Origin of the sequence: Lacticaseibacillus suibinensis, assembly GCF_003946175.1 — a bacterium.
Classification (GTDB): Bacteria; Bacillota; Bacilli; order Lactobacillales; family Lactobacillaceae; genus Lacticaseibacillus; species Lacticaseibacillus suibinensis.
Genome location: NZ_RHOK01000007.1, coordinates 1 through 111,198, shown reverse-complemented (window position 1 = coordinate 111,198; position 111,198 = coordinate 1). Strand labels below are relative to the sequence as shown.

The window sequence follows — 111,198 nt, the reverse complement described above, 5'->3', positions numbered from 1 at the left end:
GTACATCGTATTGATAGTAAGCATTTTGCGGGGTGTAAATCGTGTCGCCGGTGACCGCATTGGTGACGGTCTTATAGGTAATGGTCTGGGTCACTGGATCACGGAGCACGTTACCTTCAGCGTCAACGAAATGAATCGTCCGGGTGCTGTTAGCCGTGCCGTAGGTCATCTTTGGTGTGTAGGTGACGGTGACGTCGGTATCATTTGCGACAGCGGTGCCAGGCTTAACGGTTTCCTGCGCAATCTGGTTGTTATCAACATTGTACCCAGCGATGGCTGGCACATCGTATTGATAGTAAGCATTTTGCGGGGTGTAAATCGTTTCCCCGGTGACCGCATTGGTGACCGTCTTGTAGGCGATGGTTTGGGTCACTGGATCACGGAGCACGTTACCGTCAGCATCGACGAAATGAATCGTCCGTGTGCTAGTGGCCGTGCCGTAGGTCATCTTTGGTGTGTAGGTGACGGTTACTTCGGTATTTTCTGGGGTCATGTCGGTTGCGCCCACGGCTTGTTGGGCAATCGTGGTCTTGTCAGCCGAGTAACCAGCCTGTGCTGGCACGTCGTATTGATAGTAGGCACCTTGTGGGGTGTAAATCGTTTCGCCAGTTTGATCGTTCTTTACCGTCTTGTAGGTAATGGTTTGAACAACCGGATCTTTTGCCGTTGTGCCATCAGCGTTGACAAAGTTGATGGTCCTTGTAGATGTGACATCCTTGTCGCCATAGGAGTATGAGACTAACGAAGCCGTACTTAAAGTATCCTCTTCAGACCACGTACTCATATCATAGTTATATGACCCAAACGTGCCCACACCGGCCGTCGCGAGTTCGGCTTTCGTGCCTGTGTAAACCATCGGCAAGTTGACGGTGTAGTAGGTGCCTGCTGCAACGGGTCCATCAATCGTGATGGACTGCAATTGGTCCCAGGTAAAATCTGGGAACGCCGCCATGAGCTCCGAATAGGTCTTATAGTTACCATCGTCGCCGTCCTTAGAATATGTGACTGTGACGCCAGGCAAGGCGTCTTCAAAGGTTGCTTCAGTCACTTTGCTTGCGTCCAAAACCCATTTGCTATTATTGTCGTTGAAGAGCGGGAGTAAAATAATGGGATGAATGCTGATTGTGGTGCTGGTTGGATTGCCAACGGTGAAGCTGGCGTTTAGATTGTTAACATCGGAATAATTAACCTGCGTCTGGGCATATTTAACATTATCGCTGGCCCCTGCTGTGGTGTATTGAGTGGTAGCTTGATTACCAGTAGCACCGATGCTAGTAGTAACACTCCCCATGCCAGGCAAGACCGGGACCGGGGTTGGCAAATACACGCTATAAGAGGCGGTTGGGGTATCGCCAGGCGTGGTGCTGTCTTGGATGGCAAACTGGCTGACATTATAAGGGCTGGTGGCTGAGGTGTCGACATTATTCATGGTCAAATCAATCACGACATCGTATTTAGCGCCTGCCGCTAAAGTCCCGATTGAGTACCAAATGCGGCTCAGTTGCTGGAGATTATATGTGGCAACGAAGTGATCGGCATCATACCAGTGACCGGGCCAAATCACATTGCCTTGGTCACTGTAGTTGCTCGTGTAACCGGCGGCATGAATTTGGGCTTCAATATCGTCAATGCTGGTATTAATCGTGAAGGTTGGGCCATTAGCGGCGCCATTGGGGGTGTTTTGCCCAGTTGGCGGCAGGTATAGTTGCGCGGAAACATTCGTAATGTCACTGCCAGTGGTGTTGCTGATTTCGTAATGAACCTGCACGTTTTTGGCCGTGCTGGAAATTTGGTTTTTTCCCTGGCTGGCATTGTAGCCGGTTGTTGAGGTGGTACCGTCATCGTTTTCGGCTGACATCCAAGCATTGACGGTGACGCCGGTATTGGCTGTGATGGCACCGTTGCTTGGATCAACTGACGGCTGGACCACGCCGGCACCATCAGTTTGCTGAATGGCTGGGTCTGATGCTGGGGCAGCTAAAGCAGTTTTGGCGGTTACCTTAGGGGTCGCCGTGGTGGCAGCCGCAGTTGGCGTCGTTGTCGGCGTCTCAGTCGTGGCTGCCGCTGGTGCGGCCGTCGGGGTTTCATCTGTGGTTGGTGTTGTGTCTTTAGCGGTCGTGTTGGTTGGCACCGACTCCGTGCTGGTGGCCGCATTGTCTGTCGTATTCGCAGACGCCGCATCCGCTGTGGTCGGAGCTGTTTCAGCAGCAGTGGTCCCACTGGTACTATCTGTGGTGGCGGCGTTGACGCCTTGACCATTAGCCAGCGTGGTACCAACACTAAAAGCCGCAACGGCAGCTGCTGCAACTAGCCAGCGCCGTCCGGCCTTATACATTTTGAAACGTATTTTAATTGACTTGTCCATAGTGTCCTCCAATCCGCGAAAGTTCCCCCTAGCAACCATTGTAGGCCGGTGCCAAGGGAAAAACAACATCAGTTATCTTATAAACCGTTTGTTATTTTTGAATAATAAAAAAGTACAATGCTTGTATGCGGTGGAACTTGCGAGATAGCGTTTTCGATGATTAAAAAGCGTGCTTTGGATTCGATGCTACTTTCAACCTATCGCTGGGTAATGAACAATGCGCTAAAATGAGGGTAAACCAAGCGGAGGATGAGCGATGACGAATACATACGATGAGGCCAAATTCTTTGCCGCCTATGCCAAGATGCCGCGGAGTCAGCATGGGCTTGATGCCGCCGGCGAGTGGCCGGATTTTCAGGCGCTGCTACCGGACCTCAAAGGGAAACGGGTGCTAGATTTGGGCTGCGGGTACGGCTGGCATTGCCAGTACGCCGCCGAGCATGGGGCCAAAGCGGTGCTGGGCATTGACAGCTCAGCGCGCATGTTGGCCGAGGCCGAGGCGCACCACCGCCATCCCGCCATCACTTATCAGCAAGGGGACCTGGCAACGTATACCGCTGCGCCAAGCAGTTTTGACGTGGTGCTCAGTTCGCTAGCGCTGCATTACGTGGCCGACCTATCAGCCGTGATGCACCACATTGCAACGATGCTGGCGCCAGGCGGGGTGCTGCTGTTCACGATTGAACACCCGTTGTTCACCGCAGAAGGCAGCGAGCAGTGGGTAACCACTGCGGCCGGGCAGCGGGTGTGGCCAGTGGCTCACTACTTCGATGAAGGCGCGCGGGCGACGCAATTTCTGGGGCAAACGGTCACCAAGTATCATCACACCTTAAGCACGATTGTTAACAGTGTGCTGGGCAGTGGCCTGCAACTGAATGCTGTGGCGGAACCGCGAGGCAGTGCCGCCGACATTGAGGCCAAGGCAGACTGGACTCGGGCCCCGATGATGCTGATTGTCCGCGCGGAAAAAGCGCGCGTCGTAGTTTGATGATTCGCGCCCAAGGGCCTGATAGACCGCTTCGTTGTCCTGTTTCACGTGAAACAATAGCCGCTTTGTGATGAGCTATGAATCAAAAACCGATCAGCGCTTACTGATCGGTTTTTTCGTGCTTCGCGTTAGCCCAAGGCCAGTCGAAATGCGGTCGTTGCGGTTTGGGCAGGGTGGGTAAAATTGCCCCGCGCAGGGCTACAATCAGCTGGCCGATGGCGAACAGCCACTGCTGGCGGGCCATGGGGTCACCATGACGCAGACCACTAAAAATGGCTTGGGCATTATGCGGCCAGTCGGCTTTCAGTTCGGCAAAGGAACTGGCATCTGTTTGCGTGATGAGCGCGTAAGCAGCGTTGAGACACGCCTCTTTGGTTGCCTCATCCAAGCTAGCGGTCCAGGTGGCAATCGTGGTTTGCGCGAGTTGCGACAGCTGGTCGGTTTTGGGCAGAAACACGAAATCCTGATCCGCCACTTCCCAGCTAAACGGGTCATGCTGTCCAAAGCCATGGGCGTCGCTTTTGACTACTGAAAAACTAGCGGTGGGGTCAAACAAGGTGCCAATCAAGCTGGTTTGCGGTACGAGCTTGTGCAAGCGGCTCATCAGCGCCTCTGGCAAGGCTTCACCCAGGCCGGGGCCATCGGCGTTGAAAGTGGCAGTAATGCGCGTTTGCAGGTGTTTAGGCGCCTTGACGAAGGCGTAGGTCGCGAGCGTCCCACCTTTGGAATGCCCGCCCAGGATGAGCGGGCCGGGATAAGCGGCCGCAATGGTTTTGAGATAGGCCAAGGCCGCTTTTTGGGAAGGGATGGTCTGCATGTAGGCCATGTTGAAATCTTCCTTCCAGTCGACAAACGCCGCGCGCGTGCCACGGAAAGCGAGATACTGCTGCTGGTTCGGCAGGCTGAAGGTAATGGCGGAAAATTGCTTTTGGGCATCGAGATCCAGTTGTTGCACCTGGTCGTGCCAAATAATGTGCTGATACCGCGGCGCTGTGGCCAGCGTGTGGAGCAGCTGGGCATTGGCTTCTGGCCGCCAGGTGTCCTGGGTCAAAAGCGTGATTTGCTTGGGCTTAGTCAACCCGCCCAGCATGCCGCTAGCAGTCGGCAACTGATCGAAGGCAAAATACGCGAGCTGCGCCAAAATCACGCCATCCACTGGCGTCAGGGGTAGCTCGTTGAACGAAACCTCGGCATGCGCTTGCGCGAAATCTAGCATCGACTGCATAAAATCACCTCGCTGTTATTATGCCATAAAAGTAAAAGGCAGCGAAGCGAGGCTGGTCTTAGCCTGACGAGTAGCCTAGGTTCGGGCACTGAAGCCGCGCTTTGGCTTCGGTGTTCGAGCCGTAGCTAATCGCTCAGGCGTTAGCCTCGGGTAGCGCAACTAAACAGGCAGCGAAGCGACGCCGCATTTAGTCGGATGAGCAGCCTATCCTTTAAAATAGCGCGCTGTCACTAACGCACATGCAGAACGGCCATGGTGTCACCATTATCGTTCATATCAGGCACCACAATAAAACCGTGTTTGGCATAAAACGTTGCGGCTATTCGGTTGGTTGGATTGTAGCTTAGTACAATATCTTTCACTGGCCATTGCTCGACGATGTATTTGCAGATAAGGGGCAAAAAACGGTTGCCTAGGCCCTGGTGTTGCAGCCGACTATCAATCATAAACCGATCTAACCAGATATAGCCTGCTTCAGCGTTATAGGCGCCAATCATGGCAAACCCCACCACGACGTTAGCACGAAGGAGAGCCAAGGGGTGCCAATCGAATTGCGGAGTGTCTTGTACCTCAGTAAGTGATTCGGCATTAGATTCGATGAAAGTAGTTTGACTAGGCGTGACTTGCAACGCGATGACCGCTCGCCGGTTTTCATCAGTCACTGGGGAAATGGTGAGTACAGACATAAAGGAATGCTCCAGTTTCGTTTTCTGTTGTCTATTTCTGATACGCCATCCACAATCCCATCAGCGCGTCTAAAAGCATAATGATTGCCATTAACCACATGGCCCACATACTATTGGTGGCAACGAGGTAAATTAACAGCAAATTGAGGATGACCATGATCCAAGCTTTGAGTTTTGACACAATATCGTCTCCTTCTTGTTTAGAACGATTCTATCTTACACCTTTCAAGACAGCCGGTGTAGGTGTTAAAATCAAGGCGTATGAAAGGGGAGATTTGAATGGCAACGGTCTACAAGGACTACTTTTTCGACGAACCAGCATACAACACACACGATGGCGGCTATATCCCGCTTGAGGTCGCAGACGCGCCGGCACAGCCACTCGCCATTCCGGCGCTGGTGCAGCCGGATTCCGAAACCGACACGGATGCTTACTACACCTTGACGGCGCAGAAAGGGGAAACCCAGCTACTGCCAGGAGCAAAGACCAAGACTTGGGGTTATAACGCCCCGCTGTTGGGCACGACCTTTGCGTTCAAAGTGGGCAAGCATATCCACATCACCTTGAAAAACGAACTCGATGAGCTCACCACTTTCCACTGGCATGGGCTCGCGGTTTCCGGTCCTTACGTGGATGGGGGCTGCCATGCGCCAGTTTATCCAGGCGAAAGCAAACAAATCGATTTCACCTTGGATCAGCCGGCGGCGACGACTTGGTTGCACGCGCATCCTTGTCCTTCTACGGCGGAGCAAGTGTGGCATGGCTTGGCCGCAATGGTGATTGTGCATGATGACCATGAGTTGAACCTGCCGATTCCGCATGACTATGGCGTGGATGACATTCCGCTCGTGCTGCAGGATCGCCGCTTCCACGAAGATAACCAATGGGATTATCACGCGGATTATGATCCAGATGGCGTGCAAGGTCCTACTGCAATGATCAACGGGACCATTAACCCATACTTCGATGTTACGCGGCAAAAAATCCGCTTCCGCATTCTCGATGGCGCGAACCGGCGCGAGTGGCGGCTGCATTTTTCCGACGACCTTGAATTCACGCAAATCGCTAGCGACTCCAGCTTGCTGCCAGAACCCGTGCAGCTGACCCATTTAATGCTGACCTGCGCGGAGCGGGCCGAAATCATTGTTGACTTCAAAGGCCACAAACCAGGCGATACGGTGACTCTGTATTCGGATGATGTGCCGATTGTGACCTTTAAGATTCATGAATTTGCCGCCGATGATCGCGTTTTACCTGACCACCTACTTGAGATTCATGCGCCGAAGGTCTTGCCAACCACGCCGGTGCGTAAAGTCGTGATGAGTGGCATGGATGAGGCCGTGGCGCTGGATGGTAAGAAGTTCAATATGCAACGCATTGATGCCACGCAGCCGATTGGGCTCGCGCAGTACTGGGATATCTCCAATACCAATACGATGCATGGCGGCATGGTGCACCCGTTCCATGTGCATGGCACCCAGTTCCTGGTGATTTCCCGCAATGGCGGCGCCCCTTACCCGAATGAGCATGGTTACAAAGATACGGTCGGCGTGAACCCCGGCGAAACGGTGCGCATTCTGGTGCGGTTTGACCTACCTGGCGTCTACATGTATCATTGCCACATCATCGAACACGAAGACGGCGGCATGATGGCCCAGATTCAGTCCTACGACCCGAATCGGCCAATGCCTAAGTACAAGTTGATGGATATGGATACCCTGACTAAGGCCTTTGCCGAAGAACGCGGCGTCGATCCCAAGACGATGTGGATGGCAGGGATGGATTCTTATATGAAAATGGGCATGAAGATGTAGCCCAACTTAACGAAACCGAGGATAACCCGATGGCATATACTGTGGATTTTAAAACCGTCAGCGAAGTGGGCTTGACCAGCTCGCCAGTCGCACCGGCCCTGGCTGGTTTGCGCGCAAATGAGGCGCGCTACTTCTGGAACAAATATAAGGTGCCTTTCACCACTGAACCAGCGGCAGAGCGGCCAGAGCTTGTGGCCTATGTGGCGACGATTTTGAAAGAAAAAGCGGTCGTGATCGCCGCCAAGCCGCTTGAAGTGGCTCAGCTAGAGGTCGAAGGCGTGCGCTGGACCTATGTGTTCTACGAAGACGGCCTCGCCATCAACGTGCTCTACACGCTAGCTGATGGTGGCAAGCGCGCCGTTGGGTTCAAACTCTCAGATGGCATGGCTGTGCCGGCAGAGCTGGCTGACAAGTTCAAGTTTGCTCGGCAAAAGTCGAAGCTCGCCGGCACCATTCGCGGCAGCTATTTTGTCATTAAAGGGGCATACTAAGCAACCGCCTGAATGCAAACTCGCTCAAGCCAACGTTGGCTTGAGCGAGTTTTGTATGGGGTGATATTGCCCGGGAAATACCCGGCTTAGCGGAGCTGATTTTCCACCTTCTGTGACCAGGGCTGCGCATGCAGCATCCAGGTCACGCCATAGCGGTCCGTGAACTGGCCCATTTTGCCGCCCCAAAACTGCTCGGCATAAGGCATGGTCACCGTCACGGCTCGTTTCGCCTCGAGCCGCGCCCACAGTGCATCGGCGGCGGCCGCACTGGCGGGGTCCTCTGAGTTAATATCCAGCTCCAAGGTGATTTGTTGCTGGGCTGGGGCGCTGGCGCCATTAAAAGCGTCGGCACATTGAATCTCGGCCCCCAAAATGGTGAAGCCGCCGTGCATGGTCAGCTCGTTCAGGTCAGCGTCGGCCGGGATGCCGAACTGACTGGCCTGGTCTGGCGTCGGGCTTAAGCGGTAGGTGTTCGTGGCGCCGAATGCCTCCTCATAATAAGTGATAGCTGCCTTAGCGTTGGGATAAGCAATATAAGGAAATAATTTGGTTTGCATGGAGCAGGCCTCCTCTGATTTTGCGCCTAGTATGCGCGCCTTGGCGGCCTAATGCCACCATTTTGTTATCCGACAAGCCTCGGTCCGCCTGCAGCAGGAGGCGCAAACAACCACCGCGCGTTATACTTAGAGCGATGGAGGACACTCAATGAAATCATTACGCTACATAAATTCGCTGATGCGAGAATTTTTCTCCCGCTGGGGCAGTTATCTTTTACTGGTTGAACTGGTGGCTGCGGCGACTGCCGGGGTCGCCGTACCGCTGATGCGGTGGGCCACTGCCGGCATCTTGCGCCAAGCCGGAATTCCCTACCTTGGCGTGGATAACTTTACTTTCGTCCTGCTGCATCACCCAGGTGCTACGGCGTTACTGCTGATGCTGCTAGTGTTGCTGTTGGTGTTGGTGTATCTGCAGTTCGCGGTGCTGCTGGGCGGCATTGCCAGCATTCAGCAGCGTGAAGGGCTAGGCGTGCGGGGCATTGTCCGCGAAGGCCTGGCAGATCTGCGCCACCTGCGGCCATCGAGTTTCGGCTTTTTTGTGATTTATCTCTTATTAATTGTTCCTTTCGCTGGGGTGGTCGTGCAGTCGGCCTTGCTGAATAAGGTGAAGATTCCAGCGTTTGTGCTGGATTGGCTGGGCACGAAGCCGCTTTTCGCCATTCTGGTGGCGGTTTTCTATGGGGCGGCGGCTTACCTTGGGCTGCGGTGGGTGCGAGTGCTGCCGAACACAATTTTGCGGGACCAGCCGCTCCTCACCGCGGCGCGGCAGTCCTGGCACCAGACCCGTGGTAAGTTTTGGCGCTATTCTTGGCGGCTGTTGTTGCTGACGGTAGGGGCGACGTTGGTGGGCTGGGTGTGGTCTAGCGGCCTGATCGGACTGCAGACGCTGCTTGATCGGACGGCCATCGCCTTTCCCGCCGCAGTCGTGTTACTCACGCTGCTGCTGGCGGGGCAGACACTGTTAGGCGGGGCGTCCAGCGTTTTATACTTGCTGTTTCTCGTGGCGCCTGATGAGCTTCGGCCTGCCATCCGCCCGATTCCGAATAAGCACCATTGGCTGCGCCGGATCATCGTGCTGGTGTCCGGCGGCGCTGTGGTGGTGATTATGGCTGCGTTTGGGGCCTTTTATATGACTGGTGCCTTGGCCGAGCACCCGCTGACCATTTCCCACCGCGGGGTTGATGCAGGCAACGGGGTACAAAACACCATTCCAGCGCTACGCAAAACCGCAGCGGAGAGGCCTGATTTTGTTGAAATGGATCTGCATGAAACCAAAGACGGTCAGTTCATTGTGCTGCACGATGAAAATTTAAAGGCGTTGGCTGGCATCAACCGTACGCCGCACCAGCTGACGCTCGCTCAGCTAAAGCAAATCACCGTGCGCGAAAACGGTCACGCCGCCAAGCTCGCCAGTTTCGATGACTACTTAACCGCGGCTGAAAGGCTCAATCAAAAACTGATTGTTGAGTTGAAACCGGCGCCAGGTGACAGCCCCCAGATGCTGGATCATTTTATCAGCCGCTATGCCAAACGGCTGGTGGCTGATCATGACCGGATACATTCGTTGAGCTACAAACTGATGACTGAGCTACATCAGCGCGTGCCTAAGCTCTATGCCGGTTTTATCATGCCGTTCAGTCTGGTGGCGCCGCAGACCGACCTGTCTGGCTACACCGTTGAGGAGACCACGCTGGATTCAGAGCTGGTCGATACCGTGCATGCCCAGCATCAAAGCGTCTGGGCCTGGACCGTCAATGATCCCGACACCATGGCGCAGATGCTGTTTGAAGATGTCGACGGCATTATCACCGACAATCTGAGCGAGCTCAAGCAAGTGATTGCCGAGCAAAGTAACCATCCCAGTTACGCCCAGCGGCTGCGTTTGTTCGCCACAACGTTGGATGACTTTGGAGATCCGGTGATTGGCAACTCGTACTGATGAACACGGACCCCCTGCGGCTTACGAGGGACTAAAAAGGCTCACCTGACAGCGGTCGGGTGAGCCTATTTTGGTTGGTTAGATTGGTTGAGTAGTAGTGGCCAGAGTTTATCGCCAGAGCCCTGCGTCAAGGGTATTATCGGTCTTCATCATCAGACCCAGGGAAGGGCCGGTTAAACCGCGGGTCGCCCCAACCATGATGAGGGCGATGGCCGCGGCCACCACGATGAGGGCCAAAGGGGCCAAGCTGTTTGAAATAGTCATCTGCGGCGCCATCAGCATCATTAGCTTCCAGGCTGGTGACGAGTTTGCGGAGTAGCGTGGTTAACTGGGCCTGTTCATCAGCCGCTAAGCCGGCGAACAGTGTATCGGCCAATTTATCTTTTTCTCCTCGTGCTGAGGCGATAAAGGCTTGACCATCATCAGTCAGACTGATGAGCATGACGCGGCCGTCAGCGGCGGATGGCTCGCGTTTGACGAGGCCGCTGGCTTCGAGTTTGGCGACCAAAGCACTGGCGGAGCTGGGGCGAATGTCCAGCGCCTCAACGATTTCAGAATTGGTCAATTGTTGACGTTCGGCGATGAGCCGGAGCAGGCGCAGCTGCCCGCGTTCCTCGTTATCTTGATTAGCGGTGCGTAAATTCCAGACGGCGCTTTGCACGAAACCACGCTGGCGGAAGAGCCGACCAAACAAGCGCAGTAACTCTTGATTGTCTTGGGTCATCTATAAACACCTTCCTTATATTATTTAGTTAGCAAATGGTTGTAGCTAACTAACGAAATGAAGTCTACTCACTTTGTTAGTTTTTGTCAACCAAAACGAAATAATATTTTGAACCAACTTGACGGCGGTCAATTCGCTTTATTCCCCCAGGCGCTAAGCTGTACTTGTCAAATAAGGGGTGAACAAAATGAAATTTCAATTATGGATTGAAAAGCACACTACCCAGATTACGGCCATCACCGCAGTGTTGATTGCGGCTGGGTATGCCAGTAAATATCTGCTCCAACTGCCTGTTGCCTACGCGCTTTTGCTCGCGGTGGCTTCCATCATCGCCGTTGTGCCCATCGCCTTACACGCGATTTCTGCGCTGCGGGTGAAGGTCATCAGCATCGAACTGCTCGTGACCATCGCCGTGATCGGCGCGTTCGTCATCGGCGAATACAACGAAAGCGCCGTGGTCACCTTCCTGTTCTTGTTCGGGAACTTCCTGGAACAAAAAACGTTGGCGAAAACGCGGGCTTCCATCAAGTCGCTCACGGCGATGGCGCCAACCACTGCCGAGCTGGTCAATGATGACGGCAGCGTTGAAACCGTCGACGTTGACGATGTTGAAGAAGGCGACGTGGTGTTGGTCAAAACCGGTGGCGCCATTCCCGTCGATGGTACGGTCATTGAAGGGCAAGGGTACACCGATGAGGCCGCTGTGACTGGCGAATCCCGCGCCGTCACCAAGAATACCGGCGACAGTGTCTTCTCTGGCACGCTGCTAAGTGATGGCTACGTCAAAATCAAAGCCACCAAGGTCGGGGAAGACACGACCTTTGGGAAAATTATCGAACTAGTCGAAGATGCACAGGATACCAAGTCGCACGCCGAGAAATTTATCGACCGCTTCGCCCAGTACTACACGCCGGCTGTTCTGATTATTGCCCTGGCCGTCTTTTTGGTCAGCCGCGACTTCAAGCTGGCGATTACCGTGCTGGTGCTAGGGTGCCCTGGCGCATTGGTCATCGGCGCCCCGGTATCCAATGTGGCCGGCATCGGCAATGGCGCCAAGCGCGGCATTCTGGTCAAAGGCGGCGAGGCGATGGATACCTTTGCCAAAGTTGATACCTTCGTTTTCGATAAAACTGGGACGCTGACCGAAGGCAAAACCGCGCTGGCCGACGCCAAAGTCTACGGCGCCGACGCGGCACAAATCCTCACCCAAACTGCGGCGGTGGAAGCATTGTCGGATCATCCGCTGGGCAAAGCGATTTTGAACGCCGCTGATGCGCAAGGGCTGGATTACACCAAGCTCAGCATCTCCGCGAGTCAAACCCTCAAAGGCCAAGGCATCACCGCGACGGTCGATGGGCAAGAAATCTGCGCCGGTAATCAAAAACTGCTGGCGGCCCATCACGTGACCTTAAATGAGCAGCAACAAGCCGATTTGGCCGCGCTGCAAGCCACCGGCAGTTCCGTAGTGATTGTGGCAGTGGCAGGCCAGGTGGCGGCAATTTACGCGATTGCCGATACCATTCGGCCGGAACTGGCGGATCAGCTCGCCGCCTTGCGTCAGGCCGGCGCCAAGCACCTAGTGATGCTGACTGGGGATAACGCGCAAACCGCGAATTACGTGGCCGAGCAGCTCGGGATTGATGAAGTCCACGCCGAACTGCTGCCAGACGAAAAGGTGACCTACGTGAAGGCCTTCAAGGATGAAGGGCGCACGGTGGCTTTTGTCGGCGACGGCATCAATGACAGCCCGTCCTTGGCGACGGCGGATATCGGGATCGCGATGGGTTCAGGGACCGACGTGGCGATTGAAACGTCAGATATTGTCCTCATGCAGTCGAGTTTTGCCGCCTTGGTTCACGCCTACAAGTTGGCGAAGAAGACCGTCATGAACACCCGGGAAAATGTGGCGATCGCTATCGGTGTGGTGGCGTTCCTCCTGCTGGGCCTGATTGCTGGGTTCATCTACATGGCCAGTGGCATGTTCGTGCACGAAGCCAGCATCCTGGTCGTGATTTTTAACGCGATGCGCCTGATCAACTTCGGCGGCCGCGAAAAAGAAGCAAAAAAAGTGCCGAACTTGACCGCGGTCAAGTAAGCCTGCCGCCGAACCGACTAAACTATAACTGTAATCAAGCGAAAGGAAGTTATCAGCATGAATAAAAAAATCAGTTTACAGCTCGATGAATTGACCTGCCCATCTTGCTTAACCAAGATCGAAGGGGCCGTGAAACAAGAACCTGGCGTTGAGAATGTGAAGGTTTTGTTCAACGCGGGTAAGGTGAAGGCAGATTTCGATGATACGCAAAACAGCGCCGATAACCTCGCCAATGTGGTGACAAAGTTAGGATATGAAGTCAAAAAAGTGCGCGTGAAGGATCTCTAGGGGGAATGAACATGACGATTGAAGACCAGTACCAAGCCGAGTTAAAGCAAGCCGACATCGACCACCACAAGCCCACTGCCGGCGCGATGACCGGCCACATTCTCGCCAATCTGTGGTACCTGGATGTGAAGCTGCACCAAATCGCCTGGTATGTGAAAGGTGACAGCGCCTTTGCGGTTGCAGCTTACTACCAGGATTTGATTGCAGAAAACCGCAAACAAATCGATGAGCTCGGTGAACTATTGCTGGATGAAAACCAAATCGCGCCTTCAACGGTGGCAGAGTTCACGCAGTACACTAAGATCCCTGAAACTGGTGCCTTGAAGTATCACACTGCCAGCGATATGGTCGACGCCACCGCGCATGACTACACCACCGCGAACATGTTCATCGACCGCGCGATCAAGCTCGCCGAACGCGAAAACCGCCCCGCCATGGCCAACTTCCTGACCAACATGCGCGGCTACAATAACCAAGTCATTCGCAAGCTCCAGTCCTTCCTGGGTAAAACCGCCTGGGAAGGCCTCGTCGAAGAAGACGACGATGACGATGATGATTAAAGCGTGAATCAAATTAGCCCCAGTCATTGGCAATGCGCTCAGTGACTGGGGCTATTTTTGCGGAATGCCTTAACCACGGCGATAAATAGCGGAAAAAACGCGTTTTCTTTGGCTGCAGGCCGCTATTGCTTCATGATTTGACGCCGTTAAGGCTAATTATCAGCTAAACGCCGTTACGTCAGTGCTTATCCGCTTAAAAAACGCGTTTTAGTGGGTGGAGAGGTTGCGGCGTGTTTTTGCATCAATCCCGGCATAACGGGCCGCAACGTTGATAAAAACGCACTAAGCGTCGACAGCGTAATAATCGACAATTGTTTGGAGGGCGGCCGCGGCTTCTTCGCTGCCAGTCAGCTTCGTGTAATAGGCAGTGAATCGTGGATCTGCGACATACATCGCGGCTAAACCGCGGTGCATTGCTGGTGTCAGCTGCGGGGTGGTCGTCAGTAGCCACGCGCGATGGGCGTGATACGCGGCCGCGGCGTCAGCGCCTGGCAATGCCGGGGCGGCGAGATACGCCAACAGGGCCGTTTTTAACTGGGCTTCGGCTGCAGTCATGGCGGTGTATTGGGCCTCAGTCAAGGCGGCAAAACGCGTGTCTGCTTCTGCCTTGGCGGCTTTGCCATACTTGGCAATGACTTCGGCGCCATACGCTTCATCATTGGCTTTGATTTGGGCCTGCTTGAACGCGGCGAATTTTTCGGCATCAGGCATGTTTGATGCTCCTTTCTGGTTAGTGAGGGTGGCGTCAAGTTGGGCCAGTTGTTGATTGACCAGGCGGCGGTTAGCAAGCAATTTTTCGCGTTGCTGGGCCAGCGCCTGCACCCGCTGAACTGGCGGCTGGTCAAGTAGCGCCTGAATGTCGGCTAAGGCAAAGCCCAAGGCACGATAGGTCAAAATCAGCTGCAGGCGATCCACTTCTGCCAGGCCGTATTGGCGGTAGCCGTTGGCGGCCAGTGGCGGCGTGAGGAGGCCGATTTGATCGTAATAACGCAAGGTGCGGGCCGATACGCCACTGAGGGTTGCGAGTTGTTTGGTGCTGTACATGATGTCACCTCCAAAAACCATGGTAAAGGCTGACGCCGCGTCAGGGTCAAGCCTGATTGCGCAAAAAAAACCAGCTTCTGCGCAGGAAGCTGGTTTTAAGCTTAATAGTCGAGATGGTCGGCGGTCAAGTCTTCGCCGTTGGTGGCGATGACTTGCTTGTACCAAGCAAACGACTTCTTCTTGCTCCGGGCGAGGGTGCCGTGGCCTTCATCGTCTAAATCAACGTAGATGAAGCCATAGCGCTTGCTCATTTCGCCAGTGGAGGCACTGACCAAGTCAATGCAGCCCCATGGTGTGTAACCCATCACCGGCACGCCGTCAGCGATGGCGCCGCGAATGGCTTCCACGTGGGAGCGCAGGTAGTCAATGCGGTAGTCGTCGTAGATTTTACCGTCGGCTTCCACTGTATCCTTAGCACCAAGGCCATTTTCCACGATGAACAGCGGCACCTGGTAGCGGTCATGCAGCTGGTTGAGGCCAATGCGCAGGCCAGTTGGGTCGATTTGCCAGCCCCATTCGCTTTCCTTCAAGAACGGATTCTTCACGCCGCCTAGCATGTTGCCTTGCGTTTTCTCGTCGACTTTGCCGGTGACATCGGTGACGCCGGACATGTAGTAGGAGAAGGAGAGAAAATCGACGTGATACTGCTTGAGTAAGGCGAGCTCTTCTGGCGTGCGGTCGAGGTCGGCGCCGGTGAAGCCGTACATTTCGTACAGCGATTCGCTATAAGCCGGGTATTCACCGCGGACTTGCACGTCGGCACAGTAGAAGTTGAAGCCTTGGTTGAACTTCAAGGCCGCCAGCTGGTTCTTCGGATCAGAGTCAAAGGCGTAGTTGGTGGCAAAAATAATCATGTTGCCGACTTGGCTAGCCGGATTCTTGGCATGGGCCGCTTGCACGGCATAGGCACTCGCCACGAACTGATTATGCCAAGCTTGGAAGACATTCTTTTTGTCGTCAGCGCCGGTTTTGCTGATCATGCCTTGGCTCATGAACGGGAAGCCCGCCGCGGAGTTGATTTCGTTGAAGGTCAGCCAGTACTTAACCTTATCGCCAAAGCGGTCGATCACCGTTTCAGCATAGTGCTTGAAGAAGCCAATCAAATCCTTGTTCTTCCAGCCGCCGTAAGCTTCTGCCAGGTGCAGCGGCAGTTCATAGTGGGACAGGGTGATGACCGGCTCGATGTCATACTTCAAGCATTCATCGATGACGGCACCGTAGAACGCGAGGCCTTTTTCATTCGGCTCGGTTTCGTCGCCTTGCGGGAAAATCCGGCTCCAGGCAATGGAGAAGCGATAGGTCTTGAAGCCCATTTCGGCAAACAAGCCAATATCTTCCTTGTAGTGATGGTAAAAATCGATGCCTTCGTGGTTCGGGTACGTGTACTTGGCATTCGGCGTCCAATCGAAGTCGGGACTTTGAACGATTTTCATGCGATCTTTGCCGCCAGGAATTACATCATCGATCGACAGGCCGCGCCCGTCAACGTCATACGCGCCTTCTAGTTGGTTCGCCGCTGTGGCGCCGCCCCAGAGAAAGTCTTTTGGAAATTCAGTCATTCATCATGCCTTCTTTCGGTTTTATTATGCGGTGAAACCGCATCCAATCTTTATTATACAGGGTTAAGGGGATTTAGTCGTGTTTCACGTGGAACAGAATGAACCGGTGCCAGTTATTTGGCCAGTTGGGTGATCTGATCCGTCCAGTAGGCAAGTTGTGCGGTGGCCTGATCGGCTGATAATTGCGGCTGGTAGTTGCTATCAGCGGTACTTTGAATGCCTTGATTGCCTAGGCCATTCAGCGCCGCACCGACGCCGCTGAGCTCCTCAATCGGTGACGGTAACACTGGTTGCTGCGCCAAATCACTGAGCCGTTGCATGAGATAGCCATTCTTGATCATGCCGCCATCGACATGGATGCCTGGAATCAAATCAGCAAAATTGGTCTGAAGGAGCTTGATGATGTCAGTAATCTGGTAATCGACGGCATCAAGGCCAGCACGAATGATTTCGTTGCGACCAGTCAGCATCGTCATGCCCACCAGCGCGGCTTTGAGGGTAGGGTGACTGTATGGCACCGCCAGTCCGCTGAAGGCCGGAATGAGCAATGTCGTATCATCAGGTTGGGCTGCTTGTGCCATGGCACTGGTGGCGGCGGGGTCGGCAATCAGCTGAAGATTATTTTGCAGCCAAGAGATAATGGCGCCAGAATAATTGACGTTACCTTCCAACGCATAAGTGGTGCGGCCATTGCGGCGCCAAGCAATCGAAGTGTTGAGCAGTGGGGTTTGAATCAGCTCCTCGCCCGTGTTTAACATCACTGAAGAACCCGTGCCGAACGTGACCTTGAAACGGCCTGGAGTGAGACAGTTTTCGGCAAATAAAGCCGCCTGTGAGTCCCCCAAGACACTGATAATCGGTACTGCCTCAGGGAGTAGGCCGAACAAATCCGTGATGCCAAATTGACCATTCGAGTCGATGATGGTGGGGAGCCACTGGGCTTTGATGCCAAACAAGGCGCACATGGTTTCGTCCCACTGACCGGTGCGCAAGTTCATCAACTGGGTCCGGCAGGCGTTGCTCGGCTCGGTGAGGAAGTTACCACTCAGGAGGGCAACCAACCACGCATCAATGGTGCCAAAACAGAGATTATCCGTCGCGGCGGCGGTTTGCACCGCCTGATCATGGCGCAACAACCAGGCAAATTTCGCCCCAGAGAAATATGGAGAGAGGCCGAGACCAGTGATGGCCTGAACCTGCGCGCTGCCTGGCTGCTTGGCGAGTTGGGCCGTTAGGGCTGTGGAGCGGTTGTCTTGCCAGACGATGGCGTTGGTCAGGGGTTGGCCGGTGTCTTTGGCCCATGCGGCGGCGGTTTCGCGTTGATTGGAGATGGCAACGCCACTAATGGGTTGCGAGCCGGCATGTTGCACCGCCTTTTGAAGTAAGGCTTTGAGATTAGTTGTAATTTCGTTTAAATCATGGCTGATCCAGCCTTGGGCACTGATGATTTGACGATGCGGTTGCGTGACTTTGTCGGCCAAGGAACCATCTGGGTTGACCAAAAGGACTTTGGTGCCCTGAGTGCTTTGATCGATTGCGAGGGTTAATGCCAAAGTCATTCACCTACTTTTCTAACCAGGTTTTGACTTGCTGCGCCACGGCTGGCGCATCCATCTGATAAAAATGAAAGACTTCATCTTGAGTCCCAGCGATGACCGGCGCGTCAGGGAAACCAATGATATTCAGCTTGGTGTCACCGCGCGGGGCGATAATTTCCGCCACCGCAGCGCCAAGGCCGCCGATGCGACTATGTTCCTCAAGGGTGACGAGGTGATGGGTTTGATCGGCCACTTGGTTGATGAGGGCCTGGTCCAGGGGTTTGATTGAGACCGGATCGACGACTTGGGCGTGGATGCCAGTCTGCTCAAGTTGCCGGGCGGCATCAAGCGCGATATGCAGGGTTTCACCAGCAGTAATGATGGTGACGTCGTGGCCTAGGTCGAGCACTACCTGGCCGTGTCCTGGCTGCTGGAACGCCGTCTCGTCATCGCTGTACACGTCAGGCAAAGCGACTTTACCAATGCGCACATAGGCCGGGTGATTGGAAGTGGTGAGGTACTGCATCAAGGCGCGCGCCTGGTGCTGATCGGCTGGCATGTAGACTTCCAAATTAGGAATGGCGCGAGTGATGGCCAAATCCTGCAAGGAATGGTGGGTGGCGCCGAGATAGCTGTAAGAATTACCTCCAGAAATCCCAATTAATTTGACGTTGGTGTTGGAGTAAGCGACATCGACTTTGACTTGTTCGATACTCCGCATGGTTAAAAAGGCCGCCGGAGCAAAGGTAAAGGGACGTTTACCAGAGTGCGCAAGGCCAGCCGAAACCGTGACTGAGTTTTGTTCCGCAATCCCCATTTCGACGATATTTTCCGGCCACTTCGCCGCAAAGGGATTGAGCGCCGCTGAACCGCGAGAATCGCTGGTGACGGCGAGCACATTGCGATCTTTCGCCACGGCGCCAATCATTTCTTGGCAGATGACGTCACCAATTTTTGCAGATGCCATTATTGAAGACCTCCAATCACTGCTTCTAATTCTGCAACCCCGGCCGCATATTCTTCTGGGGTGGGGATGCGATGATGCCAACCAGCCTGATTTTCGGCAAAACTGATGCCTTTGCCTTTGATGGTGTCGGCCAAAATCAATTGCGGCTTGCCGGTTTCATTAGGCGCTTGTAAGGCGGCTACCAGAGCGGCCATGTCATTGCCGTTAACTTCAACGACATTAAACCCGAAGGCGGCGTATTTTTGCGCCAGCGGTTCACTGTTCATGACTTGCTCTGTTGGTCCGGTAATCTGCAGCCGGTTGTGATCGATGATGGCAGTCAGATTATCTAGTTTGTAATTGCCCGCGGCCATGGCGGCTTCCCACACAGAGCCTTCTGCTTGCTCACCATCACCCATCAAGGTATAGACATGGTAATCGCGCTGATCGAGTTTTCCGGCTAGGGCAATCCCAGTGGCCAGGCCCAAGCCATGGCCTAAAGAGCCGGTGTTCAGCTCAATCCCATTGATGTGATTGGTCGGATGACCAATGAAGTCGGAGTTGAATTGCGAGTAAGTCGCTAACGCCTCTTTTGGGAAATAGCCCCGGTCAGCGAGGACGCTGTAGAGAATTTCGACGGCATGCCCTTTCGATTGAATGTAGCGGTCACGGTTAGGATCCGTGAAAGTCGCTGGCGTTTGCTTCAGGGCGCTGTAATACAAGGCGACCAGAATGTCAGCGCAGGACAAATCGGAACCGGTGTGGCCGTTTTTAGCCCGGTAAATCATTTGCCAAGTGGCCAGGCGCATTTGGGCGGCTTTTAATTCAAGTGCTTTAATTTCCACAATCTCGCCTCCTAGTGGCGCGGCGCGCGGGCAACCGAATCTAAGTCGCCGCGTAGATAAGCTTGGACGTCTTCTTCGATTGGATCGTAGAAGTCCGGCTTTACGTTAAGATACTTGCAGGCTTCATAGAGAATCGGCACCACGTCGGCACGAACTGCTGCCATATGGTGAATATACGGGCCGTAAACAAGCTTGGTTTCAAAGCGGTTGAGGTTGGCAAATTGCAACCACAGATAGGTGCCTTGTTCATAGGGCCCTTCGCAGGTGGTGGCGTTACCCATCAACATGGAATATTCACCATGGTCGCCATCAAAACGGCACAAGGTGTAATCCCCGTCTTTGGCTTGGAACCCAACGGAGCCAGGGAAGTCGAAGACAAAGTGAGAGGGCGGCAATTGTGGCTTGTTTTTGGCCGTCGAGAAAGGAAAGACGCCCAGATGCTGGAGCAACTCGCCATTGGGGTTTTCAGGATGGCGGCAGTTGACATCGGCAAAAATGGCCTTTTCATCCCCCATAGTAGCGGCTTCGACCAGCAATTCAGAAATAACCCCGTGAATATCGGTTTCGCAGGTGACTGGGGTGCCTTCATCTTGGAGCAGCGATTCAGAGGCATAAGGTAAAATTCCAATTTCGTCTTGCAAGGCGGTCCAGCACTGAATGGCGCCGGCGTTGCAGCCGTATTCGGTCATTTTGTTGGTCAAGGCGACTTTGAGTGCCGCCACCATGGCTAAATCGTGATCACTGATGGCGACATCGGCGAGCTGGCGGTATTTGGTCATCACGGCTGCCACGCCAGGCTGGTCGTCTGCTTGAACCCGGCGAATTTCCGCTACGATTTCCTCAAGGGGAATTGGCGATAAGGAGATGTTGAACTTCTCCAGCAACTCGCCTTCATTGACCATCGTGGACCAAAAATCAAACGGCCGCGGGCCCACTTGTAAAATCCGGGTGTTCTTGAAAGTCTTCACCACGTTGCAGACCTTGATGAAGTCCCGCACGCCGCGCTCAAACTCAGGGTCATCGATATCGACATTGACGAGGTAGGTGAAAGGAACGTTGAACCGGCGCAGGACCTTCCCAATGGCGAACAGGCCACACTGGGTGTCGCGCAAGCGGGAGCCATCAGCCGCTGGCGCTTCATCCTTTGGGCCCCATAGCAGCACTGGAACATCGAATTGTTTGGCGAGGCGGGCACATTCATATTCAGTCCCGAAATTTTCGTTGGCGAGAAATAACCCGTCGATATGAGCCGCTTTGAATTTAGCGGCAATCTTCTCCTGACCGGCATCGTCGTACAACAGACCATCGCTGTTCACATCTTTGATGTCGACATAATTGACCTTCATCGCATCCAGTTTAGCTCGCGTTAAGTCAGCGAATTCAATGGCCGCATCAGCAGAGAAAATATTGCGCCGCGTCGGCGCAAAACCAAGCGTAATTTGGTTGTTCATGGTAATTCCTCCTAAACTAAATTGTTTGTTTACAAAACTTAGTGTATTATTTTAGTTGACAAAGCGCAACAGATTTTGCTTTTATTTGCTTAATTTAGTATTCTTTTAGTTGAAATGAGAGGAGCCAATTCAGATGGCGCTTAAAATGAGTGATATCGCCAAAATGGCGAATGTCTCCAAGTCCGCGGTTTCAATCGCGATCAATGGCAAGGAAGGCATTAGTGAAGAAACACGACAGAAAATCCTTAAAATTATTGATGAACAAGGCTACACGCCGCTGCGGAAAAGTCGCCGCGATGACACGGTTGGCATGGGTGAGGTGACCTTCCTCGTTGTCACCACCAGCGGTTTGGTGCAAGACAACTATCGCAGCCTGCCCTTCTTCAACAGCCTGATTTCTGCTTTGTCAGCAGATGTGGGGCAGCAGGGCGGTAGTCTCCGAACGGTGACGGTTGAAGCCAACGATTTGGCTGATCGGTTAGAAAATGTCGCCAACACCAGCCAAAACGGGGTGCTGGTACTCGGCACTGATCTGTCAAAGGCCCAAACCCGGCTAATTCGGCGGCGCCTCAATCATGTGGTGTTCCTCGACACCTACTTTGAGGATGTCATGGCTGATTTCGTCACGATGGATAACTATCAAGGCGCTCAACTGGCCGCGCGCTACATGTTGCAGCAAGGGTATAAGAATATCGGCTATTTTGCTTCGGATAAACCGATGTCTAACTTTAATGAGCGCCGCCGTGGTTTCCGTGAGGCCCTCAGCGATGCCGGGGTCAAGATTGCCAATGACCACTTCTACTTGCTTTCGCCTACTGACCAAGATCCCCAAGGCCTTGATCTGAAAGCCGATTCACTGCCAGAGACCATTTTCTGCGAAGATGACTACATCGCCATTCGGCTCATCAAAGCGGCGCAACGTGCAGCTATCAGTGTCCCGGATAAGTTAGCGGTGATGGGGTTTGATGATATTTATGAAGCCTCGTTAATTTCGCCAGAGCTCTCAACCATTCATGTGCCGGTTGAGCAGATGGCGCGTCAAGCACTCCATCAGTTGCAAGGACAGCTCACCAGCACCAGCTGGAACCCACAGAAAACGCTTGTGGCAACAACCTTGGTTAAACGGCAATCCTTATAAAATTGTGACATCAAAAATGACCGGTACCGCTAGCCAGCGGACCGGTCATTTTGTTTATTTTTAGTTTAGTAAAATAAGCTTGACCAGAATTTAGTTTGGTGATAGTTTAAGAATGTGCACAGGAAAGCGAATTCATTTTCTAGTTTAGTTTAATCGCTATCATGATCGATTCTTTTTTTCAATGGAGGTGGTTGTGTGCTTACCGTGAAGGGCACGCAGTTTTATGAAGATGGGCACCCATTCTTTTATCTAGCGGATACTTGTTGGAGCGCTTTTACGAATATCACCCTAGATGAATGGAATTATTACCTCGACTATCGCGCCAGCCAAGGTTTCAACACGGTGCAGATCAACATGCTCAGTCAGTGGGATGCCAGTGAATCAGACCTCAATATTTGGCCGTTTCCGCGCCAGCAAGATGGCGTTCACTATACTTATGACTTTTCCCAACTTAACGAAGCCTACTTTGACCGGGCAGAGAAAATGATTGCGATGGTCCGCGACCATCACATGACACCAGCATTAGTGCTACTGTGGTCGAACTTTGTCCCTGGGACTTGGGCCGCCAAGATGGCGTTTAACAATCAGATGCCATTCGACGAGATTGAACCTTATGTGGCTTATGTCACCAAACGGTATCAGCAGTATCAACCCCTGTATTTCGTCAGTGGCGATACAGATTTCCCGACTGAGGAAACGGTTCGTTACTACGCGCAGGCGCTGAAAGTGGCCAAGGAGAATGATCCTAGCGCGCTGTATTCCTTCCACATTAAAGGCCGGTTGGCTGAGTTGCCAGAAGATTTTTATCAGCAGGCTGATTTCTTCAGTTATCAATCTGGTCATAATCTGGCCGGACAAAACACGGCGTACTTAATTCCTAGCCAGCTGCGCGCTCAAGGTTACACCAAGCCGATCATTAACGCGGAACCCTGCTATGAGCAGATCAGTTATAGCCGCAATCTCTATGGGCGCTATAGTGCCAGGGATGTGCGCCAGGCTGCTTGGAGTTCGGTTTTGTCAGGTGCTAATGCTGGTATTACCTATGGGGCCCATGGGATTTGGAGCTGGCATCGGCAAGGTAAAAAATTTGGCATTGTCGAAGGGGAAGGGTTTGATGCCCCGTTTGACTGGCGCGATGCGCTTCACTTTGGCGGCGCCGATGATATGGCGCTGATGAAGCAGTTTGTCAGTCAACAGTTTCCTGATGGCATTGTGCCAGTGGCCGCGCAGTTGAAGGATGATAGTATTCGCGTTGGCAGTAGCCCAGACCATCAGCAGTATGTGCTCTATGTGCCATCCAATACAAAAATTGATCTCAGCACGCTTAATTTAAAAGTTAATGCTGCCGCAACGATTTATGATCTTGCTAACCGGACCAACAGGCCACTTGCAATTGAGCAAAATTGGCTGAGTCAAAGTCGGGCGGAAGCAGATTCAGTGGTGCTGATTAAACAAGTATCTGACTCGAAAGGAGCTTTATGATGAGTAAGTCCAGTGATTTTACAAACAAGGCTATCGCCGCGGCCGAAAAAGTCTCGGCTAACAATTACTTAAAGGCTATTTCCAATGGTTTGATGGGCACTTTACCGATGTTAATCGTTGGTTCGATTTCTTTGTTACTTGCCTCTTTACCAATCAAGCCTTGGACTAATTTTCTAAATACGATTGGTATCGCCTCATACTTATCTGCTGCCTACACCGTGACAGTCGGCTGTATTGCTATCTATTCAGCTTTCATGATCGGGTATCAGCTCGCTAAGAATTACGATGTTGATGCTATTCCAGCCGGGATGCTTGGGCTGTTTTCCTTCTTGGTGCTGACCCCATTTTTGACGGTTAAGCAGACAACCACCCTTGATCTTTCCAAGTTGGGGGCCCAGGGCCTGTTTACCGCGATGATTGCAGCGTTAATTTTTGTCCGGATTTATATCTTTTTTGCTCAAAAGAACATCGGGATTAAGATGCCTGCAGGGGTGCCACCATTTGTTTCGAAAACTTTCGCTGGGTTAGTCCCGGTTTCAATTTCAGCAACAGCAGCTATCATTGTGGCCGCCCTGTTTGGCAAAACTAGTTTTGGTTCATTCTCAGCGTTTATTTATGCCATCTTGGCGACGCCACTCCAGCATCTTTCTTCCAGCGTTTGGTCATTGCTGTTTATCCTGTTGATTCAGATGGTCTTCTGGTTTTTCGGGATTCATGGTTCATTGTTAGTTGGGAGCTTCGTCACAGCACTGTATTTGCCAATGGATGTTGCTAACATGGATGCCCTTCAAAAAGGGGTTGCCAATTCGCAGTTACCCAATATCCTCGGCTATACCTTCTATAACATTTTCTCCGGGATTGGCGGTGCCGGCGGGACACTTTCGCTCTTGATTGTCATCTTAATTATCGCTAAGGCCAAGCAGTTGCGGACCATTGCTAACTTGAGTGCCATTCCAGGCCTGTTTACCATTAATGAACCTGTCATCTTCGGCCTGCCTATGATTTTAAATCCAGTGATGCTGGTGCCATTTGTCACAGTGCCGATGATTCAGACAGTCGTTGCTTATGCGGCAATCGCCGTTGGCCTCGTACCACATTTGAACGGGATTCAAGTGCCGTTTGGGACACCAGTTTTGCTGAATGCCTTTATCGCTGGTGGGTGGAAGGCTTCTGTACTGCAAGTCGTTTTGATCGCCATTGGCTGTGTGGTTTATCTGCCATTTGTTAAGTTACTCGATCGTAAGACTTTGGCCGAAGAAACCGCTGCAGAATAGCATGATATTTGAGCTAGGGAAAAGAACCGCAGTCGCGGTTCTTTTTTTTATGAATTTTTTGCCTCGCCCTTGCTGGGTTATAATGACGGCATCTGGAGGTTACGCCATGAGAGAAAAAACTGATACCACCAACATCACCACCATCCCGGCGTTCATTGCCGCCCAAAATCCGGTGGTGCAGCCGCCGCTAAAGGCCATGTATGCCATCTTAAAAGCAGCGCTGCCGGAAGCTGAAGAGCGCATCAGCTATCAAATGCCGATGTTTTGGCAAGGGCAAGCGATTGCCTATTTTGATGCTGGGGAGGGCTATCTGGGCTTTTACCCGACCAGCGGCCCCATTGTACAGTTTGCCGCTGAGTTGACCCGTTATCGCCACAGTAAAGGGGCGGTCCACTTGCCCCTAGATCAGCCGCTACCGGCGGCCCTGATCACTAAAATGGTGCAATGGCAGCTTGCCCAGGTGCAAAGCGGCGCCGCTAAACCGCGCCGCACCCCGAAGCCGAAAGTGGCAATGCCGGCGGCGATTCGTGATGCCTTAATTGCCGCCGATTTGATGACAGCCTACGAAGCCAGACCGCCATATCAGCGCAACGACTATCTGGGGTGGATTACGCAGGCGAAGCGCGAAGCGACCCAGCAAAAGCGCCTTGATCAAATGCTGGAAGAGCTGCGTGCTGGGGATGTTTTCATGAAAATGAGCTGGCGACAGCGATGACGGAAGACTTAAGTCAATGGCAGCAGCAAATCGCCGCGGTTAAGCAAGCAGGGACGAGGCGCCATTTTGCCGCGGGGGAGGATTTGCTGCGCGAAGGGGAAGTGGCAACGCAGCTTTTCTTCGTGGAAAAAGGCGGCTTAAGGCTTTGGCACAATGCGGATGGCGATGACGTCACAGTGCAATTTTTCTTCGTCGGTGAAGCTGTGGCCTCGTTTGAAAGCTTCTATCTCGGCGAACCGAGCCTATTTTCGATTACGGCCATAGAGCCCACTGAGGTGGTGGCAGTGCCGGTGGCGGCGTTTCGCGCTGCTTTGCAAAGGGATCCACAGGCGCTGGCGGCCTTCACGGATCGCATTTGCCATCGGTTTATTACCTACACCCAGTACTTCTTGAATTTGCTGGAGCTGACGCCGGAGCAGCGCTACTTGCGGCTTCAAGCCGAGCGGCCGGATTTGCTGACGCGGGTGCCGCAATATGAACTGGCGACTTATTTGGGCATCACGCCAGTGTCCTTGTCGCGCATTCGGCAGCGGCTAAAAAAGACCCCGCCCGCTTAACAAAGGTTAATGCGGCGGGGCCAATAAGCGACTAATCTCATGATGAAAGCGAGGTTAGTCGAATGAAAAATATTGTTATTGTGACCTGTCATCCTTATGATGGGAGTTTCTGCCATGCGTTGATGATGGCTGTGAAATCAGGCGCCGAAGCCGCCGGCAAAACGGTCACGGTGCTCGACTTGGAGGCAGATGGGTTTGATCCAGTGATGCACAGTGCTGATCTGATTGGCTTCTTGAAGCATCAGGCCGTTGATGAGCAAGCCAAAGCTTACATCCAGACGGTAAAGGCTGCTGATCAGCTGGTGCTGATTTTCCCGATTTGGTGGGAATTGATGCCAGCGATGATGAAAGGCTTCATCGACAAGGTAATTTTTCCTGGCGAAACCTTCACCTATCGCAAAAGTCTCAGCGGGATGGCCCCGCTCATTAAAGCGCAGCGCACAACCATCATGACGACCATGAACACGCCCAGTCTGCTGTACCGGTTCGTGTTCGGCCAAGCCATTCAACGCGCTTTGGTGCGTGGGACTTTGAAGAAAATGGGGCTGAAGCATGTCACCTGGCAAAACTGTGCCATGGTGAAAAAAAGTACCCCAGCGAAGCGTGAGGCTTGGCTGAATCGTGCTAAGCGCATCGGGGCGCAAAGCTAACGCTTGCGAATTAGCAGGCTATATTGACCACTGGCCGCGTGCTGGTGGTTATTTTCGTTTCACCAGCCGATGCAGCGGCAAGGCGGCAAATAGGACGAAAAATAGATTTGAACCAAGCCCTGGCAACGCCCAAGCCAGCCCGAGTATCACCACCAGCAAAGCGCTGGTGATGAAATCAGCCGCTTGGACGCGGTGATTGACGGCGTGACGCAACCAGACACTGACGGCAGAGCCGAACAGCAGCACCGCAGTGTAAAGCATTAGGCCCAGGCGGCCAGTATTATCCACGATGAGGCGGGTGGACGCGGGAATCAGCACGATGGCCAGCAGCCATAAGACATTGGCCCAGTAGCCGCTTTTACTGAGGGCAGTGACTGGCGCTAACGTGCGTCGGTGACCATTCCAGAAGCTGAACACGGTGAAAAACGAAATCAAGACTCCGAGCAACAGGTGGGCAAAGGTCACCGACTGCAGCCGCGTTGCCAAGTTGCCGGCGGTTAACGTCGCAAAAAAATCGGTCAGCGGTAGCACTAATAATGTGATCGCCACCGCCACAATGGCGTCTGTAAAGGCAATGAGGCGCTCTAAAGTTTTGCCTTGGATCATGACAGGCACCAAGGCGTGCAGCAGTCATGTGTCGTAATGATAGTCATCAAGAATCGGCCTACTTTCAGTTTGGAATAAACCAATTATACCCGTTCTTGTCTATCTGACGTGGGATCAGTACAATTTAGTTCTTGCGTTATACTACGATTACTAAATGAAAGCGAGTGGGCGCTATGTTCATTGTTTGGGGTAGCCGCGGTTACCAGAAAAGATTAAGTGAGACTGAGGGTTTGGTGCATTGTGAGCACTTCAATAACGATGTGCATTATGAGGCCGTGGAAATTGGCCGCCACTTCACGCTGTTTTGGATCCCGTTATTTACCTATCGCCGGCAATACGCTGCAGTGTGCCCGATTTGTGGCCGCGGCCGGTCTGCTGACGCCAAGGCAGAGCTGGAATACCTGATGGCTGCCTTGAGTACGCCGGCGCCTGACGTCAAGGCGTAGGAAAGGCAAAAACCAGCCAAAAGCCGTGTTGTTTCACGTGAAACAACACGGCTTTTGATTTGTTACCTGATTCTTAGCGGCATCACGACTAGATCACTGCTTTCAAAGCAGCTAGAACCAGCCGTTTCATCTGCCACAAGCCAGGCGACGTTACGAGGCAAGCCGGTGTTCGCTCACCAAGGTCTCCAATCGCTGCCGGGCTTCGGTGGTATGCACCGAGGTCAACTGTGGCACCAAAAGTTCAAGCATGGTGTCATCATACTGCCACCATTGAAATGCTTCTAGCCAGTCAATCGTCGTTTGGTCGAAGCGGGAACGAATAATTTTGGCGGGATTGCCGCCCACGATGGCATAGGCAGGGACGTCTTTCGTGACCAGGGCATAGGCACCAATGACGGCGCCGTCGCCAATTTGCACCCCAGGCATAATGACGGCGTGGCGGCCGATCCAGACATCATTGCCAATGACCGTGTCGCGTTTAACGGGCATATCGGCTTTGGTCATGCCTTGCAGCGCAAGCAAGTCCCGGTCTAATTCAGGAAAAATGAAGGTGGAGAACGTGTTCATGGGGTGGTTAGCCGCTCCCATAATAAAGCGCACGTTGCGGGCAAAACTGCAGAAGCTGCCGATGAGCAAACGATTGTGGCCGGGACGATTGTATAGAATATTTTCGGTGTTGAAGTCGGCCCCATCCGCGGCATCGTAAAAGTTGTGACGGCCGACGAGAACGTTGCTGGCGAGTTTTTGATTTTCAATCCACATGAGCATGACCTACTTTCTGAAGATGAATTTGCGGACGGCATAAGTGATGACGAAGCTGAGCACGAGGCCGCCTGCCAGTGCCGGGAGGAGATCGATGCCAAGCAGGTGCGGTCCGTAATTGACAAGGTAGGTGCCGGAATAGCTACCTAAGGCACCAAACACGAAATCTAAGCCCAACATGATGAGACTTTTTTCGTGCCAGATTCGGTCGATGGCATAAACCACGGCCCCCATGGCGAAACCGACAATAACAGCAGTAAGGATGGCTAGTAACATTTTGAATACCTCTTTCTAGATTAACGGTGAGTGGGGAGCTTGATGTTCGGCCGGCGCGTTGTTTGCCGCCAGATCAATGCCAGCGCACTGGATAAGGCGACCAGCACTAGGAGTTGACGTTGCTTCATGGGCATCGCCTCAGTGCAGCAGCTGGAAAGCTTGCTGACAATACGCTGCGGCGGCGTCATAGGCTTGTTCCAAAATTGGGGCGACTTTGGCGATGCGGCGGGTCTTAGCCCAGCCGTAGCTGAAATAGCCAAGTGCCCAGCCGATAAAGGCCGGAACGGCCAGAATAGCGCAGAGAATGACGAGCTGATTCGTGACGGCGAACACCGAGCCGGCCATAAACGCGGTGCCAATCAAACCGATGGTCATGGCGATGATGGTGGGGTAGGAAGCTTTGCTCCGTTCCAGCCCGGCCGCCGCCGCCATTTCCTGTTCAAATTGTTTTTGCAGGCGATTGAGGTTGGCTTTTTCCGGGAGGTTGCGGTCACGCTTGAGTTTTAAGGTGACCGTGTTTTTGCCGATGTCTGGGGTTTGGTCGATGACTGCCCAGCCGAAATTGGCGTAGCCGTCGATGTAGGCATTTTGCATCGTTTTGGGGATGCGTTGTTCGAAATATTCGAAAGCGATAAAGTTGTTTTCTGTCATGATATTGAGCTCCTTTTGGCTTAACTAATTAACAACGTCAGTATAGCCAGCAAGTATTGGCGAAATGTTCACGAGATGTTGCTGAGATGTTAATTCGCAAAAGTAGCCAAAAAAATTCGCCCACGCACAATGCGTAGGCGAAAGCGTTAGCGAGGAAGCGTTACGGTGAAAGTGCTACCGACGCCAACTTCACTGGTGACGGCGATGTGGCCGTGGACTAATTTCAGGATTGAAGCGACCATGGCCAAGCCTAGACCGTTGCCGAGGCCCGCGTGGGAGCGGTCACCTTGGAAGAACTTCTGAAACATATGGGTCTGGGTAGCCTGGTCCATGCCGATGCCGGTATCGGTGAAGCTGACTGCCACATGCTGGGCCTGAGCCTTGACCGCAAGCGTAATGGTGCCATGATCTGGCGTAAACTTGATGGCATTGGCCAGCAGATTGTTCCAGACGACTTTCAACAGCTCAGGATCACCCATCATGGCCAGTTTTTCCGGCATGGCGACTGCCAGCTCTAATTGGTGCTCATCTAACCTAGGGTCGCTGGCGAAGATGACCTGCGTCAGCTGTTCAACCAAGTCAAAAGTGGTGCGCTCCGGCTGGGTGGTTTGGGTTTCTAACTTATTGAGGCGCAAAATATTTGACACCAAATCTGCCAAGTCAGTAGCCGCAGTGTTGATGGTCGCAAGATAGGCCGCTTGCGTTTCAGAATCGAGATCGTCTTTTTGCAAGGCTTCAGAATAGCTTTTGATGACGGCGAGTGGCCGCTTAAATTCATGCGACACATTCGCCACAAAGTCACCGCGTAGAGTTTCAATCGAGCCGAGTTCGGCGACCATGGTGTTAAAATTAGCAAACATAGCATCGAGGTAATCGTAGCGCTCCGGGCGGTGGACTGGCGGCAAGTAAACGGAGTAATCACCACTTGCCACTTTTTCGGCGGCGATGCTTAGGGCCTGCAGCGGCTTGGCAAAAGTGCGATAGCGTTGCCACGCCGCCAGCAAGGCAAACCCGATTGCCACCAGCAAACAATAGAGCAAATACCAGCCGGCAAAAGGCGAAAGCACACTTTGCCAGTCGCCGCTATAGATCAGCCCTGGCACCGCTGCCAAAAGGCCGAAGCCTAGAAACAAAATGGTGAGTTCGATCCAAGAGAAGCTGGCCGCTTGGGCGCGAAAAGTAGGCTTATTTTTCGCCATTAAGCAGGACTCCTTTGTAGCCGAGGCCGTGAACGGTTTTGATGGCGAAACCGTCAGCGGTGGCGAATTTATCGCGTAGCTTGGTAATGTAGACATCGACTGCGCGCATCGAAGTTTCGCTATCAAGGTCCCAGAATTCATTGATTAATTCGGCGCGTGAAAAGGCGTGGCCGGGATAAGTTAGAAATTTGGTGAGCAGGTTGAACTCGCGCACAGTGAGGGCCACTTCTTCGCCATTGAGCAAGGCGACTCGCCCTTCCTGATCCAGGCTGACATTACCCACCACGAGCCGGCTGGTTTTGCCGATGTTGGCCCGGCGGAGTAAGGCGTGGACGCGCAGTTTCAACTCATCGAGCTGAATGGGCTTGATCATGTAGTCATCGATCCCGATGTTGAAGCCTTTCTCTTTGGAGGCGATGTCGTCGCGGGCCGTGATGAAAAGAATAGGAATGGCGGGATCCGTGCGGCGGACGGTTTCGGCGAATGAATAGCCATCAATGTCAGGCATCATGATATCAGAGAGGATCAAGTCGAAAGTTTGGTCGTACATCAGGTTGTACGCGGCATTGGCACTTAAGGCCCCAGCGGCCTGGTAGCCGGCCTGGGTCAGAGTCCGGGTCAGAATGGCGTTGAATTTTTCATCATCTTCGACGACTAGTATTTGTTGCATGAGCTTTCCTCGTTTTCTTCTTGAGTTAAATCACGATGCGCGGCAAACAACGTGATCCAAAGACCAACCAGAATGACCACCACACTGATGGCCATGCCAAACAGTCCGGTCGTCGTGGAGACGCTGGCACTGTGCTGGTAGGTCAACAGCGCATATTGCGTCAGTACCATTGCGGTCATGCCATCAGCGACGCTGTATGCTTTGAGGAGCGTGATCAAGGGACTCAGCAGATGCCGCGAACGCACCAGCCCGATGATTGCGGCGGTCAGTTTGGTAAAGCCAATCATGGCAATCACCAGTGCGGCGTTCAAGTCAAACTGCTGGTTGTAACCATGCCGATACATGACATAGCAGAAAATGCCGAAGGTAACGCCAATCAGACAAAAACCCAGGCCGCCTAAAGTTAAAAACGCCTGTTCTGCTTGGATTTTTGCCATGACCGGCGAATCACTGACGCGAATACGATGGTAGCGCCACAAGGCCAGGACTTTGACGGTTAAGAGGACGGTGTAATAAGCACCGAAAATCAGCAACCAACTGGAGAGAAAAACCACCCCCAGAAGCAATTTGGTCGCGGCCATCAGCAAACTGATGGGTACGGATAATGCCGCATATAAAGCAATCCGATCACGGCGATGGTCGAGATGGATTGGTAGATGAAATCGTTCAATGATGAAATTGAGCATGATTTGATCCTCCAGGCGGTTGGCTAAATTGAGTATAGCCTAGTTCGCCCCGTTCTCCTCAAAAATATCAGTCAGTCGGCCAGTGGTTGCAGGCGGGAAAAAGGATAGCAAAAAGAATGCTTCCGGCGCGACCGGCGAGGGTCACCAGTTTGAATGGTTGTAGCGCCATTTGCTCCTCTAAGTTTGATAATGCCAGCATAGTTGAGGGGCATTGGTGAAATGTTGCTAAGATGTTGCTGAAATGTTAATTCGTCTGGTGGTAACCAAATAGCGATTGCCATGAGCGGTGGCAATCGCTATTTGCGGGGTCAATTCGTGAGTGGCCTACGGTTTCTGCGTCGGCAGCTCCCGGAACTGCGCCGGCGACTGGCCGGTCCAGGTTTTGAAGTTGCGCTGGAAGCTCTTGGTGCTGCCAAAACCGCACACCGCCGCGATGTAATCAATGCTACTGGTGGTTTCAATCAACAGCCGCCGGGCGTTAAGCAGGCGCACGAGGCGCAAGTAGCCGCCAACGGTAAGTTGCAGGTGGGCCTGGAATTGCTGGTTCAAGGTGGTTAAAGAAACATGTGCCGCTGCGGCCAGTTCCGGGCCATGCAGCGGTTTGGCATAGTCGCGATTGATTACGGCCATCACCTGGTCCACCAGGTGCGGATTAGCGGTCACGGTTTGGGAAACGCTGGTGGTGAAGTGCTGGCCCAGTTCAATCAGCAGCGCGTAAAAGTGGCTCAAAATCGCCAGCCGCCGATACTCATCGACACCGGCGGCAATCAGGTCGCGGATGGCGAGACCATGGTCGTAGATGGCTTGGTAGGCTTCAGGGTGCGCTTGCCGCGGCTGGTCGCCTTGCATCTGCACGAGCCACTGGCCGCTGCTAGGGAGCTTGTGCGCTAGAAAGGTCTCATCGATAATGAAGCCAAACTCGTCCCAGGTGGCTTGCGAGTCGCCGCTGGCACTGTGAATCACCCGGCGGTCAGTGGCCCAGCAATCGCCAGGGTGATAGCGATAAGGGACGCCATTAGCGGTAAAAGTGAGCGGTGCGCCTGCCACCAGAAAGTTCAGCTCAATGCCAGGGTGCCAGTGGGCCGGGTAATCGATGCCTTCCCGCGGATCATTTTGAAAAAACTTGAAGGGCAAGTTGGGCCACTGTTCGACTTGCTCAAATAAAATCGGCATCGCAAAAACCTCCAAACTGTCTGGCATTGGTTTTAAAGTTGACCAGTTAGCGCTTTCTTTCATGCTACGATGAAGAAAAGCGAATCACAAGGAGGAATCTCATGACCATCAAACTCATTGCTTTAGATATCGATGATACCCTGCTCTCTTCACAAGGCAAAATCCTGCCGAGCACGCTGACGGCAATCAAAGCCTGCCTAGAGCGCGGCCTAAAAATTGTGTTGTGCACCGGTCGGCCGTTAGCTGGGGTGAAGCCGTACCTGACGGAACTCGGCGTGGCTGGGCCGGAGCAGTATGTGGTGACCTACAACGGCGCCGTGATTGAATCCATCACCGGCCAAGTGGTGGCCAAGCAGCTGATTGACAATGCCGGCTACCGGACCTTGACCGCTTTTGCTGCAGCGCATGACATTCCCTTCAACGTGCTGGATGAAAATAGCCAAATCTACACCGCTGATCACGATGTGGACTTTATTACCGCTGTGCAAGCCGTGGAAAATGAAGCCGGGCTGTTTATCCGCCAGCCGGAGGAATTACCTGCAAATTTTGCAATTGCCAAGGGCCTGTTCGTCGGCACCCAAGACCTGCTCGACGGGGTGGAAGATTCCGTGCGGGCGGCATTTGGGGATGATTATTCGGTCATTCGCGCCGGCCGTTACTTCCTGGAAGCGATGGCGAAAGGCGTCGACAAGGGCCAAGGCTTGAAGGCGTTGGGTGAAACCATTGGCATCACGCCAGACGAAATGATGGGCTTCGGAGACGAAGGCAATGATCTGGCGATGTTCAGCACGGTGGGCCTGGCGGTCTGCATGGGCAATGGCTCCGAACTCGCCAAGGCGCATGCTGATTACATTACAGATACTAATGACAATGATGGCATCTCCAAGGCCATTGAGAAGTTTGTGTTGAAGGCCTAACTGACCACAAGAAGGGTCGCCGCGTGCGGCCCTTTTTGTGTGGTCGCACCAAAAAACCGCAGCATGTGCAGCAACTGCGGTCGAGGAAAATCTAGTTGGTGACGCTCAGCCCAGCATGGATATGATCAAGGTTCCACTTCATCATGTCGTAGTAGGTATCACCGGGCTGGCCTTGTTTGGCGAGCGAGTCGGTGAAGACCTTTGAGAACACTTTGAGGCCGGTTTCCTGGGCCACCTTGTTCATCGCTTTCGGAGACACCGAAGTTTCAACGAACAGACTGCGCACATCAGAGCTTCTAATTTTGGCGAGCACCATTGCCATTTGCTCTGGCGTGCCTTGCGATTCGGTGTTAATTTCCCAGATATACGCCGGTGTGACGTGGTACGAGGCGGCGAAGTACTTGAACGCGCCTTCGGAAGTGACCAGCAGGCGCTGGCTGGCCGGTAAATCAAGGAACTGCGACTGAGCGGTTTGGTGCAAGGCGCCCAGTTTAGCGAGGTAGCGGTCCGCGTTTTGCTGATAATACTCGGCATTGGCGGGGTCCGCCGCCTTCATTTTAGCGGTGATGGTTTTGACGTATTGCATGCCATTGGCCAAATCGAGCCAGGCGTGTGGGTCTTGCTCGTTGACGTTGGTGGTGAGGTGCTGCGCCTTCACACCGGTACTTGCGGCGAACACGTCTTCATCGAAGTGTTTATGCGCGGTTGCCACCAGTTTGTTAAACCAGCCGCTGCCGCCGGTTTCGAGGTTCAGGCCGTTATGGAAAATCAAATCGGCCTCGGTGGCCTGGGCAATATCGGTTGGCTTAGGCTCGTATTCATGCGGGTCCACGCCGCGCTGCACGATGCTGTAGAGTTCGATGCGGTCTTGGCCGACATTGTGCACCATATCCTCCAAAATCGAGTTGGTGGTGACGATGCGCAGTTTTTGACCGGGGGCTTTGGCTTGCGGTGCGTCAGCGCGACCGCTGAGGAACCAGTAGACGCCGGAGAGCATGGCGACCACGGCAGCGAGGGCGATCCAGATGCGTTTCATCAGCGCACCTCCTGGCTGAGCTTAGGCCGCGCTTTTTTGCCGAGGCTGGCCTTCAGCCGCACAAAGCCTTGCTTCGGCGAGAAGATGAAGGCGATGGCGAAGAAGGCGGCGGCGACCAGCACAATCGCCGGGCCTGATGCCCAGTTGAAGGTGTAGCTGAGATACAAGCCGATAGTGGCGGAAACCACCCCGAAGGCCGCGGATAAAATCAGCATCAAAGACAAACGGTTGGTCCACAGAAAGGCGGTGGCAGCCGGGGTGATCAGCATCGCCACCACCAGAATGATACCCACCGTTTGCAGCGCCGACACCGTGACCAGCGTCAAAACCAGCATCAGGCTGTAGTGAATGAGCTGCACCTTCAGGCCATAAGTGGCGGCGAAGGTTTCATCAAACGAGGTGATGAGCAGCTCTTTGTAGAAAATGGTGACGAACAAAATCACAATGCCCAGCACAATGGCGGTGGTCATGATGTCATGGTTGCTGACAGCGAGGATATTCCCGAACAGAATATGATGCAGGTTCGTCGCGCTTTCCGCCATGGAGATCAGGATGAACCCCAAGGCGTAAAAGGCCGAGAACACCACCCCGATGGCGGTGTCGGTTTTGACCTTACTGTGCGCGGCGACGAAGCCAATCAGTAGCGCCGCCAAAATGCCGAACACGGAGGCGCCCACCAGCACGTTGATGCCCAGCATGTACGCCACGGCTACCCCTGGCAGCACCGCATGGGAAATTGCGTCACCCATCAAGGACATCCCACGCAAGATAATGAAGCTGCCGATAATGCCAGACATAATGCCGACCATGATGGCAGTGAGTAGGGCACTTTGCAAAAAGTCGTAGCGGCTCAAGGCCGCGAAGAATTCGGTAATCGTGGTCATGCTTGCACCTCCTGATCGAATAAAACCGCGGAGAGGTCCGCCGAGAAGGTTTGTTCAATGTTGCGGGCCGTGTAAACCTCATTGACCGGGCCGTAGTCGACAATGCCGTGGTTCATCACCACCAGGTCATCGAAGTAACGGGTGACTTTATTTAAGTCATGGTGCACCACAATGATGGTTTTACCGGCGTCACGCCATTGCTGCAAAATCGCCATGATGGCATTTTCACTTTGCAAATCAATGCCGACAAACGGTTCATCGAGGATGATGAGGTCGGCTTGTTGGACGATCGCCCGCGCCACGAAGACGCGCTGCAGCTGGCCGCCTGACAGGTTGCCGATTTGGCGTTGGGCAAAGGCGGTCATGCCGACCTGGTCCAAAGCGGCCAGCGCGGCTTGCCGCTGCGCCTTGCCGGGGCTGCGGAGCAGGCCTAAGTCGGCATAGGTGCCGGTGAGCACAACGTCTAAGACATTAATGGGGAAACTGAGATCAAGGTCTTTGCGCTGCTCGACGTAGGCAATGGCTTTTTTTTGGTGACTGAGCGGCTGGCCGTTGAATTCGGCAGTGCCGCTTTGGCTTTTAATCAGGCCTAACGTGGCCTTGATGAGCGTTGATTTTCCTGCACCATTGGGACCGATGATCCCAGTGATTTTGCCGGCGTTAAAGTTCACGGTCGCATCAGCAAGCACTGGTGTGGCATCGTAAGCAACGGTGAGGTTCTTGATGGTTAACATGGAACCCCTCCAATTTTTAGGCATGACTAAATTTCTTTCAAATCTATTGTATCGAAAACCGTTACTTTATACAAGTAAAATCGCGGTAAAGGCAGCAAGGCGGGCAACAGGCGCCTATGATGACCGAGGCAGAGAAAAATTTTAGCGGCACCAAGAAACCGGCCGGGTTAGGCTGTGAAAACCACCAGCGGCGGAACTTTGATGCTGGTCCACACATTTTGGCACGCTTTTTGCTTATAGCAGGGTGAACAGTGAGACAATCACAGTAGGAGGATCACATGACAGATAATCAAGCGTGGCTGGAAGCCACTTACCAAAAAATCATCGCCAAAGTGGCGGCGGAACGGGAGCGCATTGGCGCCGGCATTCCGTATATCGTCAAGGATGGCCGCTACGACGATAAATCTAATGATATTACTTGGTGGACCAACGGCTTTTGGGGTGGGCTGCTCTGGCAACTGAATCACGCCACCGGCGATGAAGCAGCGGCGGAAACGGCGCGGGGGCTGGAGGCCAAGCTTGATCAAGCCTTTCTGGAATTCAAGGGCTTGCACCATGACGTCGGCTTTATGTGGCTACCGACCGCGGTGGCGGATTACCGCTTAACCGGCTCCGAGCGCTCACTGCAGCGCGGCTTGCACGCCGCCGAGCTGCTGGCGGGGCGCTACAACCCGCGCGGCAAGTTCATTCGTTCGTGGAATCGCGACCGCGCTGGCTGGGTGATCATCGATTCGATGTTCAACATTCAACTGCTGTACTGGGCGACCGACGTCTTGAAGGATCCGCGCTTTAAGTTCATCGCTGATGATCACGCGCACACCGTGATGGAAAATATCGTGCGCCCAGATGGTTCCGTGGCCCATATTGCGGTCTTTGACCCCAACACCGGCGAGCTAGTGGAAACCTTGGGCGGTCAAGGCTACGGCGTGGGATCTAGTTGGTCACGCGGGCAGGCCTGGGCGATCAGCGGCTTTGCGCTGGCTTATGCGCACACCCATGAAGTGGCGTATCTTGATACGGCCAAAAAAGTCGCCAACTACTTTATCGCTAACGTTGCTACGACCGGGGATGTGCCGCTGGTAGATTTCCGGGCACCAGCCGAGCCAGTGCTAGTGGATACTTCAGCCAGCGCCTGCGCAGCTTGCGGGATGCTGGAAATTGCCAAGCATGTGCCGGAATTAGAGCGCCCGCTGTACGTGAATGCCGCCACCCGCATGCTGAAGGCGATTGCCGACCACCATGCCGATTGGAATTTGGCGACTGATGGGATTGTGCAAGATGCCACGCCGGCGTACCATGATGCCCAAAGCGAGCTGGAACGGCCGCTGATTTACGGCGATTACTATTTTGTGGAAGGAATTTTGCGCTTGCTGGGAAAGGACTTCTTGCTATGGTAATCGCTAATGTAAACGGCCAGCCCTGGCACGATGACCAAGGGGCGCTCATTCAGGCCCATGGTGGCAGCATTGTCCCTTATGAAGGTGAATATTTCTGGTACGGGGAAGACAAAGGCGTCGCGAACATTGCTGGCACCAGCCGCGTCCCGTTTGTCGGGATTGGTTGCTATCGCTCCACCGATTTGCTGACCTGGCACCGGGTCGGCGACGTGCTGACAGCCGCCAGTGATCCTAGCCAGCAGGTGCAGGCAGAATCGATTGTGGAGCGGCCCAAGGTGTTGTTCAATGCCCAGACCAAGCAATTCGTGATGTGGTGCCATTTTGACACGCCGGATTACCGCTTCGCTGGCTGCCTCGTCGCCACAGCCAAGCAGCCGACAGGGCCGTTCACGGTCCAGCAAATTCTGCGCCCGAACAATTTTGACAGCCGCGATATGACGCTATATGAAGAAAACGGCCAGGCTTATCTGGTCCACAGTGCCAACATGAACAAAACGCTGTACGTGGCCAATTTGACGCCGGATTACCTGGGCGTGACCGGCGAAGTGCGCAAGCTGTTCATTGATCAAGAACGCGAGGCCCCGGTGATTTTCCATGAAGGTGAGTGGTATTTCACCATCACCAGTGGCACCACCGGCTGGCGGCCTAATCCAGCGCTATTTTCCCGGTCGCACTTTCTGGTGGCCAATCAGAAGCTGATTGATAATCCTTGCGAGGGCCCAAAAAAGGCGACGACCTATGACGGGCAGCCAACCTTTGGCTTTCAGTACCAAGGCCAGTGGTATCTGCTGCTGGATCATTGGCAGCGTGAGGATTTGCAGCATTCTGGCTACAGCATTTTACCGATTGAAATTCACGGCCGCGATTTGGTGGTGCCGTGGGTGGATCAGCCGTTGCAGCGCAACACTGCCGTCAATGGCTAGTGTGCAGCAGATTGCACACTAAATTCGAACGAAGAAGTCAACATGGAGATGGTCAACGTGGTTAAAATTATTCTGGTTTCACATAATCAGCTTGCAGCAGGCATGAAACATGCCGTAGAAATGATCGCCGGCACCCAGCCGCAGCTGAGTGCTTATGGGCTGATGCCGGGGCAAAAACCGGATGATGTGGTGGCTCAAATTGCCAAAACCTTGCCGGCGGAAGAACCGGTGCTGATTTTGGCGGACTTGGTGGGCGGTTCCATGTGTAACGCCTGCATGGCCCTGTTAGTGCATGCCAATGTGCAGCTGATTGGCGGCATGAACTTGGCGCTGGTTTTGCAGCTGGTGCTGGCCCAGCAGTTCGACCAAGACAGCTTGCAGCACATCATGCAGCAGGCCCAGCAAGGCATTCAAGAAGTCAAACTGCAAAAAGTGACCGAAGATGACCCCTTCTTTTAAGCTGATTTGCACGGATCTTGACCGGACTTTTTTGAATGCGCAGGGCCAGCCTTCGCTTCAAAACGCCAACGCCATTCGCCAGGCCGTTGCGGCTGGGTATGCGTTTGTGGTGGCCTCCGGGCGGCGATTGGCCTCGATTGCAGCGCTGTACCAGGCACTAGGGGTGCGCGGCGATAAGATTTTCTTCAATGGTGCCTGCATTGCCGATGCCGACAATCAAGTGATTGCCAGCACCGCCTTGACGCCGGCGCAACTGACGACGCTGATGGCGATTGGCCAACAGTTTGGCTTGAATTTGTCGCTGTCAGCGCTTGAGGCCGGGTTTGAGTACGTGCCGCCAGCTGCCACCTGGGTGCCCGGGTATTTGAAGGAGCTACCACATGATTTAACCGCTTTGACCACAGCTGTTCAAACTACCACGATTTATAAGCTAAGTTTTAGCGGTGAACGCCCCGCCCTGGAAGCCGCAGCGGCCGCCGTGCGGTCGCAAACTGCGGTGACCTGCAGCTGGACGGATACGCATTTTCTCGAAATGACCGCGCCAGGCGTCAATAAATTAACCGGCTTGCAGCATTTATGCGCCTTGCGCGGCATTGCCATGGCGGCCACGGTGGCGTTTGGTGATTATGAAAATGATGCTGCGCTGCTGCACGGGGCGGGGCTCGGGGTGGCGATGAGCAACGCCTTGCCCGTGGTGCAAGTCGCGGCGGATCAGGTGGTGGATAACCGCGCGTTTGATGGGGTCGCCCAAGTGGTGAGGACGCTACTTTAACGAAAGGAGAGGATTCACGTGAAACCCACGCAACAGTTCGATTTTGTGCAAAATCAAACTCAAGTCCAGAAGTTCACGTTGACGCAAGGGATGCGGCAGTCCATTTTAATGCTGCAGCTCGACGCCTTGGATCTGATCGATTACCTCAAAAACGTCAGCCTGGAAAATCCGCTGCTGGAGGTGCGCACGCACTTAGCACCGCCAGCGGCGCCAGGGGCCCCAGCCGCCGAGCAGCCGTTAGCAGATACGCATCAATCCTTGTTCGAGTATCTGTTGACTCAAGCGCAGCTGACCATGCGTGATACGCCACTGCGCACCTTGGTGATTTACCTAGTGCAGCAGCTCGATCCGCGTGGGTATCTGCCGCTAAGTGATGCCGAGATTCAAAAGGAGCTGGGCATCGACGCGATCACGCTGGCCGATGCCAAAACCTTGCTGCAGCGACTGGATCCACCAGGCGTGGGCGCCCATGACTTGCAGGAATGCTTGTATTTGCAAGCGGAGCAAGACCCAGATCCGATTCCAGACGGGGTATTGGCGCTGCTGCAGGAGCATTTTGACGATTTAGTGGCCCACCGGTATCAGCCCATCAAACAGGCATTAGGCCTGGATGATGCTGGACTCACCGCCTGCTTGCATTACGTGCAAACCCTGTCGGCCGATCCCGGCTTGGCGTATAACCATACGCCGGTTGAATTTGTGGTGCCGGAGCTGACGGTCACCGTGCGCGACGGCAAAGCTAGCCTGAAGCTCAATCGGCGGGGCCAGGCCGAGCTGATTTTCGCCCAGGCCACCTATGATGAGCTGAAAGCCACAGCGGACGCTGAGGCGCGGGAGTACTTGCAGGCCAAAAAAGAGCAGTTTCGCGCGCTGGAATACGCTTTGCAGCGGCGCGAAAACACGCTGACCACGATTGGCCGGGAAATTGTGCGGCGCCAATTCGCCTATTTTGAGAATCCTCAGCAGCCCTTGGCGCCGCTTTTGCTGCGGGATATTGCCCAGACTTTGCAGATTGCGGAATCCACCGTCTCGCGGGCGATTAATGGCAAGTATTTGCAAACCGATTTTGGCGTGTTCCCGCTGAAAATGTTCTTCTCGCGCTACGCGCCAGCGGTGGCAACCGAGGCGGCGCATTCCACGGATCAGCTGATCAAGGCGCTCAAACAACTGGTGGCGGCAGAAGATTCTAAGCATCCGTTGAGCGATGAAGCCTTAGCCAAGCAGCTCGCCGCGGCTCATTTTGCCGTCGCGCGGCGCACCGTCGCCAAGTATCGGCAAAAAGCCGGCATCGCGCCAGCGCATGCGCGGAAACAGCCATAAAGAAAGGAAAGTTATCATGGAGGCCCAAGCAGCCAAACAACTGATTCATCAATTCGATTTACGCACCAAGCACAATCAAATGAGTATCGGGGTGCTTGCCACTGGCCATGTCGTGGCCTTGTACTTAGGCCAGCGCCTCCCAGTGGGCACTAAGCTAGGCGGCATCATCACTGAAATGGGTCGCGCCAGCTACCTGGCGGACACCGATGGCATTCACGATTTTCGGCTTGAGCAGTTGCCACTGCTGTATCCGACCTTCGGCACGCCTGATATGCGCCGGCCCGCGTTGATGGTGCGGCAGGAAAGTGGGTCAGAAGTCTTGGATTTACGCTTTCAAAGCGCGCAGTGGCTGGACCAGTTGCCGACGCCGGCTGACTTGCCAGCGCTGCGCGCGCTACCGGCAGCCGAGGCCAGCGGGCTGGCGCTCACCTTAGCGGATGAAGCCGCATCCATCACGGTGACCTTGTACATTGAAGCCGATGCCGCGCATGACACCTTTGCCCAGCATGTGGTGATCAAAAACACCGGCCATGCCAAGCTGCACGTGACCCGCGCCTTATCGTGGTCCTGGGACTTTTTGTCTGATCAGGCAGACCTCATCACCTTTTCCGGCGCTTGGGGCCGCGAAGCCCAGCCGGTGCGGCGGGCGTTGCAACCAGGGCTGCAAGGGGTGGATTCGATGCGCGGCGCCAGTGGCCATGGGCAGCAGCCAACGGTGGTGCTGGCCCAGCCGCATACGGATTGGCAGCAAGGGGCGGCGCTGGCGGCCAACTTGATTTACAGCGGGGATTTTTTGGCGCAGGTGCAAGTCGATATGCACCAGAACGCTCGAGTCCAGCTAGGCTTGAATGATTGGCAGTTCGATTGGACCTTAACGCCTGAGGCCAGTTTCACCACGCCGCAAGCTGTGATTGCGCTTGGCACCAGCGGGTTGCGCACGGTGAGCCACCACTTCCAGCAGCTCTACACCGACCGCCTGTTGCCGGCGGTTTTTGCCAAGCAGGAGCGGCCGCTGGTCATCAATAACTGGGAAGCCACGTTCTTTGATTTTGATGAAAAGACGTTGGTGGCGTTGGCCCAAAAAGCGGCTGCCGTGGGGATTGAACGCTTCGTCTTGGATGACGGGTGGTTCGGCGATGGCCGAGATGATGAAACCACAGCGCTGGGCGACTGGTGGCCGAATGAAGCCAAGCTCGGTGGCCTTGATCATTTGATTACCGAGATTCAAAAACTGGGTTTGGATTTTGGTATTTGGGTGGAGCCGGAAATGGTCTCCCCTAACTCGCATCTGTATCATGACCATCCCGATTGGATCATTCGTGACCCGCACCACACCCCGAGCCTGGCCCGGCACACTTATGCCTTGGACCTGGGCCGCGTCGAGGTGCAGGATCACCTGATCAAAGCGCTGAATGCCTTGCTGGATGAGCATGACATTGATTACGTGAAATGGGACATGAATCGCAATCTCACCGATCTTTACACCCCAGCTTTGCCCGCTGAGCGGCAAGGAGAGTTGCGGCATCGTTATCTCCTAGGGTTGTACCGGGTGCTACAGGCGGTCACCAGCGCGCATCCGCAGGTGATGTTTGAAGGCTGTGCTGGCGGCGGCGGGCGTTTTGATGCTGGGATGCTCGCTTATGCGCCGCAAATCTGGACGTCAGATGATACCGACGCGATTGCGCGGCTGGGGATTCAGCGCGGCACGAGCTTTATTTATCCGCCGCAAGCCTTGTCCTGCCACGTGTCGATGGTGCCCAATCAGCAAACCGGCCGCACCACGCCACTGGCCACGCGGGCGGCGGTGGCCGAGTTTGGCGCTTGCGGCTACGAGCTTAACTTATTGGCCTGTGATGAGGCGACCTTGGCGCAAATCAAAGCTGAGGTGAGCGCGTATAAGCCACTGCGTCAGACACTGCAAATGGGTCAGCTGGACTGGCTCGCCGTGTATGACGAACGCAATGAATACGCCTGGCAAAAGCTGGACGCCACCACTTTGATCATCGATCATGTGAACGTCTTGGCGCAGCCGAATACCGTGATGAAGCGGCTAAAAGCCTTGGCTTTACCAGCGGATAGCCTGTGGCAGGCAACAGACGGCCAAATTTATCCGGCCGCATACCTGATGGCGGTGGGCGTCGCCATTGCCAAACCGCAAGGGGATTTTGTCAGTCAGCGCTGGGTGTTTAAGCGCGTCAAGTAAGGAGAGCAAAATCGCGCCAGCAGCAGTTGAGGTCACTGCTGCTGGCGCGATTTTTGGCTCCTGTACCGGGTGCCGCAATGACTTTCCGCCGGTCACATCATCAGTCGTTAGCGCTGCTGCGACTGACGATTTGCACGACAGCAAGATACAGAAGTACCGATACGAGCATGAACCAACTGTTGTTGTGCTCATGCTGCAATAAGGTCATTCTGCCAGCTAAGATGACCACAGTATTGAGGACCCCCAATAATAAAGGCAAACCGGCAACTAACCCAGCTTGGAGTTGTTTGATCCGCACAAGCGCTGCGCGGGGCATACCCAATTGATATAACGTTGTGGCGTCATTTTGGACCCATGCGTTTAAGCGCTGCACCAAGCCCAGGATAATGGCAGCGGCGACCAGCATGGCAAAACTAAGCATGGTGGTTGTGAACAAGGTTATCCCGGCGGCAGCATCAACACCAACGCCGTCAACGGTCGCCAAAGTGGCCAAAAAGAGGAGTGGCGTTTTGGCCGTATGGAGGGCTTGATATTGCATCAAGCCACTTAATAACAGTGCAATTCCGCCACTGAGCAGGCCTGCTGTCAAGCCCATCGTCAGCCAGTACCGCTGTAATAATTGGCGACAGGTTGCTACGCTCAGTAATCGCGTTGCATGTTGCCGGATGCCAGGAGTCCGGGCAATGAGCGCCAATCCTGCTGGTAGGGTAAAAGCACACACGGCAAAGATTCCAATCATGGTTAAGCTCAACCAAGCACTAATGGTTGGCGGCGTGGTTGACCAGTGGGCTAGCCCATAGTCGCTGGCCAATAAACCCAATGGCGCCAGTAATGCTATCAGCCATTGCCAGCGGTCGTTAAGGCGACGATGGCTGGTCGGTTTGTGGCGATCTTGACTGCCTAAAGGGCGGCAAAAACGTAACCAGCCAGTCACCGCTAATAGGCTATAGCCAATCGTGTAGCCAATCAGCAGTTGGCTTGCCGCCCGGGCAGACCATAGGAGGCCAGTGTTCAACGGCAGTGACATCATTCGAAACAACCACATCGCAAAAAACTTAGAACCGATAAAACCAGCGGCGACACCGATTCCGCTGGTCAGGATAGCCCAGAGGCCGTTTTCGCCGATCAAGCGCAAAGCGAGGTACCATAACGGCATGCCTAGCGTCCGATATAGCTGAAACTCAGTGCGATAGTGCGAAAGCATCTGTTGATAGAGATACCCCATTACGAGCACTTCAAGCCCGCTGAGTACCCCAACCAAAGTCCATAAGCACTGTTTAAGTAGCGTTGCGATTGCGGGCGTGACCCCGCGCATCACCGCCGAGGTGGCCAGAATTGACAATAAAGCGTACAAAACTGTCGCTAGTGCCCCGCCAGCGAACATCAAGACGCGGCCTAAAGCGGCATGGGACCTCAAGGGTTTAATTAATCGTCTCATCGCGCCACCTTCCACCGCTAATTGCCGCTGTTTCAACGATTTGCTCAAAGAATTGTTGTTGATTGCCTTTTGAGGTTACCGCAGCAAAAAATCGCCCATCTTTGATAAAGACAATGCGGTCACAAAAACTCGCGGTGAAGGCATCGTGGGTGACCAAGATAGTGGTTGTGTGAGCCTCGTGATGTAACTTGGCGAGGTGCTGGAGGAAAGTGGTGGCGGCATGAGAATCGAGGCTCGCCGTCGGTTCATCAGCTAAAATTAGCCTTGGCTTGGTGATGATGGCCCGGGCGGCGGCAACGCGCTGCTGCTGGCCAATGCTTAGTTGATGGGGGTAGCGCGTCAAAAGCGGAACCAAAGAAAATTGCGCCGCAACTTGAGCAACCCGGTCGGCCAAGTCTTTGGGCTGTGGTGGCAAGATGGTCAAAGGCAGCGCGATGTTATCGCCAATGGTCAAGTTTGGTAACAAGCGGAAATCCTGAATCATCAAGCCCAATTGGGTGCGGCGAAAGTTGGCTGCTTTGGCGTCACGCCACTTTGTCACTGGCTGACCGGCGACGAAGACGGTGCCTGCGGTTGGTTTCTTCAAGGTTGCGATGATGTTAAGCAAGGTTGACTTGCCTACCCCACTTGGCCCCATGATACCGACGAATTCATTGGCAGCGATGTCTAAACTGAGATCATCTAGCACTGCCTGTCGTTGCCCGTAACGCTTGGTTAGATGCTGAATTTCTATGAACGCCACCGTCTTCACCCCCCCCTTTTTCAAATCATACCACCGCCTAAGATGACCACGCAAAGTCGCTACGCGCGGACAAGCAGAAGCGCTAATTGAAACATGGCCTGTATGGTAAAAAAATAAGCCAATTCCTTCAGGGTGACGAGCCAACTGATCAGAATCAAATCAAAGCCCAACTGACGCCGGAAGCATCTTGATCAGGCAAGATTAACACAGATGACAGGAAAAGTTGGTTGAAGGAACGGCTTAAGGTTGCGCTAACTGACGATGGACTGCTCTGGGCGTGATATGACGTTTAACGGCGTTCTTGATAGGCGAAGGATTTGAAGGTAGCAAAGCTGGTGTGATCATTAAGGTCCTGGGCGCAGATGCCGACCATGGCCCCGGTGAAGGCCAGTTTGCCTTGGGCCTTCACGTAGTCATCAGACAGCTGCTCTGCCGGCAGCACGTCGCCAATGAGCTGCCAGTCGTTATCAGGTAATTGATAGCTGAACTGGCTGGTGGCGTGATCCACTTCGGCTCGCAACGTCACCAGCCCAGCTGGCAAGGGGATGCGTGGTGAGGCGTAGTGCGCCTGGCCGGCCGCATCCACCATCACTTGCAGGTAGCGGGTGTGCTGGGTTTCATCGTAGTTGATGCTTAAATATTGCCAGTTGTCGGTGTCATAGAACAGCACCAGTCCGGCCAGGGTCTGGAAATTGGTCGGCGTAAAGTCTACCGTGGTGGTCGCTGTGAAATTGAAGGCCTGCCAGCGCCGCGCCAGCAAACTCTGGCGGTGCAGACTGGTGATGCTTTGCTGACCGCGCAGGACCAAGCCAGCTGGCGTGAGCTGGGCGTGGTCACCTAGCGGGCCTCGCAGCGATTTGAGGCTGATCGGTAGCGTTTTGGCGGTGGTGAAATCGATGGCTTCAGAAAAGTCGGTGCGCTGCTCGACCGCTTGCGCAATCGACGGCAGCGGCGATTGCAGCGGCGGCACCTCGCCGCCCTCAAGCAGGTAAGGCCAATCGTCCTGCCAGCGAATCGGGGTCAAGCCGGTTTCTCGGCCCAGGGTGCAGTTGCCGCGCTGCAGTTTCAGGGGCCGGGCGGTGATGAACGTGGCATACCACTCATCCGGCGTGATCTCGACGAGACTGACATGGCCGCATTTTTGCAAGGGACTGTCAGGGTGCGGTTTGGTGGTCATCAGTGGCGTGTTCGGCGCCACGGTGTAAGGTCCCCAGATGTTGCGCGCCCGGGCGATCGTTGAAGCATGTGAATAGCCAGTGCCGCCCGCAGCGCAAATTAGGTAGTACCAGCCGTTGCGCTTGAGCATTTGCGGGCCTTCCGCGTTGCCCAACTGGGTGCCTTGGAAAATCTTTTGGCGCGTGCCCACCAGCTGATGATGGGCGAGGTCGTATTCCTGCATCACGACGCCGGCAAAGCCATCGTGGTCAAGCCGGTGATCGTACAGCATATTCATCAAGTAATGGCGGCCATCGTCATCGTGAAACATGGCCGGATCAAAGCCACTGGCGTTCAGAAAAACCGGCTCGCTCCAAGGCCCGGTGATGGCTGGCGCTTCGATCAGGTAGTTCAAGGTATCTTTGAAAATGCCGGTGGTTTTGACATCCGTATAAATCAAATAGAACCGGCCCTGGTCGTAAGATAAGGCAGGCGCCCACAAGCTACCGGAATTGTAATTTCCCACCAAATTCGCCTGGCTGGGGCGGTCAACCGGCTCTGCCACCACCGTCCAGTTGATCAGATCGGTGGAATGATAAATCTCAACCCCTGGCCACCATTCGAACGTTGAGGTGGCAATGTAGTAATCATCGCCGACGCGCAAAATGCTAGCGTCAGGGTTAAAGCCTTTGAGAATTGGATTAGTGTACAGCTCTGTCATGTGAATCCTCCCTTTACCGTGTCACTTCAATACAAGCAAGTTTCATGCCAAATAGTGCCGACAAAAAGCCCCAGCACCAAGCAAGCTGGGGCTGAGGCAGGGAGGAGAACTAGTTGAAGAAGATTAAGCGCGGCGCTTTAGGCCATAGAGCGCGCCGGCTAAGAGTAAGACACCGGCGGCTAGCAGCCATGGCTGAGCCGCTTCACCAGTGGCCGGCAGCTGGCCCTGTTTGCCAGCCGCTGTTTGACGGTTGGCCTTTGGGCTAGCCTTGGCCGTGCTGGTTGCCTGCTGATCAGCGGTTTGGTTGTGGCTGCTGGACTGGGCCCCAACAGCCACGTTGGTACCTTGACGGGCAGGGTTGTCAGTTTGGCCTTGATGACCGCCTTGACCAGGGGTGGTAACTTCGGTTTGCGGCTTGCTGTTATCGGTGACGCTTGGCGTTGTTTCCGCTAGAAGCTGCGGCTTGGTCATACCGTCTGCGGTTGGCGCGAGTTCGTAGCGCGTGCCGAAGAGGTGGATCTCGCCATAATCAGCGATGCCAGGGTAGGCCGGGTCGGTCGGTTCGCCAGCGGCATCAACTTGCACCTTGAAGTAGCGATATTGGGTGTGATTGGAAACGGTGATCGTTTGCGGCTGGTTGCTCAAGGTGGTCATGGCATCGGTGAGTTTGGTCCAGTTGATGCCATCATTGGAGCCATAAAGGTTGGTGCCTTGGCTGCGGTTCGGGAACCCGGTCCGGGCCAAGAACATCACTTTCGTTAAGGAGACAGCGGCGTCTTCGCCGAAGTCAATCACAGCCGGCGTGTGCCAGTCGCCGCCTTGGGTCGCCTGATTGTCATCGGTGAGCAGCGCTGTGTTCGCCGTTTTGGTCTCATCGATGGCTTGCGAGTCCTTTTGCAACAAGTTAGCTGTCGTGAGACCGGCATAGGCCAAGCTACCATCAGCCAAGGTCGGGTTCATCAGTTCAGCGGCTTTGATGGCCTTGGTGTAAGCATTCAAGGCGTTTTGGAAGTCGTCATCCGATCCGGTTTTAATCAGCGCTTGCACCGCTTTGGCCGCGGCGTTGACTTTCGCCAGTGACGCCGTGGTGTAGGTGCCATCGCTGAGCTGCTTGGTGGCGGTGTTGTAAGCCGCCACGCGATCATTTTCAACGGTAATGGTGAAGGTCTTGGTGACGGTGCGTTGGCCGTTGGTGGCGGTCACGGTGACCGGGTAAGTGCCGGCTGCGGTCGGCGTGAAGGTCAAGGTGCCATTTGCGGCTAAGGTCAAGCCTTGCGGTCCGTTCACCAAGGTCAAACTGGTGGCATTGGTTGCCGTCAGCTTCAGGTTCAGCGTTTTGCCTAAAAACATGGCGGTATCGCGGGCGGTGTCGCCGATCACTGGCAAGGCGGCATCATCGGTGTAGACACCAGCGGCAAACGTCACTTTAACGTTTGGTTGGCCTAAAACCGTGAAGAAGTCGATGTTGGCATTGCCACCAGCCACTGGATAGGCCACGGTTTGCCACTTATTCTTGGTATCGGGCAAAGTCAGGGTCTGGTAAGCGGCGTTCGGGGTGTTGCTGGCAGAAATCAGCAGCTGAGCGGTTCCATTGGTCTTCAGCCGCACGGCGAAGGTGCCAGTGGTAGGCTTCACCAAGCCGGCCAAGGCTACCTGAGCGCCGCCGCGATTGGTGGTGGTGTCCTTAGGGTAAGTGGCGTCGTAGGCGGTTTCGGAAATGTCCTTTTGGGTCGTGGCGGCAGTGACTTCAATGCCTTCCTTAGTGGTCTTGGCGAGATTGCTGTTCAGCACGGTGCCGAATTGATTGAAGGTGACATCTTCCGTGCCAGCAGTTTGACTAGGGAAGGTGGTGGTGTCAGCCGCTTTCGCTTGCGGCATCGAGAGCCAATATTCCGCCCCGATTTCGGTCATCTTGTTGTCGGAATAGGCGCCCCAGTAGTTCATTTGCTTGGTACCTTCGTAGTAAGTCGTGCTACTTAAATGCGTCGCTTCATTGGCCACAGCTGGCGCAATTTTGGCGATTTCGGCAGCGGATAAGCCTTCTTGGTAACGATAATAGTCATACACTTCGCTGAGGCTGTAGAACTTGTTCAAGCGCCCGCGGCCATCAGGCGATACTGGGCCGCCGAAGTCGATGATATTGGTGACCCCATCGGATTCAATTGCTGGGTGCGCAGCGTCACCCGGTTGTGACACCTGAATCCAAGGAGTCGTGCGACCGGTATTGTAGGCGTAGAACTGCTGCGTTCCTGCCAGTAAGCGATTATTGCCAAAGCTGTAAGGATCCACCGCATTGGCTGCCGTGGAAATCGTGCCGGTGGTCGGGTCAACTTTGGTGCCTTGGTTGTTGATCGTGCGCGCCAGACCAGCGAGATCCAAGGCATCGTCCTTGGCGTGGTTGGCGTCGCGGCCCATTTCCAGCAGTTGGACAAAATCCTGGCCGGTTGGGTTGCGCGGATCGTCCGCGGTCATCACATGCATCAAGTTGCCTAGCGCGCCGTTGATATTCGGGCGTTCAGATTGCGCATTGACGAAATACTGTTCCACCGCGTCCTGATAGGCGGCGGTGTCATCTTTGAAAATACTGGCGGCCATGACGCCGGTTAAGGCATACAGGTGCTGATTGAAGTATTGATTTTTGACATTGATTAACAAGTTCGTGGTGAGGGGATCAATAAAGTTATCAATCAGTTTCTGGTTGTCAGTGTCGGTCCAGCGCAGGTTGATGGTGTTGCCTTCAGTATCCTTGTAGCTGCCTTGCGTCGGATTGGTGTACTTGGTCAGCTCCGCCGCTGCGACCATATAGTAAAACGGCACTGGGGCGTGGATGTGAGCATCGGCGTAATACTTGTAGCCGTCTTTGTCCATATTCTCCCAGATGCGGATCAGGCGAATGGCGTTGTAGCGGTACTTCACGTTGCCAGTCAAATAGTAAAGCACGGACTGGGTGTAGGCACGAAAGCCATCTTGGGACAACCGCGGTTCCTGCTTGTTTGAGGTGAAGGTTTTATCCAGCGGGACATCCCGAGTCCCTTCCTTCAGGTTCGCCGCTTGAAAATCCAAACTCGCATAGGGACTGGCGAGCATCCCTTGATAGTAGCTTTCCCAAGGCTCGGCATGCGCGGCGAGTTCCTTGCGGGTATTGGCCAAAGCCTCAGGATCAATGCTGATTCCGGGGTGGGTGAAGCCATCCGTTTTGGTGATCTGCAACTGCACACTGGTCGTATCGATGCTATTCGCATCGGCGGCGTGGGTGAGGTGGGCGGGAATGAGCAATGCGGCCGCCGCCCCCAGAATCACGCCGAAGCGCCAAAATCCATGATGTGACATTTTTCTTCCTCCTTTGGTTGTGAGCAAAAGCAGGCTGCGGAGTGAGGCCGCCTTTAGCCTGACGATTAGCCTAGCGACAAGCATTGAAGCCGGTCTTAGGCTTCGAGGCTTGCCGCGTAGCTAATCGCTCAGGCGTTGGCCTCACGGAGCGCAACTAGAGGCTACGGATTGACTCGGCTAGTGTAGTTGCGCTCCGGTCGGCAACGCTCGAGCAGCTAGCTACACCCCAAGCCTCGCCAGCAGAGAACGCTGGCAATGCTTGGGGTTAGGCTATCTGTCGCGCTAAGCCGGCCGACCGTCGCAGCCTGGCCTTTGCACACTACTTGATTGCCACCTTTGTATAAGCAAGTAACGGGCCACAACTCGAGTCTTAGTGTTTAACTTTGCTACACACTAATCCTGCTATTTAGTGGTTGAAGTGCCCTTGCTTTTGCACAGAACGTCTGCTAAATTGAGGGCGAAAGTGCTTTCACACAGGAGGGTCTTACAATGAGTAAAGCGACAGAACGAGTCCTGGCAACGCTGCAGCAGCTGCTGACTGAGCAAACGCAGGTGGCAACGGCGGATATTGCAGCGCGCATGGGCGTGAGTCGCTCCGTGACGAGTCATTACCTCAGTGACTTATTGCAGGCGGGGTTGGTCAAAAAAGGCACCGGGCGGCCGGTGTATTGGCAGTTAACGAGCACCGTGGCGCCAGTGGCCAGCGCTGTCGATGATTTGCACAGTTTGGCGGCGGTGATTGGCGCTAATGGTAGCCAGCGGGAAAGTATCCGTAAGTGTATTGCGGCAGTGGCTTACCCTGGCGGCTTGAACATTGTCATTACTGGCCACTCTGGGGTTGGGAAAACCTTCTTGGCCCAGCAAATCTACCGCTATGCCAAAGATACCGGTGCCCTGGCCAAAACGGCGCCGTACAAGGTGCTCAACTGTGCGGATTATGCGAATAACCCGGAACTGTTCTCCTCGATTCTGTTTGGCTACGTCAAAGGCGCCTTCACCGGGGCCAACGCCAACAAGCCAGGCCTGCTGCAAGAAGCCGATGGCGGCTACCTGTTTTTGGATGAAGTGCACCGTCTGTCTGGTGAAAACCAAGAAAAACTGTTCACTTTTATGGATACCGGCCGCTTTCGGCCCATCGGTGAAAACCAGCACGATAGCACGGCTTCGGTCCGCTTCATTTTCGCCACGACGGAAGATCCGCACACGGCGATGCTAGAAACCTTTAACCGGCGAGTGCCAGTTAATGTGCATCTCACGGCCTATGCCCATCGGCCGATCAATGAGCGCCTAGCCTTCATTAAGGTGTTATTCGGCACTGAAGCGAAGAACTTCAAGTGCCCCATTCAGGTCGCGCCAGAAGCGTTGACTTATCTATTGAATTTGAAACCCGATGGCAATGTCGGCCGGCTAAAAAATATGATCAAAGTCGCCTGCGCCAAGGCCAGCACCAGAAAGACCGGGGCCCAGTTGGTGGTGGCGATCACCGATTTTGATCGTGAAGCCTCCCGAATCACTGCCGATAACTTGAATATCACCCAACCGCTGATTGTGGGGGAGCAGGCCAGCGATACAGTGTTTGAACTGAATACGGCCAGCCCGGCGCAGCATTTTGAGGCGTACCTGACGGCGCATCCGGAACTGACGGCGCGGGCCGTGCGCACCCAATTGCAGACTTTGTATCAGCTGAATGGCGCCGATACCGGTGAAGATTCCGTGCTTCACGCCATGCATGCTCGACAGTTTCGGCAGGTGGTGGTGGATCAATTCGGTCTGAAAGCGGCGTTGGACTACGAACCGGTATTATTCCAGTTATACGTTCAAAACTTTACCCTCAGCGCCGATAGTCTGGCTGCCATTAAACGGTTGGCCAGTCATTTCGCCCGCTCGCAGCATGTGGCCCAGGCCTTTTATGCCCAGCTGCCAGTGATCGCGCCGGCCAGTCATGAAGTGTTGACGGCGATTTTGACCTGCTGTTTAAGCGAAACGGTAGATGAAACAATTCCGCTGCGCTGCTTAATGGTGGCACATGGCAGTCACATGGCGACCAGCATTCAGTCGGTGGTCAACCGCCTGTGTGGCACCTACTTAGTGGATGCCCTGGATATGCCGATCGATACTACGATCAATCAAATTGCCAAACGCGCCAAGCAAACCGTGGCGGATTTTGACACCTCCAATGGCTTCATCTTGCTGGTCGACATGGGCTCGTTGAACCAGCTGTACACCCAAATCAAAAGCCAATTGCAAGGCGATTTGCTCGTCGTGAACAACCTCACCACAGCGACGGCGCTGGATATCGGGCTGAAAATTCAGCAGAAACTGCCCTTTGAGGCGATTGCCGAACATGCCAGCACCGACTACACGATTGCGGCCCAGTACTTCGAAGGGTTTGCCAAGAATCAGAATATTGTGATTTCCTGCATGTCCGGTTTGGGTATTTCCGAAAAATTGCGCGATATCTTCCAAGAAGTGCTGGGTCGGCGCATCAGTTTGGTGACGATGGACTTTGACCGCCTGCGGCAAAGTGTGGCGGCCAATGACATTGAGGCCTTTGAATCCACCTTGCTGGTCATCACCACCACGAACCTGCCAGAGACCTTCGAAATCCCGCATATCAACATTTACGACCTGCTGGATGCCAGCGGACAGGTGATGATTCACGATATTCTCAAGCAGTACGTGGATCAAAAGACCTTTGATGACCTCTATAACCGGCTGGTGCGCTTCCTTTCTATCGAAGGCGTGTCCGAGCGCTTAGCCTTTTTGAACCCCAGCATCATTATTCAAGAAGTGGAAACGGTCATCTTTAAATTCGAGAATTATTACCATGTCAAAATCGATGGGAAAACGAAGCTCAACTTGTACATGCACATTTCCCTGATGGTCGAACGCCTGATGACTGGCGTGTCGGGCAGCCGTAGTGCCTCACTGCAGCCAAAAGACGCCAAGGAAGAGGAATTCTTCACAGTGGCACAAGGCATCTTCAAGCCGATTGAGTTGAAATATGGCATTACCATCGATGGCTATGAGTTGTCGCTGCTGTCAGAACTGTTTAAATCCATTTTGGCGCCAGCTTAAACCCCGTTGCACACTAAGCATTTCATGTAAACGCTTCACCAAATAACGCCTCCAGCTGTGGTTTAACAAGATTGGCACCGTATTTGCTTATACGTCAGTGTAAGCAAATCGGGTGAGCAATCATCCGCAGATGGAGGTGTTTTGATGATTAGTATGATGCGTTGTGATGATCGCTTGATTCACGGCCAAGTCGCGCTGCTCTGGTCAAAGGAACTACAGCTGAGCCGGATTATCGTGGCGAGTGATCAAGCGGCCAAAAGTGATATCCAGAAGAACGCGCTGCTCCTGGCAGCGCCGGCTGGCATCAAGGTGGCGGTGGTGCCAGTCGCCAAAGCCATTGAGTTGGCGAATGATCCGCGGGGGGCCAAGCTGAAGATGCTGCTGCTCACTAACACGGTGGCTAACTTGAAGACGCTGGTGGATAACGTCGATGTCGAAACCAAGGTGGACATTGCCAATGTTGGCCGGATTGGCGGCGGCAACTTGAATGATAAACATAAGATCTCAGAAACGGTTTATCTCACCGATGATGAGGTCGAGGCGGTCAAGGCGATTGGGGAGAAACGCAATAATTTCGTTTATCAGCCGCTCCCAAGTGACACGCCAGTACCATTCTTGAGTCTTCTGAAAGGAGAATAGTTATGTTACTTTATCAAGCAGTTGTGGTTGGGCTGGTGCTGGCCTTCAGCAAATGGCTCAACGCTTATGGTTCATTCTTACAGTTAATGCCATTTTTCTCTTATATCGTTTTGGCTTTGGTGCTTGGCAAGAGCCCATCGCAAGCGTTGATTTTAGGCGCCGCCGTTGAATTAGCCTTTTATGGGGTCATGCAAATCGGCGCGGTGCTGCCACAAGATACCGCCGTTGGGGGCGTGCTCGGGGTGGCTTTCGCCTTGATTTTGAACCAAAAGCCTGCCGTTGCCGTCGCCCTGGCAGTGCCAATCTCCATGTTGGCGGTGATTGTTTGGAACCTGCTGAAATTCTGGTTCACCGCTAACGTTGAAGTCTTTGACCGCTACATCGATCAGCGCAACCTGAAGAAGTTCAATCGCCTCTGGTGGTTGCAGATCGCGGTTTACCTGCTTGCCTACTTCGCCTTGGCCTTCGTTGCCATTTTGCTCGGGACCAAAGGCATCAATGCTTTTGTTAACGCCATTCCAAAGCCTTTCCTGACCGGTTTGACGGTGGCCGCGGGCATGCTGCCAGCCGTTGGGATGGGGATGCTGCTCAAGTTCGTTTGGAACATTGAATTCCTGCCATTCTTTATCGCCGGGTTTGCCATGGCGGCGTACCTGCAATTGCCAATCATGGCGGTGTCCATTTTCGGTGTCGTCTTTGGGCTGATGATGTTCTTCATTGACCGGCATATTAACGAGGTCAAGCAAGCAAAAACAGCCGCATCAACAGGTAATGATGAGGAGGACTTCTTCAATGACTAAAATTGAAATGACTGCGCAAGATAAAAAGTTAACGAAGCGCATGTTCTGGCGCAACATGTTCCTGGGCTTCAACATGTCCTACACCCGGCAGCAAGGGGTAGCTTGGGACTGGGTTCACGCGCCAATCTACCGCGAAATTTACAAAGATGATGATCAGTTCTGGGAAGCGATGAAGCGGAACATGGAATTCTACAACATCACGCCGAACATGAACGGCATGGTGTCAGGGTTAGCCCTTTCCATGGAAGAAGAAAATGCGAAGGCACCTAAGGGCACCTTTGATACCGCCGGGATTTCCGGGATGAAGATTGGGCTTATGGGTCCAATGGCCGGGATTGGTGATACCTTCTTCTCCGGTGTTTGGGCTTTGATCATCATGGGGATTGCGATTTCCTTTGCCAAGCAAGGGAACCTGATTGTGGCGGCCTTGCCGCTGATTGCCCTAATTCCTAACTTGTTGGTCCGGTACTACGGCCAGAAGTTCGGGTACAAACTGGGGACCAAGTACATTCAAAAGGCCGTGGAAAATGGCGTGATGGCGATGTTCACCAAGGCCGCTTCCATTGTCGGGGTCACCGTTGTCGGCGGCATGATTGCCACCTTGGTCAAAGTGCCAGTTATTTTCAAGACGAAGATCAACGGCACGGTCTTCGAACTGCAAAAAGTGCTCGACCAAATCTTGCCGAACATGCTGCCGTTGCTGCTGGCAGTGGGGTGCTTTGTCCTGCTACGCAAGAACGTCAGCCCAGTTAAAGTTTTGCTCGGCGTCGTTGTCCTAGGTTTTGCCTTAACCTTTCTGGGCATTACCGGGGCCTAAGTTTGACAGTCTGAGTCAGTGAACATAGATGGTGAACGCAAAGAATCCCTGTAGCCAAGCGGCTGCAGGGATTCTTTGTCTGCTCAATATTTTCCGGGAAATATCGCCTACTCGCGCACGACCAGCACCGAAATCGGGGCATGCTTGGCCATGTAAGCGGCCTGGCTGCCAAAGTGCTTCGCTAAGCCGGTTTTGGCCGAGGCACCGATCACCAAGAGGTCAGGCTGATACTTAGGGATGAGCGTCTTCACAATCGTTTCGCCAGGGTCGCCTTCGCCGATGACGGCGCGGACCTTAGCGATACCGGCTTTTTCGGCGAGCTTGACGTATTCGCTGAGGTGCTGCTCTAAATCGGCCCGCTCACCATGCACATAATCTTTCGATAAGGCCTGGTAAACGTTCATTTCATCGCTTTCGAGAATGGAAGCAATGATGAGTTCAGCTTGATCCGCCTTGGCACGGTGAATCGCATACTGGAAGGCGGCTAGGGCGTCGGGGGAATCATCCACCCCCACGAGAATGTGTTTGAAATCATCTTGTGCCATATTCTGTCTCCTCCTTAGGCTTCAGTGTGCTTGTCTTCAGCGGTTTCTTTGGCCCGTTCGGCGTTGATCATGGTGTCGGCTGATTTGCCGGCGGCTAATAGCTGATCGCGGCCCATGCCGGCGGCCAGCAGCTTCTTGTTGCCACGGTAAAGATCGGTGACGCACCAACCAAGCAGCAGCACAATCAAGCCAATCGAAATGTAGGCTAAGACATGTGCCGTGTTGATTTCACTTGCTGAGGCGTGCGCGCCGAGGAAGCCGGCGTAAGAATCAGGCAGGTTCAGCATATTCAAGAAGGTGAGGCCCAGCACGGAAATCCAGCCGCAGATTTTGACCCACAGCGAGTTCTTGAAGCGGCTACCCATTTCGGCGGCGCTATCGGTCATCATCAGCAGCGGCAACATGGAAAATGGCAAGGCGAAGGCCAGGAACACCTGTGAGTTATTCATCAAGGTATTCAGCGCCTCGTGTTCATCCACCGCTGACAGGTTGCGCGTCATCCACACACAGACCAGTACCGGGATTACCGAGATCAGCCGGGTGACCAGGCGCCGGGCCCACAGCGGCATCTTCATGTGAATGAAGCCTTCCATAATCACCTGCCCGGTTAAGGTCCCGGTGATGGTGGAATTTTGCCCGGAGGCCAGCAGCGCAATGGCGAACAAGGCGGACAACGCACCGGATTTCGCCACGGCAATCAAAATGCCATTGCTGAGCACGGAACTATCGGAAAGGGCTTGGTACAAGCCGAAGAAGGACGGATCCTTCACGGCGCCGCTTTTGAACACCGCGACCCCCATGATCAGCAGCAGGGAGTTGACGACAAAAGCGACCGATAACTGAATGTTGGAATCCCACTGGCTGAAACGAACGGCAGTGGCGACTTCATCCTCATCATCATGGTTAATTTTCCGCGTCTGGGAAATCGCTGAGTGCAGGTAAAGGTTATGTGGCATGACGGTGGCGCCGATAATGCCTAGCGCCCCGTTCAGCGGTGACATGCCATTGACCACCGGATGGGAAGCAATGGCGCCAGCCGAGGGCACCAGGCCTTTGATCACGCTGAGCCAATCAGGCCGGCTCAAGGCCACCTGATAAACAAAGACCAGCAAAATGACCATGATCAGAGTTACAACAATCGCTTCGATTTTCCGAAAACCGATGCGCGTTAGCAGTAATAATAGCAAGACATCAAAGACGGTGATGAACACGTCGATCACCAGCGGAATGCCAAATAATAAGTACAAGGCAATGGCGGCGCCGATGACTTCGGCAATATCGGTCGCCATAATGGCCAACTCAGTCATAATCCAAAGGACGATGCCCAAGCTTTTGCTAGTGCGAGCGCGAATGGCCTGCGCCAAATCCATGCGACTTACGATGCCAAGTTTAGCCGCCATGTTTTGCAGGAGCATGGCAATTAAACTTGAAATCAAAATGATGGAAATGAGGAGGTACCCGAAGTTTTGCCCGCCGGTGATACTGGTTGACCAGTTACCTGGATCCATGTAACCGACGGCGACCAAAGCCCCGGGACCTGAATAAGCCAGTAACGTGCGCCAAAACCCTTTGCCCTTAGGCACCTCCACAGTCCCGTTGATTTCCTCCAGTGAGGGGCCGTTGGCGTAAGCAATCAACTTGCGCGATTTAGGCGCGCTGTTTGTCTCCTTCAACTCAATCAATCCTTTCTGAAATCACCTTCAGTATACGCCCCTGAAAAGGGATGTAAATATTTTATTTAGTGTTGCCTAACAAAAATAACGAGGAATTACTGACTGCAAGGGTAGGTGCCGAAAAGGAAAAAAGTCATCGAGGCCCGAGCGAAAAAGGTGATTTGGGTCGGTTGCATGGGAAAATAACGCCTGATTAAAGGCGCTTTCAGCCGTGGTGCCAATCCGTTAAGCGGACGTAACGTGAAAATGGCAAAGTCTAAGCGCCGAGGACTTTTGCTTGACCGGGCCGCCAATCATTTTTAAACTCACAAAAAGTTAGGAACAACGAAATAAATTTTTCCGGGTGGTTTACATGTCGCCAGGCGCGGACTACAATCGATTTTGTTACATTGGAGTGGTTCCAAAAAGCGAGGGAAAAGCATGAAACTTGCAGAAAAAGTGAACGTCATGCGGGCAAGCGTGATGGGGGCCAATGACGGTATTTTGTCGGTGGCCGGGATTGTCATTGGGGTGGCCGGCGCCACGAGCAACAGCTATGCGATTTTACTTTCCGGGTTGTCAGGCATGCTCGCCGGCACGGTGTCGATGGCGATGGGAGAATATGTCTCGGTCAACAGCGAACGGGACGGCCAGCGCCAGGCGATTGCGCGGGAAAGTCGCGCGCTGGATAACGATTACCAAGGTGAGTTTGACTTTATCCAGCACAAGTACGAGCAAACCGGCATTTCACCTGCCCTCGCCAAGCAAGCCACGCATGAGATGCTCACTCGCGACGCGTTGAACATTGCAGTGCGTGAACGCTACGGCTTTGATCTCAACGAAAAAGCCAGCGCCGTCGCGGCCGCCCTAGCTTCCATGATTTCTTTTCCGACCGGCTCGATTTTGCCCCTGGTCGCCATCTCGGTGTTTCCACCAGCCATTAAAGTCATCGCGACCGTCATTGCGGTGATGATTGCCTTGTCCTTGACGGGCTACACCGCGGCGGCTTTGGGCCATGCCAACCGCGGGAAGGCCATGGGCCGCAATGTGGTCGCTGGCGTGTTGACCATGGCAGTGACTTACGGCATTGGGACGTTATTCGCGTATTAAGCGCTAATGGTTGGTCGGCATTTTTAGCAGAAAGCGGCGGTGAGCATGAAAGCAATCGTGAAACCAAAAACCAAAACCCAGCAGACCATGGCCGAGCGCGCCAACACCTTGCGCGCCGGGGTACTCGGGGCCAATGACGGCATTTTGACGGTGGTCGGGGTGCTGTTTTCTGTCGCGGCAGCCACGACCAATCAGTTCACGATTTTTATCGCGGGCTTGTCGGATCTGCTGGCGTGCGCGTTTTCCATGGCCAGTGGTGAGTATGCCAGTGTCAGCTCCCAAAAAGACACGGAGCAGGCTGTGGTCGCGCAGGAATCTGAGCTGCTCAAAACCGATTGGGCTGGCGAACGCCAAGCGGTGATCGACTATTATGTCGCGCGCGGTGTGACAGCAGCGACAGCGGGTCAAATCGCCGATCAGCTGCTGGCAGAAGATGCGCTAGGCACGGTGATTCGGGTCAAGTTCGCCTTGAAAAAAGGCCACTACATGAACCCGTGGTATGCGGCGTTTTCATCGCTGGTGTCGGCGGCCAGTGGCGGCATTTTCCCGCTGTTCGCGATGACGGTGCTCCCAGTGGGCTGGCAGTGGCCAGGGACGATTGTTGCGGTGCTACTGTCGGTGTCGTTAACTGGTTATCTGGCGGCCAAATTCGGCGACGGGCTGGTGAAAACCGCGATGATCCGCAACATCATTGTCGGTATTATCACCATGATCATTCACTACGCCATCGGGCAGCTGATGTGATTTTATGCAAGCAAAAGCCGCATCGGCGTCGATGCGGCTTGTTTGATTCCAGGGTTCTACTCATGCGGTGAGGGCCGCTAGCATGTCCTATGCGCAGTGTGCGGCGGCGTAAGCAATCATGTCGGCGTTTTGCTGATTAAGCAGCGGCGGTAAGGCGTCCAGTGGCCAGAATTTCACTTCCGTGGTTTCGTTGGCGTCGGCTTCGGCAAAACTGCCGCCGATTTGTGCGACCTGGTAAAGCATCGCAATGGTCTGGCACACATCGCCATTGGGATAGACGGTTTCGCCTTGATCGAAGACCGACAGCGGCCTCTCGATTTTGACGTCCAGGCCGCTGTCTTCTTTGTATTCGCGGATCAGCGTCTGGGCAAAGGTTTCGCCGTATTCCATGTAGCCGCCGGGCAAGCTCCAGGTGCCGTTGTCGGTGCGATGATTGAGTAAAATCTCCCGCTTGTCGTTCAGTAGCACCCCAGCAGAGCAGTTCAAAATCAAGGGCATGTGCCCGACGAGCCCGCGAATGCGTTTGATGTAGCCGTATGTTTCTGGCATAAAGCACCATCCTTTCGCTTTCAGAATACACTAGCCGTCAGGGCGGCACAAGACCGACTAGCCGGTAAAGAAATCGCTTTCGGTTGGCTCGGCCGCAGCTCCCAATTACAGAAAATAGGGCTTAGCACTTTCCTTTCCCTGCAAAAGTTGGCATAATGATGGGGTGTCAAGACATCATAGACAGCATGGGAGGAAAACAGAATGAAAAAACGCACAAGCCGCTGGCTGGCGTTCGCTTTGGGGTTATTGTTGACAGTGGGGCTGGCTGGCTGCGGGGGTAAGCAGCAGGCGAAAGCCGACACGCCAGTGAAAATTACGTACTGGCATCGCATGACTGGCTCATGGGATAAGGCCCAGCAAAAGCTGATCGATGAATTCAATCAGTCGCAAAAAGACTACAAGGTCGTGGCCACCTCGCAAGGCAGCTATGACGCCTTGCAGCAAAAGCTGATGGCAGCGGCGAAGTCCAAAACGCTGCCGGTGATGGCGCAGGCGCCATACACCAACATCGGTGACTATGTGAAAAATGACTTTTTGATTCCTTGGGATAGTCAGATGTTAGACGGGGCTAACAAACTTTCGGCGAGCGCCAAAGCCGATATTTTTCCGAGCTTCCTCGCCGCCGGCAAGTACGAAGGCAAATACTATGGCTTGCCATACTCGGTTTCCACCCAGGTGCTGTTCTACAATCAGGACCTAATGACCAAATATAACCTGACCTTGCCGAAGACCTGGGCGGATCTGCAGGCCATGGGCCCGAAGCTCAAAGCCGCTGGCCTGGGCGTGATTGCTACGGATCAGTCCTACGACGTGCAGCTGGAAGGGATGGCGAAGCAAGCCGGCCACCAGCTGATTACGCCAGCGAAAAAGGCTAACTTGAATGCACCAACGACGCTGCAGGCTGTCGATACCATTTTGAACATGCGCAAAGAGGGGTACCTCGTGACCGCCGGAAACGATTACTACTTCGACGTGGCCTTCACTCAGGGTAAAACCGTGTTCGGCATTGGCAGCTCCAGTTCGATCGGTTCGGTGCAAAGCGAAGCCCCAAAGAGCATGCACTGGGGCACTGCCATCATTCCAAGCTTCGCCAATGGCTCCACCGCGGCGCCACTGAACGGCAATGACAACGTGCTGTTCAAAGGGGCGACCAAGCAACAACAGGCTGGGGCGTGGGCTTTCCAGAAGTTCTTGCTCAAGCAGGCTAACACCGCTCAGTGGGCCATTAAGTCCGGTTATGTGCCGGTAACTAGGAGCGGGCTGGCGTCTGCGGCCTATCAAAAGTACCTGAAGGCCAATCCGACCTTCAAGGCTGCAGGGGAGGCGGCAGATGATGCCTTTGCCTCAACCGTGTTTGCTGGTTACGGCGATTATCGCAATGACCTGATGGACACCGTGGATGTCACCGTGACGAAGGGGACAGCAGGAAAAACCGCCTTTGATGCGTTGCAGCAACAAACGGAGAAGATTTTAAAAGCTAATTAAGTGGTTTCACGTGAAACAAAGAAGCCCTTAACAACCTTTCAACTGAACTGTTCGGCCGCTTGCTATCACAGAAGCGGCCTTTTTGTTGGCATTCGCCTTAAATTGGCACGCTTTTTGCGTATAACAAATAAGAGGTGAGCAAAGTTGACGAAAATGGCAGAGCTACTTGTGACTGATTATGGCGTCAAAACCGACGCAGCGGCTGTTCAAACTAGGGCCTTTCAGGCAGTGCTAGATGCGTGCCGTGATCTTGGCGGTGGTACGGTGGTTGTACCAGCAGGGCGGTTTGTGATTGGCAGTATTCGGCTGTACAGCAATACGCGGTTATTGCTCAAAACCGGTGCCCTGATTAAAGGGTCCACCAACCTGGCTGATTACCAGACCTTTGGGGAGGAGCCAGATATCGCGTATTTGCACGCTGACTACTATATTCAAGCCTGGCATTTGCCCCCGTATTATTTTCATGCGCTGATTGCCGCGTACGATGCCACCGCCATCACGATTGAGGCCGAACCAGGGGCCATCATTGATGGGCAGGATGTGTTTGATTCGGCTGGTGAAGAATCGTTTCGTGGACCCATGGGCATGGTGTTCGCCAGAGTCTCAGGGTTAACGCTCAAGGGCTATACCATTCAAAACGCCGCGAACTGGGCGCATGTGATTGCGCGGTGCAAGGACGTTCAGATTAATGGCGTGACGGTGCTGGGCGGCCATGATGGCTTTGATTTGCATCACTCGCAGGCCATTGAAATTGGGCAGTGTGTCATCAAGTCCGGTGACGACTGTCTTGCCGGCTATGACATCACCGATTTGACGGTGCATGATACGGTTTTGAATACGGCGTGCAACAGCCTGCGCATTGGTGGGCGCCAGCTAAAGGTGACACGCTGCTTGTTTACCGGGCCAGGCGAATACTCGCATCGCAGTGAAAATACTCATGATACCCATGCCATGGTGAAATGGTACGCGATGGCGGCTGATGTTGCCGTCGAATCCACGACTTTTGAGATTAGCGACTCGGTCATGTTCCGGGCCCGGAATCTGGTCACCTACACCTATGGCGACAAGGTCATCATGCAAGATGGGCAACCTTTGCGTGTGCTCAGCTTGGTGGGGGATGTGATTGGCCAGCTTGAGCAGACGTCCAAATTCTTCGGTCATGGCCGGCCTGTTCAGTTGAAGCTCAGCCAGTGTCGGGTGACCCCGCCAAGCGGTCAGCCTTTGCTCCAGATTGATGATGCGGCGGTCGTTGTGCTTGACGATGTGACTTTGACTGCACCGACGACGATTCACCGGCGTGGTCAGCCGGCGGTCGCGTTAAGCGGCCATATCGAGCACCAGGTCATTTAGACGGCTTGAGCTTTTGAATCCACTTCCTGAAGGCGGTAGAATAAACCTGAAAGAAGATGTTAAATCATGAAAATCACTGTTTTAGGGGTCGGCGGCATGGGCAGCCGGTTTGCCTTGATGCTGCACCAAGCGGGCAATGATGTAACGCTGGTTGACGGCTGGCAAGCCAACATTGACGCCATTCGCCAAGATGGCATTCAGGCCAATTTTAACGGCCAGGCCGTCAGTGCCAAGATGCCAATTTATTCCCCAGCTGAAATCGAAAAAAGTGGCGTGCAAGCTGATTTGATTGTCGTCTTCCTCAAGTCCAACCAGTTGAAGACGATGTTCGATCAGGTCAAAGCGTTGATTCATCCGGATACTTACGTGCTTTGCTTGCTTAATGGCATCGGCCATGAAGATGTTTTGGAGCAATACGTGGCCAAGGACCATCTCATTCTTGGGATTACCATGTGGACTGCCGGCATGACCGGTCCGGGCCATGTGGAACTGGTAGGGGATGGCGAAGTCGAGCTGCAAAACTTCGCGCCAGCGGGTAAAGACTTTGCGCTACAAGTGGTCGATGTCTTTGACAAAGCCGGTTTGCATCCAAAATATAGCGAGAACGTGAAGTATGCCATCTGGCGTAAAGCCTGCGTCAACGGCACGTTGAACTGCCTGTGCGCACTGCTGGATTGCAATATCGGCCAGTTCGGCAAGACTAAGGAAGCGCCTGACCTACTGCACACGATTATCGCTGAATTTGCTGCGGTAGCGGCCAAGGAAGGCGTTAAGCTGGATCAAACCGAAGTCTACAATCACGTCGCGGCCACCTTCACTGCGAATATTGCCGATCACTATCCTTCCATGCACCAAGACCTCGTGCAACATCACCGTTTGACCGAAATTGACTTTATCGATGGCGCGGTAGCGCGCAAAGGCGCGAAGTATGGCATTCCTACGCCATACTGCAAGCTGTTGACACAGTTGGTTCACGCCAAAGAACAACTGATTGGCGCAAAATAGGATTGAAAAAGGCGGCTGACATTTTCGTCAGTCGCCTATTTGTATGCCAGGATACTAGTTAAAAGTGTCGTATTCGGTTGCCATCACCTTAAACATGTGCCGCCAGTGGGGCCACCACTGTTCGTATTGCGCAGCCACCTCAGGATTTGGCGCATAATGCGCGAAATCACTCGGTTCTTGGTTGATTTGCGCCAGCGAGTTCCAGCGGCCCAAGCCCAGTAGGCCAATGGCGGCGGCCCCGCGTGCGGAGCTTTGCCCGCCATCCAGCACCTTTAGCGGCCGGTTCAAAATATCAGCGGTCAACTGGCACCAAAACGGACTTTGGGCGAAGCCACCGGCGGCAAACAGTGGCGCGTCGTTGCCCGTCAGCTGCAGCTTTTGATCAACTAGCTTGAGGTTAAATAGCATGCCTTCTACTGCCGCACGAATGAGGTCGGCGCGGGTGTGCTGAGCGGTTAAGCCGAGGTAGCTACCAAAGGCGTTGGAGTCCCATAACGGGGCCCGTTCGCCGTGCAGATAAGGCAGGAACACCAGATGATGCGCATTCGCCGGTGCCTCAGCGGCCTCAGCCAAAAGCGCAGGATAGTCGGCTTCCTGACTCGGATCAAAGACTTGCTGCAGCCAGTTCAGGACGTTGCCGCCATTGTTGACTGGGCCACCGTTGACCCAATAGCCTGGGGTCAAGTAGTAGCTGAAGGTTTGGCCGCTGGGGTCCAGCTGCAGGGCATGCAGCGTGGTGCGCAAGGCGGCGGAAGTGCCGATGGTCAGCGTTTCGTCACCAGGGCGAATCGCGCCGAGACCTAGGTTACTCAACGGCCCATCCGTCGCGCCGAGCACTAGCGGCAGACCGGCGGGCAAGTTGAGCAGTGAGGCACCATCCGCAGAAAGTGGCACATGCGCTGTAGTTTCAACCAGCGTCGGGAGCTGTTTGGCTTCGACGCCAGCCCGCGCCAGCAAAGCCGAGGCCCAGGCTATATTTCCCGGGAAAAATAACCCAGTGGCATTGGCGGTGCTGTAATCCATGACATATTGCCCAGTTAAAACGGCAAAAAGATAGCTCTTGAGGTCGAGCACATGCGCGGCCCGCGCCACCAGGCCGGGCTGCGTTTGGTTCAGCCAAAGCAACTTGGCAAAGGGAGTCATGGGGTGAATCGGTACGCCGGTTTGTCGCAGTAAAGCGACCGTTGCTGGTTCATGCAACTGGTCAACAATGGCGGCCGGGCGGTTGTCGGCCCAGGTCATGATTTGCGTCAGCGGCTGGTTATCTGCATCAGTCAGCACGAGGCTGTGCATGGCCCCAGAGAAGCTCAGACCAATGACTTGGGTGGCATCGACCTGCGTTAACACTTCCTGCACGCCAGCTTGCATTGCTGCCACCAAATCGGCGGGAGCTTGTTCAGCCATGCCCGGCGTGGTTTGCGCCAGCGGGTAGCCATGGTTGGCACTGGCCAAGGCGTTAGCGTTGAGGTCGTAGGCGACCACTTTCGTACTGGTGGTGCCAATATCTACTGCAATGATGGATTCTGTCATATTAACTCAATTCTTGTCGATGGGATGGCCGCCGAATTCGTTCCGCAAGGCAGCAACCACTTTACCGGTCATAGTGTCAGTGCGTTCGGAGTTGTAGCGCGCCATCAAAGCCGCAGTGATGACAGGCGTCGGGGTGTGCTGGCGAATGCCTTCCTCAACCGTCCAGGCGCCTTCCCCACTGGAGTGCATCACGCCTTTAAGCTGTTCGAGCTTCGGATCTTTAGAAAAGGCATCAGCAGCTAATGCCATCAGCCAGCCGCGAATGACACTGCCGTGATCCCACATGGCAGCGACGGCTTCATTGTCGTAGTCGAACGGCGAGTTGGCCAGCACATCAAAGCCTTCACCGATGGCCGCCATCATGCCGTATTCGATGCCGTTGTGGACCATTTTCAAATAGTGACCGGAACCGGCGGGACCAGTGTAGAGGTAACCACCAGGTTGAGCGATGGCTTCAAACAGGGGCTCAATCGTTGCAAACACGGCCTTGTCGCCGCCAATCATGAAGTTACCATTGGCCCGGGCGCCGGACATGCCACCTGAACTGCCGACGTCAAAGAAGTGCATTTGCTTGGCGTCAAAGGCTTCGGCTTCAGCCAGCGAATCCTGATAATAGGAATTCCCGCCATCGATGATGCGGTCACCAGCCGTCGCCAGCTCACGCAAGGACTGCAGCGTGGCTTTGGTCGGCTTGCCGGCAGGCACCATCACCCAAATCAGGCGCGGGGTCTGGAGGCTTTCAATCAAGGCAGGCAGGGAATCGGTCGTGCTGACGCCTACTTCAGTAGCGCGGGTGCGGGCTTCTGGCATCAAGTCGAAGGCCTTCACCGTCAGGCCGTGGTCCTGCATGTTCTGAGCCAGGTTCAGGCCCATTTTTCCGAGTCCAATCAATCCAATTTCCATGATGTGTTTGTTTGCTCCAATCTGTGTTTGCGATAGTCGTCGTTCAAAATAGTATCACTAAAAGGGCTAGGGACGCGAATGAAGTCAGCGTAGCTTGGTGCTTCACGCTAGTTGCGCTCAAGTCGGCAACGCTCGAGCGAATAGCTACGGCAGAAGCATCAGAGCTAAAATGCAGCTTTGATGCTTCTGCCTAGGCTACTCGTCGAGCTAAAAACGCCGACTTTCGCAGCCTTACTTCGCAGCCTTGGCGCAGGCTTCAATCAACCCGTTCAGGTACTGACTGCCAAGGGCCCGGTCATACAGGCCATAGCCGGCGCGGCCGGTTTCGCCCCAGATCATGCGACCATGGTCTGGGCGGATGTAGCCGTCAAAGCCGCTTTCAGTCAGGGTGTTGATGATCTCATACATGTCGATGGAGCCTGCAGAAGAGGCGTGGGCGGTTTCGTGGAAGTCGCCGTTTTCCCCACGCTTGAGGTTGCGGGCATGCACGAATGGCACGCGGTCCAGGCCGACGAATTCGCGGATAATGGCAGGGACATCGTTGGCGGGGTCTTCGCCGAGGCTGCCGACGCACAGGGTCAAGCCGTTCATCGGGCTATCGACCATGTGAATGATGCGGTCCAGGTCGTCCCGGTTCTTGACGATGCGGGGCAGGCCGAACAAGGGCTGCGGCGGGTCGTCAGGGTGGATGGCCATTTTGATGCCTACCGCTTCGCAGGTGGGGATGATCGCAGCGAGGAAATAGCGCAGGTTTTCCGCCAAGTCCGCTTCAGTGACGCCTTCATAGGCGGTGAACAGGGTGGCGAGGTCATCAAGGCGTTCCGGTTCCCAGCCAGGCATCGGGTATTCATCATGCGCGGCTTTGGCCTTGGCAATCATGGCTTGGGCGCTGCCTTGCACCTGGGTGTGGTCGAAGGCCAAGTCTGTGGAACCGTCTGGCAACTGGTAAAACAGGTCGGTCCGGGTCCAGTCGAAAATCGGCATGAAGTTGTAGCAAATCACCTTGATGCCATACTTGGCGAGGCGTTTGATTGTGGTGATGTAATTTTCGATGTATTGATCGCGGCTAGGCCGGCCGAGCTTGATGTCTTCGTGAATGTTAACGGATTCGATGACTTCCAGTTTCATGCCGGCGGCTGCCACTTGGTGCTTCAAAGCGGCAATTTCGGCTTCTGGCCAAGCAGCGCCAGCTGGTTGGTCGAATAAGGTGCCAACGATTTGATCCACGCCTGGGAGCTGGCGAATTTGCTGTAACTTCACAGGATCGGCGTCTTCACCGAACCAGCGGAAACTCATTTTCATCGTCATTAAGCGTCTACTCCTTTGGCAAAGGCCGTGGTGTCTGGCAGGGTGCGGTTTTTGATCAGGTCACGATACCAGAGGCCCGAGCGTTTCAGCCGGCGGGCGAGATTGTGCTCGAGGTCGATTTCAACTAAACCGTAGCGATTCTTGAAGGCATTCATCGGGGACACGCAATCGGTGAAGGCCCAGAGCATGTAGCCTTCGCAGTTCGCGCCTTCGTTGACGGCCTTGATCAGCCAGTGCAGGTGTTCCTGGATGAAGTTGATGCGATAGTCGTCATTGATCATGCCGCTGTCATCGCGGAACTGGGCCTCGTTTTCAATGCCCATGCCGTTTTCACTGATGAACCACGGGAAGTTGTTGTATTCATTCTTCATGATCATGGCGAGGTCGTACATCATTGGGGGATAGATTTCCCAGCCGCGGGAGGCGTTGAACTTACGCCCAGGCAGGACAAAATCGTCGTAGTACTTACGCGGATTGAAGGCGGCTTGCGGATTCCACAGGTGCTCTGGTTCCTTAACGCGCGCCGGGAAGTAGAGGTTCAGGCCAATCACGTCGATGGTGTTCGCCGCAATGATGCCATCGTCTTGTGGCTCCGCCTTAAACTGGATGTCGTTGTGATCCAGCAGGGTCAACAGTTCATGGCTGTAGTGACCTTTAAGCAGCGGATCGACAAACAGGCGGTTGTGGAAGAGGTCATAGGCGTGTGCGGCGTCAACGTCGGGTTGATAACCGGCGGCGCGGGGATAGGCGAATTCCCAGTTGTGGATGATGCCCACGCGGCCCGGTAGTTCCATGGCGCGGTAAGCTTTCACCACCAGCGCGGTGGCGAGAACTTTGTGGTAGTTACACTGCATCCATTTTTGCGGGTTGAGATCATGTGGATAGCGCACGCCGTCGAGGTGGATGCGGGTCTGCGGGACAATCGGTTCGTTGAAGGTGAACCAGTCGCAGACCCGGTCGCCATAGCGCTTGAACAAAATGCGGGCGTATTCAACGAACAGCCGGACTACTTCGCGAGAATTCCAGCCACCGAACTTATCCTGCAGGAATTGTGGCACTTCATAGTGTTCCATCGCAATCATTGGCTTGATGCCGGCAGCGAGTAAGGCGTTGATCACATCATCAATGTGCTGGGCGTAGTCTTCATCGACGGTGAGCTTTTCGTAGTCGGTGAAAAAGCGACTCCAGTTAATCGAGGTGCGGTAGGTCTTGAGGCCAATTGCCTTCATCAAATCGATATCTTCTTGATACCGGGTCATGAAGTCGGTGGCCACATCGGGCCCTTTGCCATTGTGCCAAACGAAATACTCGTTTTTATACCAATCATCCAAGTAGGAATCTTGGCCCGGCTTTTTGCCTTTCCAACCTTCTGTTTGCCAGGCGGAAGAAGCGGCGCCTAATTGAAATTGTTCAGGAATTTGCATGAAGTCCTCCTATATAAAGGCTGCGTGACGGGGAAATGAGAAACGGACCTGACGTTGTCGGTCAGATCCGCCTTAGTTTGCGAGTGAAAATTAGGCCTTAGCGTCGGCTTGATCGGCGGCATCGGCAACATCTTGAGCGAGGTTGCGCTGATTATTCGCGATTTTGACGAATGGCAGGTAAATCAGAATGGAAACGAGGATGCAGACCACCTGAGTGGCGACCGCGCCCCAGCTCCCGCCAGTCGCTAAGAAGCCAGAAATCAGTGGTGGTGTTGGCCATGGCGTGTAAACGTAGGCTTTGGCCGCAAACCCAGTGATGGTGGCGATGTAGCCGATGGTCCCAGTGACCAGTGGGGTGATGACAAACGGAATCCCTAAGATTGGGTTCAGGACGATTGGCATCCCGAAGATGACAGGTTCGTTAATGTTGAACAGCCCAGGGATGAAGGACAACTTGGCGATGGCCTTGAAGTCTTCCCGCTTGCTGACCATGAAAATGGCAATCAACAAACCAATGGTTAACCCGGACCCACCCATGCTCATATACATATCCCAGAAAGGCATGGTGATGACGTTTGGCAGTGGCTTGCCAGCAGCGAAGGCTTCGGTGTTGGCGGTGATGGCCGCAATCAGCAGCGGTTCGCGGATCGGTTTGATCATCTGGTTGCCGTGAATCCCGATCAACCAGAAGACTTGGGAAACCAGCATCAGCAGCAAGATCCCAGGCAGGCCTTGCACGACGTTTTGCAGTGGTTGTTGCACCAAGCTGTAAATAATGTCGAACAGGGACATACCAGTGGCCAGGTTGACCAGGAAGCTACCCAGAGCAATGATGGCCACGGTGAACATGGTTGGGAATAAAGCGGAGAAGCTGACCGACACGTTACTTGGCACACTGTCAGGCATGGTGATGATCAAGGCTTTACGATGCCGCAACCAGTTATAAAGTTCAACGGAAATGATGGCAATGAACATCCCAAGGAACAGGCCCTTAGTATCGGTATATTGCTTGGCGAAAACATCCGTAACCGCAATCGTCTTATTATTGCTGGTGACAAAGTTATAAATAGAAGGGTTGATGCTGACATAACTCATGAGGGCGATGACGCCAGGGAAGTAACCCTCGATGTGATTGCGTTTCCCCATTTGAATCCCGATCAGGAACACGGCATAAATAGTGAAGAAACTCAGCGTAGCATAGTTGATGGCGGCAGTGATTGGCTTGAATGCGACCAACCAGTGCAAGGCTTTGATCTGCGCCAGCCCATTGACGTCATCGAAGACCATGCTGGAAAACAAAGTCGCAAAGGCCCCGGTGATAATGATCGGGATCAAAGAGTAGAATGATTCCTTAATCGCGGAGATGTACTTGTTGTTGTTCACAACCAGCGCAGCGCGGTTAAGACCATTGATGATCTTGTCTTTCATTGTACTTTTTCCTCCAAACTGATATATTAGTATATGAATACGATTTCATCATAACGAGACAGGCCTCCTTTGTCAAATAAAATTTGAGAAAGCGTTACAATATGAGGGCAGTCATCCGTTTGACGACCGAAAAGTGAGGGACTAACGTGCAAAATCCAGCCGGTAACATGCAAACCACCGCCTACGACCAACTGCGCGACATGATCATCCATGCCGAGCTTATTCCAGGCGAAAAAATTAGCGAAGCTGCTTTAATGACGCAGCTCAGACTGGGCCGCACGCCGCTGCGCGAGGCCATGATTCAGTTGCGCCAACAAGGCTTGGTGGAAATGATTCCCCAAAGCGGGACTTATATCACCAAAATTGACCTCACCGTCGCCGAGGACGCTCGCTTCGTGCGAGAAGTGCTGGAGCGGCGGATTGTTAAAGAGGCGATTCAGGCCCACAGCGCCACGCTGCTCACCACGCTGAAAAGTCTGATTGCCCAGGCTGAGGTGATGTCCGAAACCCGCGACCCACGCGCCTTTTTCCAGTTTGATAATGACTTTCACCACGCCTTGTTCCAGGCGGCGAATAAAGACACCGTCTGGCAGTGGCTTCAGAGTTTGAACATGCAGCTGGACCGCTTCCGCTGGTTGCGGCTGTCGGTGACGGCGCTGGATTGGAAGACCATTATTGCCCAGCACCAGGAGATTTTGCAGGCCGTGGCGGCTGGGGATGCGGCCGCCGGCGAAAAGCTGATTGGACAGCATTTGAAGTTGATGCTCGAAGAAGAAGGCAGTTTGCTGAAGCAGTATCCAGATTATTTTGTGGCACGGTAAAGCGTCAGGCTAATCAGCCTGGCTTTTTGTTTTCAGCTTTTCCTTGCAACCTCGCCCACAATTGCTAAACTAGTTCTAACTAGTTTTTAATGTTGGGAGGCAGGCTGATGACAGGCGACTTGAGTTTTCGCGCGGGGTTGAAGGACGTTTTGCCCACGGTGTTCGGCTATATTGGCGTTGGGCTGGCGTTTGGTGTGGTGGCGCACACCGCGCACTTATCCGTGTGGCTAGTCATGCTGATGTCCTTGATCGTGTACGCCGGGTCGGCGCAATTCGTCCTGGCCAGCATGCTGATGGCCGGTAGTCCAATCGGGGCCATGGTAGCGTCGGTATTTCTGATCAACGCCCGCATGAGCCTAATGTCGATGACCGTCGCCCCTTATCTCAAAAAAGAATCCTTAACCCAAAATGTGCTGATTGGCAGCCTGCTCACCGATGAAACCTTTGCCCTGTCAATGAATAAACTGAACGCGACCAAGCGGCAGCTGAAGCCAGCCTGGTTTCATGCCGCTAACCTTGGTGCTTACCTCGTTTGGTGTGTGGCAACGATGGTGGGTGTGCTGATTGGCAACATGATTCCCGATGCCAAAACGTTCGGATTGGATTTTGCGGTGGTGGCGATGTTCATCGGGCTGCTGTACCTGCAGATGATTACCGATAAAACGCGGCCGCTGCTGCAACATCTCACCGTCGCTGGGTTTGTGGCGCTGACGATGATTGTGCTGATGCGTTTCATGCCGGGGACCTCGGCGATTTTGGTGGCAACGGTGCTGGGCTGCTTATTCGGAATGGTGGCGGTGAAGCGATGACGAAGTATATTCTATTAACCATCGTTTTAAGTGGTCTGGTCACCTGGTTGCTGCGGGTCGTGCCGTTTGTACTGGTGAAAACCACCACGCTGCCGGCAGCAGTAGTGCGGTTTTTGAGCTTCGTGCCGGTCGCCATTTTGACGGCGATTTTTGTGGAAAGTCTGTTGGTGTATCGCCCTGGTGCCTGGCCGGGGATCAACTGGGAAAATCTCTTGGCCTCGTTGCCGGCAGTGGTGACTGCGGTCATCACCAAGAGCCTGCTGGCGGTGGTGCTGGTGGGCGTCATCGCGATGGCCGTGATTCGGCTGCTTGGCTGGGGATAGCCAGCCGCGATTCAAAAACAACCTTCATCAACTCGACTGCGAGCGATGAAGGTTATTTTGATTCGCGCTTAATGGCGGCGTAAGCGGCTAAGGCCGAAGAGGCTAATCAGCAAAGCACTGCCGGCTAACGCCACTAGCGGGTTGGCTTTGTCGCCGGTGGCTGGTAGGCGTTTGGTTGCCGTTGCTTGCCGCGATGATCGGGATGGCTCAGCTGTTTTTGCGGTATTAGTGCTTGGCGCCGGCGTTGGGACTGGCGTGGGCTTAGGCGTCGGTTTTGGATCGGGCTTTGGTTCTGGTTTTGGGTCGGGTTTAGGATCCGGTTTTGGATCTGGACCTGGCTCTGGATCCGGCCCTGGTTCTGGATCCGGACCGGGTTCTGGGTCAGGGCCGGGTGTGGGCTCGCTTTGGCCAATGATTTTAAACGTCTGGCCCTGCGAGTAGCCCGTCATCTGGCCACCGTCTGTGCGATGAAAGCTGATATTGGCAAATACATAGCTGTCGGTATCACCGGTGACGGTTAATGTGAACGGGATGGTGAACGTCCCGCTAGGCGCAGTTGGATCGGGCGCAGTGGCTTGGCCAGTGACAATTTTCACTGCAGGATTATTGCTCAAAATGATGAGTGAATCCAGCGGCAACGCCCCGGTGAGGCCGTAGTAACTGACAATGAGTTCGCCCTGGTAGGTCTGGCCAGCGACTACTTCGGCGATGTCCGACTGGTGGCTTTGCCCATCCAGCATAAAGGTGAAATTACCGACTTCAAAGCCTGAACTGGCTGGTTGAACGCTGGCGGTGGTGGCGGCAGCAACTGGCTCAGCTGCTGCCCAGGTAGCGGTAGTGAGGCCGAGACAACTGGTTGTGGCCAAAATCACGAAATATTTATTCAAAAAAGTATCCCCCTTAACGCAGGCATTATACAAGTAAAACCAACATTTATCAGCAATATACTTAAATTATTATCTAACGCTGGTTGAATTCTAATGCCTTTTTATAAATAGGTTTTTTAAGCCCGATAAAGTTTGCGTTTCCGCGCGATAATTTTGCGCTACACTGAAGGCAACGCATCATGCGTAGGAGGCTATCATCATGCAACTCATCATCAAGCAGCTTCACACCGAATTAACCACCGAAGCCACGTTAACCGCTTATTTAGCCGACAACTCGCCGGAGATTGAGCCAGCGCGCGTGCGGCCGGCAGTGCTCATCTGTCCTGGCGGCGGCTACGAGTTTGTGTCCGATCGCGAGGCTGAACCCGTGGCACTGCGGCTGCTGGCGGCGGGGTATCAGGCCCTAGTGTTGCGCTACAGTGTCGGCCAGACGCATCCGTACCCCGCTGCACTGCTGGAGCTGGCCACGGCGATGCAACTGACGCGCCAGAATGCGGCTGCTTGGCACATCAATCGTGATCAGATTGTGGTGGCTGGTTTTTCCGCCGGCGGGCATTTGGCTGGCAGCTTGGCTACCGGTTGGGATGGCCCCCTCTTGAAACGGTATGGTTTCAAAGCGCCTGAGATTAAGCCGAATGCGCTGATGCTAGCCTATCCCGTGATTACGGCGGGTGAGTTCGCTCATCGCGCCTCTTTCCTTAACCTGTTGGGGCCGAACCCGACTGATGCCGCGCTCGCCGCAGTCTCATTGGAGCACCAAGTCACGCCGACCACGCCGCCGACTTTCCTGTGGGCCACCGTAACGGATGATACTGTGCCGGTAGAAAACACGCTGCTTTTCGCCAACGCGTTGCAGGCTCACCACGTGTCCTTTGAACTTCATCTGTTCCCAAGTGGCGGGCATGGCTTGAGCTTGGCGACACATGAAACCTACAGCCAGCGCAACGCATACGGCATTGAACCAGTCGTGGCGCAGTGGGTGGCACTGTTTACCAAATGGGTCGATACGCAGTTTAACCGCGGGCCATTTGTCGCTTGAGCTTTGTATTTCCCGGGCAATTTCGCTACAGTAAAGTTATCCCAACCTGATGGAGGTTATCACGATGATTACAATGGCTTATATTGGCAACGGCAAGGCGACCAATCGCTATCACCTGCCGTTTTCTCAGCAAGTCGCCGGTCTGAAGATCAAAACAATCTATGCGCGCCATGATAATTCACCATGGCCCAAGCAGCCCGGCATTGCCTATACGACAAACATCGACGACATCTGGAACGACCCCGAAGTAACCCTGGTGGCCATTACCACGCCGCCGGCTGCCCATTACGAGCTGGCGATGGCGGCGTTGACCCATGGTAAAAACGTGCTGCTAGAAAAGCCGTTTACCGAAACCGCGGCGCAGGCGAAGGAGTTGTTTGCTTTTGCCAAAAAGCAGGGTCTACTACTGGAAGGCTATCAGAACCGGCGCTTTGACTCTGACTTCTTGACCGTGCAAAAGGTGATCGAATCAGGCAAGCTCGGCCAGATCTATGAAGTCGAAAACAATTTTGACTACTACCGGCCGCAATCTTCCGAGCAGAGTAACGGCTACTCGCGCTTGGGTAGCTTCCTATATGGTCACGCCGTGCACACGGTGGATCAGGTGCTGTCCTACTGGGGCGAACCAGAGTCGATTCAATATGACGTGCATCAGATGCTAGGCCCGGGCCACGACGCGGATTACTTCGATCTTGATTTGCATTATCCCAAGGGCCTGAAGATTTCGGTGAAGTCCAGTCACTTCCGTCTGATTTATCGGCCGTCCTTTGTGGTTTACGGCACGCGCGGGCGCTTCCTGAAGCAGGAAACCGATCAGCAAGAGGCGATGATGAAGAAATTCTACATGCCAAGCCCTGATCACCCTGATTTTGGCGTTGATACGCCGGACCAGTACGGGCTTTTATCATATATGGATGAGGCCGGCCAATTTCACGAAGAAAAAGTGGTTTCGGCAGTCGGCGGGTATCAATATTTCTATGAAGCATTGGTTAAAACCCTGACGGCAGGCGCCCCGCAAGTGGTGACGCCGGAGCAGACGATTAAGCTGATGGAAATTCTGGAAACAGGGGCCGAGCAGCTGGAAGCAACGCTGTAATACATTTGTTTTGAGATGAGAGTCATCCTGACCGCAGTGGATGCGAGGGGGTTGGCTTTTTTCTAACTCAAAAGGCTAATCATCAGGCTAAGACCGGCCTTACGCCACAGCCTTTATAGTTGCGCTCACGAAGGCAACGCCGGAGTGATTAGCTACGCCAAGCACCTTGAAGCCAAGCCCGGGCTTCAATGCGCTTGGCTAGGCTAATCATCCGGCTAAAAGCGCCTTCGTTCGCAGCCTCGAAATCAGTCCCGAGTCCTGTTGCTTTGCGCTTTTGGTTTGGTTAAAATATGAGATACGAGCAGGAAAACTCTGCCAAATTTATGAGAAAAAGGATGATGATATATGGACGATCCCGGTGAACATAGGCCGATGACCCATTTAGACGTAACTACCCTTCAACAAGAACTCGATGTGCCTGATTTAGAGGCTGGCTTAACCAGCGAAGAGGCACAAAAGCGTTTGGCACAAAATGGGCCGAATGCGTTGGAGTCGCACACGACACCTAAATGGGTCATTTTCATCCGTCAGTTCAACAGCCTGATCATTTATATTTTGATTGGGGCCGCCGTGCTGACGACGGTGATGGGGCACATGACCGATACGATCATTATTGCCCTGGTCATTATTATCAATGCGATCATCGGTTATTCGCAGGAGAGCAACGCCAGCAACGCGCTTGAAAAAATCAAGCAGATGCTGGCCCACACCGCCACGGTTTACCGCGATGGCGAACGCGTCGATATCGACACGGCTGACATTGTGGTGGGCGATGTGGTGTTCCTCGAAGCTGGGGATAACGTCCCAGCTGACCTGCGCCTGTTCGACATTGATAATCTTTCGATTCAAGAAGCCGCTTTGACCGGTGAAAGTAATTCCGTGCAAAAGCAAGTTGAAGCCTTACCGGCCGAGACACCGCTGGCGGAGCAAACCAATATGGCGTTTGCGTCGACGGCGGTCGCGACAGGTTCCGGGATGGGGCTGGTCGTAGCGACTGGGAAAGATACTGAACTGGGTAAGATTTCACAAGCGGTTGCCGACGTGCGCAAAGGGAAAACCCCGATGATGCGCGAACTCGACAACCTCGGGAAAGGGATTTCGTACGGCATTTTGGCCGTGGCTGTGGTGCTGTTCGGCCTCGGTATGTGGTCGGGTCAATACACCGTGGGCACTTTGGCGCTGGCCATTGTCACCATGGTGGTGGGCTCGATGCCAGAAGGCCTGCCAGCGACAACCTCTGTGGTGTTGGCCATGGGGATGCAACAACTGGTGCGCAAGGAAAACACCATCGTCAAAACCTTGCCGGCGGTGGAAACCTTGGGCTCAGTGGATGTCATTGCCACGGATAAAACCGGGACGCTGACGAAAAACGAAATGACCATCACCCAAATCGTCACCCCTAAGCACGAATATGAAGTGTCCGGCACGGGCTACACGCCAACCGGCCACTTTACCTTGCACGGCGAAACCGTGACCCCGCAGGACCGCGCCGACTTGCGCGACTTGCTGATTGCCGGCTTTGAAGCGAACGATACGACGCTGGCGGAAATCGATGGCAAATACGAAATCAATGGTGAACCGACGGACGGCTCATTTTTAACCGCGTACTTCAAAGGTTATGAAGAAGAGCCGGAGTACGAAGAACTGGATATGCTGCCATTTGACTCGGACAACCGATACATGGCCAAGCTGATGGCACTGCCGAATGGGAAGCACCGCCTTTTCGTCAAGGGCTCACCTGATAAGGTGCTGCCGATGGCGCAGGCGGCGGACCCTGATTTTGATGCGCAGCGCTACCTGGATTTGACCAAGAACTATTCCCAAAATGGTCAGCGTGTCATCGCCGTGGCGGCGCAAACCGTTGGTGCAGAGGTGACCGAAATCACCGATGAACTGTGCACGGCCGGCGTGACCTTCTTAGGGCTGGCGGCTATCATTGACCCACCACGGGAAGAAGTTATTGAATCGATTGCCCACATGCGCATGGCAGGCGTTAAGGTGCGGATGATTACCGGGGATCACCCAGACACCGCGCTAGCGATTGCCAAAAAGCTGGGCTTGGCGGACTCGCCATCCGTGATTACCGGGACCGAGCTGGCGGCTTTAAGTGAGGCCGACCGCACCAAAGCGATGGTGGCCACGGATGTTTTCGCCCGCACCACACCGGCGGATAAGCTGGCCATCATCACGGCCTTGCAAGAAGCCGGGAATGTCACCGCCATGGTCGGCGACGGCGTGAACGACGCGCCAGCGTTGAAGAAGGCCGACATTGGGGTGGCCATGGGTCAATCCGGGACCGACGTGGCGAAAGACGCGGCGGACATGATTTTGACCGATGATAAGTTCACCACCATGGAAAAGGCAATCGCGCAAGGCCGCCGGATCTATGACAACATCAAAAAGAGTATCTTGTTCTTGCTGCCAACCAGTTTCGCGGAAGGCTTGGTCATCGCGTTTACGATTTTGACTCAAGACAACATGCCGCTGAACGCCAGCCAAATGCTGTGGATCAACATGGTTTCGGCCATCACGATTCAATTCGCGTTTATCTGGGAACCGGCGGAACCTGGCATCATGGCGCGGCCGCCGCGCTCGAACACCGCCAGCATGATGAACCTGCATGATATTGTGCAGATGATCTATGTGTCGGTGATGATTTCCGGAATCGGGCTGATTGCCCATGACTTCCTGCTGGATAATGGCTATGTCACCGCGACGGTGGCCTCCACGATGATGGTTAACATCATCATCCTGGGGAAGATTTTCTACCTGTTCAACATCCGCACCAGTGCGCCGGCGCTGTCGAAGCAGTTCTTCAAGAATCCCATGGCTTTTGTGGTCATTGGTTTGATGATGCTCCTGCAGTTCTCGATCACCTATGTGCCATTCATGCAAGATGTCTTCCGCACTGCGGGGATGTCCTGGCTGGAATGGGGCGTCGCGGTCGGCGCCGGGGTGATTACCCTGGTCGTCACCGAAGCCGACAAGCTCGTGCGGTTGGCTTATCGCAAGTGGGCGCATAAAGAGCGGGCCGTTGAGGCAGAGAAACAAGCTTAATCAATTGATTATTCAATTAGTTGATTACCTGTTATAGTGACAGCGAAGAGAAATTCCATGTCGATCACCGCATCAGGAGTAGTGACCTGGTGTAAGCCGGCGGCGGGCGTCCTTAATGGGCACCCGCTTTTTTGTTGCAATCAAAAAACGCAGCGACCAGGTTAAGTGAGACTTGGTCGCTGCGCCGTTAGTCAACGTTAACGCCGCCGCCGATGATGACCGCGGTGACGTGTGCGCTGACGTAAGTGAAGAGAAGTACCATTCGATTCACCGCTGTCCTGAAACGGTGTCAAAGCGATTGATTAAACGCTTTATATTCAAAAGCTCACTTTATCCCGGTCACATAAAACATCAACGGGTGTCCTTGAGCGGGACACCCGTTTTTGTGTACCTTATCCTGCCCCGACTTCCTCATGCAGTAGCTTGGCAATATACTCCAACGTAAACAAGCACGGCACCTGCGAGGTCACATCCTGTTCAACGTAGCTTTCCTTGGCGATATCGGTGGCAATATTGACATCTGTCAACCGCGCGACGGTGGATTGGGCGCTGTTGGTGATGGAAATCGTGTGGCTATTGCGGAAGCTCAGATTGCTCAGGTAGCTGATAATCTCCGGCGTTTCGCCAGACACGGAGAGCGCCACGACGCAAGCATGGTCGAGCAGTGCTTTGGGAAAATAGCGTTGCGGATAGGTCACCGGATCCTCAATCCGCACCGCCATGTGAAACAGCGATGAGAAATACAGCGCGCCATATTCGGCCATGACATTCGATGAGCCGACGCCGATGAACAGCACCAGTTCGCACTGCCGCAGCAGTTTGACCGCTGCTTGAATATTGCGGTCGAAATCAGGGGTGCTGACGCGGTGGAAGAAGTTGATGTACATGCCTGAATCCACTGGCGCCGGGCGGCTTTTGGCGGCTTGTTCAGTGGCGAAGAGCTTCAGCCGAATTTTGAATTCCGAAAAGCCGGCGCATTCGAATTTGTGACAAAAACGCTGAATGCTGGCGGTGCTACTGTGGGTGGCAGCCGCCAATTCGCGAATGCGCATGTAGCTGACCTGATCCAAGTGTTGCAACACGTATTTATAGATACTTAAGTCGATATCAGATAGAGCGACGGGATGATCGAGAAACAGCATAGGCAATACCTCCAACGCTATTGTACCGCGAATGATACAGGGCGTATCGCCAAAGTCACAAATACCCATTTGCCGATCAGTTGCCTATTGCCCCTTTAGGCCTAGTTGAGGCGAGTGCAACTTCGTATAGTGAAGGTATCAAAGTATGCGGAGGGAAAACATGAGCAAAAAAGCAATTAAAGTGGCCACGATTGGTGGTGGCTCGGGTTACACACCTGAGTTGGTCCAAGGGTTTTTGGATCGGTACGATGACATGCCTGTCAAGGAGCTGTGGCTGGTGGATGTGCCGGCAGGGGAAGAGAAGCTGGCCATCATTGGCGCTATGGCCAAGCGCATGGTCGCATGCGCCAACCGACCGATGAAAATCATCACCACCCTGGATCGGCGGGCGGCGCTGCAGGACGCCGATTTTGTCACCACCCAATTTCGCGTGGGGCAGCTGCCGGCACGGGTCAACGATGAAAATATTCCGCTGAAATACGGGCTGGTCGGCCAAGAAACCAATGGTGCTGGGGAGCTAATGATGGCGCTACGCTCGATACCGGTGCTGCTGGCGATTGTGAAAGAAATGACCGCGCTGTGCCCTGACGCCTGGTTGATCAATTTTGCCAATCCGGCTGGGATGATGGCCGAGGCGGTGACCCATTATACCGGCTGGAAGAAAGTCATTGGCTTGTGCAATGGCCCTGATAATATTCAGCGCGATATCGTGAATGCGTTGCAAACCACCCGGGAGCATGTTTACACCGAATTTATCGGGCTCAATCATCTTGTGTTCGCAAAGCATATTTACCTGGATGGCGCTGACGTGACGCGGCATGTCATTGATTTGGTCACCACTGAACGCCAGCGCGTCGATAATCCTGGCGTGGGCAATTGGGACCGGGACTTTCTCCAAAGCCTCGGCGTGGTGCCGATTAGCTATCTGCAATATTACTGGAAAACCAAGCAGGTGGTGGCGGAAGAAGCCCGCGCCGCCAGTCACGAAGGATCGCGCGCCGTGGTCGCTCAGCGCCTGGAGCACCAGCTGTTTGATCTATATCGTGATCCGCAGCTCAATACCGTGCCGCCGGAGCTGAAAAAGCGCGGCGGGTCGGGGTACAGTCAGGCCTCGTGCAATTTAATCTATGGGTTATACGCGGATCGGCGCGATATTCAAACCGTCAATGTGCCGAACAATGGGGCGTGCCTTGACTTGGCCCCCGACGCGGTGATGGAGTTGAATTGCGTTATCACCAGCCACGGCCCAATGCCGTTAACCGTGGGCCATTTACCCGTGGCGGCGGCCGGGATTGTGCGCGAAATGAAGGCTTTCGAGCACGTGGGGTGTGAAGCCGCTGTGACCGGCGATTACGCCACCGCCCTGAAGGCCATGACCATTAATCCGCTGGTGCATAGTGATGTCGATGCGCGGCCGCTCCTGAATGAACTGCTGCTGGCGAATGAACCGTACTTGCCGCAATTTGATTTTGCGGCATTGCGCGCAAACGGGACGCTTTAACTACCATTGATAGCAGTCGATGCTTGAGCCACACTGCACTGGCTGCGATTATTGCTTCATGCTATTTATTTCAAACGGTAGATGGTGTTAACTAGAGATTAAAAGTAAGCCGGTTTCGGAATGAATCACAGGCAGGGTGGTGAGGAGCATGCAGAGTCACGAAGCAGTTGAATTAGCCTTAAGGGAAGCCATTATTGCTGGGCAATATACCATCGGGGAAAAGCTACCGACTGAGCGCGTGTTGCTGACGCAGTTTCAGGTGTCCCGCTATGGGCTACGGCAGGCGCTAAAGGTCTTGGTTGATGAAGGCCTATTGCGCGCTGTCCAAGGCAGTGGCTACTTTGTGGAAGATCCTCGGCATCGGCAGCATCAGCAAGCGGCACAGAAAATTATCGGCGTTATCACAACGCATTTGGCGGACTACATTTTTCCGCCGATTATTTCTGGGATTGACAGCGTCGTGAGTGCCGCCGGCTACGGCCTGATGCTGAGTAATACGCATAATGAATTTGCTAATGAACAGCGGAGCTTGCTGCGCATGATTGAGACCGGTGTGTCTGGCTTGATTATCGAGCCGACGCGCAGTGCCATGACCAATCCTAATTTAGCCCTGTATCGCCGGATTGCGTTGGCGGGTACGCCAGTGGTGTTCATTAACGCCGGCTACGCTGGACTGGCAGACTTTCCGACCTTGACCGTGGATGAGGCAAGCGGCGAACGGCAGTTGGTTGAGTATTTACTTGAACAGGGCCACCGCAAGATTTTGGGGCTCTTTCAGATTGATGATCAACAAGGCGTTAACCGCATGCAGGGCTTCGTTCAAGCGTATCAAGCCAAGTTGGCAGGGGTGACGAGCGGTAATGTGATGCTTTACCAGTCAGGTGATCGCCTGGCGGAGCTTAAGGCGCGGATTCTCGACCAAGTGACAGGGGAGTTGAAACCGACTGCGATTGCTTGTTACAACGATCAACTCGCCATTCGCCTGATTTCTTGGCTCGGTGAGATTGGCTTGAAAGTGCCAGCCGATATTTCCTTGGTCGGATTTGATGATTATGAAATGAGCCGCTATCTGAACCCTGAGTTAACCACAGTGGTGCATCCGAAACGTCTGATGGGTGAGGATGCCGGTCGGGCGGTGCTGAAGGCGATTGCGCAGCAACGTCCAAGCTCACATCAATATCCGGCCAAGTTGATGCTACGCGCCTCGACCCGGGCACTCGTGTAAATTGATCCGAATTGGTTTGAAACAATTGAATTAATTTGATAGGGACGAATAAATCTCATACCTTGAAGTTGCACAAAGTGTGCAACTTCTTTTTTTATGGGTGGGAGAAACCAATGGAAAAGGCAATCAAACAAGCAATTCAAAGTGGCCGGCTGGTGTTGGGCCTGGAGCTGGGTTCGACGCGGATCAAAGCCGAGTTATTAACGGATGAATTAACGCCGGTTGCCACCGGCGCGTATGGCTGGACCAATGATTATCAAAACGGCACCTGGACCTACAGCCTGGCTCAGGTTTGGCGTGGGATCCAGGCCGCCTACCAAGCGCTGGCGACCGCTGTGAAGGCGCAATACGATTGCCAGCTGGAACAGATTGGCGCCATCGGGATTAGTGCCATGATGCATGGCTATTTGGTTTTCGGCGATGAAGATCAGTTGCTGACGCCTTTTCGGACTTGGCGCAATAACACGACGGCAGCGGCTTCAGCTGAGTTGTCCGAGTTGTTTGCCTTTAACATTCCCCAGCGCTGGAGTGTGGCACATCTTTACCAAGCAATTTTAAATGGCGAACCTGTGACTCGGATTAACACCATGACCACGCTGGCGGGCTATGTGCATTGGCAGCTAACAGGGCAAAAGGTGCTTGGCGTTGGGGATGCAGCAGGGATGTTTCCCATTGACGCGGCAACCGGTCAGTATGACGCCACGAAACTGGCGTTATTCGACGCCTTGCCTGCCGTGCAGGCACAAGGACTGCATCTCGAGCGGCTTTTGCCGACGCCGTTAAAAGCGGGTACCGTTGCTGGTTATTTGACACCGGCTGGCGCGCGCTTGCTCGATCCTAGTGGCGTTTTGCAGGCTGGTGCACTGATGGCCCCACCAGAAGGCGATGCCGGGACTGGTATGGTGGCGACTAACAGTGTGGCCATCAACTCAGGCAATATTTCGGTGGGGACTTCCGCGTTTGCCATGGTGGTTTTGCCAAGCGTCCCCAAGCACTGGGACCCTGCCATTGATCTTGTGGCGACGCCGACAGGGCAGCCAGTGGCGATGATTCACGCCAATAACTGCTCTTCTGATCTCAACGCTTGGGTCACGCTGCTGGGTGATGCCATCACCGCGGCGACAGGCATGGCGCCGAGCGACCTTTATCCCAAGCTCTTGGGGACTGTTCCTGACGCAGATGCCGATTTGGGCGGCTTGTTGGCTTTCGCAAACTTGTCAGGAGAAAACCTAACTCGAGTGGAGCAAGGGCGGCCGCTGCAGGTCCGGACGCCTAGTAGCCGGTTGACGCTACCCAATTTTATGGCCACGCAACTGTTTGCCGCTTTTGTCCCATTAAGCATTGGGATGGCGCAGCTGGAGCAGGAAGTCAGTTTGAAACAAACCGCGATGGTCGCGCAGGGCGGCCTGTTCCAGACACCGAAGATTGCGCAGCAAGTTTTGGCCGATGCCTTGGGGGTACCCATCACTGTGATGACCAACGCCGATGTCGGCGGACCGTTTGGCATGGCGGTGTTGGCCTTGTTTGCCCAGCAAGGTGGTGGTGATTTAGCGGCTTTTCTGAAGCATCGGGTCTTTCAAGCAGCGACAGGCATCACCCTAACGCCGGCGGCCAAAGGGCAGGCCGCTTATCAGCAGTTCCTAGTGCGGTATCAGCAGGCGCTGCCGCTGGCTCGGCAGGCGGGGAATTTAGTCGATTAGACCGATTGAATGGAGGATATGACATGAAATTAGCACAGGACTATGAGTTTTGGTTTGCCGTGGGGAGCCAAGCGTTATATGGCGAAGAAACCCTGAAACAGGTGGAAGCAGACAGCCAGGTGATTGCGGCGCAATTAAACGCAAGTGGCACCTTGCCTTATCCAGTCGTATTCAAAGGCGTGCTCACTACCGCCGACGGGATTACGGCCTTTATGAAAGAAGCCAACTATCGCGATCAAGTGGCCGGCGTCATCACCTGGATGCACACGTTTTCACCAGCTAAGAATTGGATTCGCGGGACCAAACTGTTGCAAAAGCCGCTGCTCCACCTCGCGACGCAGTTCCGCCAAGATATTCCCTACGAAACCATCGATTTTGATTATATGAATCTGAATCAAAGCGCCCATGGGGATCGTGAGTATGGCTACATCAATGCGCGGCTGGGGCTTCACAACAAAATCGTGTACGGCCATTGGGATACGCCGAAAGTGAAGGCGGAGATTGCGGCTTGGCAGGATGTGGCCGTGGCTTATGCTGAAAGTTTTCAGACCAAAGTGGCGCGTTTCGGCGATAACATGCGCAATGTGGCGGTGACCGATGGCGATCGCGTCGAGGCCCAGATTAAGTTTGGCTGGACTGTTGATTATTATGCCTTGCATGATGTGGTTGAGGTCATCGATGCGGTGACAGAAAATGACATTGATGACGCTTATGCGAAGTTAATTGCGAAGTACCAGGTCGTGCGCGGAGACCGCGCGCCAGCGGCGTATGATCATGCTGTCCGCTATCAATTGCGTGAATATCTTGGCATCAAGCAGTTCTTAGACGACCGTGGCTACAACTGCTTTACCACTAATTTCGAGGATCTCCATGGGTTGGAGCAGCTACCAGGATTGGCGGCACAGCTGCTGATGGCGGAAGGTTACGGCTTTGGGGCCGAAGGGGATTGGAAGACTTCTGCGCTCAGCCATGTGCTGAAGGTCATGGCGCATAATCAAAAAACTTCCTTCATGGAAGATTACACCTTGGATTTGCGACCAGGGCACGAGGCAATTTTGGGGTCGCATATGCTGGAAGTTGATCCTTCTATCGCGTCTGATCAGCCGCGCATCGAAGTCCATCCCTTGGATATTGGGGGCAAGGCCGATCCGGCTCGTCTGGTCTTCAATGGCAGTGCCGGAGCGGCCATTGATGTGACCTTGGCTGATTTTCGCGATGGCTTCAAGTTGATTGGCTACCCCGTTCATGCCAAGCAGGCCGAAAAGGCGTTGCCCCACTTGCCGGTGGCCAGCCAGCTTTGGACCCCGACCGTTGGGTTAGAAAAAGGGGCCACCGCCTGGATTCAAAATGGTGGCGGTCACCATACGGTTTTGTCGTTCAACCTGACTATGGATCAAATTCAGGCGCTGGCGACGATGTTCGATGTTCAAGCTGTTGTGATTCAGTAGGAGGCTAGCATGTTAGAAAAGCTGAAAGAAGAAGTCTATGAGGCGAATATGCAGCTGCCCAAGCTGAATCTGGTGACTTTTACTTGGGGGAATGTTTCCGGCATTGATCGGGAGGCGGGTTTGTTTGTGATTAAGCCGTCAGGGGTGGCTTATGAGACCCTAAAGCCCAGCGATATGGTGGTGGTGAACCTGAAAGGGGAAGTGGTGGAAGGTGATTTGCGTCCATCCAGTGATACTCCCACGCATGTCGTCTTATACAACCAGTTCAAAGATATCGGTGGGATTGTGCACACGCACTCACCTTACGCGGTGACGTTTGCCAGTGCTAATCTCGATGTTCCGGCGCTCAACACCACTGCTGCCGACACCTTCTACGGGGATGTCCCAGTGTCGGATCCGCTGTCGCAGGCCCAGATCGAACGGGCTTACGAAGAGGAAACCGGCAACGTGATTGTGAAAACCTTCCAGGAGCGCCATTTGGATCATGACGCGGTGCCAGCGGTGCTGGTTAGCCAGCACGGGCCCTTCACATGGGGGGCAACGCCGGCTAAGGCGGTTTATAACGCCAAGGTGCTTGAAGTGGTCAGCCAGATTGATTATCAAGCCATGACTTTAAGTTCAACTGATCATCATGTACCGCAGTATCTGCTGGATAAGCATTATTACCGCAAGCATGGCAAGCACGCCTATTACGGGCAAAAATAAAGGCTTCAGCAGCAAAAAACTGCCAGTCCTGTATCAAACAGGACTGGCAGTTTCTTTTGGCTTAGGGGTTTATTCGCCTGGCTTGTAATCTTCGTCAATCACCAGCACTGGCTTGATGGTTTTCCCAGAGCGGGAGTCGGCGTTAGCTTCGTTAATCTGATTGAACTTGTAGAACTTTTCGGTTTTATCGAAGTCGAAGACGCCCATCTTGTAGAAGTCAATCAAGCGGGGGATGTCGACTTGCGGAATGGAGTCCCCCATGTTGACGCCGACAATCTTCTTGTCGTTGACGCACAGGTCGTTCCAAGTGTCGACGTCAATGTGATTTGGCGTGACCGCAATCGTCGCCGTGGTGCCGCCTTGGGCTAAGACTTTGATGGAGTCTTCCATGACCTTGGTGACACCAGTGGTATCAACGGCCCAGTCAACGCCGTAGCCGCCGGTCAAGTCTTGCACGGCTTTGACCACGTCGATGCCTTTGGAGTTGATCACATCGGTTGCGCCCAGTTCCTTGGCCAATTCCAGCCGCGAGTCCACGATGTCGATGCCGATGACCTTGGTGCAGCCGGAAATCCGGCCTGCCATCATGGCAGCCAGGCCAACCGCGCCAGTGCCAAAGACCGCAATCGTGTCGCCAGGTTTTGGCTTCAGGGTGTTCAAAACGGTGCCGGAGCCGGTGACATAGCCGCAGCCCAGCGGCCCCAGCTTGCGCAAGTCAAGGTCCTTGTCGACTTTCACGGCGTTGCGTTCGCGTACAACGGTGGTGGTGGTGAAGGAGCTTTGGTCGAACATGTCGGCAACATGGTGACCATCTTCGGTGAAGTGGCTGGAGCCGTCGGGGCGAATGCCAGACAGGTTGTTATGCGCGTAGTTTTCACATTGCGTCGGAATGCCCTTTAGGCAGCTCTTACAGTTGCCGCAGGCATAAAAGCTAAGCACCACATGATCACCCGGCTTGAATTGGGTGACTTCCGGGCCGACTTTTTCGACAATCCCAGAGCCTTCATGGCCGAGCACGATGGGATAGTCAATCACTGCGTCGCCGATGCGCAGGGCTTCGTCTGAGTGGCAAATCCCACTGGCCACCATGTGCACTTGAATGTCATCTGGTCCCATTTCCGCTAATTCAATATCATCTTTAATCACAAAATCGGCGTTTTGCTTCTCAACAACAGCTGCTTTGATCTTCAATCTGAACACTCCTTTGGGAAATTGGATTTAACACATGATCATTATTTCACGAATGCCCGGAAAAATAAAGCGGTTTCACAACGGGCCGGGTGCCAGCGCCACAGGCTGGTGTTGCGTTGCGCTGGGCAACGGCCGAGCAGCTAACTACGCTTGTGACCTCGCCGCCAAAACCTGGCGGCAATGTCGCAAGTTTGATCAGTCTGTTGTGCAAAGCACGTACATACTGACATGCGAGAGAAAGGTTACCTGTCGGGCTAAGTACGCCCGGCTTCACAGCCTGGTGTTGCTTTCGTAAGATTAAAATATTATGATAAACACAATTCGCTTTGCCATTTTGGCCAGGTGAAAGGTGACTAACCGTTAACGAAGGAGAATTGTATGAAGAAAACACTCAAATCATTACTCGCGGTTTTGGCGGTGCTGGCGGTGACCACGCTGGCCGCGTGCTCGCTGTTTTTGCAGAAGACCACGTTGGTGAATACGCAAATCGCTGGGGATAAAACCACCATTACGTATTACACCAAGCGCAATTCCGACAAGGTTGTGAAGCAAGAAGCGCTCAGCGAAGTGACGCTTTCCAAGTTAATGGGTAGTAAGAGTAAGAAGCAAACCAACGCTGCTTATGCCAAAATGAAGGCCGCGGTGAAGCCATACAAGGGCTTGGCTGGCGTGACGACGGAAGTGAAGCGCGATGGCGACAAGGCCACGCAAAAAATCACGATTGATTACACTAAGGTCAACATGAAAAAGCTGAAAGCCGCTGAAGGCGCCGGGACTGGGACGGCGGATAGCGTTAGCTTGAAGCAATCGGTCGGCGTACTGAAGGCCGCTGGCTACGAAGAAAAGTAATTAAAAATGGGTAGGCAATCCGCGGATTGCCTACCCATTTTGCTATTCCAAATAAAGACGCTTCAAATCTTTGATGTCACTGTCAGTTAAATCCAGATGTTCCTTAGCATACGCCGGCCAGCCGCCATATTGTTTGACCACAGTTTGCACGGCTTCGAAGTAGCTGTCATCGGCCGGTTGGGAATTCATGCCCATCACCATACGGTTGGTCATGGGCAAATCGGCGGCGGCTTGATCACCGGTGAAGCGGTCCATCAAAATATCGTTGGTGACGATGTAATCTTGATGGGCGACTTTTTCCGGCACATCGAGCAGGCCTTCAATTAGCATGGCTACCACGCCGGTGCGGTCTTTGCCAGCAAAACAGTGAAACAAGGTTGCGCCGGTTTCGTTTTGCACCAGGAGCTGGATTACCTTGCGTAGCATCTTCGCGGTGCGCGGGTCCGTGGCCATGTAGCGGTAGGAATCGCGGGCGAGGGTGAAGTGAGCCGCTTTGGATGCGAGCCGAAACTTCATCATGAAGTGGGGATGATCTGCAAAGGGGTAAAGCGACAAGTTGTGATAAGCCACGCCTGGCAGCTCGACATCTGGCGCCTTGCTGCGGTCGGCGGGCTGGCGCAGGTCGATGTCGGTGTTCAACCCGATTTCAATCAGATGCTGCTGAACGGCTTCTGGCATGTAAGTAATCAGGCCGGAGCGGTACAGTTTGTGCTTGCGAATGGTGTGGCCGTCGCGGGTGTGATAGCCGCCAATATCGCGCAGGTTAATGGTGCCAGGTAATTCAATCAGGTGCGCTAAAGCTGAGTCACTCAAGAGTGCGCCTCCTATAAAATATATTCAGCGTAAGTTTATCATTTTTTGAGTGAAAACGCGGCCGAAATCGTCAATTCGAGCCATCTGGTTGAAAGACGCTGATACGCTTTAATGTTTCACGTGGAAACCAATTTCCTTCGCGCTTCAGTTCCACCCAGTATTCCACGCCGTTGATTTTCATGGCGTAGGCCGCGACGCCTTTGCTGCCTTGATTGTCACTATCTAGCACGACTCGGTAGTTGTCTGCTTCCAACTGGCGAGCGGTTTCCACATCGGTGTAATCCGTCAGGGTGACGTTCTCGGCGTTCAATGTTTTCAAAGTGGTGGTGCGGGCGACATAATCAGGCCACAGCCACAAGGTAAAACCAAATAAACCAGCAGCTAGCAGCAGCCCGAGGGTGATCACCAACTTTTTGAACATCGACGTCGCCTCCTTCAGTTTCTCATCGTTAGATTATCATGTTACGGCCCGCGCGGTGGTTAAGTCTCAGTTAAGTCTTTTGTCGAGCGGCAAAAGGCGGTAAGCTGTGTAAAGACAGGAGGAAGATCGATGATAACTAGTGCAGAACGACAAGCGCAGATTCGCATGGCGCTTCAAGACGGCGCCGCGCCAATCAGCGCCACCGCTTTTGGCAAACGCTTCGGAGTTAGCCGCCAGACCATTGTGGGCGACGTGGCGTTGATGCGCGCTCGTGGCGAGCAAATCGTGGCCACGCCGCGGGGCTACATGTACACGACTGAAGACGCCCACACCGCCATCATCGTCTGCCGCCACACGCCGCAGCAAGCGGGGGATGAACTGGCGCGGGTGATCGATAATGGCGGGGCCGTGCTTGATGTGATGGTTGACCATCCGTTGTACGGCCAGCTGCGCGGTGAATTGCAGATTCACACGCAAACCGATATCAACTTGTTTTTGGCCCGGATGCAAGAAGGCCATGGCAAAATGCTGTCAGAGCTGACTGGCGGTGTGCATTTGCATACGATTGCCTATGACACCCCGGCCCAGCTGACGGCGATTAAGCAGGCCTTGCGCGAAAGTGGTTATTTATATGAAGAAACCAGCCGCTAAGCTGCTCCGCTGGCTGCTGTCGGCGACGCTTCTGACGCTGGTGCTCGCTGGCTGTCAAGCCACCACGCGGCGCACCACTTTCACCAAAGACGATGGCGAAGAGCAAACCACCATGATTTTTTACACCAAAGGCAATGCCGATGTAGTGGATAAGCAAGTGACCAAGCTGGACATTGACTTGGTGAAAACCATGGGCACCAAAAACGCTTCAACGCTCGATGACGGCTGGCGCATTATGCAACAAAACGCCAAGGCGCATGCCAAGCTACGCGGGGTGAAAGCCACAGTTTCGCGCCAGCAAAACATCGTGCACGAGGTGATTACCGTTGACACTGCCAAAGTGAACTTCGCTAAGCTGGCGAAGTTGGATGATCAAGTGCTGGCTGGGAAAACGGATCATATCGGGCTGGCGAATGTGACGCAGACGCTGAAGGCTGATGGGTATCATGAGGTGAAGTAAAAGGCGCGCGACTTCAATGCCCAAAGCTAGGCTACTCCTCACGCTAAGGGCACCGACCTTCGCAGCCTATAGTTGCGCTCCACAGGGCCAACGCCGGCGCATATAGCTACGCCTGAAGTCTCACCGCCAAAGAGCGGCGGTAAGACTTCAGGCTAGGCTATCTGTCCGGCTAAAAGCGGCCCTGTTCCGCAGCCTGGTTTAGTTGCGCTCAGTCGAGCAACGGGGACGTGTCCAGCTACGCGCTATGCCTCGAAGCCAAAGGACGGCTTCAATGCCTGGCGCTAGGCTGGCCAGTCCCCTAAATGCGCTCGACTTCGCAGCCTGTTCAAATATGTTAGAATAGACTGGCAATCTATGGCGATTAGCGTACGGCGAAAGCGAGTAAATGATGAAAAAATTACTAGAAAGAATTACGTTGCCGGCCTTTTTGGAGGATTCGCGGCTGCGGACTTTGGCCATGGTGATGACCGTACTGGCGGCGATCGATGTGATCGTGGCGGCGTTCATTCGGCCTTGGCTGGCCATTTTACTGTTCGTGTTTTTGGTGGGCTTGGTAGTCGCCACCTTTTTTGCGTTAGAACGCATTACCGTCAGCACGAACAAGTACATTTCGGATTTGTCCTACCGCATTAAGCGCGGGGAGCAAGAGGCTCTGATCAAGATGCCGGTGGGGATTTTGATTTTCGACAAGGCGATGAAAATTGAGTGGGCGAATCCGTACTTACTTCAATACTTCCATGAATCAGATATCTTAGGCGAGTCGCTGCCGGAGTTGGATCCGGATTTGGCGAAGGTCATCAGTGAACACCAAGACAGCAATGAGCTGGCTGAGGTGCACTGGGGCGGACACGATTTTGAATTGACCGTGCAAAAGAGTATCGGCGTGGCGTACTTGATGGATGTCACCCGCTACGCCCAGATTGAAGCGAAGGCGGAAGGCGAGCGCATCGCCATTGGCCAAGTGTTCCTCGATAACTACGATGAAGTGACCCAGACCTTGGATGATCAGGCCACGACCAATCTGAACTCCTATGTGACGAATCAAATGAGCAACTGGGCCAGCCACTTTGGCATGTTCGTTAAGCGGGTGGCCACTGACCGGTTCCTGTTGATTGCTTATGTGCGGTCGCTGGAAGCCGTGGAAAAAGATAAGTTCAAAATTCTCGACCAGATCCGTGAGGAAACCTCGAAGCAAAACTATCCGTTGACGCTGTCAGTGGGGATTGCCTATGGTGAGGCCGATTTGGCTCAACTAGCGGTGACGTCGCAGTCGAACCTGGATCTGGCGTTAGGCCGCGGCGGCGATCAGGTCGTGGTCCGCGAAAAGAATGGTCAGGCCCGGTTCTACGGCGGTAAGACCAACCCGATGGAAAAACGGACGCGGGTGCGGGCGCGGATGATTTCTGGAGCGCTGCAGGAATTGTTCAAACAAACGGATAAAGTGTTCGTGGTCGGTCACAATCGGCCCGACATGGATGCCATCGGCGCTGCGCTGGGCATTCGCCGCATTGCTCAAATGAACGGCAAAGAGTGTTACGTGGTGATTAACCCTGAACACCTGCATTCCGATGTCGAACGGCTGATGAGCGCAGTGGGCAAGGATCCAGATATTGGCAATGCGATTGTGACGCCGGAAGCGGCGCTGGCCGAAGCTACGGATCAATCCCTGCTCATTTTGGTGGACCACAGTAAGCGGTCCATCACTGCAGCGCCAGATTTGTATGATCGGCTGGCGACGCGCACGGTGATTATTGACCATCACCGGCGCGGGGAAGAATTTCCGGAAGATCCGATGCTGGTTTACATCGAACCTTACGCGTCCTCAACTTGTGAGCTGATTACCGAAATGTTCGAATATCAGCCAAAAGGGATGCCAACCTTAAGCAAGTTGGAAGCCACCGCGATGCTGGCAGGGATCACTGTCGACACCAAGAACTTCTCGATGCGCACCGGCACGCGTACCTTCGACGCGGCGTCGTATCTGCGCAGTCTGGGCGCCGACCCGCAAATGACGCAGGACTTTTTGAAGGAAAGCGTCGATTCATACATTCAAAAGAACCATCTTATCGACACAATTGAAATGATTACCCCGGCTATGGCATTATGTACAGGGGAAGACAATGAAGCCTATGATCCCGTCATTGCGGCGCAGGCGGCCGATACGCTGCTGACGCTTAATGGCATTGAAGCCAGCTTCGTCATTACGCGCCGCTCGGATCGTAAAGTCGGCATTTCCGCACGCAGTTTGGGCGATGTGAATGTCCAAGTGCTGATGGAAAAGCTCGGCGGCGGTGGGCATTTGAGTAATGCCGCTACCCAAGTAGAAGGCAAGTCGGTGTCTGAAGTGCGGACCATGTTATTGGCCGCCATCAAGGATGAAGCAGCAAACAACTAGAAAGAAGGCCATCTCATGAAAGTGATTTTTTTGGAAGACGTGCGCGGTAAAGGCAAGCGCGGGCAAGTCAAGGACGTACCTGATGGTTACGCCCAGAACTTCTTGATCAAAAACGGCAAGGCCAAGCTGGCGACGCGCCAGGCCATGAGTGCCTTGGAAGGCCAGCAGCGGCTGGAAGCCAAGAAGGAAGCGGAACAAAAAGCCGATGCCGAAGCCATCAAAACCAAGTTGGAAGACGACAAAACTGTGGTTGAAATCCAATCCAAAGCCGGCGAAGACTCCCGCCTGTTCGGCTCCATTCCCAGCAAGCAAATCGCCCAAGCGCTCGACAAGCAATACCAGATCAAAGTCGACAAGCGCAAAATGGATTTGCCAGAGCCCATCAAGGCTTTGGGCTATCGCAATGTGACGGTGCACCTGTACCCAGGTGTGGATGCCAAAATCCGCGTGCATGTGACGGCGCAAAAATAATTTTTCCAAGCGGTGAGACCAAACGCCAAGGCGGGTGGGTCAGCCGCTTTTTTGATGGCGCGGGCTAGTTGCGAATGCTAAGCTGCTCGACTAAACTATATAAGATAGCGACAAAACGAGTCGGCAGTGACAGTTAGCCAAAGGAGTCTGGTCATGGATAATCAAATTCGGCGCCTCCCGCCGCAGGACTTAGAGGCGGAACAAGCAGTTTTAGGCGGCGTTTTCCTCGCGCCGCGGACCCTGGCGGATGCGCAGGAGTTCTTAGTTGAAGACGATTTTTATAAGCGCGCCCACCAACTGGTTTTCCATGCGATGAGCGACTTATCCCTGCAGGACCAGGCCATTGACGTCTTGACCGTGCGGGCTTATTTAGAGGACCACAAACAGCTGGATGACATTGGCGGCGTGCCGTACCTCGCCGACTTAGCCGATGCCGTGCCGACCGCCGCTAATGTGGTTTACTATGCCAAAATTGTGGCCGAAAAAGCGCAGCTGCGGCGGTTGATCAGCACCTCGGAACAAATTATTCAGCAAAGCTACGACGACCAGGCCAATGTCCCAGATTTGATGGAAAATGCCGAATCCATGATTATGGCGGTCAGCGATGGCAATAACCATTCCGGATTCAAGCCCATCAAAGATGTGCTGAATGACGCCATGGCGGAAGTCGACAAGCTGGCGCAAGGCGATCAAACCATCACCGGCCTGCCCACTGGCTTCAAGGCGCTGGATGAGCTGACCACTGGCTTGCACGACGATGAACTGATTATATTAGCCGCCCGCCCAGCCGTCGGGAAAACCGCGTTCGTGCTGAATGTGGCGCAGAATGTCGGCACCAAAACCGACAAAACCGTCGCGATGTTTTCGCTGGAAATGAGTGCCGAATCCTTGGTTAACCGCATGCTCTGTGCAGAAGGTAACATCGATTCTCAGCACCTGCGCACTGGCCAGCTCAACGGCGACGAGTGGCAGAACTTGGTGGTGGCGATGGGCAGCTTAAGCCAGGCCAGCATCTATATCGATGACACTCCCGGCATTCGCGTGGCCCAGATTCGTGCGCAATGCCTGAAGTTGCAAAAAGAGTGTGAACAAAACGGGCGGCCTCTGGGGTTAGTGGTGATTGATTACCTGCAGCTGATTGAAGGCTCCGGTCAGGAAAACCGCCAGCAAGAAGTCTCGGCGATTTCCCGGCAGCTGAAGAAGCTTGCTAAGGAACTGCATTGCCCAGTCATCGCGCTGTCACAGCTCTCGCGTGGCGTGGAACAACGCCAAGACAAGCGGCCGGTGCTTTCTGATATCCGTGAATCCGGCTCAATCGAACAGGACGCCGATATCGTTGCCTTCCTGTACCGGGAAGACTACTACCGAGATGGTGAAGACGGCGATGAAGATGGTGGCCAAGGTCAGGGTCAAGGGCAAAACCAAGACGAACCCGACGTGGGTCCAGTGGAAGTTATCGTCGAGAAAAACCGTTCCGGTGCGCGCGGCACCGTGAACCTGCTGTTTGTGAAGTCGTACAATAAGTTCAGCTCGATTTCCCCAGTCCCAGCATAAAGAAAAGGCTGTGGAGGTTGGCGGGCTTAGGATGATGGCTAGCCTAGTCCAGGGCATTGAGGCCGGGTTTTGGCCTCGAGGACCTGGACGTAGCTAGACACTCATCCGTTGCCAACCGCAGCGCAACTAGAAAGGCTGTGGAGCGAGGCCGCACTTAGCCGGATGATTAGCCTAGCCAGATGGTTTGCCGCCGTTTTTTGGCGGCGGGCCAGCTGGCGTAGCTAATCACTCCGGTGTTGGCCTCGCGCAGCGCAACTAGGAAAGGCTGTGGAGCGAGGCCGCACTTAGCCCGACAGGTAGCCTAGCTTTGAGCCTTGAAGCTGAACTTTGCTTCGAGGCTCAGAGCGTAGCTAGCTGCTCGGGCGTAGGTCTCGCGCAACGCCACTAGGAAGGCCGTGGGGGTTGGCGCTTTTAGCTCGACGAGTAGCCTTTCTAACGCATGTCAGCTTGTACGCGCTCTGCGCTACGAGTAGCCTAGCGTCAGTCATTGCCGCTGAAAGCGGCGAGGGCTGATGCGTAGCTAATCGCTCGAGCGTTGCCAACCGCAGCGCAACTAGAAACACGCAACAAAATCTCAACTAAAGCTACTCACAAGTTCCCCCACATTTCCCGAAAGGAGGCCGGCCCATGGATGCTATTTTGATGAGTTTGATGACGGCGCTCAACGAAAAGCTCTTGATCAATGTCTATCAACGCGATACAGATGATTTTTATACCGGCTATGTCCAGCTGTTGGGCAAGCAAAGCGTCTTGTTGGCCACGTATAACGATGCGGGGCTGGCAGATGGCGCTGTGCTGATTGCCTTTCCGGCGATTGAACAAGTCGAATTCGCTGGCGATGACTTGGTCGATATGTCGTTTCGCATGCGCGTGGCAGCGGAGCATCATTTCATCGGCCTCACGCCGCAAAAACCGCTGGCTTTTGACCCGCGACAAAACCTCTTGCACCAACTGGCCTTGCATGCGCAAACCAGTGGCGAAGTCATCTTGGTGATTTTGGCCGATGATGATAGTTATCTGGAAGGTCAGGTCACCGCGGTGGCTGACGACCGGCTGACGTTGTCGGTGTTCAACAAGTTCAACTACACCGATGTCCGCTATTTGCAAGTCGATTTTTCCGATGTGCTGGTGGTGGAATGCGAAGGCCTAGAGCTGCATTTGGAAACTGAACTGCTTAAGCAGCGCAACCAGCTCAAGCATGTGCGCACTGAAATCACCCAAAATGATGGCCAGCTGGAGGCCTTGTTCAACGAGGCCGAGCAATCCGGCCAGCTGCTGGCGGCGATGCCGCGCAATGCTGGTGACCAATTCTACGTGGGGGCGGTGAAGGCCGTTAACGCCGTTAACGCCGAGACGGTGGTGCTACGCTTGAAAGACATGGCCGGGCAATTCGGCGGCTATGTCGCGCTGCGGCTGACGAGCATTCAAAGCGTGATTACCGCTTCGGATTACCTGCAAACGGTCAAAGCGTATAGCGACTGGATGACGGCCCATCACCTGGAGAAACAGCCGGTGCTGAATGCCGACCGCGAATTCGACCGCTCCGAGGATTTGTTCCGCAGCTTGATCAACGAAGCAGCGGCCTTTGAACGGGTGGTCCGCGTCCGGGTGCAAAATGAAAATGCCCACCTGATGGGCATCCCAGAGAATCCGGATCAAACCGGGTTTGAGATCAGCGTCCCCAGTGAGGACGAACCCGTGGCCGTGACCTTCGATGAGGTGCAAGAAATTGCTTTTGGCCACATCTATGCCTACTTGCAAGAGGCGCGCGCTCATCAAACCCGTTAACGAGTATTATTCGTTTATCAAGGAAGATCAAAAAAGTCGAACTGAAAATGTTCGGCTTTTTTCTTTTAATTAAGGCGTCAAAATATTAATATTCGGGTTTTGCCTTGCCTCAGGCGCTCATAGTTGGTAGAATACTTGGTGGCATTAAAGGATTTTGATTTTGATGCGATAGACAACTAAGGAGCGATCATTCATGGGAACAGTCGTTGTAGTCGGAACGCAGTGGGGCGACGAAGGGAAAGGCAAAATTACCGATTTCCTCAGTCAAGGGGCCAAAATCATTAGCCGGTATCAAGGCGGTGACAACGCCGGCCATACCATTCACAGTGACGGGCAGGTGTACAAGCTGCGCCTGATTCCTTCTGGGATTTTGCATGCCCACCAGTTGTCTGTGATTGGCAACGGCGTGGTCGTGAACCCGAAGAGTCTGGTTGAAGAGTTAGCGCATATCAAGGCTCAAGGCGTTGCTGGTGATAACCTGCGAGTTTCCGATCGGGCCCAAGTGATTTTGCCTTACCACATCGCGCTGGATAAGCTGCAGGAAGCCGCTAAAGGCGCCGGTAAAATCGGTACCACGAACCGTGGCATCGGCCCGGCCTACATGGATAAGGCGGCGCGGGTCGGCATTCGCATTGCGGATTTATTAGATAAAGAAACCTTTGAAACCAAGCTCAAAGCCAACCTCGCTGAGAAAAATCAGCTATTCACTAAGATTTATGACGCTGAGCCGATGGCCTTCGAGGACATCTTCGAAGAATATTATGGCTACGGCCAACAGCTGAAGCAGTATGTTTGCGATACCTCGGTGGTTTTGAACGATGCCATCGATGCCGGCGACAACGTGCTGTTTGAAGGTGCACAAGGCACGATGCTGGATATCGACCAAGGCACGTATCCATTCGTCACCAGCTCTAATCCGGCCGGTGGGGTTTCCACCGGTTCCGGGGTTGGCGCCAGCAAAATCGACCGCGTGGTGGGCGTCGCGAAGGCCTACACCTCACGGGTCGGGGATGGCCCATTCCCCACTGAATTGTTCGATGCTGATGGCAACTTCATCCGCGAAGCCGGCCATGAATACGGCACTGTGACTGGCCGTCCGCGGCGCATCGGCTGGTTCGACGCGGTGGTGGTCAACCATGCCCGCCGCGTAGCTGGGGTGACCGATTTGGCCTTGAACTCGATTGACGTGCTCACCGGCCTCAAAACCGTTAAAATCTGCACGGCATATGACCTGAATGGTGAGACTATCACCCGTTACCCAGCTTCCTTGAAAGAGCTGGCCGCTTGCAAGCCGATTTACGAAGAGCTACCAGGCTGGGATGAAGACATCACTGGCGCCAAAACCTTGGCTGACCTACCAGCAAACGCTCGCTATTACGTCGCGCGCATTGCCGAGCTGATCAACGTGGATTTACTGACCTTTTCAGTGGGTCCTGATCGGGAGCAAACCAATGTGCTCGCTGATGTGTGGCAGAAATTCTAACTTAAACTAAAAAACGGCGGCCATCACTTCCAACTTAGGAAATGGTGGCCGTCGTTTGGATTCTTGGGTTACCAGAGGTAGTCAACGGGATTCTTGATGGACGCGTTATACACATCCTGCACCGCGGTCATTTGCGCCGGTGTCAACGCCGGCAGTTCAGAGGCGCGGGTGTTGCGCTCAATCTGCGTCGGGTTGCTGGCGCCGGGAATGACAGCGGACACAGCGTCGTGCATCAGGATGTAACGGAGCGCCATGCCGGCCAGATCGTCGGTGCCTAAGCGCCGCTTGAGTTCGGCCGCAGCCTTGACGCCAGTGAGGTAATCCACCCCAGAGAAGGTTTCGCCTTTGTCGAACAGTTCGCCGTTACGGTTATTGCTCCGCTGGTCGGTTGGGGCAAACTTGGTGTCAGCAGTGTACTTGCCTGACAGCAGGCCTGAAGCCAGGGGCACCCGGGCGAGGATGCCGACGTTGGCTGCTTTGGCGGCGGCGAAGAAATGAGCCGCCGGGCGCAGCCGAAACATGTTAAAAATGATTTCGACGGCACTGATGTCATACTGCAAGGCCTTGAGCCCTTCTTCGACGCGTTCTACCGACACGCCATAATTGCGGATTTTGCCAGCTTTTTTCAGCTGATCCAGATGCCAGAACATTTCTGGTTGGTAATAAAGCGACATCGGCGGGCAGTGGAGCAGCACCATATCCAGCGCGTCCAGTTTCATGTTCTGCAGCGATTCATCAACGTAACGGTCTAAGTGTGCAGCATCGAAGTGGTCAACCGTCAGTGGCGATTCCTTGCGGCCCATTTTGGTGGTGAAGTGCACGTCAGGGTGCTGACGGACAAAATTGCCGACGGTGCGTTCCGAGTTGCCATCTTGATAGCCATCGGCGGTATCAAAGAAGTTGACCCCTTGCGCGTAAGCCTCGGCCAAGGTGTCATCGGCATCCTTTTGGTTGAACGGGGCGCCCCATTTGCCGCCCAGCTGCCAAGTCCCCAAGGACACTTCACTGATGTTAAAACCGCTCTTACCTAATGTCCGGTATTTCATAAGAAAACCTCCATTTCACTTTCCAGTGTAACAAAGCCTGAGGAGAAATAAAGTCAGGCGAAAGCAAAAAGCCGCGTCTTGAACTGGCTTGATTACGCTTGGCGAGCCAATTCCAGCAGCGTTACGAGCCGAAAAGCAACGCCCTAGCCGGATAAGCCGCACGCCCGGTCAAGCCTAAGTACAGGCTTGGTCGGGCGTGCGGCTTATCCTCTGGGCTAGAAGCGCTTTTTGGCTCAGCCCAAATTATAGGGTGCTCTTTTGCCCCAGCGCCAGCAGCATCCAGCTAACATGCGGGAGCCATTGTTCGGCCCAGCGCCAATTGTCATCGACGCCGTCTTCCGGCCCGCGGACAAAAGCGATGTCTTGCTCATCCTCGATGCCGCTGGTAATGCCGTTGACAATGCCACCAGGGGCGTTCAGGAAGTCCACCCGGTCGCCGAAGTGGTATTGAATATGGTTGCGGCCGAAGCCTTCAATCATCGCGCTATCGAAGGGGTTGCGGCCTTCGATCCAATCCAGCTGCGCTTGGCCAAAGGCGATGAATTGCTCTTTTTGCTCGCCTTCAGTGGTGGCGGCTAGCTTGAACGTCGCCGTTGCAAGGCTAGCCAGGCGCGCGTTTTCCCCTTGCCACCAAGGGGCAGCGGCAGTGTGGTGCGGGAAGAAGAACTGGGTGCGCAAAGCATCTTGCGGGTTATCCTTGGCCCAAATCCGAGCGTAATCAAAGGGATTATTCACGCTGGCTGACATGGCAATCAGGCTTTCGAGCAGCGTCTTCGCGGCGGTTTGGGCGGCTTGCGCTTGCTGCGGTTCATTTTCGACTTCAGCATAGAGCGCTAAGGCAAACAATGGGAGACCTTCGTCGGCCGGATGGGTGAACGGCATGTCTTGATCCACCGTCAGCCAAGGATAGCCAGCCTGAGTCACCACGGCATTTTCGATTTGAGTGGCCCAGTCGCGGGCTTCCAGCAGATAGCCGTATTCTTCGGTGGTTTTGTACAGCTCGACCGTAGCGAGCAAAGCGCAGTAGGCATCGACCAGATTGGTTTTACCGTCGTTGGTGAGTTCGTTGTTATGGGCCTTGAGATAGCGATAGGCTTGTTTCGCGGTTTGGATGTAGTTACCGCTGGTATACTCAGCGCCGGGATAGTAGTGACGACCAGCAATCGCCAAGGTGGCAATCGCACTGCCGCCGCCAGAGCGGAAGGAGCTTTCGTAGTTCAAATCGGTGACGGTTTCTTGCGCTGCCGTGGCGGCTTCGCCGAACTGGTCAGAGCTGTGGTGCAATTCATACGCCATTTGCCGCGTGTCGGACATCACCGCATAAGCGCTCGGCCGATCGATGGACTTGATGAAGCCGCGAGTCGGCACGAAGCGATGCATCACCGAATCGGCACCGTAAGAAGCTTCAGCCAAAATGCGGCGCTTAACGATGGTGAAGGCCTCATCGCCATGCGCCAGTTGTTCCGTCAACTGATAAAAAGCGTAGGCGGAAAAGGCCATTTGCTGCGGATTGTAATAAGCCGTGTGCGACTGGTGGGAAAGATGCACACCGACATCACCAGTGGCATCAAACCAGCCGCCTGCCACATTCCAAGTGCCTTCGCGCGCACCCATGAATTCGGCATGCTGATCATGCGCAGCCCATTCGCCGTCTGCGCGCTGGCCTTTGAACCAATAAGTCATGGCGGAAATCAGGCGCAGATCCATATAGCCGTGGTCGATGGTGAAGCGGGCAGAGTGTCCGGTGCCTTGGTCGGCCTTCACACTAAGTTGAAACTTGCCTTCCGTTTCTGCCGCAGAAAAGTCGATGGTGCTATAAGTCCCGGTGTGCCAGTGCGCGACGGTGCCGACAGCGGTGACCGGGCCAGTCAAAACCACGGTACCCTCAGTGTCTGCCAGGATGAAGGTGGCGTTCGTGAGCGGCTGCGCGCTTTGCACAATCGCCACTTTAGGACCGTGACTACGATAACTAATTTGATTAATTAAAATCTGCATCAGATAGCCTCCTAAACATATTGTTGCAGCACGGTTTTGCTGCCCACTTGGTCAGAAAAATCCGTGAAGATTTGATGCGCCAAGTCGATGCCGCGGGCCTTGGTGCTGAGCCAGGCGAGGACCTGGAAGGGAATGCCACCGACAAACGGAATCTTCATTTCATCTGCCACCGCCGGCAGCGTTAAGGTGTTGGCGGCTGGTTGCGCATCGGCCAGATAGCTGATGCCGAAGACGTGCTTTGTGTAGGTGCTTTCGTAAGCGCGCAGGGCCTGAGCCTTGCTGAGGGTTTCGGCATCCGCCGGGGTTTCAACAAAAATCAGGCGATGTTCGGCATTGATTTCCAGATACGGCCCGTGCATGAAGGCTTCCAGTTCCTGGCCATCACTGGGGATGCGCACTGTTTCCGAGAACTTGGTTTCCATTTCCTTAATGCTACCTACGCTGGGCCCATAGGCGATGCCAGTGAACTGGTAAGCCGCCTTGAAGTCGGCTTCGTGCTGCTGGAAAAAGGCGGTCGTGGCCGTCACAATCGTGTCAATCGTGTTGGCCATTGTCGTGAACTCAGCCAGTTCAGTTTGCTCTTGCGCTGGCGAGACCACGCCGCGCTTGACCCCGGCCCGCAGCCCTAGCAGCATCAGGTTCAGTACCGTCGCGGTGAAGCCAAGGGTGACATAGCCGACGCGCTCGTGGCCGATGCCGATATCGAGCGTGTTGGCCGTGGCTTGGCCGAGCTCTTTGGTCGGGGCGCTGGTGACGCCGATGGTCAACACCGGCCGGTTCTTGAAGCGGTTGATGGCCTCAATGGTCGAGGTGCTTTGACCGCTTTGCGAAATCCCCAGCACGACTTTGAGGCTGGGGTCGATTTGCTCGTAATGGGTGTAGTTGTATGGCTGCTCAAGCACAATGCGCAAGCCGGCGATTTTTTCCATGTAATGCTTGGCGCTTAATGCCGCGTTGTAGCTGGAGCCGATGCCCAGCATTAGCCAGCTGTCAGCGCCCTCGGGCAAATTTTGCAAGGCAAGATCAGCGGCCTTGGGATATGCCGTCAGTAGCTTGAGCATGGTGGCTTGTTCCTGGTGAATGTAAGTTAGCATGGTTGGATTAGCCATGATTGATGCTTCCTTTCTCGGCGGGCAGATGCGCCAGCAAAAAATGCGCGATCCCGTCTTGTTCGTTGGTGCCGGTGACGTACTGGGCCCGCACCTGTACCGCAGGGGTGGCATTGCCCATCGCCACCGCGTAATCGGCGACGCCAAACATATCGACATCATTGTCGCCGTCACCGAAGACAAAGGTGTGATGCCGGTCAATGCCAGTGGCAGTTTGAATCGCTTTGATGGCACTGGCTTTACCGGAATGCTGCGGAATCAGTTCAATGTTATTGGGCTGCGAGGATGACACGACAAAAGCCGCCGGCATGGCTGCGAGCTGCTGATTGATGGCGTTGAGCGCAGTTGCTTGGTTTTCGGCGATAATGATGCCGTTGATGATTTCCGCGCTGTGATCAAGTAGCGCCGACAGGTTTGGCACTTTGATATAGTCGTGCGGGTTCGGGCTGGCGATCCGGTTATGGTCGCTGTGCTGGAAATAGCTGGGCAAAGCGCCGGTGTAGAACACCTGGTGATCCGTGAAGAAAAAGGCGTTCAGGGGATGCTGCTGGAGCACGGTGATGATTTGCTTTAGGGCGGCGGCCCCTAATCTTTTGACTTGGCGGGTGCCGGTGTCAAAAATGCTGCCATTGGACGCAATGATGCCGGCGCCAATTTCATCGGCAATGATTTTGGCCGAGGCGTACATGCGGCCGGTGGCAACGTAAAAACGGGCGTGATCACTAAATTGCCGAATGGTTTGCTTGGTGAAAGTCGAAATGTGCTGCTGCTCATCGACCAGCGTGCCATCGATATCCATAAAAACGAGTTGCTTGGGAGTCATTGTTTACCTTCTTTGGGCAGCTTGGCGCCACAGGACTCGCGAATGATGAGTTCAGGCAGGTGCGTAGTTTCGGTTTGTTCAAGCTGCTTGTGATCGATCAATTGAAACAGATAATGGAGCGCGATGCGGCCGAGCACTTCGTTGTGCTGGTCCACCGTGGTGATGCGCGGAATGAGAAAGTCACCATAAGGAAAATTATCACAGCTTCCCACGGCAATATCCTGAGGTGCCTGCAGACCATGATCGGCGAGGCAGCGGAAAATACCTTCTGCCACGCGATCATTGATGGCCACTAAGGCTTCTGGTAATTGCTTGTGCGTCGCCAGAATTTGCGCCATGGCATCGTAGCCTGATTGTGGATAGTAGTTGTTCAGGACAATCAAACTCTCATCGATTTCAGAGTAGGTTTGCATCGTGGCTTTAAAGGCCGCCAGGCGCTGCGAGGTGATGCGCACGCCGGGTTCCCCGCCGACAAAGCCGATTTGGCGGTGACCCAACGCCAGCAGGTGCTGGGTAATCAGCGTTACGCTGCGTTTTTGGTCGCGTTCAACAAATAAGGCATCACAGCCGGCGACTTTTTGACCAATGACCACCACCGGCGCTTTGCTGTTCAACGTGTTCAAGGCACTGATGTACCGGTCGGCAACGGCTTCCTTATCGATTTCGCCCCCTAAAATCAGCACCCCATCGACTTTGGCTTCCATGATGCGCTTGAACGCCTCGATTTCGACCTGGACGTCGCTGGCATCCTGGCCGGTGCCGGCGGTCATGGTGTTGATCAACAGCAGCGTGTAGCCAGCCGGCCGGGCGTTTTGCTCGATTTGAGAAATCAAATCCGTAAAGTAAGGGTTATTGATATCGGAAACCACCACGGCCAAGGTGTTGGTTTTGTGCGACACCATGCCGCGCGCCAGCATGCTAGGCTGAAAATGATTCTGGTCGATGATCGCCTGAATCTTGGCGCGCTTGGCCGGCGACACCGAGGGGTTGTTGTTTAGCACTCGCGACACTGTGGAAACGGAAGTGCCGGCTTGCTTGGCGATTTCTTTAATGGTGATATTTTTCTTCATTGCGTTCACCTCTTTGCATTTCTGAATTCAGTGTAAAGCAGGGCGAGAGCGCTGACAAGTATTTTTGGTAACCTTACCAAATTTATATTGACAGCGTTTCTGGCCGTGATACAATTCAGTTGTCAAATGATAGCGCTTCAGTCCATCGTTTGATGAATTGGTAACGTTACTAAGTTGGGAAGTTAGCTTATGCAGAAACAAACAATTTTGGCCGTCGATCTTGGCGGTACCAAGGTGCTCCTCGGTGAGGTTGATCACGCTGGCCACGTTCTAACGCGTGAGAAGGTGGCGTCAGATGTCAGTAGCCAAGCCGCAGCGACCCAATTGCTTTTGAATCAAATTGAACACTACTTCAAGCAACATGACACCAGCCACATTCAGGCCATTGCCTTGGACGTGGTGGGCCGGGTGAATAGCGCCACTGGGGTATGGGAAGAAATTGATCCTGCCGATCCCCACCCGATTGCCTTGAGTCAACAAGTCCAAGACCGGTTCCACCTGCCATGCTTCATTGGTAATGATGTGATGGTGGGGACCATTGCTGAAAATTTGCTTGGAATTGGTACCGTTACCAAAAACTTTATTTATTTGGCGATTGGCACCGGGATCGCCGGGCGGATTGTCTTGAATGGTCAGCTGGTCAACGGGCCAGACTATGACGCCGGCGAGTTCGGCCACATGGTGGTGGATCAAACCAGCACCGTGCAATGCGTGTGCGGTCGGTATGGCTGCGTGGAGCCACTGGCTTCAGGTCTAGGCATGTCCGATCGCACCCATGAGCTTTATCCCCAGTATATGGGGAAAACTCAGCTGCAGATCACGCCAGGCCAACGCATCGGCACTGAGACCTTGTTTGCCGCCTATGACGCTGGCGATCCGCTGGCCAAACGGGTGGTGGATCAGGCGCTGTTAGGACTGGCCAATCTCATCATGAATTTGACCCGGGCCTTGAACCCTGAGGCGGTTCGCTTAGGCGGCGGCGTGACCACCGGCGGCTGGTTGGTGGCTCATTTGCAGCCGCTACTGAAGCCGCTGACGATGCGCTTTGTCCGCGAAGGGGTTAAGAACACCGCCTTGGAGCCGAATTCCGTCGCCTTGCAAGGCTGCGGTCTGTATGGCTTTGAACGTCTGGAAGGGAGTGAGCAGCATGGATGATCAACAGCTAGAACAAGCCGTCACCACCTACCGCCCTTTGACCATCGATCCGATGCAAATTGCTGATATTCAGCCGTCAGTCGGGGCCATTACGGCGCGGCGGGTGCTTGAAGCTGGCCAGCATGCCTGGACGCATGAAAAGCGCGGTGCGATGCCTGAAGCCAACCAAACTGGCTTTACCTTGACCGCCCCCACGCGCTATGCGACCTGGGCGCCAGGGGACCCGGCGGATGGTGATTATGTCGGCTACGGGGAAACCCAAGCGACCTTGAAGCTCGATCGTGAGGATTGGCAGGCTTACAACCAAATCGCCTTTACCATCACCACGGCCTGCACCAACATCATTAACCCGAACCTGATTGTTCATTTCAAAAATGACGGGGCGACCAAAATTCCCGACCGTTATGATCGGGAAGGCCACCATGTCATCAACTTGAGTGACCAAGCTACCCATACTTACTTGCTGGATATTGCCGACTTGCCGCGCGATGCCATGACTGCCATCAGCTTTAGCTACGACATTAATGGCTCCTATGCTGATTTGCCTGGTGAATACAAGGTGACGGTTGAACGCATTGAGCTGCAACAAACTGCTAACCAGGCCGTGACGCATGGCTGGCAGCCGCAAACCGTCAGCTATTCGCATGATGGCTACGCAGCTGATGCCAGCAAAATTGCGGTGCTGCCAGGCCAGCAAAGCTTTGCGCAATTTGAAGTCATTGATGCTGAAGGCACGGTGGCCTTTGCCGGCAAGCCGCAAGTGACCACCACCACCACTGGCACTTATACCTTGCTCGACTTTTCCGCCTTAAAAGCGGCGGGCGAGTACCGCTTGCAGTGGGCTGATCAGCAAACGCCAGTCTTTCCGATTGGGTCTTTGCAGCAGCGGTATGGCAGTACCATTCCGAAAGTCTTGAACTTTATTTTCGCCGAGCGCTGCGGCTATCCAGTGCCAGGCATCCACAGCCACTGCCATGATGACGTGATTGCCACCCACAATGGCGAAGAAATCAGCTTCAACGGCGGCTGGCATGATGCTGGCGACTTATCGCAGCAAACCGTCCACACCGCGGAGGCTGCCGAAGCGCTATTCGCCATGGCCAAGACGCTACGCAAAACCAACGCTGCGCTAGCCACCAGGCTGCAGGCCGAAGGCGAGTGGGGTCTGGATTTTGTCCTCAAAACCGACTTCGGTGATGGCTACCATGCCACCAGCGCCGGGGTTTCTCGCTGGACTGACAACCGCCGCGGCACGATGGATGATGCCAAAGCGCGGGTGCACAACAGCGCCTATGACAACTACCTATTAAGTGGTATTGTCGCCAGAATTGCGCGGCTCACGCCTGATGCGGCTGAGCAGCAGCGGTTAACCGCGGTGGCCAGCCGCAACTTCGGGTTTGCTGAGGCCGAATTTGCTAAGCATCCTTATGCGACGGAGCCGATTTTCTGGGAGCACACCTTAAACACCTCACCGGCCACCTACAACGCCACGGTGGTGAAAGCGGTGGCTGCGCTGTACCAGTTGACGAAGCAGCAATCCTACCTGAACCGGGCGCGGGCAGCGATGACCTCAATGCTCGCGTGCCAAGAAAGCGTGGGGCTGACCTTAACCGATGGCCGCAAGCTGGCCGGCATGTTCTACCGCGACGAGAAGCATCGCGTGTTCCAACACTTTAACCACCAGGCCCGCGAATCACTCTTTGGCGAGGCCTTCCAGGCCGCTTTGGCGCTGCCCATTACCCCGGCCGCCCAGGCAGAATGGCAAAAGCGGGCCCGGGCGTATGGCGATTACCTGCTGTACCTGCAGCAATTCACCGCGCCTTATCCGATGATTGCCAGCGGCGTGTACTTTGACGATGAAGTCGCGGATAAAGCCAGTTTTGATAAGCAGCACTTGCTGATCGGCGATGAAGCTTACCGTGATTATCAAACGCAGCTGGCTGGCGGCGTTCAAATCGCCCCGCACTTATTTGTTAAACGTTTCCCAGTGTGGTACTCGTTCCGCGGCAACAACGGCGTGATTTTGGCCACCGCCGAATCGGCCGCTTTGATGGGTCAGGTGCTGGCGGATCCAAAGCTCGCCGCGCTCGCCGATGGGCAACTGCGCTGGATCGTGGGAAATAATCCCTTTGATCAATCGCTGCTCTATGGCGAAGGTCATCATTACCAAAGTCAATACTCGAACTCGTCAGGCGAGATCATCGGCGAAATGCCGGTGGGCGTAGAAACCAAAGAGAACGAGGATGTCCCTTACTGGCCGCAGTTCAACAATGCGACGTACAAAGAAGTCTGGATCGTGACGGCGACAAAGTGGCTGGCGGTCCTGCGTGCACTCATTGAAATGGAGGATTGTCATGAACAATAAATTTGTTGAGTGGATTGCTCAGGCCTCAGGAAAGGTCGGCACAAACAAATTCATTCTCGCGATTCGTGATGCGTTTGCGGACACGATTCCAATTACCATCACTGCCGCGTTTTTCCTGTTGATCAATAATGTTTTACTGGAACCAACCACGGGCCTGCTGCGCAACATGCCAGGTCACGAAATTATTACCAATATCGGGATTCAGGCCTATAACGGGACCTTCGGGATTTTAGCCCTGATTATTACCTTCTTGATTGCCTGCCGCTTGGCGAAGTCCATGGGCAGCAAAGATGGTGTCACTGAAGGGGTCATCGCTTTAGCCAGTTATGTGTCACTGGTGCCAAACAGCGTGCCGGTGATCAGCAATGCCGGCAAAACGGTGCAAGCTTCCTCAGTTTTGACCCAGGATTATTCTTCTGCTAGTGGGATGATGGTGTCCCTTTTGACCGGGATTTTTGCCACGTTGATCATGATGCGGCTGCAAAAATCCGATAGGCTGAAAATTCACATGCCAGACTCTGTGCCACCAGCCGTCGGGAATTCTTTCTCCGCCTTGTTCCCAGGCATGATCACGGTGGGCTTCTTCGCCGCGATTGAAGGGATTTTGAATACGACCACTGGCTTAACCGTTTCCGCCATTATCATCAAGATTTTGCAGGCGCCACTGGTCACCGGGTTCCAGTCTTTGCCAGGGATTTTGTTCTATGTGCTGCTTTCGACGTTTGTCTTCACCATCGGGATTCACGGCGCCGATGTGTTCGGCTCGATTGCCGGGCCAGTGCTGCTGGCTTCCTTGCAGCAGAACATTGATGCCATTCACGCCGGCCAAGCGGCGCCAAACATTGTGACCCAGCCATTCCTGGATGCCTATGTTTACATGGGTGGCGGCGGCACCATGATTGCTTTGGTCATCGCTTTGCTGATTTTCTCCAAGCGGCCTGATGAACGGGCCATCCTCAAAATTGGGGGTGTGCCAAACATCTTCAACATCAGTGAACCGATTATGTTTGGGTTGCCAGTCGTCTTCAATTTGACCTATGCAATTCCATTCTGCATTGCGCCGCTGGTTTCAACCATCATTGCTTATGTCTGCACGGCACTGCATTTGATCAATGCGACCTACATTCTCATTCCTTGGGTGACCCCACCAATCATTTCTGGCTATCTGGCCACTGGTGGTGATATCCGGGCGGCGATCATGCAGGTTGTCATCATTGCGGTTGATACGTTGATTTACATGCCGTTTGTCTTTGCTTCTAATCATCAGTATGCGTTGAAGGCCCAAGAAGAGGTGCCGGCTGACGATACTGCTAAATAAGGGCAACAAAAAAAGCCGCGATTCTCATCGCGGCTTTTGTGGTCCGGTGCGTCAGCCTTCAGAACGCTCTCGCGCCGACCGAGTTCCCGGACCGTGGTTTGGCACCGGAAGTAGTATCTCAAGTTTTGCGGTGGGTGTCAACTATATTGGGTAACGCTAAACGGGCGGACCGGGTCGCTTCCGCAGGCGGGGGCTGGAACGGGGTGGCCAGCGCTTGGAGCCTCAAAGTGCGAGTCTTAAAGTCGCGGCTTGTTTATATACGGTGTGCTGTTTTAGCAGAGTAACGTGGCAGAAGGCCGGAGCCGAGCAATTAGCTACGCCATCCACCGAGTCCAAAGTGCGGACTAGGTGGAGGGCTAGGCTACCTGTCGGCTCCAAAACCGCCTTTTGCCACAGCCCAGAACAATTTCACCCCTGAGCCCCCGCCTGCTCTAGCGACCCGGCCCTGGGGTAGTCGTATCACTTAGGCTGGATCTGACCTTGAGGTACGGAGCCAATCACGAGGCATTCACAAACATAATTGCGCCAAGTAGACAAAAGCGGCGCTACGATATTTAGAGTTGATAGGCAATTTGCCTGCTAACTCCTTTTTCTATACCATTTTTATATTCGAGTACACAAACGGGACATCACACAGTCCCTTTGTCACTCGTCCGACCAAAGAAAAGAGAAATGGAGTGTGCGTGATG

General features: G+C 54.1%; 97 protein-coding genes. 52 read left to right on the top strand and 45 right to left on the bottom strand.

Annotation, left to right across the window (positions count from 1 at the left end; genetic code table 11):
* Positions 1-2,365, bottom strand: a 2,365-nt coding sequence (locus tag EKM90_RS05175) for a mucin-binding protein (RefSeq protein WP_164507867.1), incomplete at its 3' end; no start/stop codon positions are given.
* 256 nt (positions 2,366-2,621) lie between these two features.
* Between EKM90_RS05175 and EKM90_RS05170 the strand changes: the two genes are divergently transcribed.
* Positions 2,622-3,353 carry a class I SAM-dependent methyltransferase gene (locus EKM90_RS05170; protein ID WP_125580372.1) on the top strand — a complete coding sequence of 244 codons (732 nt, stop codon included), beginning with the start codon at positions 2,622-2,624 and terminating at the stop codon, positions 3,351-3,353.
* 100 nt (positions 3,354-3,453) lie between these two features.
* On the opposite strand, the gene EKM90_RS05165 is transcribed toward EKM90_RS05170, so the two are convergent.
* The 3 genes from EKM90_RS05165 to EKM90_RS12765 all read right to left on the bottom strand — a co-directional run bounded on the left by EKM90_RS05165 (position 3,454) and on the right by EKM90_RS12765 (position 5,445).
* On the bottom strand, positions 3,454-4,569 hold the full coding sequence (locus tag EKM90_RS05165; protein ID WP_164507866.1) for an Mbeg1-like protein: 1,116 nt from the start codon (positions 4,567-4,569) through the stop codon (positions 3,454-3,456).
* 239 nt (positions 4,570-4,808) lie between these two features.
* Positions 4,809-5,264, bottom strand: coding sequence for a GNAT family N-acetyltransferase (locus tag EKM90_RS05160; protein ID WP_125580369.1), 456 nt, complete (start codon positions 5,262-5,264; stop codon positions 4,809-4,811).
* A 31-nt stretch (positions 5,265-5,295) separates the two neighbouring features.
* Entirely contained in the window at positions 5,296-5,445 is a 150-nt protein-coding gene (locus EKM90_RS12765) for a hypothetical protein (protein ID WP_164507865.1), read from the bottom strand.
* Between the two features lie 98 nt (positions 5,446-5,543).
* Here EKM90_RS12765 and EKM90_RS05155 point away from each other — a divergent pair, with 98 nt between their 5' ends.
* Together EKM90_RS05155 and EKM90_RS05150 are read left to right on the top strand one after the other, a co-directional pair.
* On the top strand, positions 5,544-7,079 hold the full coding sequence (locus EKM90_RS05155) for a multicopper oxidase family protein (RefSeq protein WP_125580367.1): 1,536 nt from the start codon (positions 5,544-5,546) through the stop codon (positions 7,077-7,079).
* A 29-nt stretch (positions 7,080-7,108) separates the two neighbouring features.
* Complete coding sequence (locus EKM90_RS05150) at positions 7,109-7,570, top strand: phage tail protein (protein WP_125580364.1); 462 nt, start codon at positions 7,109-7,111, stop codon at positions 7,568-7,570.
* 86 nt (positions 7,571-7,656) lie between these two features.
* Here the strand turns inward: EKM90_RS05150 and EKM90_RS05145 are convergent, their stop codons facing one another.
* Positions 7,657-8,127 carry a VOC family protein gene (locus tag EKM90_RS05145; protein ID WP_125580362.1) on the bottom strand — a complete coding sequence of 157 codons (471 nt, stop codon included), beginning with the start codon at positions 8,125-8,127 and terminating at the stop codon, positions 7,657-7,659.
* A 148-nt stretch (positions 8,128-8,275) separates the two neighbouring features.
* Here EKM90_RS05145 and EKM90_RS05140 point away from each other — a divergent pair, with 148 nt between their 5' ends.
* Complete coding sequence (locus EKM90_RS05140) at positions 8,276-10,066, top strand: glycerophosphoryl diester phosphodiesterase membrane domain-containing protein (RefSeq protein WP_125580360.1); 1,791 nt, start codon at positions 8,276-8,278, stop codon at positions 10,064-10,066.
* A gap of 136 nt (positions 10,067-10,202) precedes the next feature.
* On the opposite strand, the gene EKM90_RS05135 is transcribed toward EKM90_RS05140, so the two are convergent.
* On the bottom strand, positions 10,203-10,790 hold the full coding sequence (locus tag EKM90_RS05135; RefSeq protein WP_125580358.1) for a MarR family winged helix-turn-helix transcriptional regulator: 588 nt from the start codon (positions 10,788-10,790) through the stop codon (positions 10,203-10,205).
* Positions 10,791-10,977: 187 nt separating this feature from the next.
* On the opposite strand from EKM90_RS05135, the gene EKM90_RS05130 reads away from it, so the two are divergent.
* From EKM90_RS05130 to EKM90_RS05120, 3 genes are read left to right on the top strand one after another with little or no spacing between them, the layout of a single operon-like run.
* Positions 10,978-12,885, top strand: coding sequence for a heavy metal translocating P-type ATPase (locus tag EKM90_RS05130; protein WP_125580355.1), 1,908 nt, complete (start codon positions 10,978-10,980; stop codon positions 12,883-12,885).
* Between the two features lie 57 nt (positions 12,886-12,942).
* The gene (locus EKM90_RS05125) at positions 12,943-13,173 is read left to right on the top strand and encodes a heavy-metal-associated domain-containing protein (protein WP_125580353.1); all 231 of its coding nucleotides are present in this window, start codon (positions 12,943-12,945) and stop codon (positions 13,171-13,173) included.
* A 5-nt stretch (positions 13,174-13,178) separates the two neighbouring features.
* A complete protein-coding gene (locus EKM90_RS05120; protein WP_164507864.1) occupies positions 13,179-13,733 on the top strand; it encodes a Dps family protein in 555 nt (184 codons plus the stop codon).
* A 282-nt stretch (positions 13,734-14,015) separates the two neighbouring features.
* On the opposite strand, the gene EKM90_RS05115 is transcribed toward EKM90_RS05120, so the two are convergent.
* From EKM90_RS05115 to EKM90_RS05090, 6 genes are all read right to left on the bottom strand, one after another.
* A complete protein-coding gene (locus EKM90_RS05115) occupies positions 14,016-14,777 on the bottom strand; it encodes a MerR family transcriptional regulator (RefSeq protein ID WP_164507863.1) in 762 nt (253 codons plus the stop codon).
* Between the two features lie 101 nt (positions 14,778-14,878).
* Positions 14,879-16,336: a glycoside hydrolase family 1 protein gene (locus tag EKM90_RS05110; RefSeq protein WP_125580347.1), complete on the bottom strand. Its 1,458-nt coding sequence runs from the start codon at positions 16,334-16,336 to the stop codon at positions 14,879-14,881.
* A gap of 113 nt (positions 16,337-16,449) precedes the next feature.
* Entirely contained in the window at positions 16,450-17,895 is a 1,446-nt protein-coding gene (locus EKM90_RS05105) for an FGGY family carbohydrate kinase (protein WP_125580345.1), read from the bottom strand.
* A gap of 4 nt (positions 17,896-17,899) precedes the next feature.
* Entirely contained in the window at positions 17,900-18,841 is a 942-nt protein-coding gene (locus tag EKM90_RS05100) for a transketolase family protein (protein ID WP_125580343.1), read from the bottom strand.
* Positions 18,841-19,665 (bottom strand): transketolase, encoded by an 825-nt coding sequence (locus EKM90_RS05095; RefSeq protein ID WP_125580341.1) that lies wholly within the window; start codon positions 19,663-19,665, stop codon positions 18,841-18,843. Before EKM90_RS05095 ends, EKM90_RS05100 begins: the two co-directional genes overlap by 1 nt.
* 11 nt (positions 19,666-19,676) lie before the next feature.
* Positions 19,677-21,116 (bottom strand): L-fucose/L-arabinose isomerase family protein, encoded by a 1,440-nt coding sequence (locus EKM90_RS05090; RefSeq protein ID WP_125580340.1) that lies wholly within the window; start codon positions 21,114-21,116, stop codon positions 19,677-19,679.
* A gap of 133 nt (positions 21,117-21,249) precedes the next feature.
* Here EKM90_RS05090 and EKM90_RS05085 point away from each other — a divergent pair, with 133 nt between their 5' ends.
* The 6 genes from EKM90_RS05085 to EKM90_RS05055 all read left to right on the top strand — a co-directional run bounded on the left by EKM90_RS05085 (position 21,250) and on the right by EKM90_RS05055 (position 26,932).
* The gene (locus EKM90_RS05085; RefSeq protein ID WP_125580338.1) at positions 21,250-22,254 is read left to right on the top strand and encodes a substrate-binding domain-containing protein; all 1,005 of its coding nucleotides are present in this window, start codon (positions 21,250-21,252) and stop codon (positions 22,252-22,254) included.
* A 195-nt stretch (positions 22,255-22,449) separates the two neighbouring features.
* Positions 22,450-23,736, top strand: a complete 1,287-nt coding sequence (locus EKM90_RS05080) for an apiosidase-like domain-containing protein (RefSeq protein ID WP_125580336.1) — start codon at positions 22,450-22,452, stop codon at positions 23,734-23,736.
* Positions 23,736-25,010: a PTS sugar transporter subunit IIC gene (locus EKM90_RS05075; RefSeq protein WP_125580334.1), complete on the top strand. Its 1,275-nt coding sequence runs from the start codon at positions 23,736-23,738 to the stop codon at positions 25,008-25,010. Before EKM90_RS05080 ends, EKM90_RS05075 begins: the two co-directional genes overlap by 1 nt.
* A 106-nt stretch (positions 25,011-25,116) precedes the next feature.
* Positions 25,117-25,725: a YdeI/OmpD-associated family protein gene (locus EKM90_RS13020; protein WP_225422727.1), complete on the top strand. Its 609-nt coding sequence runs from the start codon at positions 25,117-25,119 to the stop codon at positions 25,723-25,725.
* Entirely contained in the window at positions 25,722-26,282 is a 561-nt protein-coding gene (locus tag EKM90_RS05060) for a Crp/Fnr family transcriptional regulator (RefSeq protein WP_125580332.1), read from the top strand. The genes EKM90_RS13020 and EKM90_RS05060 overlap by 4 nt, the downstream gene beginning before the upstream one ends.
* A gap of 62 nt (positions 26,283-26,344) precedes the next feature.
* Positions 26,345-26,932, top strand: a complete 588-nt coding sequence (locus EKM90_RS05055) for an NAD(P)H-dependent oxidoreductase (protein ID WP_125580330.1) — start codon at positions 26,345-26,347, stop codon at positions 26,930-26,932.
* A gap of 48 nt (positions 26,933-26,980) precedes the next feature.
* On the opposite strand, the gene EKM90_RS05050 is transcribed toward EKM90_RS05055, so the two are convergent.
* Positions 26,981-27,538, bottom strand: coding sequence for a TMEM175 family protein (locus tag EKM90_RS05050; protein WP_125580328.1), 558 nt, complete (start codon positions 27,536-27,538; stop codon positions 26,981-26,983).
* 173 nt (positions 27,539-27,711) lie between these two features.
* Here EKM90_RS05050 and EKM90_RS05045 point away from each other — a divergent pair, with 173 nt between their 5' ends.
* The gene (locus tag EKM90_RS05045) at positions 27,712-27,984 is read left to right on the top strand and encodes a zinc-ribbon domain-containing protein (protein WP_125580326.1); all 273 of its coding nucleotides are present in this window, start codon (positions 27,712-27,714) and stop codon (positions 27,982-27,984) included.
* Between the two features lie 150 nt (positions 27,985-28,134).
* Here EKM90_RS05045 and EKM90_RS13185 read toward each other — a convergent pair whose 3' ends face one another.
* The 7 genes from EKM90_RS13185 to EKM90_RS05010 all read right to left on the bottom strand — a co-directional run bounded on the left by EKM90_RS13185 (position 28,135) and on the right by EKM90_RS05010 (position 33,401).
* Positions 28,135-28,746, bottom strand: coding sequence for a CatB-related O-acetyltransferase (locus EKM90_RS13185; protein WP_318530978.1), 612 nt, complete (start codon positions 28,744-28,746; stop codon positions 28,135-28,137).
* A 9-nt stretch (positions 28,747-28,755) separates the two neighbouring features.
* Positions 28,756-29,022 (bottom strand): hypothetical protein, encoded by a 267-nt coding sequence (locus EKM90_RS05035; RefSeq protein WP_125580322.1) that lies wholly within the window; start codon positions 29,020-29,022, stop codon positions 28,756-28,758.
* Positions 29,023-29,160: 138 nt separating this feature from the next.
* Positions 29,161-29,673: a hypothetical protein gene (locus EKM90_RS05030; RefSeq protein WP_125580320.1), complete on the bottom strand. Its 513-nt coding sequence runs from the start codon at positions 29,671-29,673 to the stop codon at positions 29,161-29,163.
* A 146-nt stretch (positions 29,674-29,819) separates the two neighbouring features.
* Positions 29,820-30,872, bottom strand: coding sequence for a HAMP domain-containing sensor histidine kinase (locus EKM90_RS05025; protein WP_164507861.1), 1,053 nt, complete (start codon positions 30,870-30,872; stop codon positions 29,820-29,822).
* A complete protein-coding gene (locus EKM90_RS05020; RefSeq protein ID WP_125580316.1) occupies positions 30,859-31,542 on the bottom strand; it encodes a response regulator transcription factor in 684 nt (227 codons plus the stop codon). The genes EKM90_RS05025 and EKM90_RS05020 overlap by 14 nt, the downstream gene beginning before the upstream one ends.
* Positions 31,527-32,228, bottom strand: coding sequence for a hypothetical protein (locus EKM90_RS05015; protein ID WP_125580314.1), 702 nt, complete (start codon positions 32,226-32,228; stop codon positions 31,527-31,529). The genes EKM90_RS05020 and EKM90_RS05015 overlap by 16 nt, the downstream gene beginning before the upstream one ends.
* Positions 32,229-32,552: 324 nt before the next feature.
* Positions 32,553-33,401, bottom strand: coding sequence for an AraC family transcriptional regulator (locus tag EKM90_RS05010; RefSeq protein ID WP_164507860.1), 849 nt, complete (start codon positions 33,399-33,401; stop codon positions 32,553-32,555).
* 101 nt (positions 33,402-33,502) lie between these two features.
* Between EKM90_RS05010 and EKM90_RS05005 the strand changes: the two genes are divergently transcribed.
* Complete coding sequence (locus tag EKM90_RS05005; RefSeq protein ID WP_125580310.1) at positions 33,503-34,318, top strand: Cof-type HAD-IIB family hydrolase; 816 nt, start codon at positions 33,503-33,505, stop codon at positions 34,316-34,318.
* A 91-nt stretch (positions 34,319-34,409) separates the two neighbouring features.
* Here EKM90_RS05005 and EKM90_RS05000 read toward each other — a convergent pair whose 3' ends face one another.
* The 3 genes from EKM90_RS05000 to EKM90_RS04990 are packed head-to-tail and all read right to left on the bottom strand — an operon-like array spanning position 34,410 to position 36,972.
* Positions 34,410-35,354 (bottom strand): metal ABC transporter solute-binding protein, Zn/Mn family, encoded by a 945-nt coding sequence (locus EKM90_RS05000; protein ID WP_125580308.1) that lies wholly within the window; start codon positions 35,352-35,354, stop codon positions 34,410-34,412.
* Positions 35,354-36,238, bottom strand: a complete 885-nt coding sequence (locus tag EKM90_RS04995) for a metal ABC transporter permease (RefSeq protein ID WP_125580307.1) — start codon at positions 36,236-36,238, stop codon at positions 35,354-35,356. Before EKM90_RS04995 ends, EKM90_RS05000 begins: the two co-directional genes overlap by 1 nt.
* Complete coding sequence (locus EKM90_RS04990; protein WP_125580305.1) at positions 36,235-36,972, bottom strand: metal ABC transporter ATP-binding protein; 738 nt, start codon at positions 36,970-36,972, stop codon at positions 36,235-36,237. The genes EKM90_RS04995 and EKM90_RS04990 overlap by 4 nt, the downstream gene beginning before the upstream one ends.
* Positions 36,973-37,250: 278 nt before the next feature.
* On the opposite strand from EKM90_RS04990, the gene EKM90_RS04985 reads away from it, so the two are divergent.
* Genes EKM90_RS04985 through EKM90_RS04960 form a run of 6 tightly spaced genes read left to right on the top strand, consistent with a single transcriptional unit; the run spans position 37,251 to position 44,046 of the window.
* Positions 37,251-38,369 (top strand): glycoside hydrolase family protein, encoded by a 1,119-nt coding sequence (locus tag EKM90_RS04985; protein WP_125580303.1) that lies wholly within the window; start codon positions 37,251-37,253, stop codon positions 38,367-38,369.
* Positions 38,363-39,292: a glycoside hydrolase family 43 protein gene (locus tag EKM90_RS04980; RefSeq protein ID WP_125580301.1), complete on the top strand. Its 930-nt coding sequence runs from the start codon at positions 38,363-38,365 to the stop codon at positions 39,290-39,292. The genes EKM90_RS04985 and EKM90_RS04980 overlap by 7 nt, the downstream gene beginning before the upstream one ends.
* Positions 39,293-39,334: 42 nt before the next feature.
* Positions 39,335-39,751, top strand: coding sequence for a PTS sugar transporter subunit IIA (locus EKM90_RS04975; RefSeq protein ID WP_125580299.1), 417 nt, complete (start codon positions 39,335-39,337; stop codon positions 39,749-39,751).
* Positions 39,735-40,523, top strand: a complete 789-nt coding sequence (locus tag EKM90_RS04970) for an HAD family hydrolase (RefSeq protein WP_125580297.1) — start codon at positions 39,735-39,737, stop codon at positions 40,521-40,523. The genes EKM90_RS04975 and EKM90_RS04970 overlap by 17 nt, the downstream gene beginning before the upstream one ends.
* A gap of 18 nt (positions 40,524-40,541) precedes the next feature.
* Positions 40,542-41,843, top strand: coding sequence for an RNA polymerase factor sigma-54 (rpoN, locus tag EKM90_RS04965; RefSeq protein WP_125580295.1), 1,302 nt, complete (start codon positions 40,542-40,544; stop codon positions 41,841-41,843).
* A gap of 16 nt (positions 41,844-41,859) precedes the next feature.
* Positions 41,860-44,046: an alpha-galactosidase gene (locus tag EKM90_RS04960; protein WP_125580293.1), complete on the top strand. Its 2,187-nt coding sequence runs from the start codon at positions 41,860-41,862 to the stop codon at positions 44,044-44,046.
* Between the two features lie 100 nt (positions 44,047-44,146).
* On the opposite strand, the gene EKM90_RS04955 is transcribed toward EKM90_RS04960, so the two are convergent.
* The 4 genes from EKM90_RS04955 to EKM90_RS04940 all read right to left on the bottom strand — a co-directional run bounded on the left by EKM90_RS04955 (position 44,147) and on the right by EKM90_RS04940 (position 51,432).
* Positions 44,147-45,484 carry a hypothetical protein gene (locus EKM90_RS04955; RefSeq protein ID WP_125580291.1) on the bottom strand — a complete coding sequence of 446 codons (1,338 nt, stop codon included), beginning with the start codon at positions 45,482-45,484 and terminating at the stop codon, positions 44,147-44,149.
* Positions 45,468-46,226 (bottom strand): ABC transporter ATP-binding protein, encoded by a 759-nt coding sequence (locus tag EKM90_RS04950; RefSeq protein WP_125580289.1) that lies wholly within the window; start codon positions 46,224-46,226, stop codon positions 45,468-45,470. Before EKM90_RS04950 ends, EKM90_RS04955 begins: the two co-directional genes overlap by 17 nt.
* Before the next feature lie 289 nt (positions 46,227-46,515).
* Positions 46,516-48,102 carry a glycoside hydrolase family 43 protein gene (locus EKM90_RS04945; RefSeq protein ID WP_125580287.1) on the bottom strand — a complete coding sequence of 529 codons (1,587 nt, stop codon included), beginning with the start codon at positions 48,100-48,102 and terminating at the stop codon, positions 46,516-46,518.
* Between the two features lie 123 nt (positions 48,103-48,225).
* Complete coding sequence (locus EKM90_RS04940; RefSeq protein WP_164507859.1) at positions 48,226-51,432, bottom strand: discoidin domain-containing protein; 3,207 nt, start codon at positions 51,430-51,432, stop codon at positions 48,226-48,228.
* 489 nt (positions 51,433-51,921) lie between these two features.
* Here EKM90_RS04940 and EKM90_RS04935 point away from each other — a divergent pair, with 489 nt between their 5' ends.
* The 4 genes from EKM90_RS04935 (at position 51,922) to EKM90_RS04920 (ending at position 56,766) form a co-directional block, all read left to right on the top strand.
* Positions 51,922-54,510, top strand: coding sequence for a sigma 54-interacting transcriptional regulator (locus EKM90_RS04935; protein ID WP_125580283.1), 2,589 nt, complete (start codon positions 51,922-51,924; stop codon positions 54,508-54,510).
* A 144-nt stretch (positions 54,511-54,654) separates the two neighbouring features.
* Complete coding sequence (locus tag EKM90_RS04930; protein ID WP_125580281.1) at positions 54,655-55,149, top strand: PTS system mannose/fructose/N-acetylgalactosamine-transporter subunit IIB; 495 nt, start codon at positions 54,655-54,657, stop codon at positions 55,147-55,149.
* 2 nt (positions 55,150-55,151) lie between these two features.
* Positions 55,152-55,949 carry a PTS mannose/fructose/sorbose/N-acetylgalactosamine transporter subunit IIC gene (locus EKM90_RS04925; RefSeq protein WP_125580279.1) on the top strand — a complete coding sequence of 266 codons (798 nt, stop codon included), beginning with the start codon at positions 55,152-55,154 and terminating at the stop codon, positions 55,947-55,949.
* The gene (locus EKM90_RS04920) at positions 55,942-56,766 is read left to right on the top strand and encodes a PTS system mannose/fructose/sorbose family transporter subunit IID (RefSeq protein WP_164507858.1); all 825 of its coding nucleotides are present in this window, start codon (positions 55,942-55,944) and stop codon (positions 56,764-56,766) included. Before EKM90_RS04925 ends, EKM90_RS04920 begins: the two co-directional genes overlap by 8 nt.
* Before the next feature lie 107 nt (positions 56,767-56,873).
* Here EKM90_RS04920 and EKM90_RS04915 read toward each other — a convergent pair whose 3' ends face one another.
* Together EKM90_RS04915 and EKM90_RS04910 are read right to left on the bottom strand one after the other, a co-directional pair.
* Complete coding sequence (locus EKM90_RS04915) at positions 56,874-57,311, bottom strand: universal stress protein (protein ID WP_125580275.1); 438 nt, start codon at positions 57,309-57,311, stop codon at positions 56,874-56,876.
* A gap of 14 nt (positions 57,312-57,325) precedes the next feature.
* Positions 57,326-58,984: an Nramp family divalent metal transporter gene (locus EKM90_RS04910; RefSeq protein WP_125580272.1), complete on the bottom strand. Its 1,659-nt coding sequence runs from the start codon at positions 58,982-58,984 to the stop codon at positions 57,326-57,328.
* 420 nt (positions 58,985-59,404) lie between these two features.
* On the opposite strand from EKM90_RS04910, the gene EKM90_RS04905 reads away from it, so the two are divergent.
* Positions 59,405-60,073: a VIT1/CCC1 transporter family protein gene (locus tag EKM90_RS04905; RefSeq protein WP_125580271.1), complete on the top strand. Its 669-nt coding sequence runs from the start codon at positions 59,405-59,407 to the stop codon at positions 60,071-60,073.
* Positions 60,074-60,118: 45 nt separating this feature from the next.
* Positions 60,119-60,817 carry a VIT1/CCC1 transporter family protein gene (locus EKM90_RS04900; RefSeq protein ID WP_125580269.1) on the top strand — a complete coding sequence of 233 codons (699 nt, stop codon included), beginning with the start codon at positions 60,119-60,121 and terminating at the stop codon, positions 60,815-60,817.
* 87 nt (positions 60,818-60,904) lie between these two features.
* On the opposite strand, the gene EKM90_RS04895 is transcribed toward EKM90_RS04900, so the two are convergent.
* A complete protein-coding gene (locus EKM90_RS04895) occupies positions 60,905-61,366 on the bottom strand; it encodes an NUDIX hydrolase (RefSeq protein ID WP_125580267.1) in 462 nt (153 codons plus the stop codon).
* Between the two features lie 201 nt (positions 61,367-61,567).
* Between EKM90_RS04895 and EKM90_RS04890 the strand changes: the two genes are divergently transcribed.
* From EKM90_RS04890 to EKM90_RS04880, 3 genes are all read left to right on the top strand, one after another.
* A complete protein-coding gene (locus EKM90_RS04890) occupies positions 61,568-62,851 on the top strand; it encodes an ABC transporter substrate-binding protein (RefSeq protein ID WP_125580265.1) in 1,284 nt (427 codons plus the stop codon).
* Between the two features lie 153 nt (positions 62,852-63,004).
* A complete protein-coding gene (locus EKM90_RS04885; RefSeq protein ID WP_225422726.1) occupies positions 63,005-64,201 on the top strand; it encodes a glycosyl hydrolase family 28 protein in 1,197 nt (398 codons plus the stop codon).
* A 66-nt stretch (positions 64,202-64,267) separates the two neighbouring features.
* Positions 64,268-65,206, top strand: a complete 939-nt coding sequence (locus EKM90_RS04880; RefSeq protein WP_125580261.1) for a 2-dehydropantoate 2-reductase — start codon at positions 64,268-64,270, stop codon at positions 65,204-65,206.
* Between the two features lie 54 nt (positions 65,207-65,260).
* On the opposite strand, the gene EKM90_RS04875 is transcribed toward EKM90_RS04880, so the two are convergent.
* The 5 genes from EKM90_RS04875 to EKM90_RS04855 form a co-directional block, all read right to left on the bottom strand.
* Complete coding sequence (locus EKM90_RS04875) at positions 65,261-66,736, bottom strand: gluconokinase (protein WP_125580259.1); 1,476 nt, start codon at positions 66,734-66,736, stop codon at positions 65,261-65,263.
* A 6-nt stretch (positions 66,737-66,742) separates the two neighbouring features.
* Positions 66,743-67,639 (bottom strand): phosphogluconate dehydrogenase (NAD(+)-dependent, decarboxylating), encoded by an 897-nt coding sequence (gene gnd / locus EKM90_RS04870; RefSeq protein WP_125580257.1) that lies wholly within the window; start codon positions 67,637-67,639, stop codon positions 66,743-66,745.
* Positions 67,640-67,870: 231 nt separating this feature from the next.
* Positions 67,871-68,941: a mannonate dehydratase gene (locus EKM90_RS04865; protein ID WP_125580380.1), complete on the bottom strand. Its 1,071-nt coding sequence runs from the start codon at positions 68,939-68,941 to the stop codon at positions 67,871-67,873.
* A 5-nt stretch (positions 68,942-68,946) separates the two neighbouring features.
* Entirely contained in the window at positions 68,947-70,371 is a 1,425-nt protein-coding gene (locus EKM90_RS04860; protein WP_125580255.1) for a glycoside hydrolase family 1 protein, read from the bottom strand.
* Between the two features lie 90 nt (positions 70,372-70,461).
* Positions 70,462-71,799 (bottom strand): PTS sugar transporter subunit IIC, encoded by a 1,338-nt coding sequence (locus EKM90_RS04855; RefSeq protein ID WP_125580253.1) that lies wholly within the window; start codon positions 71,797-71,799, stop codon positions 70,462-70,464.
* 146 nt (positions 71,800-71,945) lie between these two features.
* Here EKM90_RS04855 and EKM90_RS04850 point away from each other — a divergent pair, with 146 nt between their 5' ends.
* The 3 genes from EKM90_RS04850 (at position 71,946) to EKM90_RS04840 (ending at position 73,752) form a co-directional block, all read left to right on the top strand.
* Positions 71,946-72,620 (top strand): GntR family transcriptional regulator, encoded by a 675-nt coding sequence (locus tag EKM90_RS04850; protein ID WP_125580251.1) that lies wholly within the window; start codon positions 71,946-71,948, stop codon positions 72,618-72,620.
* Between the two features lie 107 nt (positions 72,621-72,727).
* Positions 72,728-73,429, top strand: a complete 702-nt coding sequence (locus tag EKM90_RS04845) for an AzlC family ABC transporter permease (protein ID WP_125580249.1) — start codon at positions 72,728-72,730, stop codon at positions 73,427-73,429.
* Positions 73,426-73,752: an AzlD domain-containing protein gene (locus EKM90_RS04840; protein WP_125580247.1), complete on the top strand. Its 327-nt coding sequence runs from the start codon at positions 73,426-73,428 to the stop codon at positions 73,750-73,752. Before EKM90_RS04845 ends, EKM90_RS04840 begins: the two co-directional genes overlap by 4 nt.
* A gap of 68 nt (positions 73,753-73,820) precedes the next feature.
* On the opposite strand, the gene EKM90_RS04835 is transcribed toward EKM90_RS04840, so the two are convergent.
* The gene (locus EKM90_RS04835; RefSeq protein ID WP_125580245.1) at positions 73,821-74,639 is read right to left on the bottom strand and encodes an LPXTG cell wall anchor domain-containing protein; all 819 of its coding nucleotides are present in this window, start codon (positions 74,637-74,639) and stop codon (positions 73,821-73,823) included.
* 199 nt (positions 74,640-74,838) lie between these two features.
* Between EKM90_RS04835 and EKM90_RS04830 the strand changes: the two genes are divergently transcribed.
* The 3 genes from EKM90_RS04830 (at position 74,839) to EKM90_RS04820 (ending at position 79,831) form a co-directional block, all read left to right on the top strand.
* Complete coding sequence (locus EKM90_RS04830) at positions 74,839-75,678, top strand: alpha/beta hydrolase (protein ID WP_125580243.1); 840 nt, start codon at positions 74,839-74,841, stop codon at positions 75,676-75,678.
* Between the two features lie 64 nt (positions 75,679-75,742).
* Complete coding sequence (locus tag EKM90_RS04825) at positions 75,743-76,774, top strand: Gfo/Idh/MocA family oxidoreductase (RefSeq protein WP_125580241.1); 1,032 nt, start codon at positions 75,743-75,745, stop codon at positions 76,772-76,774.
* Between the two features lie 345 nt (positions 76,775-77,119).
* Positions 77,120-79,831, top strand: a complete 2,712-nt coding sequence (locus EKM90_RS04820; RefSeq protein ID WP_191987465.1) for an HAD-IC family P-type ATPase — start codon at positions 77,120-77,122, stop codon at positions 79,829-79,831.
* A 392-nt stretch (positions 79,832-80,223) separates the two neighbouring features.
* Here EKM90_RS04820 and EKM90_RS04815 read toward each other — a convergent pair whose 3' ends face one another.
* A complete protein-coding gene (locus EKM90_RS04815; protein ID WP_125580239.1) occupies positions 80,224-80,973 on the bottom strand; it encodes a MurR/RpiR family transcriptional regulator in 750 nt (249 codons plus the stop codon).
* A 160-nt stretch (positions 80,974-81,133) separates the two neighbouring features.
* Between EKM90_RS04815 and EKM90_RS04810 the strand changes: the two genes are divergently transcribed.
* From EKM90_RS04810 to EKM90_RS04790, 5 genes are all read left to right on the top strand, one after another.
* Entirely contained in the window at positions 81,134-82,474 is a 1,341-nt protein-coding gene (locus tag EKM90_RS04810) for a 6-phospho-beta-glucosidase (protein ID WP_125580237.1), read from the top strand.
* 148 nt (positions 82,475-82,622) lie between these two features.
* Positions 82,623-83,699, top strand: coding sequence for a GntR family transcriptional regulator (locus tag EKM90_RS04805; protein ID WP_125580235.1), 1,077 nt, complete (start codon positions 82,623-82,625; stop codon positions 83,697-83,699).
* 113 nt (positions 83,700-83,812) lie between these two features.
* Positions 83,813-85,399: an FGGY-family carbohydrate kinase gene (locus tag EKM90_RS04800; protein WP_125580233.1), complete on the top strand. Its 1,587-nt coding sequence runs from the start codon at positions 83,813-83,815 to the stop codon at positions 85,397-85,399.
* Between the two features lie 23 nt (positions 85,400-85,422).
* Positions 85,423-86,847 (top strand): L-arabinose isomerase, encoded by a 1,425-nt coding sequence (gene araA, locus EKM90_RS04795; RefSeq protein WP_125580231.1) that lies wholly within the window; start codon positions 85,423-85,425, stop codon positions 86,845-86,847.
* A 9-nt stretch (positions 86,848-86,856) separates the two neighbouring features.
* Positions 86,857-87,552, top strand: a complete 696-nt coding sequence (locus EKM90_RS04790) for an L-ribulose-5-phosphate 4-epimerase (protein WP_125580229.1) — start codon at positions 86,857-86,859, stop codon at positions 87,550-87,552.
* A 69-nt stretch (positions 87,553-87,621) separates the two neighbouring features.
* Here the strand turns inward: EKM90_RS04790 and EKM90_RS04785 are convergent, their stop codons facing one another.
* Positions 87,622-88,743 (bottom strand): NAD(P)-dependent alcohol dehydrogenase, encoded by a 1,122-nt coding sequence (locus tag EKM90_RS04785; RefSeq protein WP_125580227.1) that lies wholly within the window; start codon positions 88,741-88,743, stop codon positions 87,622-87,624.
* Between the two features lie 378 nt (positions 88,744-89,121).
* Here EKM90_RS04785 and EKM90_RS04780 point away from each other — a divergent pair, with 378 nt between their 5' ends.
* On the top strand, positions 89,122-89,592 hold the full coding sequence (locus EKM90_RS04780) for a DUF1307 domain-containing protein (protein ID WP_125580225.1): 471 nt from the start codon (positions 89,122-89,124) through the stop codon (positions 89,590-89,592).
* Between the two features lie 42 nt (positions 89,593-89,634).
* Here the strand turns inward: EKM90_RS04780 and EKM90_RS04775 are convergent, their stop codons facing one another.
* The gene (locus EKM90_RS04775; protein ID WP_164507857.1) at positions 89,635-90,405 is read right to left on the bottom strand and encodes a tyrosine-protein phosphatase; all 771 of its coding nucleotides are present in this window, start codon (positions 90,403-90,405) and stop codon (positions 89,635-89,637) included.
* A 70-nt stretch (positions 90,406-90,475) separates the two neighbouring features.
* Complete coding sequence (locus EKM90_RS04770) at positions 90,476-90,826, bottom strand: hypothetical protein (protein WP_125580222.1); 351 nt, start codon at positions 90,824-90,826, stop codon at positions 90,476-90,478.
* Between the two features lie 132 nt (positions 90,827-90,958).
* On the opposite strand from EKM90_RS04770, the gene EKM90_RS04765 reads away from it, so the two are divergent.
* The 7 genes from EKM90_RS04765 (at position 90,959) to EKM90_RS04735 (ending at position 99,628) form a co-directional block, all read left to right on the top strand.
* Positions 90,959-91,477 carry a transcription repressor NadR gene (locus tag EKM90_RS04765; protein ID WP_125580375.1) on the top strand — a complete coding sequence of 173 codons (519 nt, stop codon included), beginning with the start codon at positions 90,959-90,961 and terminating at the stop codon, positions 91,475-91,477.
* The gene (locus EKM90_RS04760; RefSeq protein WP_125580220.1) at positions 91,458-91,937 is read left to right on the top strand and encodes a DUF1307 domain-containing protein; all 480 of its coding nucleotides are present in this window, start codon (positions 91,458-91,460) and stop codon (positions 91,935-91,937) included. The genes EKM90_RS04765 and EKM90_RS04760 overlap by 20 nt, the downstream gene beginning before the upstream one ends.
* A gap of 388 nt (positions 91,938-92,325) precedes the next feature.
* Positions 92,326-94,332 carry a DHH family phosphoesterase gene (locus EKM90_RS04755; RefSeq protein WP_125580374.1) on the top strand — a complete coding sequence of 669 codons (2,007 nt, stop codon included), beginning with the start codon at positions 92,326-92,328 and terminating at the stop codon, positions 94,330-94,332.
* Positions 94,333-94,347: 15 nt separating this feature from the next.
* On the top strand, positions 94,348-94,803 hold the full coding sequence (gene rplI / locus EKM90_RS04750) for a 50S ribosomal protein L9 (protein WP_125580218.1): 456 nt from the start codon (positions 94,348-94,350) through the stop codon (positions 94,801-94,803).
* A 153-nt stretch (positions 94,804-94,956) separates the two neighbouring features.
* On the top strand, positions 94,957-96,357 hold the full coding sequence (gene dnaB / locus EKM90_RS04745) for a replicative DNA helicase (RefSeq protein ID WP_125580216.1): 1,401 nt from the start codon (positions 94,957-94,959) through the stop codon (positions 96,355-96,357).
* Between the two features lie 627 nt (positions 96,358-96,984).
* Entirely contained in the window at positions 96,985-98,145 is a 1,161-nt protein-coding gene (locus EKM90_RS04740) for a hypothetical protein (RefSeq protein WP_125580214.1), read from the top strand.
* A gap of 193 nt (positions 98,146-98,338) precedes the next feature.
* Positions 98,339-99,628 (top strand): adenylosuccinate synthase, encoded by a 1,290-nt coding sequence (locus EKM90_RS04735; RefSeq protein ID WP_125580212.1) that lies wholly within the window; start codon positions 98,339-98,341, stop codon positions 99,626-99,628.
* Between the two features lie 68 nt (positions 99,629-99,696).
* Here the strand turns inward: EKM90_RS04735 and EKM90_RS04730 are convergent, their stop codons facing one another.
* The 5 genes from EKM90_RS04730 to EKM90_RS04710 form a co-directional block, all read right to left on the bottom strand.
* Positions 99,697-100,674 (bottom strand): aldo/keto reductase, encoded by a 978-nt coding sequence (locus tag EKM90_RS04730; protein ID WP_125580210.1) that lies wholly within the window; start codon positions 100,672-100,674, stop codon positions 99,697-99,699.
* A 243-nt stretch (positions 100,675-100,917) separates the two neighbouring features.
* On the bottom strand, positions 100,918-102,669 hold the full coding sequence (locus EKM90_RS04725) for a cellulase N-terminal Ig-like domain-containing protein (protein WP_125580208.1): 1,752 nt from the start codon (positions 102,667-102,669) through the stop codon (positions 100,918-100,920).
* An 11-nt stretch (positions 102,670-102,680) separates the two neighbouring features.
* Positions 102,681-103,778, bottom strand: a complete 1,098-nt coding sequence (locus EKM90_RS04720) for an SIS domain-containing protein (RefSeq protein WP_125580206.1) — start codon at positions 103,776-103,778, stop codon at positions 102,681-102,683.
* Positions 103,771-104,601: a Cof-type HAD-IIB family hydrolase gene (locus EKM90_RS04715; protein WP_125580204.1), complete on the bottom strand. Its 831-nt coding sequence runs from the start codon at positions 104,599-104,601 to the stop codon at positions 103,771-103,773. The genes EKM90_RS04720 and EKM90_RS04715 overlap by 8 nt, the downstream gene beginning before the upstream one ends.
* Positions 104,598-105,671, bottom strand: a complete 1,074-nt coding sequence (locus EKM90_RS04710) for a LacI family DNA-binding transcriptional regulator (protein WP_125580202.1) — start codon at positions 105,669-105,671, stop codon at positions 104,598-104,600. Before EKM90_RS04710 ends, EKM90_RS04715 begins: the two co-directional genes overlap by 4 nt.
* 189 nt (positions 105,672-105,860) lie before the next feature.
* Here EKM90_RS04710 and EKM90_RS04705 point away from each other — a divergent pair, with 189 nt between their 5' ends.
* The 3 genes from EKM90_RS04705 to EKM90_RS04695 are packed head-to-tail and all read left to right on the top strand — an operon-like array spanning position 105,861 to position 110,509.
* Positions 105,861-106,826, top strand: a complete 966-nt coding sequence (locus tag EKM90_RS04705; RefSeq protein ID WP_125580200.1) for an ROK family protein — start codon at positions 105,861-105,863, stop codon at positions 106,824-106,826.
* Positions 106,819-109,191 carry a glycoside hydrolase family 9 protein gene (locus tag EKM90_RS04700; RefSeq protein WP_164507856.1) on the top strand — a complete coding sequence of 791 codons (2,373 nt, stop codon included), beginning with the start codon at positions 106,819-106,821 and terminating at the stop codon, positions 109,189-109,191. Before EKM90_RS04705 ends, EKM90_RS04700 begins: the two co-directional genes overlap by 8 nt.
* Positions 109,181-110,509: a PTS sugar transporter subunit IIC gene (locus tag EKM90_RS04695; protein ID WP_125580196.1), complete on the top strand. Its 1,329-nt coding sequence runs from the start codon at positions 109,181-109,183 to the stop codon at positions 110,507-110,509. Before EKM90_RS04700 ends, EKM90_RS04695 begins: the two co-directional genes overlap by 11 nt.
* Positions 110,510-111,198 lie beyond the last annotated feature (689 nt).

Excerpts from the sequence above, each read along its gene's own strand:
- EKM90_RS05115 (WP_164507863.1), bottom strand. The coding sequence starts at position 14,777 with ATGTACAGCACCAAACAACTCGCAACCCTCAGTGGCGTATCGGCCCGC.
- EKM90_RS13020 (WP_225422727.1), top strand. The coding sequence starts at position 25,117 with ATGAGAGAAAAAACTGATACCACCAACATCACCACCATCCCGGCGTTC.
- rplI (WP_125580218.1), top strand. The coding sequence starts at position 94,348 with ATGAAAGTGATTTTTTTGGAAGACGTGCGCGGTAAAGGCAAGCGCGGG.
- EKM90_RS04720 (WP_125580206.1), bottom strand. The coding sequence starts at position 103,778 with ATGGCTAATCCAACCATGCTAACTTACATTCACCAGGAACAAGCCACC.
- EKM90_RS05145 (WP_125580362.1), bottom strand. The coding sequence starts at position 8,127 with ATGCAAACCAAATTATTTCCTTATATTGCTTATCCCAACGCTAAGGCA.
- EKM90_RS04980 (WP_125580301.1), top strand. The coding sequence starts at position 38,363 with ATGGTAATCGCTAATGTAAACGGCCAGCCCTGGCACGATGACCAAGGG.
- EKM90_RS04805 (WP_125580235.1), top strand. The coding sequence starts at position 82,623 with ATGCAGAGTCACGAAGCAGTTGAATTAGCCTTAAGGGAAGCCATTATT.
- EKM90_RS04770 (WP_125580222.1), bottom strand. The coding sequence starts at position 90,826 with ATGTTCAAAAAGTTGGTGATCACCCTCGGGCTGCTGCTAGCTGCTGGT.
- EKM90_RS04955 (WP_125580291.1), bottom strand. The coding sequence starts at position 45,484 with ATGAGACGATTAATTAAACCCTTGAGGTCCCATGCCGCTTTAGGCCGC.
- EKM90_RS04865 (WP_125580380.1), bottom strand. The coding sequence starts at position 68,941 with ATGAAAATGAGTTTCCGCTGGTTCGGTGAAGACGCCGATCCTGTGAAG.
- EKM90_RS05005 (WP_125580310.1), top strand. The coding sequence starts at position 33,503 with ATGACCATCAAACTCATTGCTTTAGATATCGATGATACCCTGCTCTCT.
- EKM90_RS04960 (WP_125580293.1), top strand. The coding sequence starts at position 41,860 with ATGGAGGCCCAAGCAGCCAAACAACTGATTCATCAATTCGATTTACGC.
- EKM90_RS04970 (WP_125580297.1), top strand. The coding sequence starts at position 39,735 with ATGACCCCTTCTTTTAAGCTGATTTGCACGGATCTTGACCGGACTTTT.
- EKM90_RS04730 (WP_125580210.1), bottom strand. The coding sequence starts at position 100,674 with ATGAAATACCGGACATTAGGTAAGAGCGGTTTTAACATCAGTGAAGTG.
- EKM90_RS04725 (WP_125580208.1), bottom strand. The coding sequence starts at position 102,669 with ATGCAGATTTTAATTAATCAAATTAGTTATCGTAGTCACGGTCCTAAA.
- EKM90_RS05130 (WP_125580355.1), top strand. The coding sequence starts at position 10,978 with ATGAAATTTCAATTATGGATTGAAAAGCACACTACCCAGATTACGGCC.
- EKM90_RS04715 (WP_125580204.1), bottom strand. The coding sequence starts at position 104,601 with ATGACTCCCAAGCAACTCGTTTTTATGGATATCGATGGCACGCTGGTC.
- EKM90_RS04990 (WP_125580305.1), bottom strand. The coding sequence starts at position 36,972 with ATGTTAACCATCAAGAACCTCACCGTTGCTTACGATGCCACACCAGTG.
- EKM90_RS05085 (WP_125580338.1), top strand. The coding sequence starts at position 21,250 with ATGGCGCTTAAAATGAGTGATATCGCCAAAATGGCGAATGTCTCCAAG.
- EKM90_RS04890 (WP_125580265.1), top strand. The coding sequence starts at position 61,568 with ATGAAAAAACGCACAAGCCGCTGGCTGGCGTTCGCTTTGGGGTTATTG.
- EKM90_RS05165 (WP_164507866.1), bottom strand. The coding sequence starts at position 4,569 with ATGCTAGATTTCGCGCAAGCGCATGCCGAGGTTTCGTTCAACGAGCTA.
- EKM90_RS05120 (WP_164507864.1), top strand. The coding sequence starts at position 13,179 with ATGAACATGACGATTGAAGACCAGTACCAAGCCGAGTTAAAGCAAGCC.
- EKM90_RS04875 (WP_125580259.1), bottom strand. The coding sequence starts at position 66,736 with ATGACAGAATCCATCATTGCAGTAGATATTGGCACCACCAGTACGAAA.
- EKM90_RS04780 (WP_125580225.1), top strand. The coding sequence starts at position 89,122 with ATGAAGAAAACACTCAAATCATTACTCGCGGTTTTGGCGGTGCTGGCG.
- EKM90_RS05055 (WP_125580330.1), top strand. The coding sequence starts at position 26,345 with ATGAAAAATATTGTTATTGTGACCTGTCATCCTTATGATGGGAGTTTC.
- EKM90_RS05140 (WP_125580360.1), top strand. The coding sequence starts at position 8,276 with ATGAAATCATTACGCTACATAAATTCGCTGATGCGAGAATTTTTCTCC.
- EKM90_RS04930 (WP_125580281.1), top strand. The coding sequence starts at position 54,655 with ATGATTAGTATGATGCGTTGTGATGATCGCTTGATTCACGGCCAAGTC.
- EKM90_RS05125 (WP_125580353.1), top strand. The coding sequence starts at position 12,943 with ATGAATAAAAAAATCAGTTTACAGCTCGATGAATTGACCTGCCCATCT.
- EKM90_RS05025 (WP_164507861.1), bottom strand. The coding sequence starts at position 30,872 with ATGGCGAAAAATAAGCCTACTTTTCGCGCCCAAGCGGCCAGCTTCTCT.
- EKM90_RS05105 (WP_125580345.1), bottom strand. The coding sequence starts at position 17,895 with ATGACTTTGGCATTAACCCTCGCAATCGATCAAAGCACTCAGGGCACC.
- EKM90_RS04985 (WP_125580303.1), top strand. The coding sequence starts at position 37,251 with ATGACAGATAATCAAGCGTGGCTGGAAGCCACTTACCAAAAAATCATC.
- EKM90_RS05045 (WP_125580326.1), top strand. The coding sequence starts at position 27,712 with ATGTTCATTGTTTGGGGTAGCCGCGGTTACCAGAAAAGATTAAGTGAG.
- EKM90_RS04810 (WP_125580237.1), top strand. The coding sequence starts at position 81,134 with ATGAGCAAAAAAGCAATTAAAGTGGCCACGATTGGTGGTGGCTCGGGT.
- EKM90_RS04800 (WP_125580233.1), top strand. The coding sequence starts at position 83,813 with ATGGAAAAGGCAATCAAACAAGCAATTCAAAGTGGCCGGCTGGTGTTG.
- EKM90_RS04940 (WP_164507859.1), bottom strand. The coding sequence starts at position 51,432 with ATGTCACATCATGGATTTTGGCGCTTCGGCGTGATTCTGGGGGCGGCG.
- EKM90_RS05155 (WP_125580367.1), top strand. The coding sequence starts at position 5,544 with ATGGCAACGGTCTACAAGGACTACTTTTTCGACGAACCAGCATACAAC.
- EKM90_RS04755 (WP_125580374.1), top strand. The coding sequence starts at position 92,326 with ATGAAAAAATTACTAGAAAGAATTACGTTGCCGGCCTTTTTGGAGGAT.
- EKM90_RS05090 (WP_125580340.1), bottom strand. The coding sequence starts at position 21,116 with ATGAACAACCAAATTACGCTTGGTTTTGCGCCGACGCGGCGCAATATT.
- EKM90_RS05020 (WP_125580316.1), bottom strand. The coding sequence starts at position 31,542 with ATGCAACAAATACTAGTCGTCGAAGATGATGAAAAATTCAACGCCATT.
- EKM90_RS04760 (WP_125580220.1), top strand. The coding sequence starts at position 91,458 with ATGAAGAAACCAGCCGCTAAGCTGCTCCGCTGGCTGCTGTCGGCGACG.
- EKM90_RS04900 (WP_125580269.1), top strand. The coding sequence starts at position 60,119 with ATGAAAGCAATCGTGAAACCAAAAACCAAAACCCAGCAGACCATGGCC.
- EKM90_RS05075 (WP_125580334.1), top strand. The coding sequence starts at position 23,736 with ATGAGTAAGTCCAGTGATTTTACAAACAAGGCTATCGCCGCGGCCGAA.
- EKM90_RS04925 (WP_125580279.1), top strand. The coding sequence starts at position 55,152 with ATGTTACTTTATCAAGCAGTTGTGGTTGGGCTGGTGCTGGCCTTCAGC.
- EKM90_RS04905 (WP_125580271.1), top strand. The coding sequence starts at position 59,405 with ATGAAACTTGCAGAAAAAGTGAACGTCATGCGGGCAAGCGTGATGGGG.
- EKM90_RS04995 (WP_125580307.1), bottom strand. The coding sequence starts at position 36,238 with ATGACCACGATTACCGAATTCTTCGCGGCCTTGAGCCGCTACGACTTT.
- araA (WP_125580231.1), top strand. The coding sequence starts at position 85,423 with ATGAAATTAGCACAGGACTATGAGTTTTGGTTTGCCGTGGGGAGCCAA.
- EKM90_RS05050 (WP_125580328.1), bottom strand. The coding sequence starts at position 27,538 with ATGATCCAAGGCAAAACTTTAGAGCGCCTCATTGCCTTTACAGACGCC.
- dnaB (WP_125580216.1), top strand. The coding sequence starts at position 94,957 with ATGGATAATCAAATTCGGCGCCTCCCGCCGCAGGACTTAGAGGCGGAA.
- EKM90_RS04700 (WP_164507856.1), top strand. The coding sequence starts at position 106,819 with ATGGATGATCAACAGCTAGAACAAGCCGTCACCACCTACCGCCCTTTG.
- EKM90_RS04855 (WP_125580253.1), bottom strand. The coding sequence starts at position 71,799 with ATGAAAGACAAGATCATCAATGGTCTTAACCGCGCTGCGCTGGTTGTG.
- EKM90_RS04860 (WP_125580255.1), bottom strand. The coding sequence starts at position 70,371 with ATGCAAATTCCTGAACAATTTCAATTAGGCGCCGCTTCTTCCGCCTGG.
- EKM90_RS04815 (WP_125580239.1), bottom strand. The coding sequence starts at position 80,973 with ATGCTGTTTCTCGATCATCCCGTCGCTCTATCTGATATCGACTTAAGT.
- EKM90_RS05035 (WP_125580322.1), bottom strand. The coding sequence starts at position 29,022 with ATGTTACTAGCCATCCTTACTGCTGTTATTGTCGGTTTCGCCATGGGG.
- EKM90_RS04880 (WP_125580261.1), top strand. The coding sequence starts at position 64,268 with ATGAAAATCACTGTTTTAGGGGTCGGCGGCATGGGCAGCCGGTTTGCC.
- EKM90_RS05015 (WP_125580314.1), bottom strand. The coding sequence starts at position 32,228 with ATGCTCAATTTCATCATTGAACGATTTCATCTACCAATCCATCTCGAC.
- EKM90_RS05170 (WP_125580372.1), top strand. The coding sequence starts at position 2,622 with ATGACGAATACATACGATGAGGCCAAATTCTTTGCCGCCTATGCCAAG.
- gnd (WP_125580257.1), bottom strand. The coding sequence starts at position 67,639 with ATGGAAATTGGATTGATTGGACTCGGAAAAATGGGCCTGAACCTGGCT.
- EKM90_RS05150 (WP_125580364.1), top strand. The coding sequence starts at position 7,109 with ATGGCATATACTGTGGATTTTAAAACCGTCAGCGAAGTGGGCTTGACC.
- EKM90_RS04710 (WP_125580202.1), bottom strand. The coding sequence starts at position 105,671 with ATGAAGAAAAATATCACCATTAAAGAAATCGCCAAGCAAGCCGGCACT.
- EKM90_RS05000 (WP_125580308.1), bottom strand. The coding sequence starts at position 35,354 with ATGAAACGCATCTGGATCGCCCTCGCTGCCGTGGTCGCCATGCTCTCC.
- EKM90_RS04705 (WP_125580200.1), top strand. The coding sequence starts at position 105,861 with ATGCAGAAACAAACAATTTTGGCCGTCGATCTTGGCGGTACCAAGGTG.
- EKM90_RS04945 (WP_125580287.1), bottom strand. The coding sequence starts at position 48,102 with ATGACAGAGCTGTACACTAATCCAATTCTCAAAGGCTTTAACCCTGAC.
- EKM90_RS05100 (WP_125580343.1), bottom strand. The coding sequence starts at position 18,841 with ATGGCATCTGCAAAAATTGGTGACGTCATCTGCCAAGAAATGATTGGC.
- EKM90_RS04840 (WP_125580247.1), top strand. The coding sequence starts at position 73,426 with ATGACGAAGTATATTCTATTAACCATCGTTTTAAGTGGTCTGGTCACC.
- EKM90_RS04695 (WP_125580196.1), top strand. The coding sequence starts at position 109,181 with ATGAACAATAAATTTGTTGAGTGGATTGCTCAGGCCTCAGGAAAGGTC.
- EKM90_RS04790 (WP_125580229.1), top strand. The coding sequence starts at position 86,857 with ATGTTAGAAAAGCTGAAAGAAGAAGTCTATGAGGCGAATATGCAGCTG.
- EKM90_RS04915 (WP_125580275.1), bottom strand. The coding sequence starts at position 57,311 with ATGGCACAAGATGATTTCAAACACATTCTCGTGGGGGTGGATGATTCC.
- EKM90_RS04920 (WP_164507858.1), top strand. The coding sequence starts at position 55,942 with ATGACTAAAATTGAAATGACTGCGCAAGATAAAAAGTTAACGAAGCGC.
- EKM90_RS04825 (WP_125580241.1), top strand. The coding sequence starts at position 75,743 with ATGATTACAATGGCTTATATTGGCAACGGCAAGGCGACCAATCGCTAT.
- EKM90_RS05110 (WP_125580347.1), bottom strand. The coding sequence starts at position 16,336 with ATGACTGAATTTCCAAAAGACTTTCTCTGGGGCGGCGCCACAGCGGCG.
- EKM90_RS04885 (WP_225422726.1), top strand. The coding sequence starts at position 63,005 with ATGGCAGAGCTACTTGTGACTGATTATGGCGTCAAAACCGACGCAGCG.
- EKM90_RS13185 (WP_318530978.1), bottom strand. The coding sequence starts at position 28,746 with ATGTGGATTGAAAATCAAAAACTCGCCAGCAACGTTCTCGTCGGCCGT.
- EKM90_RS05160 (WP_125580369.1), bottom strand. The coding sequence starts at position 5,264 with ATGTCTGTACTCACCATTTCCCCAGTGACTGATGAAAACCGGCGAGCG.
- EKM90_RS04935 (WP_125580283.1), top strand. The coding sequence starts at position 51,922 with ATGAGTAAAGCGACAGAACGAGTCCTGGCAACGCTGCAGCAGCTGCTG.
- EKM90_RS04740 (WP_125580214.1), top strand. The coding sequence starts at position 96,985 with ATGGATGCTATTTTGATGAGTTTGATGACGGCGCTCAACGAAAAGCTC.
- EKM90_RS05060 (WP_125580332.1), top strand. The coding sequence starts at position 25,722 with ATGACGGAAGACTTAAGTCAATGGCAGCAGCAAATCGCCGCGGTTAAG.
- EKM90_RS04820 (WP_191987465.1), top strand. The coding sequence starts at position 77,120 with ATGGACGATCCCGGTGAACATAGGCCGATGACCCATTTAGACGTAACT.
- EKM90_RS04845 (WP_125580249.1), top strand. The coding sequence starts at position 72,728 with ATGACAGGCGACTTGAGTTTTCGCGCGGGGTTGAAGGACGTTTTGCCC.
- EKM90_RS04975 (WP_125580299.1), top strand. The coding sequence starts at position 39,335 with ATGGAGATGGTCAACGTGGTTAAAATTATTCTGGTTTCACATAATCAG.
- EKM90_RS05030 (WP_125580320.1), bottom strand. The coding sequence starts at position 29,673 with ATGACAGAAAACAACTTTATCGCTTTCGAATATTTCGAACAACGCATC.
- EKM90_RS04830 (WP_125580243.1), top strand. The coding sequence starts at position 74,839 with ATGCAACTCATCATCAAGCAGCTTCACACCGAATTAACCACCGAAGCC.
- EKM90_RS04895 (WP_125580267.1), bottom strand. The coding sequence starts at position 61,366 with ATGCCAGAAACATACGGCTACATCAAACGCATTCGCGGGCTCGTCGGG.
- EKM90_RS05135 (WP_125580358.1), bottom strand. The coding sequence starts at position 10,790 with ATGACCCAAGACAATCAAGAGTTACTGCGCTTGTTTGGTCGGCTCTTC.
- EKM90_RS04735 (WP_125580212.1), top strand. The coding sequence starts at position 98,339 with ATGGGAACAGTCGTTGTAGTCGGAACGCAGTGGGGCGACGAAGGGAAA.
- EKM90_RS05010 (WP_164507860.1), bottom strand. The coding sequence starts at position 33,401 with ATGCCGATTTTATTTGAGCAAGTCGAACAGTGGCCCAACTTGCCCTTC.